Here is a 115,343-nt window from a genome sequence, read left to right as displayed (position 1 = left end):
AAATCATAATGATTTGTCTCTAATTTTTTTAGAGCTTCTTTTCCATTTTCAGCTTCTCCCCACTCGTATCCGAAATTATCTAAGTACATTCCAACAAGTTGCCTCATATCACTTTCATCATCTACAACTAATACCCTATATTTATTCATTGTCCTCCCCTTCCCTCTCTATGAGTTGAAACGGCCCTTTTCCGACTTTAATTGTTTGTTTTATTTTCAAGTTCTTCATATCCATGACGCAAACTTCATCACTATCATAACTTGCTACGTACCCTTCTGCTCCGCTCTTCAAAAATGCAAATGGGTTCGATCCTACTTCTACAGAATCTACCTCTTTATACGTGCTAACATCAAACTTTCTAAGCGTATTTGAACCGTGACTTAATGCATATACGTACTTATTATCCTTCGTTATATTCACAGGCATAAAAGGAGCGTGTAAAGAACGTACCATTTCTCCGCTCTGCAAAGAATACACTAATACTTTCTCATTGACTTGATTTCCATCACCATGTCCACCAATCCATATTTCTTTCCCATCCGGACTAATTGTCGCTCCCGTTGACGCTGGGGGAATCATAAAGGTTTGTATCACTTCTTTTTTCTTTGAATCAATTGTCGTTAGCTTCGTATCATAAAAGTTTAATACAGATAACTGGTTATGGTACTCTACCATCGTTATTGGCCCTTTTCCAGTTGACACACTTCCTGTCTCTTTACCTTTTATCGTAAAGAACCTTATCTTTTGGGCATTTTGATCGGCAGCAAATAATTGCTTTTTATCTTCTGATACGACTACATTTACAATGCCTTTTCCTGTTTTATATTTTTCCACTTGCCTTCCTTCTGCTAGTGAATATACAGACATGTACTCTAACTGCTTACCATATACAAGTATGTCCTCACCATTTGGAAGTAGTGCAATCCCTGCCATTGGTTCGTTAAGTTCCCATGTCGTAATTAACTTTTTAGTATGTTTATCAATAAAACTAAGGCTACCTTCTTTTATATTCGTTGTTATAATAACGCTTTTATCTTTAGCAATCGATGTATAGGAACTTCCTTGACACCCTACTAATAGAAATAAAAAACAGAGAAGAAAAACATACTTTCTCAAAAGATCCCCTCCATCTTCGGATGATTTCGTTATAATTGTAAAATAACAAATAAATGTGTGGAAAGTGTGAAATTTCCCTTTCTTACTTCATTTACATATATAATGTACAACAAATAGAATTTGAGGTGTGCCAATTATGCTTTTTCCTGATTTAGCGAATAAAATTGTACGAGAAGTACGCAGGCTAATTAAAGAAAATATTATTATCATTAATATACAAGGCGTTATTATTGCAAGTACAGATATAGAAAGAATCGGCCAATTTCATGAAGGCGCACTCCGCTGCGCAAAACAAAAGAAAACTGTCATTATTACAAAAGAGGATGAACGACGTTTGCAAGGCGTAAAGGCAGGTATGAATCTCCCTTTACTATTCCATGACGAAGTAATTGGTGTCATTGGAATTACAGGCGAACCTGAAAATATTTCACAATACGGAGAAATATTACGTAAAATGACCGAACTACTCATCCATGAAAACTACTTTTTAGAGCAACTAGAACTTGAACACCGTTCTTATGAGGCATTTGTCTTTGATTGGCTTCAAAATACAGACTGGTCTCCAAACTTTCTCGATCGTGCCAAAACACTTGGTATTGATTTATATAAGAAAAAACAACTTATTTTGTTCTCTATCGATCGAAATGACACGATGCTTCAGCGTAAGATTTGGCAACATGTACGCAATCTATTAACAAAGGAGCATCTATTTATTCGCTGGGGAAATGATCGATTCATTTTATTTACAGCCACGAACTCCAAAGAGCAAACATATCAATTTTTAAAACGATTAAAACAAGACTGTGAAACTTTGTTTTCTATTCCTTTATATATCGGGATTGGAAAATCCGTTACGCCAAGCAATATGAGCTTATCATACGAACAAGCATTACAAGCTCTTTCCGTATCACTTGAAACAAACAAAATTGTATTTAATGAGGATTTACGTTTAGAAATGTGCTTACAAGATATTTCTGCGGAAACGCGGGAACAGTTTCTAAAGCGCACCATCGAAAACTTACTATCATCACCTGAGCTTATGCACACTTTACGTTTATTTATCGATTATAACCAATCCTATAAACAAACAGCGCAGCAATTACATATACACATTAACACATTGCATTACAGACTTAAAAAGATTGAGGAGTATACAGGACTTGATCCGAAACAATTCAAAGACTTAAATATTTTATATTTCTCGCTCCTCTTATTAGATAATCAAACAAAAAAGAACGATAAAAATGATTAATCTTTAGATGATTATACATAGAAAGAATCCCCCGACTTTTTTATCATTATAATGAAAGCACTGTGACAACGTTTTTTATTATGACTAATTACGTTAACAGTTTGAGGGGGATTTCCAATGTTAGAAAAACAAATTATTGATTCATTCGTATCCATTGTTGGCGAAGATAATGTAGATACATCCAATATGGGGCGTTTAACGTATAGTTATGATGCCACTCCAAACTTCCAAGCAATGCCTGATGCAGTCATTGCTCCTCGTAATACAAATGAAGTAGCTGAAGTATTAAAAGTATGTAACACTCACAAAATCCCTGTATATGTTCGTGGGTCTGGAACAAATCTTTGCGCAGGGACATGTCCACTTGAAGGCGGTATCGTCCTTATCTTCCGCCATATGAATAACATTTTAGAAATTGATGAAGAAAATTTAACAATTACTGTACAAGCTGGTGTTATTACGCTTGATATTATTAAAGCAGTAGAAGAAAAAGGTTTATTTTATCCACCAGATCCAAGCTCAATGAAAATTTCTACAATTGGTGGTAACATTAATGAAAACTCGGGTGGATTACGTGGATTAAAATATGGCGTAACACGTGATTATGTGATGGGGCTTGAACTTGTCTTACCAAATGGTGATATGATTCGCACTGGTGGTAAATTAGCAAAAGATGTAGCTGGTTACGATTTAACTCGTTTATTTATCGGTTCTGAAGGAACACTTGGCGTCGTAACAGAAGCAATATTAAAACTTGTTCCTATGCCTGAAACGAAGAAAACGATGCTTGCACTCTATGAAGATATTAATGAAGCTGCACGTGCTGTTTCTTCTATTATTGCAAATAAAATCATTCCAGCGACACTTGAGTTTTTAGACCAGCCGACAATTGAAGTAGTAGAAGAGTTTGCTCAAATCGGTTTACCAACTGACGTAAAAGCAATCTTATTAATTGAACAAGACGGTCCGCCTGAAGTTGTTAATCGAGATATTGAAAAAATGGCTAACGTTTGTCGTTCCATGAATGCAGTTGATGTTCGCGTCGCAAAAGATGAAGCGGAAGCAGATGCGCTTCGGACAGCTCGCCGTAGTGCACTGTCAGCACTGGCAAGATTAAAACCTACTACAATATTAGAAGATGCAACGGTACCACGCTCACAGATTGCTCCGATGGTTGAAGCTATTAATGCCATTGCCAAAAAATATAATATTCCTATTTGTACGTTTGGCCATGCTGGCGATGGCAACCTACACCCAACTTGTATGACAGATGCTCGCAACGAAGAAGAAATGCACCGAGCTGAACAAGCTTTTGCTGAAATATTTGCGAAAGCAATTGAACTTGGTGGCACGATTACTGGTGAACATGGTGTTGGTGCGATGAAGGCTCCGTATTTAGAAATGAAGTTAGGTAAAGAAGGTATTGCTGCTATGCAAGGAATTAAACAAGCCTTCGATCCAAATAACATTATGAATCCAGGAAAGATGTTCGCGAAGGACACTCGCAAAAGAGTGGTGGTTGAGCGATGACAACATTAAATAAAGAAAACATTCAAAAGGAATTTAAAGAACGATTAAGTGAAGATGAACTACTAAACTGTATGCGATGCGGTTTCTGCTTACCAACTTGCCCTACTTACATTCAATCTGGATATAAAGAATCACATTCCCCGCGTGGACGTATCGCATTAATGAAAGCGGTCGTCGACGGCTTAATTGAGCCAGATGAAGATGTTGAAAACACATTAAATGTTTGCCTCGGCTGCCGTGCTTGTGAACCTGTTTGTCCATCTGGTGTGAATTATGGACATTTATTAGAAGAAGCTCGTGATATTATAAATCAAAACAAAAAGTTTTCAATGCCAGTGAGAGCTGTTCGTAAAGTCGTTTTTGAAGGACTTTTCCCGCATCAAAATCGAATGAGAACATTAACAGGATTAATCGGATTTTACCAACGTTCCGGTTTACAAACGCTAACACACAAAACAGGAATTATGAAGTTATTCCCTGAAACACTTGCAACAATGGATCTCGTTTTACCAAAAGTCCCAAAAATGAAAGCAATGAAAGATCGCCCTGAATTTTTACCTGCTGAAATTACAAAAAAGAAACAAGTTGCATTCTTCACAGGTTGTTTAATGGATACGATGTTTTTAGAAACAAATAACGCAACGATGAAACTACTTCAGTTAGCTGGTTGTGATATCGTTATTCCAAAAACACAAAGTTGCTGCGGGGCATTACATGGACATGCTGGTGAGAAAAATGGAGCAAAAGAATTAGCAAAACGCAATATAAAAGCATTCGAAGATTTAAACATCGACTATATTATTACGAATGCTGGTGGTTGCGGAGCTTACCTCGTAGACTACGATTACTTGTTAAAAGATGATCCACAGTGGGCTGAACGTGCAAAGCAGTTCGTTTCTAAAATTAAAGATATTACTGCTATTCTAGTAGAACTAGATTTCCATAAACGTAATGACTTACGAGTCACGCCGCAAGTTATTACGTATCAAGACTCTTGTCACTTACGCAATGTTATGCGAACATCTTCAGAACCTCGTATGTTACTAGAAGCAATTCAAGGCGCAACATACCGTGAAATGAAAGATGCGGATCGCTGCTGTGGTTCTGCTGGTATTTATAACATTGTTCATTCAGAACTATCTATGGAATTTCTAGATTACAAAATGGACCGTGTGCATGAAACAGAAGCAGCAACCATTGTTACTGCAAATCCAGGTTGTTTATTACAAATGAAATTAGGCATTGAACGAGAAGGTCTTTCTCATAAAATGAGAGGAATTCACATCGTTGATTTATTATTAGAAGCAATTGAAACCAACTCGTAACATACGTAATAATAGGAAAACGGCTATCTCCTTCGTCTATGTAAAGAGATAGCCGCTTTTTTGTCCGCTACAACATTAAAAATATGTTACTTTATTATAAAAAAGAACAACAGAAACATTACAGTTTTGTAAAAATCAATCCAGTATATTCCTCAAAAAAACGCTCAAACCATTGATACAATAGGATTCTTCATTTTCAATATAGGTACATTTATCCAAAAACCGCGTCTTATAACCAAGTATAAAAATGCTGAAAATTCCTTTTATACTCTATGTTTCTCTTATTTTTCCCCTTTTCCCCTCTTAGGATAAATTAGGTAAATTTTAAGTCTATGAATTTTTTTCCATCTTTTTTCTCACAAAATCTATGCTACGATGAATTTGTCAGTCAGACAGGCTGTCAAAAACAAATCGTGTGAAAACAAATTAAAACTTTATATAGGGGGACACACATCATGAAAAAGCGTGTTTTATTATCTGTAGCTGCTGCAACGGCTCTTACTTTAGGAGTATCTTCTCTAGATGCACAAGCTGCAACAGTACAACCATCTAACATAAAGGTTCAAAATATTCAGCATTCAAAAGTGATGATGAAGCAAATGAGCCAACAAGAATTACAAGCATTCTTACAATCTATGGGCGTTGAGTCATTAGCACAATGGCAACAAGGAAACTTCCAACCAAATTGCATTATTCCTGGTCAACAACCTACTGAAAATGTTGTAACTGAGCAACCGACAGCTAAGCCAGAAACTCAAAAGCCTGCTGAGCAAAAACCTGTCGAGCAAAAGCCTGCTGAAGAAGTTCAAAAACCAGAAGCTCAAAAGCCTGCTGAAAACAATAATACGCAAAAACCGGCTGAACAAAAACCAGCTGAGCAAAAGCCTGCTGAAGAAGCAAAATCTTTAAGCGAGTTCGAACAACGTGTTGTTGAATTAACAAACGCTGAGCGTGCAAAACAAGGTTTACCAGCTTTAAAAATCGACACTGAATTAAGCAAAGTAGCACGCATTAAATCTGAAGATATGCAAAAAAATAACTACTTTGATCATAACAGCCCTACATACGGGTCTCCGTTTGACATGATGAAGAAATTTGGTATTTCTTATACATCTGCAGGTGAAAACATCGCCCAAGGCCAACGTACACCTGAAGAAGTAGTACAAGCTTGGATGAACAGTGCTGGACACCGTGCAAACATCTTAAATAATGGCTTCACTCACATCGGTGTTGGCTATGTAGAGAGCGGCAACTACTGGACACAACAATTTATTACGAAGTAAATAGATTAAAAGAGTCTTCTCATAATGAGAAGACTCTTTTTTACGTTTCATAACTTTCTATTATGTATGAGTATAAAGCGTAGAACATAAACAAAATAGAACCACCACTTATTACGCTAAGTAACACATAAAATCCCCATTTCAAGTTCAAAAACAATGAAAACAATATACTACATGCCATCACTTGAAAAATCCGTCTACTCACTAAACGGATTTTTTTTAATTTGATTGAGTCTTTTTCCGTACTCTGAACTTTTTTAAACGCCTTACTAAGCATAAAGAGAAACATACTAATCCCAATTGTTAGTCCTGTTTGAAAGGATATCATGCTTCCAAAATTAATAAAAAGAATGAGCATATGGATAAACAACATAAATAAAGTAATCGTCTTTAGAAATCCACTTATAATGACATGCTCGTCTTCATTAAACTTGTATATATTATGTGAAATAATATACATCAATCCATGTAAGAAAATAATAAGACAAGGAATAAGTGCTATAACAACTTTTTTACTCATAAATTCGTTTGGCCGACCATTTCCATCCCAATGTACCGCCAAATGCTCTGGTAAATATGGATAGAGACATAGAGTAACTAAAAGACAAGCGAAAAATATTCCTAGTATATATTTATATTTGATCAAGTGATTCTCACCTCTCTTTTCTCTTAACGGCTTCGCTTCTTTTAGAGAAATTCCTGCAAAAATCTACTTTTCTCAAATTTAAACTTACACTTTACGCATTTACTCTTTGAAATTCTTTCATTTTGTCATTTAATTTTGTAGGAAATGGTACATCCACTTCAATCTCTTCTTTCGTAATTGGATGTAAAAAGTTTATCTTCATCGCATGTAACGCTTGCCTAGACATATATTTCGTTCCTCCACCATATAAAACATCCCCAACTAACGGATTACCATTATAGCTCATATGAACACGAATTTGATGGGTTCTACCAGTTTCTAATTGTAACGTTACAAGCGTAACATTTTGTTTTCTAAAGTACTTCTCTACTTTATAATATGTAATTGCTTGATCTCCCTTTGGAGAAACACGTCGTCTCGTCGCATGATGGCGATCTCTTCCGATAGCCGCGTCAATCGTTCCTTGCTTCTTTTTCACTTTGCCTTCTACAAGAGCTGCATATGTTCTTTTAATTTTTCGTTCCATTAATAAACGATCCATAATTGCACCAGCAATTCTATGTTTGGCAAACACGACACCACCTGTCGTATCTTTATCTAACCGATGAATATGACGAACCTTCGTCTCTAAACCTTGCATTTGAAAATGAAAGGCAACAAGATTTGCAAGAGTTCCCATCCCACCTTTTTCAGCAGGGTGCGTATCCATCTTCTCAGGCTTATTGACAATGAGTACATGATCGTCTTCATATACTACATGTAATTCACCATATTCAGGCTCTACACCGTATTCTTCCTCCATAAACATATGAACTTGTAACTTATCGCCTTCTTTTAAAAGCTCATTCCATCTTCTCTGTTCTCCGTTAACAGTAACACCTTTTTCCATACGAAGCTGATGTAACAACTTTTTCGGTATTTCCCATTCTATTTTTAATAGCGACTCGATGCTTATACCATTCCATTTCGCTGGCACAGTAATTTCGCACCATTCGCCCTTCTTCTTCGTTTCCATACTGTATCACCTTATTTCTATTGATTCTCTCATTGTAACGGAAAATACACTTTGATGCACCGTCAAAAATAGAGGACAGTCTTATAATAGACTGCCCTTCACGCTCTACGCCTTCTCATTTCCTGCAACACTTCTTCCGCTTTTTGTTCATACGATAAATCTTTAAAGAAATCCGCCAATCTCTTATAATCGTTATACGTATCTAATAAGTCATCCATCTTTTCTGTTTTCATCACTTGTTGTTTTTGCTTCATTTTTACCGGATAACGATAGCCCGATACTTCTTGTATTTTGTAATACTCATCCTCTACTTGAATGACCTTTACAAGTTCCTCTTCTTCCGCATCCATCGTATACCCATCAAAATCTCTAAGCAATTCATAAATGATATGAGTCCATTCATCTTTTGGATAAAACCCTTTTTCTAACCGATAACCGACAATGCGATACAAATGCCCATCATTTTCTGCAAACTGTACTGTATCATTTAGCTTAAACTTAAAATAACGAAACATTGCCTTCACCTACTTATATGTAATGTTCTTATCACATACTATTTGCAAAATGTAGGTCTTGCTATTCATAAAAAAATACTCATCTTATAGATGAGTATTTTTTATAATGATTTTTCTCTTTTCTTTCGAAATGGTAACCACCAATTCCAGTCTCCAAACAATTTCATTAAACTTGGTACAAGCATAAGACGAATAATTGTTGCATCAAGGAATATTGCTAATGCAACACCAAGCCCCATTTGTCTTACTGGTAAAATATCAGTAAAGGCGAATGCGCCCGTTACAACGATCATAATTAATGCAGCTGATGTAATAATTCTACTTGTTGAAACAAGTCCTTCTAACGTCGCCTGATCGTTATCTCCTGTTTCTTCATATAATTCATGGATACGTGAAATAAGAAAGACTTCATAATCCATGCTAAGCCCAAAGACGAGGCCGAAAATGAAGATTGGTAAAACAAATAGAACTGGACTTGCTTCTAAACCAAAATGACCACCTTCGAATAACCAAACAACAATTCCAATTGTTGCGCTTAAACTAAGTATATTCATAATAATCGCCTTAATTGGAATGAGTATAGATCGAAATGCAAATAATAATATAACAAAAGTCGATCCAAATATAACAGACATACCAATTGCAACTTTATCTTTAATTTCATCTTCTAACTCTTGTTGGAACGTCGTCATGCCGCCTAAATAATACGTAACATTCGTTTCTTTATAATTTTGTTTAAAATCACGAACCCATTGTTTAGCCGTTTCAGTACGTGGTTTTGTTTTTAGAAAGATTTCTATCGTCGTCTTATTCCCTTTCGTATATACTTCAAATACAGGAGCTAGTTTCGCTGCTTCTGGCGACGCTACTATTCCAGCAACTTGATCTGCTTTCATACCTGTTAATCCGTCGTATAAACTTCTTACTTCATGCACTTTCTTATCATCTTTTAATTTTTGAACGACTTCTTCTACCTGTTGTAAACTTTCTTTTTCTTTCATATCTTTTTTCGTCTCTACCACTAACGTAACGTCAGCATGTGATTTTGCCGTTTCATTAAATGCCTCTTCGTACTTCTCATATGCAGTTCTTGTATCACTTTGTTTAGGTAAAGCTTCCACGTCAGGGAACTGCAAATTAGCTGTACGTAACGGTAATAAGCAAATCACAATAAATGTTGTAACAACAATAATCATCGCAATTGGATGTTTCATTACAAATTGTGCAAATGTACGCCACGCCTTTGCCGGCGTATGTGCTACTTGATTCTTTTTTAATATTCGTTTACCAATTAAGGATAATAGCGCTGGAAGGAGTGTGAGCGAGAATACAATACTCATAATCACAACAATCATTCCACTAATTGCGACAGACTGAATATAATCGATTTTAAAGAAAAACAAACCGGATAGGCCAACGAATACACATAATCCTGAAAATACGATTGCCCGCCCTGCTGTCTGATATGTAATTGCTATTGCTTCTTTTACCGTTCGCTTTGCAACTTCCTCTCGAAAACGATTTACAAATAATAGCGCAAAATCAATAGATAACGCAAGTCCGATCATCGGTGCAACATTTAGCACAAAGATAGATAGTTCCTTATCGCTACCTATAAAATATAATATGCCCATCGTACTAATAACACTAAGTGCCCCATTTACAATTGGTAAAATAGATGCCAAAAGGCTACCGAATGAAAATAGTAATACGAGAAATGCAATTGGTAACCCAATCATCTCTGCCACTTTTAAATCATTTTGCGTTCTTTCATTAATCTCTTTATTAATTTTCGGAAACCCTGTAGGTGTTACTTTTAATGCAGTATTACTTTCCTTTTCAATTTTATCAGCAAATTGTAATGTCTTTTCCATTCGTTCTTTATTTGTTTTCCCGGAAAATAAAATTGTCGCATAGCCGATATCATCTTGTAACATTTCTTTATTTTGCACTGGATGATGGAAAGATTCATATGTCTCTTTCTCTTGAACATTCTTTACAATTTCCTCTAACTGCTTTTTAAATTCCTCATGTGAAACACCTTTATTTTTTTCAAAAACGAGTAGGAGCGTATCTTGAGACCTCTTAAAATCTTTATCTAAAATTTCTTTCGTTTTTTGATAGTCTCCTTCTGTTTGGAAACCGTCACCACCTAATACTCCCGGTAACTTTGGAGCGAAAATACCGAGTGCCATCGCAAGCAATAATAATGCTACAATTACTGTATAACGAAACTGATATAAAAAAGCGCCTAACTTCCCCCACTTATCTACTTTATGTACATTTGTTTTCACACATTTTCACCTACTTTACATCATTCAATTGTTACTTATAATGTATCACATCTTCATACAAACAAAAAACGTCTAGAAAAACTATAATAATAGTTTTTCTAGACGTTTTTCTATCTCTCTTTATGAAGAGCAAGCTTCTCAGTAAGTAAACGATGGCAATAAATTACGATAATTAATAGAATACCACCTACGCAGTAGCCTGCTAAAATATCAGTTGGATAATGTACATTTAAAATGACTCTACTTAATCCAATCGATACGATTACTATTCCCATGAAAAGCGTTATCACATATTTTCCGGTCACACTCTTCAAATTTGCTGCAATGATATAAGCAAGAAACCCGAATGTCATAATAGATAACATTGCATGCCCACTAGGAAAACTATAGCCGAGCGCATCAAATGCTTCATTTAACGACGGACGATCCCTTTTCACAATTTCTTTTATCCCTTTATTCACAAGATGTGTTGTTAAAATACCCATTGGATACACGATCATCGCAGCATAATAACTTTTTTTCCAAAAAACAAGTAAACTTATAACGAGCACCGTTATAATCCCAATGGCAGACCCTAATTTTGTATAGTGTGAGAAAAATGCAAGCGAACCTTCTGTTTGTAATCCTTTTACTAATCCTCTGATATATGTATCCATCACTGTAACGCCACCAGCATGTACTCGCCAAGCAACAATGCCAAATACAGCAAGTAATAAACCGATACACATTACCTCATATTGATGCAACTTCTTCTTCAAACGATTTCCTCCTACTATAAAAAAATGCGATTTCTACTTTAGAAACCGCATTTTCTCACTTATTTACCTTTTGTTTTTAACTCTGTCCAGTAACGATCATAGTCTTTTAACTTATCGTCTACATCAACAAGCCATTCTGTACGATCTAACTCTTCTTTCGTTAAGAAAATCATGTGGTTATCACGATATTCTTTACTATGAAGAGGATGAGCTTTTTCATTTGGATTACTGTATCCAATTGACTCGTAGTTTTTCACACTTACTTTTTCATCTAGTAAGTAGTTCATAAACTTCTCTGCAAGCTCTTTGTTTTTCGCACCTTTTGGAATTGCTAACGTATCAGCCCAAATTGTGCCGCCTTCTTTTGGTACAACGTACTCTACATCTTTATTATCTTTTGCGATAAATGCTGCATCTCCAGACCAAACTGTTCCGATCCAAGCATCTTCTGTAATGAATTTTTGTTTAATATTATCTGTATCAAATGCTAATAAGTTTGGAAGTAGCTTCTGTAAATCAGTTGCTGCTGTCTTTAACTGTGCATCGTCTTTCGTACTGTTTGAGAATCCATGCTTCTTAAGACCCATTCCTAATACTTCACGAGAATCATTTAATAAAGTTACATGCCCTTTATATTTCTCGTTCCATAGGTCAGCCCAGCTTGTAGGTGCTTCCTTCACATACTTTTTATTGTATGCAATACCTGTTACGCCCCAAGTATATACTAAAGAATATTTATTCTCTGGATCAAACGCAGGTGTTTTGAAATTAGAAACCATATTTTCGATATTCGGGATATTCTTTTTATTTAACGGCGCTAATAAATCCATTTTCGCCATTGTTTTAACCATGTAATCAGACGGCTGAATTAAATCATACTTCGCGCCACCTGCTTGTAATTTCGCAAACATTTCTTCATTACTTGCATACTTATCATAGTTAATTTTCACATTATATTTCTTTTCAAAATCTCTTAGCACTTGCTCATCAAAATTGTCAGCCCAGCTATAAATGTTTAACTCTTCTTTTTTTTCACCACAACCAGCAAGTACACCAGCAACAAGGCTAAAGCTAATTGCTGCGCCGGCTAATCTTTTCATTAATTTCATCGGTTTTATTACCTCCTCGTACTTTCTATATCGTTCGTATTATAAAGGAAGGTGTCCTCCAGAGTTTTCTTCACCATCTGCACCTTTGTTACGGAAGATTTCAGATAGAACCATTAATCCTACGATAGCCACAATTAAAATTGTAGAAAGTGCATTAATTTCTGGTGATACTCCGCGCTTAACCATACTGTAAATGTATAATGGCAATGTTGTTGATCCTGGTCCTGATACGAAGAAACTAATTACAAAATCATCAATTGATAATGTGAATGTTAATAATGCAGCCGAAATAACTCCAGGTGCAATCGCTGGGAACGTTACATAACGAAACGTTTGCCACGGCGTTGCTCCTAGATCGTTCGCAGCCTCTTCTAAATCACGTCCCATACCAGAAAGACGTGCTGCTAAAATAACGACAACAAATGAAATGCTAAAAGTAATGTGTGCAATAATAATTGTTGTTTTACCAAGCTCCATACCTAATTGACTAAATAAAATAAGTAAAGATAATCCCATTAAAATATCAGGAATTAAAATTGGTAAATACACAAGACCGTTAATGGCCCCTTCATAACGATATTTATAACGATGTAATGCAATTGCGAAAATCACACCAAGAACAGTCGTTACAATCGTCGTTACGATCGCAATCGTCATACTATTTACAAATGCATCAATAACATCTTGTTTTTGAAATAAATCTGTATACCAATGGAATGTGAACCCTTCCCATTCCGCATTAATGCGAGAATCATTGAAGGAATATACCATTAAAACCATCATTGGAAAATACAAGAACAATAAAATTAACCAAGAATAAGAAACTAAAAACTTCTTCATTTTTGCCTATTCCCCTCCGTTCCCATCATATTTATATACTTTCGTTGCACGATAATATAAGTAAATTAACAGAACAGAGAATAGAACAACAATCATAGATAACGCAGATCCAAACGGCCAATCACGCGCTCCTAAGAATTGATTTTGAATTACGTTTCCGATTAATGCTACTTTCGATCCACCCATAACGTCTGATACAACAAACATTCCGATAGAAGAAACAAACACTAAAATAGAACCGGTAGCAATCCCTGACATCGTCATTGGTACTGTAACATTCCAAAATGCCTTTACTGGTGTTGCCCCTAAATCATAAGCTGCTTCTAGCTTACGCTTATCAAGCTGCTCAATCGCTGCATACACCGGTAAAATCATAAATGGTAATAAAGAATATACCATCCCAAGTATTACAGAAGGTGTATTGTATAGTAAATTTAACGGTTCACTAATAACGCCTAGCTTCAATAACAATGTGTTTACAAGACCTTGTGAACGTAAAATAACAATCCATGCGTATGAACGAACAAGGAAGTTAATCCAAAACGGGATCGTTGCCAATAATAAAAGAATCGAACGATATTTACGATCAACAATTGTAATTGTATACGCAAATGGATAACCAATTAGTAAACATATTACTGTCGTAATAACCGCAATTTTCACTGTTTCCCATAACGTCCCCATATATAATGGGTCAAATACACGTGCTATGTTCTCTAATGTAAATTGCATTTCCACTGTCCCATATGCTCCGCGCTGCATGAAGGCAAATGCCAATACAAACAGAAGGGGAATTAGGAAGAAGCTTAACAGCCATGCGACTGTAGGTAGTGCGAGTAATTTCCCTTTTTTCAATTTAAGGTCACCTCGTCCTCTTGCTCCCAGCCTACGTATACATTATCTCCAATGCTCCACTGCGCTGCTTCTTCAGCAGTTTGATATGCCATTAATAATTCTGATGTTTTCTCATCACGTACATAAAGCTTTTCCATATTTCCAACAAACTCAATGTCTTCAATATGTCCAAGGTGGTATTTTTTTAAAATCTGCTCTTCAACCGAACGCACTTTTACATTTTCAGGGCGAATTGCTACATAGCCTTCCCCGTTTTTCACAATATTATTTTCACCGATAAATGTCGCAACGAACAACGTTTTCGGCTTATTATAAATTTCTTTCGGCGTTCCGATTTGTTCAATATGGCCTTTATTCATAACAACGATACGATCACTCATGCTCATCGCTTCTTCTTGGTCGTGCGTTACGTATATGAACGTAATTCCTAAATTACGTTGTAAGTTTTTCAATTCACGTTGCAAGTCTTTTCTTAACTTAAAGTCTAATGCTCCAAGTGGCTCGTCTAGTAATAATACACGCGGGTTATTTACAATCGCTCTCGCAATTGCTACACGCTGCTGCTGTCCACCAGAAAGCTTTGCAGGTTTACGATTACGGAACTCAAGTAACTGCGTTAAACGCATTGCCTCTTCAGCACGCTCTTTCTGCTCTGCTGCCGGTACTTTCTGCATTTTCATACCGAAACAAATATTTTTCTCCACATTCATATGTGGGAATAGCGCATAATGTTGGAACACTAGGTTCATATGACGCTTATATGGTGGCAAATCGTTAATCTTTTCATCATCTAATAAAAGATTCCCTTTAGTTGGAGTTTCAAACCCTGCGATCATACGAAGTAACGTCGTTTTCCCGCAACCACTCGGTCCTAAAATAGTTAAAAATTCCCCTTCTTTAATATCTAAAGAAAGCGGTGGGATAATCACTTGATTTCCAAAATGTTTTTCTACTGCTTCAACTTTAATAATCTTTTTCATTTTCCCGTCCTATCTACCTCAAATTTTAATTTTTATATTCATGAATACATATTTATGTTCTATAGACTATTTTTTGTTTCGATCCAAACAAAAATGGTTATTTAGCAAGCGTTCCCTTCTATTCTTTATGTAGTATGTTTGATTCATTTTCGCCTGATACATAATGTCGAACAGAAAAACCCCTTCCATTGCGAAGGGGCTTTTATCATACGGCTACGCCTACTGATAAACACCATCATCATTTTAACAACTTTCGTATGAATTTTAAAGCACTTTTTGTAGAAGAGTAGCGAATTTTCATATCGAATGCCGTAGATTGGGCTAAAATGCTTTTATAATGTGAAAAAGTCCGAAAACTTTCTTCCCCATGATAACTCCCTAATCCACTACTTCCGACGCCACCAAAAGGTAAATATGGTGTTGCAAGATGATAGACGACATCATTAATACAGCCTCCGCCATACGAAATATTACTCGTTACTTTCTTTTGCACTTCTTTATCTTCAGAAAATACATATAACGCTAACGGCTTCGGATGTTGTTGAATCGTGTCAATTACATCTTCTATGTTGTCGTATTCTATAATTGGTAAAATCGGACCAAAAATTTCGTCTTCCATAACGGAACTTTTCCATGTAACATTAGTTAACACTGTTGGTTCTATATGTAAAGTCTCTTTTTTATAGTTCCCACCAATTACAGTTTTCCCATCTTTCAAAAACGTACATAAACGTTCAAAATGACGCTCACTCACAATTCGTACATAATTATCATTGTGCAGTGGCTCTTTCCCATACTGCTCCGCAATTTCATGTCGCAACGCTTCAATTAACTGTTCTTTCACCGAAGCATGCACATACATATAATCAGGTGCTACACACGTTTGTCCTGCATTTAAAAACTTCCCCCACACAATCCTTCTTGCTGTTACATCTATTTTTGCATCTTTATGTACAATACATGGACTTTTTCCACCAAGTTCTAACGTAAGCGGCGTCAACTGCTTTGCTGCTGCTTCCATGACAACTTTCCCAACGCCCACACTACCTGTGAAGAAAATATAATCAAATGGTTCCTTCAGCAAAGCGGTACTTTCTTCAACGCCACCTTCTACTACTGCTACAAGTTCTTCTTGGAATAATTCTTCTAACATTCCCGTAATCACTTTAGAAACGTTTGGCGTTAGCTCTGACGGCTTTAAAACGATTGTATTTCCAGCTGCTAGCGCTCCTACAAGTGGCGCAATTGCTAATTGAAACGGATAGTTCCACGGTGCAATAATAAGTGTCACACCGTACGGTTCAGGTACTACTTTCCCCTTTGATCCAAAATGAGTCAGCGCTGTTCGAACACGCTTCGGTTTACTCCACGATGAAATATGCTTCAATTGAAAAGAGATTTCTTTTAATACATATCCCACTTCCGTTGTAAATGACTCATGAACTGACTTATTTAAATCTAATTTTAACGCCTGAAATATTTCTTCTTCAAAACGCTGAATGCCTTCATAAAGCTTCTTCAAATTATTCTTTCTCACTTCTATACTTCTCGTATGGCCATTATAAAAATATGCTTTTTGTTTATTTACAATAGAAGAAACACTCATTCATTCACCTTCTCCCACTATTTTTATCCAATTCTTTCATTATTTATATAGACTTCATATATAATAAATTTCTATTCATAAAGTTACATTATATATAATTTCTTCTTTTATATAAAATTCATTGCTCACAAAAAAACTACCGAAAGCAAATCTCTCGGTAGTTTTACTGTATTAACGATATAAACGAATAGCACCTGCAGAATTATCATCAGCTTGTCCTACTACTTCAAACTTCAGGCCAAGATTCGGTAAAATACGCCCTGCATCTGGAATCTGTTGATTAATATACGTTTTTGAATCATCAAACTTCGGTACACCCGCTAAGCCATCATACGTAAATGTTCCACGCGTTGGAGATACAACTTTCCAAGCTGGTGTTTTGTCGAATGAGAACGCCGCATCAGCAATTTGGAATCGTGTACTACTCTTAACTGTCGGTTTACCATTTAAAGTTCCTACAATTGCTTCTGGATGAGAATCCACTACGCCAAGGAAACCGTGTCCTGGGTGTACGCCAACCCAGTTATCTGTGTAAGCTGAATCCGCATACCATACAACCATACCAGTGTTAAATACTGGACCGCGTGCAAATTTCAATGCGTTATCTGCACCAGCATAGTTTCTCCACTCTACATAATAGTTATGTTTTTTCTTCTCAGTTCCGTTAGATACAACGAAGCCGTCTAATTTTAATTGTGGTGTCCCTTCTGCATCATCAGAGAATACTACTTTACCATCTACTGTTAATGAAGCATTATCAAGAGCAAATCCATTTAATGCTAAACCACCATCAGTAATGTAATCAAATGTTAATTTTACTTTCTTACCTTTGAATTGGCTTAAGTCATATGATTTGTCAATCCATTTTCCATTTGTCGAATCTGCATTTCCACTATTAGCTTTCTCACCAAGTCTTTCAATTAACGTTTGTTTACCATCTTCTGTTACAGCATGTACTTCAAGGAAGTCATACTCTGCTTCAATTTCATATAATGATTTGAAATCAAATTTTGCATTCGTTGCATTCGTTAAATCGAACAGTGGTGTTTCCATCTTCGTATGAAGATCGTCACCTTTTGTGCTGTAGTAATACTGTTTACCAAATGCTGGGGCAATTGTTTTTACATCTTTATCAGGTAAGTTTACACGAATCATACCTGGACGGTTAGATTTCGTAACACTTTGGTCTAAATATGTTGCTAAACCGATACCTTTATTTAATTTCTCGTAATCTACTTCTACGATATTTGCCCAGTTACCACCGATTGTTTTTTGGAAAAACTCTTTATTTTGCGGTGAGAAACTTGTTGGCGTTGTTCCTGCAATTTTACCAGCCCAGCTACCGCCACTCATAATAGACCAAGATTCAATCGGCTCACCTTGACCGCTATATTGTGTATCATACTCATCTGGAAGACCTAAATCATGACCATATTCATGTGCGAATACACCAACTGCGCCATCTTCTGGCTCAATTGTGTAGTCAAATGCTGCCATCTTTCCTCCCCAATACGGAACTTTCGCTTGTGTGCCTTCGATTGGGAATGGTTTCGGTCCAACAGTCCAGCGATGTGACCAAATTGCATCGTCACCTAATTTACCGCCACCAGCTTCTTGTCCAACACCTGCATGAATAATCATTAAGTGATCGATTAAACCGTCCGGTTGATTTTGATTTCCATCGCCATTTACATCGTATTGATCGAATTGGTCGAACTCTGATAAATCAATACCGCTATCTACAGCTGCTTTTAATGCATCTTTTACTAAATCACGTGGTCCTTTTGGTCCTTTATTATCATGACCGCCGCTTGCAGCATCCGCACCGTAATCAGCAGCTTTACCAGGAACTGTTAACCATTTTGTAACCGTTCCGTCTACTGTATAACTACCGCCAGATTGCTCTTCATAATATTGTTTAAATGTTTCAATTTTACTTCCATCATCTAATGTGAATGGCTCATTACCGAATAACATTTTTTCATAATGTTCTTTGTTAAAGTCTTCCGAATACATATAACCAGGTTCTTTATCGATATTGTTATGTTTAAAGTCAGCGTACTCTACAAGTAGAACGAGTACTTTATCTTTACGAACATCACCGTTGTACGCTTTTTGCTTTGCTGGAGATGTTGGTACTTTACCATTTAGACCACCCTTAACTGGCCCTGTCGCTGCAGGTGTTCCTGTCGCAGGTTTATCTAACTTTTCTTTCGTATCTGCTTTTGCATCTTTCACTTTCTTTAAAAAGTCAGATGCTTCTTTCGTAAGTGGGTCCCCATTTGATACTTCTTTCCCAGGATTTTCACCCTTTTTGTTCTCTACGTATTTTTCGACAGCTTTCTTTGTTTCTGTCTCTGAAGCCTTCGAATCAATTACCCCACGTTTTTTTAGCGCATCTGCTAAACGTTCTTCCGGAATTAAATGATCATCAACTGGGCTCGTAGCTGTCTTATTAACAGGCGTTTCAGCATATGCAGACTGGCCACCCGCTCCGAATGAAAGACCTAATACAGCTGTCAAAGCGATTGATGATAAAACTTTGAACGGTTTCTTGTTCATCCCTTATTTCCTCCCCTAATAAATAATATGTATTACAAATTGAATTTTATTAAAAATTCAATATTTTTTCAATATTTAGTCATATTATGTAATGTTTTTAATATATTTGTAAAAATTCCATAGTTAGCATACGAATATATCACAATTCAACAATGTTTTCTGAAAATATTGAAAATATTTGTCAGAAACTTTATAATCGCCATAGAGGGAATTTAATGGGGATTTTATCTTTGTTTTATCTACAAAATATTTGATAATTCACTACATAAAAATACAAAATCTGATTGTATTATCACGTATTCTGTAGCAGCAGTTATGACCGATAATTAGGGAGGAATTACATTTGTACAAAGATAAGACTGACGCATTGGATCAAGAATGGATTGATTTAATACTTGAAGCTCTAGACGCTGGTATCGCACTACAAGATATCGAACATTTTTTCCAACGTATGAAGCCGGCCACTCAGGCTCAATAGGTTTGTTCTTTTTAGCGAAGTTTATGTTATAATAATGACATCATAAGACGACGACATATTGATAGAAAGGTGCGCAAATATGATTGGAGAACGTATAAAACGCCTGCGTTTACAAAAAGGTATTTCATTAACTGAACTTGCCGAAAAAGCTGGCGTTGCTAAATCTTACATTAGTTCTATAGAACGAAATTTACAAAAAAACCCTTCCATTCAGTTTCTTGAAAAAATTGCAGCAGTTCTACAAATTCCAGTTGATACTTTACTTCATGATGAAACAACAAAGGAAAATCACTTAGACTCCGAATGGACACAGCTCGTTAAAGATGCAATGAACTCCGGCGTCTCCAAAGAACAATTTCGTGAATTTCTTGAATTTACAAAATGGAAGCAAGATCAAAAATAATAAATAGAAAGAAGTGCTTACAATCAGCACTTCTTTTTTCTTTATAAAAAAAGCGGGGGATACCCGCTTTTTTATTATTTTTCTTCGCCAGCTTCTTGGTTAGCATTGAATGTCCATTCTAAATTCAATGAATCGCCTTGGAAGATATTTTGGTCTTTTCCATCATCTACAAATTCAAATTGTACCCATAAATAATCCTCTGTACCAGCTTCTAATCCACCCTTTTCTCCCCACTCAGGAGCAAAGATGTCTTTAGCTAAAAGATCTGGATCGGTTTTTTGTAAGTCTGCTAAAGTTGTTTCATATACAGGTTCACTTTGTTTATCCCAGTTCCAAAGGAATTTCACTTTAATGTGCTTACCAAAGTCTTCACCAGCATTATCGCCTTTTGCATCTTTCACAGTATACTTTGTCGCTAATTTAACGTCTTTAATTGTTAATGAACCGCTATTCTTTAATAAGAACTCTTTCTTAACAGAATCCCCTGGTTTTAAATCTTTAATATCTACAAGCGTTGTAGGGTCTAATGTAAGATCTAACGTCCCAGCCGCAAATGTATTATTCGATACTTCTTTATCGCTAAAGTATGCGAATGTTCCTCCACCAATTAAAGATAACCCCAATGCTGCTGATGCAACTCCCATACCTAATTTCTTTTTCAGACTCACAATCAATTCCCCCTAGCTGTTTTTTTATATTTTTATTGCTATCTCTTATTTAAAATAAGAGATGTAACTAAAACTATATTAGCATTAGCTAATATTTGTTCTTTTTTAAAAACCTTATGTTCATTATAACGAACAAACCTATATAAATACAACAAATATTTATTAATATTTTCAGTTATTTTTATTTCTCAATATTATTCCGAAATTTCTAAAAAATATTGATAAATAAAAAATGTTAATTAATATTTAAACTAATTATTCTCCTTCACTATCATACTGCCAACTAGTTTTCTCCTATCTTCTAGATTTTTACATGTATCGTTAAAATAAAGAGGATACGCCAAATAGGTGAGTCGCAATGCTCTCTCACCTATTTGGCTGTATAACCGCTATTCGCTCTATATGTTGCTGTATTTTACTTGTTATTCTTGTTTTTTACTCTCTTCTTGCTTTTTTGCTTCCTCTTGTTTCTTCTTCTCTTCTAATTTTTTCGCTTCCTCTTGTTTCTTCTCTTCTAACTTTTTCGCTTCTTCTTGTTTCTTTTCTTCTAATTTTTTTGCTTCTTCTTGTTTCTTACTCTCTTCTAGTTTTTTTGCTTCTTCTTGTTTCTTACTCTCTTCTAGTTTTGCTGTTTCATCTACTAGTAACTTCTCAAAATCTTGAATTTGTTTATCAATCACTTGTAAATTAACTTCTTTATCAACATACTCACAGTTTTCTTTCACTATATGAAAACCAGCATTCACATACGAGAATACTTGCTTATTCGATTCAGTTGTATTTCCTTTTAACTCTTCTTGCACTTGATTATAAGGTTCTTCTATTGACTTATACACTTTTTGTAAAGATTCTCTCTCAGCAACTATTTTCTCCCGCCCTTGCTTCCACGTAACAAGCGCCTGTTCTAACTCTTGAACGGAGGTAACAGTTACTTTTGATTTCATCTCTCCATACTCATGTAAAATAAATTCCTTATGTTTCTTAGCTTGTTCTGCTAATTGATCAACTGTTTTTGGAAAAATACTTGCTGTAGAAATCGTAGCCGTTACTTTCGTTTCATGAACGAAAGTTGCTTCTGTATAAGTCATCATTTGAGAGCCTAAATAAAAAGTAATAGAACACAAACATGGCAATATAAGAATCTTTTTAAAATTGCGAGGTGGCTTCAGCATTTTAATCTCTCCTATCGAACAACTCGTTCTTTATCAAGAACTATATCTTTATTATAATAAAGTGAATTACAAAATGATATAAAAATTATCTTTCTTTTTACATTTCCCTTTTATCAGAAAAAGAGACTATCATTTTTGATAGTCTCTTTTTCTTGTCCTTATTATTTTCCTTCAGCTTCACCTTGTTGTGCATCAAACGTCCAAGTTAATTGTAGCTTATCCCCCTGGAATTCATTTTGATCTTTTTTATTATCAACGAACTCAAATTTCACTTTGAATTTATCAGACTTACCTGCAGAAATACCTTTTTCATCCCAGAACCAAGCAGCTAAATCGTTATTTACCGCAGTAAGTGTGTCACCCTTCAATTTATCTAGCGTTGTTTCCTTTACGATTGTTTCATGCTTGTCTACATTTTTTAAGAATGTTACTTTAATATGTTTACCAAAATCATCTTTATTATCTTTCTTCACATCTTCTACATTATAATCTGTTTTTAGTAGTACTTTTTTTATATCTAATGTTCCTTTATTTTCCAATTTAAATTCTTTTTCAACTGTATCACCAGGTTTTAAATTCGATACATTAACAACTGTTGATGGATTTAATGCTAAATCAAGCGTACCAGCCGCAAATGTATTGTTTGACACTTCTTTATCACTGAAAAATGCAAACGTTCCTCCGCCAACTAACGCTGCTCCTAATACTGCTGATGCGATACCCATTCCTAATTTTTTCTTTAAAGTCATGTCCATATCCCCTTGATTTATATATTTGTCAACTTCCTAAACGGAAAGTATAACCAAATGAACTAGACAGATTGTTCTACTTTTTTCTCTTTCTTTTCTCCGTCTATGCTACGAATAGCACCAAAAATAGTAATAGCGGAATATCCTAATAAAAAGACTCCTGGAATAATAAGAAGTAAAGCAGCTCCAGCTTTTGAATTTGCATAATTTAATGCATACCCTGCATAAGGAACTGTAATATCCGCGTATTTTCCAATGACATTCTCCGCAAGTACTGGTTCTAAATCAGCGCCGTTGTTGTTATCCCCTTTTGTTTCATACATTACTTTTCCATTTATATCTTTCACACCGATAATACGGTGAGTGATAATTTTTTGATCTTTCTCTTTAAAAGTAATAACATCACCTTTTTGATATTTAGAACCATCTTTCGTCGGCTCTATCGCAATGATTGATCCTGTTAAAAATGTTGGCTCCATCGATCCTGAAAGAACACTCTTAAATTGATATCCCATTACCGTTGGATCACCACCACTCGCTTTTGAAGAAATAACTACAAAAGCTAAGCAAACCATCAACGCAAATAAAACAAATGAGATAACGTTGCTAATCACCTTCCAAATTAATTTCATCGTATCTCTCCCTCTCCGTTGTTTTATATTATTTGAAGTATGCAATATTCACTTCTGTTCTTTAACAAGAACACAACTAAATAATATAACGAACAAACCGGAAATGCAATAAGAAAATTTACAATTATTAGTTATTTTCGATATATAAAAAAGACTGTGACAAAGTCTCTTCACAGCCTTTTAACTAGTAATTTATTTTTCTTCTGATTTCATTCCTGTTGTATTTCGGCGTAGCACTACAAATAAAATAGCTCCAAATAGTACAGCAGCCCCTATCCCAATGCTTATTATTTTCACATTTGATTCTTTTACTTCAGGCGTAGCCGTATCTTTTTTAGGCATCGCAAAAGTAACATCTTCTTTTGAAAGAACATTTACCGTCGCAATTGTTTGATTATTTTTCGTAATATCAACTGCCCCAACTACCTCACCGCGATGGATTCCTTTATGATATAAAGAATCTTTATCTAATGAAGCCGCATGGAAAATCGTCCTTACGTTTTTCCCTTCATCTTTCTTAAGCGTAAGTTCTGCACTTTGCTCAAGTTCGCTATCAATATCTTTATTTAAATATGTTGTTTTTTGATGCCAACTCTGTTTATCTAGTACCATTTGCTTCACAAATTGACCGAAAGAATAGTCCGCCATCTGCTTCAAATCTTCATAAATTTCAGGTCTTTGAGAAGCCATTACTACATTTATAATACGATTTCCATCCTTCTCATTTAATAAAACGAGTGTATTGCGCGCTTCATTTGTAAAACCAGTCTTTCCACCAATACTATATGGATTTTCAAAATAAGTAGACTTGTTAAAAATAGACACCGTCTGTCTAGATGTCGTAACTGTCGTTCTTTTCGTATTCATTGCTTGCAGAATTTCAGGATACTTTTGTACACCTCTCGTAATCATCGCCATATCATATGGCGTAGTATAATGATTCGGATCATGCAATCCATTTGGCGTGACAAAGTGACTATCTGTAGCCCCTAATTGTTTCGCTCTCTCATTCATCATATGAGCGAAATTCTCAACACTTCCGCCAATATGCTCCGCAATCGCATACGACACATCATTCGCACTCAGCACCATTAAAATCATAAGCGCAGTATTTCTATTAATCGTCTCACCAGGTTGAAACTCAATTTGATAATTACTCTTCTCTTGATCTAATGCTAATTGTGAAAACGTAAATTCATCCTCAGGCTTCGTATGCTCCATAAGTAAAATCGCCGTTAACACCTTCGTCATACTAGCTGGAAATGCACGATGATGTGCGTTTTTATCATACAAAATATCTCCAGTTTTCGCATCAATCGTAGTTGCAAACTGACTAAAAACATTCGGCCCTTCCTTAGGTGGTGGGGCTACTTGTTCTGGATTCACTCCAATATTTGTCTCAGCACGTAACGTCATAGGTGTCAAAAAAAATAAACAAATAACGGTAATAAAAGCCAAAATTTTCTTAAATTTTACCATATGACTCTCCCTTTTCCCTATACTCTCACAGTTTAAAAATTGAATATACCAATCTATATGTAATTTGTATTAAATTGGAAGAATATTCACTGTTTTTTACTATATCATACTTTTACGATGAATGACATAAATATACAATAAAAAATAAGAAAGAATTATTCTTTCTTATCCTTCTCATCAATCAATGAATCTATTAATTTTTGACTAGCTTCCTCAGGTGTAATCTCATCTGTCATCCCCATAAACGACCAACCTTTAGAATCAACCCACTCAACAAACTCTTGTAAAAACTCATCATGTGTAACATCCACATCAAGAATTGATCCATTAATCGAAATCGTTCTATTTCTAGATACACGCATCTTGAACGTTTTCCTAACCATTATAATAAATTCTCCCTCTACTCTTGAATAATTATAAAATAATCTTGTATCTCTGTTATACATGATTTTAAGTAAATTGTAAAAAGGATATATTGGCCAGTTTGCATATTGAAACTGAAAATCTATTATCATCCAAAAAATAGCAAACGATATGTAAATGATCATAAATCACTAAATAAATCCACATAAAACACAAAACAACTTACATTTTATCACACCAAATACAAATGACTTCAGTACAATAAAATGGACTATACTAGAAGTAACCTTAACATAAGGAGGAACTCTATGGCCCGTTGTACGTATTGTAACACGAAGTGGACAATAAAAGATGTATGGTCAATACTCGTGACATTTGAAAAACATTGCCCGTATTGTTTTAGGAGGCAATATGTATCTAATGACACCTTTCATCATGCTAATGCCGCTCTACCTCTATTATTCTTATGCCCTTTACTTGTTGATTTAAGCGATGAAAACCCTTTAGATAAATATCTTAAATAATATGACCGCTACATCCTACTAAGTTTTTTCTTATCATTATCCCTTCAGACACTACTCGTATAATTGCATATGATTTCCTTTTTAAAACCTAATTTAAAAATATTGAAAAATTTCAGTTAATTGCATATAATTACTTTATCATAAAGATTACAGATGCTGTTACATACGCATTTTTGAAGATCCCGTAGCTCAGCAGGGAGAGCGCCACCTTGACAGGGTGGAGGTCGTGAGTTCGAGCCTCTCCGGGGTCATAAAACCTAATAGTATCAAGGCTTGAGGGAGTATTCTCAAAAGCTAAAACTGTGGAGGTCTCCATCAGACACCACAAGTTAACAGAGGACTACTTCTAGTCAGCAAACCAGCTGGCTCAGGGGACGTCCTCTTTTTTGTTTCCATAAAACTGAGAAAGGACTAAAAAGAAAATGCTACTTAAGTTTGTATAGTAATTAAAATTATAGTTTTTACACTCATTGAAATCAGTTAGATAACTCTTAAGACTACCGTTTATCTAACTCAGATCCCTATTCCCCCTTCAGATATCCTAATTTAACCATACTCTACTTAGCAATTCTATACAAAAAATAAAGCAAGGATTTCTCCCTGCTTCTGTTAGCTTCTTTTATTGAGATGATTAACCACCAATATTCTTATCTGCCATTCTATACAATTTATATCTATTTTACCCCCTTCTTTTTTCGATTTCTAAATATAACCTCTAACACTACTACTGTGGTGAATCCTACAGTTAGTTGTAAACCTGTAAACAGCAGTTTATCATTTAGAGGAATATCAGGTGCACTCCACAGTAGTACCGGAGGGATAAGTATACCTATGATTACAAGAGTTCTCATTATCTTTCCCATTTTGTTTCCCCTATTATATCTTTAAGATTTACATTTCTTTTTACAATTCTACTAATTTCTCACGTAGAACCAATTCACTCTCAGTCATATACCCTCTATGCATTTCCTCTACAATTTTATCATGATTAAAACATAATACTTTTTCATCACCTAAATAACCCACCGGATAAAGAACCCCTACATAATCAAAATCACGTTTATCCGCTGAAATGACCATTCTTCCAATAATCATAACAGGTTGGTTTAGATCTTTTAGCTTTACAACTGAACCAATCGGGAAAAGTTCCATCGTCATTCTCCGTTCTTTTTAGATATATTCTTCGACTTGTTACTCAAAATTTCTAATAGATAGGAAATTCCAATACCTATTCCACCAATAATCAATGCTGCAATAGCTGTTAAAAACCTTTTTTCCATTGGCTGCGGAAAAAAGAATGAAGAAAAAAATAAAACCGCGGTAAAAATATACATCAAAATACGTCCTTGTTTAAACATGTGTGATTACTCCTTTTTTTCAGGTTTCAAGAAAAAACCTCCTCCAAAACCTTCGTATGATGCATAAAAACCTTTCTCTTGACCCATGTGAAGCTTATACCCATAAGTCCCTACTCCCAATTCTAAGCGGATTGTTATATCGTGATCACTGAAATACGGAATAATATCCGGAACATCAATTTTCTCTAAAAGCAATTCATACTTGCGCGAACTATATTCCGCACCTACCTTCGCTGTATACTCATCATAACCTACAATACTACTAAAATCGTGCATTTTTTGAGTTACAGTTATATCTTCCATATAAGGAATATCCGTTCTTACATAAGATGTTTCTTGAGCGCGTCCCTCCACTTTTCCACCAATCAAGTTACCACTAGAAGCATCTTCGCGGAGTGTTTCTTTACTATACGGAATATTTAGCTCTGCAGAACCAGTACCGAACTTTGTATTTATTTTACTATCCTTACTTAATTCAAACTCACCATTTACTACTGTACCTTCTAATTTCCCTCCAAGTCGATCTCCTTCAGCACCTTCTGCCTTACCCGTAAGATATTCGACTTTATCATTATTTTTATTAAGAATACCAGAAGCCATCGCAATAGCAACATCCATATTATCTACCTGTTCGAATTTATTAGCAGAATCAAGTAGAAACTTCTCAAGCGGCTCTAATATGGTTATAAATTGTGCCATTTTAAATGATGAATCACGGAAATCCGTATTAAATTTCATATAGGTTGAGCCCAACCAATTACTAGAAATCATATCAATATCTCGTTTTAGTCGCTCCTGTGTTGCAGTTGCATTTGTGATAGTTGATCTAATAGTCCCTGCCACTTTTCGCAACTGTTCAGGAGTAACTTTTATATCCCCCATAGCCATTCCCCTTTTAAATATTTACATAGAATATTTTACCACAATAGAATTGTTGCAACTACGAATATTTTATATAATCTTACAACTCCAAACTCTTTCTATCCTAAAAGTTATCCTTTCGGCATTTGAAATTATACCTTATGCATTGGCGCTAACTCAGTAACATCATCTAGTCCCATTCTACGAAATTATTTCTACTATAAGTATCTACTATTAAATACGTAGACCTATTCCCATCCTATTTTTCTAGATAAAACTAAAGAGGTATGCCTATCAACTGTTTCCTGTATAGTATCACTATGTAACGGAGCTACAACAACTTTCATCCCCTATCATCTGCTATAACCATGAAAGATTGTTGATGGAGATTCTGAGTTCGAGCCTCTCCGGGGTCATAAAAAAAGAGAAACCATATCAACCTTCTACGTGATATGGCTTCTCTTTTTTATCTAAATCAATCACTTCCCACCAAACATCTTCTCCAAAGACTTCGCATTAGCAAACAATACTTCTTTCAAGTTATCATCTGCAACGATTTTATAGTCGCCATCTTTGTTTTTCTTTAAGTTCAATGTAACTTCGCGAGTTGCCATGATTGCATCTTTATCTGATAAGTGTTTGACAATTGTTGATGTCATTGTTTTTTCGATTGCTTTTTCAGATTGCTCTTTGTCTTCGCTAAAAGCGCTAGCGAAGGCCATTGGCATAACTTCTCCCACTGCTTTTGTTACAGCAACGGATAGATCGGCAGATGTAATTTTTACTTTCACTTCTGCTTTGTCATCTTTTTTCGATACTTCTTCTGGCTTTTCAAATTTAAAGTTTTTCGTAATTGCACTTAGCATCGCTTTTGCCTCAGCATCATCTGTTTTTTCGTTTAGTTTATTAAATTCCTTGTCATTCTCAACAAATGTACGAGCCTTTTCTACATCACCTTTTTGTATCGCAGTTAAAAATTCTTCTGTCGTATCTTTCGGGTTTGCACACCCTGCTAAAACACCTACTGTTAATCCTACTACCATCATTAACAGCAATAATTTTTGTATCTTTTGCACGTTCATTCTCCTCTTATCTTTTCTAGTAAGTCATCACTATAAAATAGTATGAAACTAACATTACAAACATTTTTTAGTATAGCATTTATATGATTCGTTTTCTATTCATTCCCAAAGATAAAGAGCCTTGCAGCATTCCTACAAGGCCCTCTTCTATCAATCCGTATCCGTAGCACAAATGAACCACATTTTATGCTCCTTACTATCTAACACCATCCAAGTAACATCCCACGCAACATCGTAAAACCAATCTGTCCAAGGGCGATAGCTTTCAAACACTTTAATATCTTCGTATCGATCTTGGAACATATATTGACATACATTGACTGCTAATTGCTTGGCGATAACTGGTCGTTCCTTAAACCCTTCATATGCTCCGCCCCACAAAATTTGCGCGGCAATGCTACCATCAAGCATGACTGCTAGCTGCTCTTTAAAATGAAACTTATATTTTTCTGACGTATGTATTTTTAACTCTTCTAAGCTATTAATTATATCTAAAGAGTTAAAGATTCTTCGAAAGAAGTGCTCGTATCCATCTTTCGAATGTGGTATTTCTTTGAAAAAATTTCCGTTATGTACTTTAAAACAGCTTATAACCGCTCCGCCATTTACGTTTTGTTCCTTGAATGTATGTATAAGTTGCTCAACAGATGAGTCATTCGTTTCTATTTTTTCAAATGTTCCCTCTTTCCATCTCATAACGCCCACTACTCTCTATTAAAATTTGTTTCTTCATTATAAATAGCAAAATAAAAACCAGCAACTTTAAGGTTGCTGGCCTATTTCTTATTCATATTCGAAACAACAATAACAATTGCTCCAAGCACATAATGCCCCGCTACCATCCACATACTCCAATCAAAGATCATAAGCGATAACCAAAGCGATATATTAATAGCAACAAATAATACATATAAAATGAAGTCTCTCTTTTGTAGCGCCTCTTGATTCATCAAAATATAAATTGCACCGATTGACAGAAGGATGAAGCAAAGAAAAAAAACAAACATTTTTCTTAACGACCATGGATATGAAGTTACTGTCTGCATATGGATCTCTTTTTATTTTATAGTACTTTTAACATCGGTCTTACTACTCTATATTCATCACTATGAGGCTCCTTTATGATTAAAGGTGAGTGAGGATGTTTTTCTTCTTCTATCATTGTGAATACTTCTGTTTTTTCTTGTAATGTGTTAGATTCACTATTTTTAGTAGGTTTTTTACTTGTTTCAATTTTCTTTGTTACTTCTCCGAGCCTTTGCCCAACTTCTTCTGCTTTCGCAGGTCCATGCGTTACATAGTATTCCTGCCCCTCCCATACTAACATAGGTGGCACTTGTTCTCGTTTGTTACATATTATATAAGTAGCAGTAGCTACAAGTAGTATACATGTTAATAAAAAGAAGATAGTTTTTTTATTCATATACTATTCTCCTTATCTATCATTTTATTAAATTATATAATATCGATTATATACAGTAAATTGATTTAGCAGGAATTTTCGGATTTTATACAAAAAAGAAAAACCTTACTCCAGTAAGGTTCATTCTATAGTGATTGATTTATTAAAACGATCATTACGATAATCGCTATAAACATAACAACTAAACAGCCGATCATTTTATAAAAGCCTCGTTTCGTTAACGTCCCACCTTGCACGTCTTTCCGAATAAATAAGAATACGGCTAAAAATAATACAAGCCCAATGCCAAAAGCATACATCATTTGCATATGTTAATCTTCCTTTCTCTCTTCCATCTTAATATCTTTTCGATAAAACAACAAATGAGATGAAAACTGTACTCATCGTAAGTGCCATTAGTATGTTCAATAGTTCAGTAGCAGATAGTGTAAGTATTTTTAAGTTTAAGCCGATAGAGAAAAGAAGATAATATGCTGTTAATGCAAAAAAGGTCACGAACATTCCTTTATAACGAATGAGCTTCATTCGCTCGTCTTTTTCTTTAAATTGCGGGTGTAAGTAACTTAGGCAGAAACTCATAATCATCATCCCAAGCAATGGATAAGTTGCTTCTGGCGGTGCAGAATGCGTCATTATACCTGTTAGTATCATAAATCCACTCATAAATAAAAAGATAATTCCCATGATAATGAAGTACTTTTGTGAATAGTTCATCTTTACTCCTCCCCTTCTTTTCCTTCATAAATAAATACATGTTCTATCGTTGTCTGAAATGTTTTTGCTATTTCAAATGCTAACGGAAGTGATGGATCGTATTTTCCCTTTTCAATTGAAATGATGGTTTGTCTGGAAACGCCTAGTTTCTCAGCCAATTTTTCTTGAGATAGTCCAAATTTTTTTCGGTATTCGACCATTTTATTTTCCAAGGAAATTTCTCCCTCCTTCCTTACACTGAGTATATATGTAAAGTAACCTTTACGTCAAGTTTCCTTTACATGTATTTTAGTTTGTTTCACTCTATTTATATAGAAGAAACTTTTTCAATTTCGGCACGTCTATTTTAAAGCGAAACATGGAACAATGGAACTAACCGTTACTATATCTCCACCTCTCTTCTTTTAAAATTTAATATCTCCATATTTGTTTTAGCCTTTTAAAATATTTCATTTATCCCTTTATTCCGCAAAATGTGTTATTGGTTTTACGGTGTTTTTCGGCATATTTATAGAAACTAACTGTTTATGAAGCATTTTTTATGTTTAGCAACTTTTTTTGTAGAAATCCTTCACTTTCCTTTCGATATTTAACACTATCTAAATAAAGTTTACGATAAATTCATAATTTTTTATTTTTTATACTATATTCCGTTATATTGTTGTATAATATCAATGAAAGCGCTTATTATTTCAATATACATAATTCGAACTTATTTTTATCGAAACATTCTAACTATTATACTTATATTTACATGCAACAATTTTAGTTATTCGTATAGGTATACCAAATATACCCACCCTATTTTTCTGCAAAATTACTTTATAACATGAAAGATTAACTTGGGTGATAAGTTATTGTGAATGTTTTTTTACAAAACAGATAAGTAATAGTGTTTGGTATTATGTAAATTATTGTAATAACATAAGAGTAAAGAAAAACATTTACATTGATTATTGGTTCATCAATTATTGAAAAGAGCAAAATGCACCTTTTTGTATGGAAAAAGGATTATATGCATTGGGAGGTTTAAACAAATGACGAGGAAGAATACAACGACAAACCCTTGGGCCAAGTTCCACGGTCCGAACCTTGGTTATGTTATTGAACAGTATGATCTTTACGTAACTGGAGCAGGTTCTGTTGATCCGGAATTACAAGAGCTTTTTGAAATTTTTGGAGCTCCTTCGTTTCAAGATGATGTCGTAACAGGGGACAACACAGCAACACATTTTTCTCCTCAAAACACAGGTAACATTGAAAAAATTCTTAAAGTCGTTCAACTTGTTGAACAGATTCGTTCTTTCGGGCATACGTTGGCTCACATCAATCCGATGGAAGATGCTGCAAATGGACAATCTCTTCTTGAGAAAGCAATGAACGAACTGAGCGACGCTGATTTGAAAGCGATTCCAGCAAAAACAGTATGGCAAGATGCACCAGAAGGTATTCACACTGCACTTGATGTAATTCATAGATTAAAAGAAGTGTATACACAAACTTTAGCTTATGAATTTTCTCATATACAAGATAGTGAAGAACGCGCGTGGTTGCATCAAATGGTGGAATCAAATTCATTGCGTCAACCACTATCAAATCAAAAACGAACTGCTCTTTTAAAACGTTTAACAGCTGTTGAAGGTTTCGAGCAATTCTTGCATAAAACATTCGTTGGGCAAAAGCGTTTCTCTATCGAGGGCGTTGATATGCTTGTACCCGTTCTAGATGAAATTGTGCTAGAAGGTGCTAAAAATGGCGTAGAAGATGTCATGATTGGTATGGCTCACCGCGGTCGTCTAAGCGTACTTGCACACGTATTAGAAAAACCATATAGTCACATGTTTGCTGAGTTCAAACATGCAAAAATAGAAGGCGCAGTAGCAAACTCTGGTTGGACTGGCGACGTAAAATACCATTTAGGTAGAGAACAAGTCGTTAGTAACGAAGAAGTTAGTACTCGCGTTACATTAGCAAATAACCCAAGTCACCTTGAGTTCGTGAATCCGGTTGTAGAAGGTTTCGCACGTGCGGCTCAAGAAAACCGTAAAAAATCTGGTCTTCCAGAACAAGATACTTCAAAATCATTCGTAATTTTAGTTCACGGTGATGCTGCATTCCCTGGTCAAGGTATTGTATCTGAGACACTCAACTTAAGCAGATTGAATGCATATCAAACAGGCGGAACAATTCATGTTATCGCAAACAATGCAGTCGGTTTTACGACTGATAGCTATGATTCTCGTTCTACGAAATATTCAAGTGACCTTGCAAAAGGTTTCGATATTCCGATTGTTCACGTGAACGCTGATGATCCGGAAGCTTGTCTTGCTGCTGCTAATCTTGCGATTCAATATCGCATGTTGTTCAAAAAAGATTTCTTAATCGATTTAATTGGTTACCGTCGCTACGGTCATAACGAAATGGATGATCCAGCAGTTACACAACCACAAGTGTACAAAAAGATTAAAAATCACCCAACTGTAAGAGCAATTTATGCAGATCAATTACAAGCTGCTGGTGTTCTAAATGCAGATGAAATTGAAACAATTACACAGTTTACGCAAGAGCAATTAAAATCTGACTATGCACAAGTACCGCCAGCTGATACGAGCGATGCAACAATTCACGTTAAAGTGCCAGATGTTGTTGCAAAGGGCATTCAGTCAATTGATACTGGTGTTGAGCTTGATTCACTTCGTGCAATTAATGAAGGTCTGCTATCTTGGCCAGAAGGCTTTAACGTATATCCGAAAGTGAAGAAAATTCTTGAGCGCCGTAAAGACGCTCTTGAAGAGAACGGTAAAATTGAATGGGCACTTGCTGAATCATTAGCATTCGCTTCTATTTTACAAGAAGGTACACCAATTCGTTTAACTGGTCAAGATTCACAGCGTGGTACATTCGCGCATCGTCACATCGTATTACACGATACGGATACAAATGAAACATATTCACCATTACATCGCTTACCAAACATTAACGCTTCATTCTCTGTTCATAACAGTCCGTTATCAGAAGCTGCTGTTGTTGGTTACGAGTATGGTTATAACGTATTCGCTCCAGAAACGCTTGTTATGTGGGAAGCGCAATATGGTGACTTCTCAAATACTGCGCAAGCATTATTTGATCAATATGTTTCAGCTGGAAGAGCAAAATGGGGTCAAAAATCTGGTTTAGTTCTTCTATTACCACACGGTTATGAAGGTCAAGGGCCAGAGCACTCTAGTGCACGTCCAGAGCGATTCTTACAGTTAGCTGCTGAGAACAACTGGACAGTTGCAAACTTAACGAGCGCGGCACAATATTTCCATATCCTGCGTCGTCAAGCATCTATCTTAGGAACAGAAGCTGTTCGACCATTAGTATTGATGACGCCGAAAAGTTTATTACGTCACCCACTTACGCTTTCAACTGCTAGTCAGTTAAGCGAAGGACGTTTCCAACCTGCTTTAGAACAAGAAAACCTTGGCATGAAACCAAACAAAGTAAAACGTCTTGTTTTAAGTACGGGTAAAATGGCGATTGACTTAGCAGCAGAAATCGAGTCTGGTAAGCATGAGTACAACTTAGATGAAATTCATATCGTTCGTATTGAACAGTTGTACCCATTCCCTGCTGAGAAAGTTCAATCTATTATTAAACGCTTTAAAAACTTAGAAGAAATTATTTGGGTTCAAGAAGAGCCTCGTAATATGGGCGCATGGCATTACATGGCTCCAATTCTGTTCGAACTAGCTGGAGATAAAGTGAAAACAGGTTATATTGGACGCCCAGATCGCTCTAGCCCATCTGGCGGCGATCCATTCGCTCACAAAGCTGAGCAAGAACTAATTGTTTCACACGCTTTAGATGTGAAGTATAACTTCCGTCAAGATAAACTAGAAATTGAAGTTTTCAGCAACTAAAAAGTAACAATGAAGATTTCTAGCTTGTTCCTTGGGCAGATATTCTGCCTAAGGTCAGGCTAACAAATGGAGATTACCGAAGACAAAAGAAGAAAAAACACACCGTTAGGCAAATAAGGGGAGGACATTTAAAATGATCGAAATTAAAGTACCTGAGCTTGCAGAATCTATTACTGAAGGAACTATCTCACAATGGCTTATCAACGTAGGCGACAAAGTTGAGAAAGGTGGCAGCGTTGTTGAGCTTGAAACTGATAAAGTCAATGTAGAAATCATTGCAGAAGATTCAGGTATTGTATCGAAGTTACTAGGCGAACCTGGGGATACAGTTGAAGTTGGCGCAACTATCGCAATTTTAGACGCAAACGGAGCACCAGTTGCAGTAAGTACACCTGCACCGGCTGCTGAGCAACCAAAACAAGAAACAACTGAAGCACCAAAAGCTGCGGCACCAAGTGCTGAACAAACTGCAACTTTACAAGGTTTACCAAATACAAACCGTCCTATCGCATCACCAGCTGCTAGAAAAATGGCTCGTGAATTAGGAATCGACTTAAACGACGTACGTAGCACAGATCCACTTGGACGTGTGAGACCACACGATGTACAAGCTCATGCTGCAGCACCAAAAGAAGCACCAGCTGCTCCAAAAAGTCCAGCTCCTGCTCCAGTTGCAAAAACTGAATTCGAAAAACCAGTTGAGCGCGTGAAAATGTCCCGCCGCCGTCAAACAATTGCAAAACGTCTTGTAGAAGTTCAACAAACATCTGCAATGTTAACAACATTTAACGAAGTTGATATGACTGCAATCATGGAATTACGTAAAGAGCGTAAAGATGCTTTCGAGAAAAAACATGATGTACGTCTTGGTTTCATGTCATTCTTCACAAAAGCAGTTGTTGCAGCATTAAAACAATTCCCATTATTAAATGCTGAAATTCAAGGCGACGAGCTTATCATTAAAAAATTCTATGATATCGGTATTGCAGTAGCAGCTCCAGATGGATTAGTTGTTCCAGTTGTACGCGATGCGAACCAATTAAACTTCGCTGAAATCGAAAGCGAAATTCGTGAATTAGGTAAAAAAGCACGTGATAACAAACTTTCATTAAAAGAACTACAAGGTGGTACATTTACAATTACAAACGGTGGTGTGTTCGGTTCTCTAATGTCAACACCGATCCTAAACAGCCCACAAGTTGGTATTTTAGGAATGCACAAAATCCAAGTACGTCCAGTTGCAATCGATAACGAACGTATGGAAAACCGCCCAATGATGTATATCGCTTTATCTTACGATCACCGTATTGTTGATGGTAAAGAAGCAGTTAGCTTCCTTGTTGCTGTTAAAGATATGCTTGAAGATCCAAAATCATTATTATTAGAAGGTTGATAGATTCATAATCTATTACAGGCTGTAGAATATATCATTCTACAGCTTTTTTTATTGCATTCATACGGGACAAATCGCATGACATAAGGTAATAATGTATGCCTAAAACGTAAGGAGGATTAAAATGAGTAACCTTCCAGCACATGCAAAACTAAAAGCAAATAAAGATACTTTCTTCCTCCCCGACTCAAACGGGGGTGTCTATTTTCGAAATAACGCCAGTTCATTTCGTATGGACGGTGACGGAATTTATAACTGGATTGAAAAATTAATGCCAATGTTTAACGGTAATCATTCTTTAGCAGAAATAACGGATGGTCTCCCTCTCCCCTATCAAAATCGTGTATTTGAAATTGGGGAGATTTTATATACAAATGGGTTTGTCCGTGATGTAAGTCAAGATGCACCTCATGAATTAAACAGTGCATTACTTGATAGATATGCTTCGCAAATTGAATTTCTAGAAGCAGATTCTCATTCAGGCGCTTTAAAATTCGAAACGTACCGCAATGCAAATGTACTTATAATCGGCTCTGGAGATATGCTTACTTCCTTAGTTTCTTCTTTATTAGAATCCGGATTACCTACCTTTTATTACCTTGTGACAGATTATGAAGAAACGAATTACGACCGTATTCACGAGCTAGTAGAACTTGCGCATGAAGTAGATGATGCTGTACTTGTTCAAGAAATAGATACAACAAATGATCGTCCCCTGCATGAAGTGTTCGAGCCTTTCGACTGGATTTTATACGTTTCGCAAAATGGAGATATCGAAGGACTAAGAGCAGTTCATGCGATTTGCAAGGAAATAGGAAAGAACTTCATACCAGCCGTTTGTTTATCAACACTTGGTATAGCTGGTCCTGTCGTAATGGCTAATCGTGAAGAATGCTGGGAATCCGCATGGCATCGGCTACATGAAACAACTTTACAAAATGAACATTCATCAGCTTCATTTTCACCAATTACATCTGCAATGCTAGCAAATATAATCGTTTTTGAATTATTTAAACATGTTGCTGATGATTCACATCGAGAAAAGAATCCACAATTCTTTTTATTAAATTATGAAACACTTGAAGGAACATGGCATCCTTTTATAAAACATCCTCTCGCCACTGATGAAAGTTTTACAATTGATACGATAGAAAACCTTTCTGAAAAACTTGAGCATCGGTCTAACCAACATACCTCAACTGATTTATTCCGTTTTTTCGATTCATTAACTTCTAAAGAAACTGGTATATTCCATGTATGGGATGAACAAGATTTACATCAATTACCGTTATCACAATGCCATATTCAAGTAGCTACACCTCTATCAGATGGCCCAGCTTCTCTCCTGCCTCTTATAACTTGCAGTGGTTTAACTCATAACGAAGCGCGCCGAGAAGCTGGTTTAGTAGGAATCGAAACATACGTAGCAGAAATTATGCACCGCCTTATCCCTGAACATAACGATATCGGTATTGGCGCTGGAGAAACGATGACAGAGGGTGTATACCGGGCACTACAACAACATTTAAATAATAAATTGTATGAACGACAATCACATATGCTAGAAGAAATTACGACGGTCGACTTAACGGACATTCATGATAAACATTGTAGATTTTATTACGATGCCCTCGCTACCATTCATGAAACACCTAAAATCGCAATGGGTGAAGAGATTCTCAGCTTTCCAGTCGTTTGGGTTGGTATACATGATCGATGGTATGGTGCATCTAATATTAATATGACGTTAGCGTTACGAAACGCACTACAACTATCGCTTCTTCATATTCAAAATGAAGAAACTCCTTACAGAACTAATATTTTGCCTGAATCATCTATTATTTTATATGACACGGATTCTTTTAGGTTAGAAATACAAGCAGAAGAAGAAATTCCAAGTACGCAATCTCTACAGCTTGCCTTGCAACATTTAGAAGAACATCACTTTTATCCATTCGTGTTTGATTTAGCGATTGAATCATTTTTGAAAGAAAACTTAGATGGTGTGTACGGGGTATTAATTGCAAAGGAGGATAGTCTATGACTCAAAATATATTACTTATAGGAGATGGCCTTCTTGCAGACTATGTACATGATCAATTATGCAAACAATATTCCATCATTCGCCAACACACAATTGCAGACGAAATCCCTGAAAATATCGACCTCGCTCTCGTATTACACGACGGCTCTCCTTCTACGATTCATCATGACGCTGAGCTAACTTTCCGGTCAAATCATATTCCGTGGCTACGTGGTTTTACTTCATTTGGTGAAGGGGTTATCGGTCCTTATATTCATCCTCTTGCAGCGGGATGTACTCATTGTGCCGATGGACGACGCTTTATCGCTGGATTTGATCAAAAAGAAATGTGGGAGTTACAGCGAAAATATGCGGTAAAAGAAGGAAACGTAACGAGGCGTGATGTACGTGCCACCCAAAATGGCATTCTGCAAATGTGCCATCTGATTTGCGCAGAAACAGAGAAAATATTAACTCATAATCATCCTTCTTTAGAAAATGAACTCATTTTACTAAACTTACAAACACTGCAATGTACGCGGCATTCTTTTCTTCCAGATCCGCTCTGTCCTGTATGTAGTAATTTGCCTGATGACACGGCAGATGCAGCAACGATTTCATTACAACCGAGCTTAAAAACAAGTGATGCAACATATCGCTGTCGTTCCATTCATGAACTAAACACATTTTTAACGAAGGACTATTTAGATTACCGAGTCGGTATGTTGAACGGAAAAATGCAGCATTCTTTATTACCATTTGCTGACGTTATTATAAACATGCCATTAATGTTTGGAAATGAAGGGGTTGCAGGCCGAACTCTTTCATTTGCAGTAAGTGAAGCAACTGCTATTTTAGAAGGTTTAGAGCGATATTGTGGTATGTCACCTCGAGGGAAAAAGACAAATGTGCATGGTAGTTTTCATGATTTAGAGGATCATGCACTAAATCCCCTTACGCTCGGTGTACATACAAATGAACACTATAATCGTGATGGTTTTCCATTTAAACCATTTGACCCTGACTATGAACAAAACTGGGTATGGGGATATTCATTGTCACAAAACCGTCCAATTTTAGTTCCTGAATCAATCGCTTATTATAGCCTCGGTCATCGAGATGCTTACGTATATGAAACATCAAATGGCTGTGCCATTGGTGGTAGTCTAGAAGAAGCAATTTTTCACGGTATTTTAGAAGTTGTAGAGCGTGACGCCTTTTTGCTCACTTGGTATGCTGCATTACCTCTTCCCCGCCTTGATCTTAGTTCAGCAAATGATACGGAATTACAATTAATGATCCAGCGGCTGTACACGATTACCGGTTATGAATTGCATGCTTTTAATGCTACGATGGAACACGGTATCCCGAGCTTATGGGTAATTGCGAAAAATACGCGTGAAAATGGAATGAACGTTGTTTGCGCTGGAGGCTCTCATTTGGACCCTGTCCGCGCTTTAAAGAGTGCCATTCACGAAATAGCAGGCATGCTACTTATAACAGACGATGAACTTGAGGAAAAAAGAGAGTACTACGAAAACTGCTTACAAGACGCTTATCTCGTAAATAAAATGGAAGACCATAGTATGCTGTACGGATTGAAAGAAGCAGAAGAACGTCTTCATTTTCTTTTACGTGACGATGCCCCGATGCAAACGTTCCAAGAAATGAACAGGTTACAATCATTTGATCTCGATTTAACATCCGATCTTCATCAACTTTTAAACCGTCTAGGCCAAACCGGACTTGAAGTAATCGTTGTAGATCAAACAGTGCCTCTTATAGAAAAAAACGGATTGCATTGTGTAAAAGTCATTATTCCAGGTATGCTACCGATGACGTTCGGTCACCATCTCACTCGACTTACAGGGCTAGATCGAGTGTATACCGTACCGATGACGCTTGGATATACCGCTGAGCCTTTAACGAATGAACAATTAAATCCACATCCGCATCCGTTTCCATAGTAAAGGAGGGATTCTATGCAGCTGGATTCTTTTTTACATCATCTCCATTTTTCTATAGACGAAATTATGCCGAATCATGAAGTGGACTGGGCAGATGCACCGCTTCCTTATAAACTATATCGAAATGTACCTATCATTCCTCTCTCTTTAGAAATCCCATTATCTTTACCTAACTCTTCTACTACACCTACTTTGAAAGAGATTGGTCATTACCTTTGGTGCTCATTTGGTTTAACCCAGTTATGTCAGCTAAATAGCGAGAGAATTTTATTCCGAAGATCTATCCCTTCCGGCGGCGCTTTATATCCAAATGAATTGTATATATATTTAAAGATTGACGATTATCCAGACGGCATTTACCATTACGACGCCGCGCATCACCGACTTATCTTACTTCGCGAAGGAAATTTCGATTCTTACCTTACAGAAGCACTCGGCAATCGTTGTAACTTACATTTTTGTTTTGGTGCTGCATTCGTATCCACTATGTTTTGGAAAAACTACTTTAAATACAATAACTTTTCATATCGACTTCAAGGATTAGATAGTGGTGTTCTCATCGGACAATTACTTGAATGTGCCAAACAGTTCGGTTACACAAATGGCGTATATTTTCAGTTTTTAGACCGTGCAATCAATCATTTACTCGGACTGTCAGAAGGCGAAGAAAGCGTGTATGCTGTTGTACCTTTCAGTACAGAACCACAAACGAATTGGTTTTACAATGATTACCGTGAAAAGAAAACAGTTACTTCCCATGAGTTTTTACAGCAAATTCCGCCGCTCACACATGAACATTTCATTCGGTCAAAACATGTTGATGAATATCCGATGATAACAAAAATAAATGAAGCTTCTATAATTGAATCGACAGCACACTTCCAAACACTAGTTCATGAAGAGCACTATCAACATCATGAGCACGCTATACAACTGCCGAAAGTAGAGCGTTTATCTTATGATTTCTTACAACTTTGCCGAAAACGGTATTCCCCTGATGCTGACTTTATTTTAACAAAATGGGATGTAGCCGAGCTCGCTGCTTTACTACAAGAAGCGAGCCTCTCCTTCCCTTATTACAACGACCTTGATGGTAAGTATGTAAATGAAAATGCGCGCGTCTCATTATATGGATGTTTCTATAACGTAAAAGATATAGAAAACGGGGCTTACGCTTATAATAGTAAAACGCATTCCATACAACCACTTCGATATGGTGACCTTCGTTACCCCCTTCAATCTAGTATGACGATGGATAACGTAAACCTTTTTCAAGTACCACTTTGCTTACATGTAGTCGGAAAGAAAGATTACTATACAAATGCATTAGGCTATAGAGGGTACCGTATTCATCAAATGGAAGCAGGTATACTCGTTCACAAACTCGTTTTTGCAGCAACCGCAATGGGGATGGGCGGGCATCCTTTACTTAGTTTTGATACAAATTCATGTGATCAGCTATACGGGATAGATGCTGGAAATAAAACGTCACTTATTCAAATTCCTGTTGGGGCCTATCGGGCGCGGAATTGGTTAAAAGGGGATTTGCGTAATTAGAAGCACGCCGGTGTACGGCGTGCTTTTTTTACTAGATTAGCTTAAAAATACTTTTAATTTGTCTCGCAAATAACCAGTTTTTCGTACCGTAGTTATCATTTAAACTATCTAAATTGATAGTTTGTCCGTTAGCAAACTTTAATTCTAACGTTGTATTTTTGTCATTTGTTTTTAAATTACTATTTGTAATGGCATCATACTTTAATTTTTCAATCTCAACATATTCGTCTTTTTCTTGTCCGATCACGACATGGTCTTGGAAGAAGAACAATACTTCTACTTTCTTACCGAAACAAAATACGTTTTTCGTATAAATTAATGTCGCATTATCAAGTCCAATGCATACTTCTTTCATCTCTTCAACAACGTTTCCAAAGTCTTCTTCCTGTCTTGCGTTTGATTCAGCAATCCATTCTTCGATTGTTTTCATATTAATTGCCATACTGTGCCCCCTGGTTCGTTCATTGCTTTATTTTAAAATAAATACTATATGAAAATATAAGCGATACGTACTATGTTTTCAAGGGAGAACGGTATATTCAAAATAAAGTTAAATTTCAAAGTAATATACTAAAAGAATCCATTTCATTATATTTCAAACGTTGGAACGAGACATTCTTCCTCATCGATTAACTGTATTTTCTCATCAAATTCGATGTTTAACTCCCTATATACTTTCTTCCAAAAAGAAACTGCTGGTACATTTTTCACAAGTTCGATAACGAAATATTGTCCTCGTTTCTCTTTTAGCAAACTCTCAATAACTCTTTTACCGATTCCTTTTCCCTTGTACTGATTCAATATGAAAATGTCATTTATACCAAAATCGTTTTCCTTCTTCAAAAACGGACGTTCCAGTAGTAATAAAAATCCTACAATCTCATTATCACTTTTAATAAAATACGGAGTGATTCCATCATTTTCCCAGAACATATGTAAATCTTCGTATTCAAAAAATCCATTTGCTCCAATCTTTATATTAGGAGTGAACTTAGAGAGGTCATGAAGATATAGTGCATACAAATTACGTAATATTTCTTTTTCTGATTCTTGAACCATTTGCAGTGTTACAAACATTTTTAATGATCCCCTTCCCTATATGTAACTATTTCCAATTCACTTCATTCGCCACAAATGATGATTCCTCTTTAACGAAAAAAATAGCACTTAAAAAGTGCTATTCTGCTCGCCTTGCCGCTTGCTGAATTGGATCCCAAACGCTGTTATATGGTGGTGCATAACTTAAGTCCACATCTTCTAAATCGTGAATGCTCATTTTATTGAAGAGTGCCATTGCGATTACATCAATCCGTTTATCTACACCTTCTTCTCCAATTACTTGTCCGCCTAATAATTGTTTCGTGTCAGAACGGTATAGTAATTTCAAGTAAAGTGGTTTCGCATTTGGATAATAGCCCGCCATATTTGTAGAATCTACTTTAACTGTTTTATACGGGATGTTTAATCCTTTCGCTTCTTTTTCATTTAAACCTGTTCTTGCAAGCGTTAAATCCATAAATTTAATGATACCTGTACCTAACGTACCTTTAAATGCTCTTCGCTTATCAAGCATGTTCAGTCCTGCAAGTCGACCTTGTTTATTGGCAGTCGTTCCGAGCGGGATATGATCATGAATTTCCTTTATAACGTGGTAATGTGTTGCACAATCACCAGCTGCATATACGTCCTGCACATTCGTTTGCATGTATGCATTTACTTCAATGGCCCCTTTGTGATTTGTACGTATATTTGTTCCTTCAAGAAAATCAGTATTCGGCTTTACTCCAACCGATACTAAAACAAGATCTGCTTTATACGTTCCTTTATCTGTTTCAATTTGTTCCACTCTTTCGTTTCCTTTAAATGCTTTTACATTTTCATTCGTTAAAATTTCAATATGATGTTTATCTGCTTCTTTATGTATATACTCAGCCATATCCGCATCATAAATTGTACCGATATGATCATTTCGCTCAATCATTCTTACTTTCTTACCAAGTTCGACGAATGTTTCTGCCATCTCCAGTCCAATTGCACCGCCGCCAATAATGGTTACATCTTCAACTTTATTCGTTTCTAGCGTTTTTAATATGCGCTCAGCATCTGGGATTGTTTTTAAAAGATGAACGCCTTGTAAATCTCGCCCTTCCCATTCTGGCATAACAGGACGTACTCCGGTCGCAATTAATAAACGGTCATACGAAAATTCAAAGACATCTTTCGTCTTCGTATGCTCTGCGTATACCATTTTCTTTTCCGTATCTACTTTCATTACTTCATGTCGTACTTTCGCATCAATTCCGTATTTATCACGAAACGTCTTTACATTACGCGCGATTAACTTTTCCGTTGAAGCGATAGCACCACTAATGACATATGGTAACCCACACTGCGCGTACGAATAAATTTCACCTTTTTCTAACGTCACAACATTTGCATTTTCATCGTTTCTAACAATTTGCATCGCTGCACTCATACCAGCTGCATCTCCGCCAATAATGACATAGTTCACTTTACCACTCCTTCTTTTTTACATACTCTTTACGTTTTCCATATTTTATCGAAATAACACCTACTTCTATTGTAAAGAAAGAGAATTTCATCTTCAAATTTAGTGCACAAACCTATGCCTAAATAGGTAACCGTCGTGCCTTATAAACAACATGTTTAATATGCTATAACAGTTACTATTGAAAGTAGGTGAAATATATGTGCGCCGGCCTTCTCGCCCAGCTTCCAGATGAACCGCAAGAACCAAAAGAACCGAAACCCGCCGTCTCACTTGACCAAGAATTTTCCATTAATGCAACAATATATAGCGCTCGTGCTTGGTTATCTAACGATGATACATTTGCGCAAGATATTTGGAAAGCTACCCAATTCGCTTCAGCATCACATGCTGGCAAGTCCATCTTTCCAGTCGGTTCTGTTAAAATTATAAACTTCTCTGATGATACAATTACTGTTATTGCTTCACCAGAATCAGATCATGCGCTCAAAATAGTCGTACCACCCCATTCCGAGGCAGCCCTAACGTCTGGTCCTTTATCACATATACAAGCTAGTACATCAGGGGGATCCAGTAAAGTCACATTTCTCTTTCACATCTTTTTCTCAAGGGATCCTGGTTCAGATAAATAACCATAAAAAAGGTACAGTTACGCACTGTACCTTTTTCATATGTTCTATTCTCTTGATTTATTCAGTTCAACATTATAAGATTCAATCTTCAAATTGAGTCCCACACTTTGTACATACATCCATCTATTCAACCACCTTTTCTTTAGAAGCCAGTGAATCCCTGTGTAAAGGTTTGAATGATCGTGCTAATGTAAGACCACAGTACAATGAATGTTGCAATTCCGATTAAAACATTTGCGATAAGAAGTGTATAAATAAGGTCTAATCCGCCGTTATCTAGCTTTACTATAGCGACAATTATACTAATTGACATATACGTTGTAGCCAGCCCTAATAAGATTGGTAAGAAAAAGATTAATAAAAAGCTAAACAGAAAAGAAAGAACTAATATCGCAATTGCCGGAGTCGCTATCGTTCCCCATATACCGAATACTTCAAGAAACGAAAAAGATGATTTCATCATCTTCCCACTGACAAAAATAATAAATCCGACAAATAAAGTTAAAATGAGTAAAAATAAAAAGACCGTTACAGAGTCCAAAAAGAATGTAGGAGTAGGTATATCTGGTGCAAATGTTTTCGTAACAGCTGCTGCAGCACTCATCATTCTATAAAAAATACATGCCCCTAAAAAACAAATAAGAACAAGACTTACAATTCCATTTCGTACTTCAACCTTGCCACTTTTCATAATCGCTGTCGGTGCTTTGAAAGCATGTTTAAAAAACTGAAAATACCCACTCGCAAATCGCTTCGCTTTCTCTACCGTTTCATTCGGACGAGTTTCCTTCGCTTGTGCTACGCGTACTTGTTGCTCGCCTTCTTCCTGTGAACTACTCGCTACTGCACCCTCTGTTAACGAATGTCCACAATTCCCGCAAAATTTTGCCTCTGCTGTATTTTCCGTATGACACGCCGGACATTTCATTCTCGCATTCCCCCCCTTAAGCAAATACCATATAGGGTGTTACAAATTCAATATATGACTTTGTACATAAAACATGACTACAAGAAACAGATTCTGAAATCCTTCTTTCAAAAGAAATATATGTGCTAGCAATCTTGAAAAATAATGCTATTATGAAACAGAACGAATAACGTTTTTAACAGATTGGATGACTGAAAATGGAATTGGTAAACTCAATTTTTCAAATACTCCTTACAAGCGTAATCCAATTATTTTCTTTAATTGGCGTTATCATTGTAATTGGATTTCTATTAGGCTATTTAGAATCTCTCACGCGCATGTATTGGTCGAGAGCTTTCGGAAGAAAAGGCTTCCTTTTAACAGCTTGGATCGGTGTTCCGATTCACGAACTTGGACATGCCATTATGTGTGTACTATTTCGTCATAAAATTGTAGCAACGCAGTTTTTCCCAACAGATACAAGCCAAGGCGCTTTAGGCTACGTACAACATCAGTACAATCAAAAAAGTGTATATCAACGAATCGGGAATTTCTTTATTGGAATAGGACCTATTATTTCCGGTATTACGGCATTAATCCTTTTAATGCGCTATTTCGTACCAGATTCATATTTCTTATTTAATACAACTCTCGAAAAAACAATCGCTACTACTTCTATTAATGTAGAAATGGTGCAAAACATGCTCTTGTCGACGTTCGTATTATTAAAGAGCTTATTTACAATAAGTAATGTATTGAATCCTTCCTTTTGGCTATTTTTATTTATCGCCATTTGTATTTCTGCACATATCGCTTTAAGTAAACCAGACATTAAAGGATCAATAGACGGTGTCATCGTCATGTTTATCGTGTTATTTTTATTCAATATAATAGCAGGGCTGTTTCAGTACGACAGTAACCATTTAATTAGCAAAGTGATGAAGTATAATATGTATCTCATTGCGTTTTCTAGTGTGGCACTGCTGTTCTCTTGTATTTCTACACTTGTTAGTTTTGGGTTTTATAAAATAAGAGGAGGGCGTTCTATTTAAATAAAAGGGTATCCAATTACAACTGGATACCCTTTTATTTAAATACATGTTCTTCATACAGATATTTATCTGCTAATACGACCTCACAATTCTCTCCTTCTTCAAGGAATCTAGCAACAATCGAACAATGCGACACACCAACTATAAATAAAATACGCTCCTCAGGTGATTCAATTAAGCGAACGATATTCGAATACATAATTAAATTTCTCTTGTACCACCACGTTAACCATTCCATCCCAACATAATGACCGAAATCACCGATACGTGCCATATTTACATATAACTTATGCAGCTTATTAAATACTTCTTGATTATTCATTTCCTGATAAAACTCTAGAACACTTTTAGTATCAACTAAATTTATTTCTGGTACCAAAGTAAATATTTCTTCAAATAGATCTGGTTGATTTTCTTTCCCCCATTTATGTACATCCCAAACATCAGTAACATCATTCCCTCCCATCCAATCGATTGCATATACTTGTTTATGCTTTAAGTTTGCTGCCATTCTAAAGCCAATTTGATCTATTTCATGTAATGCCAATTCGTATACACCTAACTTATACTGTTTAAAATCTTCATTTAATTTATTCTGCTTATCTGTAATACTTTCAACTGCAATTTTTGTTGGCTCGAATTTTTGAACGATAGAAACAAGTTCTCTAATTTCAGCTTGCCTCTTATCCGACAATAATTCTTCATACTCGCTCATATGGCATGATCCAAGTATTAGAACTTTCGGTTTACTTCCTTTCATTTTCACCCTCCTTTTTTCTGACTATTCAATTATATCAAGATACACTCAATTGTAAATAATTGTATTACAAATGGAAAGGCCATCTAACTTACGATGGCCTTTCCATTTGTAACAAACTACCTCTTACTTGTATAATCACAATGCTCAACCGGCACACGAGCATGTCCCTCTTCATCCGTACACCATGATTGCGACTGGAAGGCAAGAAAGATACCGATCCATTCTTCTTCCTTTTCAAAATGAATGAGTATTCCTCCGTCTTGCCATATACCATTATCACCTTTCCATTTCTCTACATTTCCTTGATTCATATGAATATCGTGTATCCCGTTTCCTGGTTCAAAATGAAAATAAGAATCAGGTGTATTTTCTTCTGGCCCCCATCTTTCACCGAACGCATAAATAATTGCTTTTTCTTCTATCGCTCGTTTTATATAATGTTCTATTTTTTCATTTAAATCATTGTCTACTCCTGCTTTTTCAGCAGGTAAAGGAATCATTTGCTTCGAATCAAATAAATTACCTCTTACATAATCTAAAGCTACTTTCGGTTCATTGTTTTTTATTTCTGTAAAACCAAATGGTAGTGTCGGTAAAATGTGAATTGACTCTGACCGAATATCACTACTTGCAAAATATAAAACTTCCGACGGATAGCTTTGCGATTTCACGTTAATTGCAATGCGATAATCTACTTCTGCTTCACCTTGTAAATGAACTTGATAATGAGGAGTTTTCCCTTTTCCGATTTTAGATTGTATAACGGTACCTTTTAACACACCATAATTTTTTAAGGGCATACATTTCATCTCCTATTCATTTAATAGAAGCTTTTCATATTTAAAACATTATCCAATCATAAAGAAAATCCTCCTATGTTAGGAGGATTTTTAATTTCTCAACATATACCAAACAATAACCTCTACCACTACTAGCAAAATTGCACCAAAGATCATTAACGTCGTCTTCTTTAACAATTCATTTTCACGATAAGGAATGTTACATAAATACGCCCCTAGTGTAATCCGTGACGGGCAAGCAATTGTCGCTACTGATGACGCGGTGTTTTGAAGCGTTGTGACGTATTGCCATGGAAGTGCTACGTTTTGCGCAGTTTGCATTTGTAGTTTTATAAACATCGCATTTGATCCTGCATTACTACCTGTTAAAAAGCCACCGATACCACCGATAAACGGAGCAACGAAAACGAAAAATGTTCCAAATGTGTCACCAGCTGTTTTTGCTAGTAATGAATGCATGCCAGATGCACCCATTAGTTCTGAAATGGCGATAAACATTGTCGTCGTAATCGCAAAGGGAATCCATTGTTTTATTGTTTGCGTGATTGATTGTTTCATAATATGAGATGGAATACGGAAGAAAATAATAGTAAATAAGCAAGTCATACCGAGCCAAAATCCTGGTGAATATAGTAGCTCCAGTTTATAAGAGTATGATTTTAAATCAAGAACGGCATATGACCGGAACAAATCATGTAATGCTGGAACGAGGCGAGAAAGTAAAATACAAACGGTTAAGAATATATAAGGGCTAATAATTTTTATAATGGATACTTCTCTCTCCGTTGCTGCAGCATGTTCTGTCATTAGATTTTGTTCGTTTTTGCCCTTTAATTTAATGATAAGAAAGCCAAATGTAATGGTAACGATAGAACTTAATATACCTGCTAGTTCCACGCTTACGTATGCGTTAGAAAGATAGATTCCGAGAGAAAATAATAGAAAGAAACCGAATCCTTCCTTCCACTTTTCAATAACCGCCTGCCAGCCGCCAACAACATGTAAAGAAAGAATGACGAAATAGGCAAACATCGGAATGCTTAATAGTGCCGTATTTGTGCCAAGTGTTGTAAGCGGCATATTGATAAGCTGGGAACCGATAATCGTACCAGTTGCCATTGCCCCCCATGAACTAGCTAGTAAGCCGATAAACGAGAGCAGTACAGCTTGAAACGGTTTATAACCTAATGAAAGAAAAATAGGTGCTGCAACCATAAAGCCGATTCCAAATCCACTTACTGATTCAATTAGTGGGCAAATGCCAAAACACATAAGAAGCATTTGTAATAAACGATCTTGCGTCACTTCTTCTAAAAAACGCGCTACTTGGTCGATGTACCCCATTTTGTTCATGAGGTGAAATAAAAAAATACCGAAAAATAAAACGTACCCGACAATAAAACAAATTAACCATCCTTTAATCGTTGCGTGCACAGTTTCACTTATCCCTAATTGAAACATTGGCGAGAGTAAAACGATTCCAACAGACACAGCATAAGAAATTAACGAGGACCTTAATGACGTTTGTTTAAATAAAAATAAACAAATGAAAATCATCATAATTGGGATAAGTGCCAACAATATGGCCATGTTATCATCTCATTTCGTTTAAAATACAATTTTTAACTATTATATAACAGATGAAATATTTTTCAAATTTTTATAACAGATTCACAAAAGAAGACGAGTGATTAAACATATTATAATGAAAGAGATTATTTATTATGTATCCCCTGTTAAAAGAACATATATTAGTTTTTGAGACAAAGAAGTAACTCACAGCAAAAGGGTTATTGAGGTCAGTTGACCGAGTACAAAAATTTCAGGAAGGAAGATTTGTGTACAAGAGTTAATACCAGAATATAGGAAAAGGTACATATGAGTAGATAAAGAAGGTATTTTTGCGATAATGCATTAAGTATTTGGATTATACAGAGGCCAGTAGGAACACATAGAAAACGTACTGTTATGCATTAAAGTAATATTTCTTATATATATACAAGAAACTAGGAAAAATCTCAAACATATGAGACTAAAAGAGTTTGTAAGTTGGTTGCAACGTCCCTATAAAAACACAATTGAATAATTTATTACTACAGCTATTCATGAAAAAATTAGGCGTTATAGTACGAGGGCACCGAAAAAACCCATTTCATAAGAAAAAAGAGACTTTTGATAAAAATTCTTGTTTTTTAAAGTAATCACTTTTTCAGTCCCTCTATAGTACTTGGAACATTTTATTTTTTTGATTTCAACAAGAACGTTTCTTCGCTCTTACCATTCCATTTAATGGTAACTTTTATACTCTCATTTTTATCAGTTGCCATACATCCCTGGCAATCAGAGGATAAAAAAATATTTGCCCCCTTATGAATCTCTACCTTTTTAGAAGTCTGTTCAAATTTACTACTAATACTAATTTCTAAATTCTCAAATTTTGTATCTTTATCACCATTCTTATAATGAAAATCATAATTCCCATGTTCTTCATTCCCATCAATGTTTACTGAATATCTTCCTGCCCAATGTTGACTTTCTCCAGAAAAAACACTGTATTCTTTTGAGCAGCTTCCTAAAATGGGAATAAAAATTAATAAAAAAGCAATTAATTTTTTCAATGTTTTCCTCCTATAATCACAATTTTTTCTATGCCTATATAAGTTGTTGAAAAACAATCTCCCAATTTAATATTTAATTCTATATAGTAAAAGTTTTTAGACTGTCTTTAAAATCTTGTTTATTGATTTTTGCTCTCTCATATAATACGTTTAAATCTGTAATTTCATCATATTTCTTAACATCTTTAATTTTAGATTCCCCAGTAGTTTTTTTAATCGCTGGAGCATCTTGTGTTTGAGCTAAGCTAGAAGTAGGAGCAATGAAACTAGTAAAACCAATTGATAAAGCTAGACTTGCATAAAACAAACCTTTAGTTTTCTTCATAGTATTCCTCCCTAATTATAATAGCTTTGCCACAAACCCATTATATGTAATTTTTTCAAACAAAACAACAATATGTAATTAATTGGAATGTAATAATTACATATACATTTATGCTACTATCTATTTAATTATTTTAAATGATAAACAATCACTTAAAAATTAACGGAATTTTTGCTTACAAAATTTGTTTTCACGTATGGAAAACAAATTTATTGTCAATCTGCATTGCAGCTATAATAGTAAATCCTATGTATATAAAAAATCCAAATTCAGTTTTAAAAATCATATCAAAATAAAATATCTTAATAACATAGGCTCCTTTTTTGAGTACACAACAATTTATCTATTATCCTCAAAAACCGTCTGCTGGCCGACTATTTTGTCTAACAGAACAAACACAATATAAGCACATATGACTTGCAATACAACATTCCCAAATTTCATTAATTCAAATGAGTGGATCCATCGGAATAATTCATTTAACAATACAATCGAAACGATACTAAATAATTCTATACTAATCGAAAATATACATATTTCTAAAATAGATTGTTCTTGAATGCGATTTAAGTTGGAAAAGATGAATACATATCCTAAAAATAGAGCCATCAATTCTATTTTCGTCATGCTAATGAGCCAAGCGTATAGTGGTACAGTTAGAATTAGATATAGTAGTTTCCGTCTTAGCATGCTTTCTCACCCTCTGAATTATATGTATTTTCTGTATATTTTAACATTTATTACACAAAACAAAAAGAAGAGACTTATGCCTCTTCTTTTTGTTTTGTTGCCTGTATGAATTCACATATTTCTTCTCGTTTTTCATTTTCTAACAGTTCAATAATTTTACTTCCAACGACAACCCCGTCACATATTGTAATCATTTCTTCTACATGTTCCTTCGTTGAAATACCGAACCCTGCCACTACCGGTAAATGCGTATGTGATTTTACTTTTTCTAAGTAACTATGAATCTCTTCTTTAAAATTTTGACGTACGCCTGTTACGCCCGCTACTGTAACGGCGTAGACGAATCCTTCTGATTCACTCGTAATTTTTTTGATCCGCTCAATTGGGCTCGTAACAGTAACAAGTGGAATGAGCCCAATGTTTGCCTTTCGAAGTAACGGAGCAATAATGTCTTGTTCTTCATACGGTAAATCCGGAACGATAATACCGTCTACCCCTGCTTCCATACAGTTCTCGATAAATCCTTCTTTCCCGAATGCAAGTACTGGATTTAAATATGTCATGAGTACAAACGGAATTTGCACTTCTTTCCTTACCTCTATTAATGCTTGAAAAATACCTTTTACTGTCACACCGCTATCTAATGCTCTTTTCCCTGCCCTTTGAATCGTTGGGCCATCTGCGACTGGATCTGAAAACGGGATGCCGATTTCAACGATGCTTGCTCCCGCTTCGTCTAGAAAACGAATTCTTTCTTTTAATATTTCAAGGCCACCATCTCCGCCCATTACGTACGGAATAAATGCTTTCTTACCATTTTCAAATGCTGCTTTAATTCTTTCTACTCCCATTTTTTACACCTCTTCCATATAACGTTTTATACTCTCTACATCTTTATCACCACGGCCGGATAAACAAATGACAAGTCCTTCGTCTTCCTTCATTTGCGGCGCTAATTTCAATGCGTATGCAACAGCATGCGAGCTTTCTAACGCCGGGATAATCCCTTCTTTTTTTGTTAATAACTGAAACGCTTCTAACGCCTCATCATCAGTAATGGAATGATAAGAAACGCGGCCAATATCTTTTAGCAAGCTATGTTCTGGACCAACTCCCGGGTAATCAAGCCCTGCTGAAATAGAGTGCGCTTCTTGAATTTGACCTTCTTCATTTTGCAGAAGATACATCATTGATCCGTGTAAAACACCGACGCTTCCTTTCGTTAAAGTTGCTGCATGCTTTTCTGTATGAACACCTTTTCCAGCTGCTTCTACGCCGTAAAGAGCAACTTCTTCATCATGTACGAACGGATAAAACATACCCATCGCATTACTACCACCGCCAATACAAGCAACGACTGCTTCTGGTAACTTTCCTTCTAACGCCTCATATTGTTTTTTCGTTTCATTTCCAATTACACTTTGGAAATCACGAACAATTTGCGGGAATGGATGTGGTCCGAGAACAGATCCCATAATATAGTGCGTATCATGCACGTGTGAAACCCAGTAACGAAGTGCCTCGTTTACCGCATCTTTTAATGTACCGCTACCTGCCGCTACACTTTCTACTTTCGCTCCCAGTAATTCCATTCGGAACACATTTAATTTTTGACGTCTTACATCTTCTTCTCCCATAAAAATGACGCATTCTAATCCGAGTAGAGCACATACAGTAGCTGTTGCAACTCCGTGTTGTCCAGCTCCTGTTTCAGCGACAACTTTTTTCTTGCCCATTCGCACTGCAAGTAGTGCCTGACCGATTGTATTATTAATTTTATGAGCTCCTGTATGGTTCAAATCTTCACGTTTTAAATAAATCTTTGCACCACCGCAATACTTCGTCATATTTTCAGCATAATATAGCGGTGTTTCTCTTCCGACATACGTTTTTAAATATTGATTTAATTCCTTTTGAAATGCTTCATCTTGCATCGCTTCTTTATATGCTTCTTCTAGTTCTAATACAGATTGCATTAACGTTTCTGGAACGTATCGTCCTCCGTATATACCGTAGTGACCTTTTTCATCTGGATATGCGTAATTCATTTAGAACACTCCTTCGCTTTTTTAATAAATTGTTTTATTTTCTCTACATCTTTCTTTCCTTCTGTCTCTACGCCGCTACTTACATCGACCATATATGGCCGAACAGTTCGAATTGCTTCTTCTATATTAAGAGTGTTTAATCCACCAGCTAATATCGTTTTCTCTCTTAATTCTTTTGGCATATGCGCAAGTAACCCCCAAGAAAATGTCTTTCCATTTCCTCCATGAAACTTTTCCTTCGGGCTATCAAATAATATATAGTCCGTTTCATACCCTTGAGCGTTTTTCATATCACTCTCTGAAGTTACTCCTAGTGATTTTATAGACGGAATATTCAATCTTCTAATTTGATAATTGTCTTCATCCCCATGTAGTTGTACATGTGTTAACCCGCACTCATCTGCAATTTTCTGGATCATTTCTACTGATTCATTTACGAAAACACCAATTTTTAACACGTTGGCTGGAAGCTCCTGAATGATTTCTTCCGCTCTCTTTGGAGTGATTTTCCGCTTACTTTCTGCAAAAACAAATCCGAGTGCATCTGCTCCGTATTCGCAAGCACGTTTTGCTGTTTCCATATCAGTGATGCCGCAAATTTTCACTTTCATATATTCACCTTACAATCTTCAAAAAAGGTATGAATAGAAGATGCTGTCATAAGTGCTTCCCCAACTAGTACACCTTTTGCCCCAGCTCGTTTAACGCGGATTATGTCTTCTTTTGAATGAATCCCGCTCTCACTAATCCAAAGTAATTTCTCCTCATTCAATCGTTTTCCAAGCTTTTCTGTTTGACTTAAATCGACTTCGAATGTTTTTAAATTACGGTTGTTAATACCGATAACGTGCGGATTTAATTGAATTGCAATTTCTAATTCATGTTCATCATGAACTTCAACAATCGCTTCTAATCCTTTTTCTAGTACGTAGCTATATAGCTCTTGTAACTTCTCTTTCGTTAACGCTGCTACAATTAGTAAAATAATATCTGCTCCCGCTTCATACGCTCTATCGATTTGAATCTTATCAATTATGAAATCTTTACATAAAAGCGGAATGTTACTTTCTTCTCTTGCTGTTTGTAAATCATAAAATGACCCTTTAAAAAATTGACCGTCTGTTAAAACAGAAACTGCACCAGCGCCGCATTCTTCATATGTCTTCACTTGTTTTCGTACATCAACGTATAAATTAATATCTCCTTTTGATGGTGATGCTCGCTTTACTTCTGCGATGACAGTAAATTGCTCTAGAGCCTTTACAAGTGAGCGCGTTTTTCTTTTTTCTTTTACTGGTGTATATGTTTCATATAATGCCGCAACTTCCTTTTTCTTTTGATCTACAATTTTGTCTAAAATCGTCCCCACTTTAATTCACCCTTTCTAATTTTTCGTTACTTGCTGCAATTAATAAGTTTAGTTTCGCTAATGCTTTTCCAGAGTCAATGCTATGTGCTGCGAGTGTTATTCCTTCTTCAATCGTCTTTGCTTTTCCATTTGCGAAAAGAGCAAGCCCTGCATTGAATAAAACAGTATCACGATAAACACTCTTTTCTCCGCTTAATATCCCGAGCGTAATCTTTGCATTTTCTTTCGAATTCCCTCCTCTAATCTCTTCGTTCCTCACTATTGAGAATCCATATTTCTCAGGTTCAATACTCGTTTCTACTATTTCATTATCTTTTAAAATGACAACATGATTTTCTCCTTGCAATGATGCTTCATCTAAAAACCCACTTCCGTTTACAACAAGTGCTTGTTTTCTTCCTAGTTTCTGTAGTACTTGCGCAACTGGTAGTAACATATCTCGTTTATAAATGCCGACAAATTGTGTTTCTAAATTCACCGGATTCGTTAACGGTCCAATTAAGTTAAAGATCGTCGGAACGTTTAATTCTTTTCTTATTTTCATAATGCGCTTTAATGCTGGATGCATCGCTGGTGCGAATAAAAATGCGATTCCGACATGCTCTAATAAATAATCAATTTCGTTTGGCGTACTACTAATATTTACACCGAGTTCTTCTAATAAATCTGCACTTCCTGTTTTACTAGAAACAGCACGATTACCATGTTTTGCAACCTTTACGCCAGCTCCTGCCAGTACGAATGCCGATGTTGTACTAATATTAAACGTTTGGGCACCGTCACCACCCGTCCCGCAATTGTCCATCGCTCCTTGTATATGGTTCGAAAACGGTAATGCCTTTTCACGGAGAGCTCGAACGAGACCGTATATTTCTTCTGCCGTTTCACCTTTCGCTTTCAGTAATACTAGGAAAGCTGCAATTTCACTTTCCAATATGTTTTCATTTAATAAAAGAAGCCCCGCTTTATACATTTCCTCTTCTGTTAAATGTTGTCCCTCCACCAATTTACGAAGATAGTTATTCATACTCTTTCCTCCTCTTTCACTTCGCCTAAAAAGGCACGTATTAACTTTCCGCCTTCTTCTGTCGCGATTGATTCCGGATGAAACTGTAATCCGAAGAGCGGATAATAATTGTGACGAACTGCCATTATTTCTCCATCGTCCATCGCTGTCGCTAATATGTCAAAACACTGTGGCAAGCTCGTTTGTGCTGCAACAAGAGAATGATAGCGCATCGCTGTTAGCGGCTGCGTCACATATGAAAAGATTGACGTTCCGTTATGTTTCACACGCGATGTTTTTCCGTGTTTAATGCGCTCTGCTCTTACAATCTCTCCTCCAAACGCTGATATAATTGCTTGATGACCAAGGCAAATACCTAATATGGGAACGTTCTTATAAAAATGATGAATCACTTCAATACAAATGCCAGCATCCTCTGGTTTTCCTGGTCCTGGTGAAAGCACAATTCCTTTTGGGTTCATTTCTTCTAATTGTTCTATCGTTATTTGATCATTTCTTACGACAACAATCTCTTCTTCGTATTCGCCTAATAGTTGATACAAGTTATATGTGAATGAATCATAATTATCGATCAGTACAATCATTTCATTACCTCCAAAAGCGCTCTCGCTTTATTTAATGTTTCTTCATATTCAGCTACTGGATCTGAATCGTAAACGATACCCGCTCCTGCCTGAACGTATGCTTTTTCATCCTTTACAACCATCGTTCGAATGGCGAGCGCCATATCAAGATTCCCTGAAAAACTAACGTATCCAACTGCACCGGCGTACACATTTCTTTTTTCATTCTCTAGCTCATTTATAATTTCCATCGCTCTAATTTTCGGAGCACCTGATACCGTCCCCGCTGGTAAGCAATACGCTAATGCATCAAATCCGCCCATTCGTTTTCGCAATGTTCCGTAAACTTCAGATGCAATGTGCATAACATGAGAATATTTTTCTACTTTCATATATTTATCTATCGTAACTGAGCCGATTTCACTCACTCTACCAATATCGTTTCGCCCAAGATCTACAAGCATCATATGCTCCGCTCGCTCTTTCTCATTTTCTAACAGTTCTTTTTCAATCTCCGTATCTTCCTCCTTCGTTTTCCCTCTCGGTCTCGTACCGGCAATTGGATTCGTCATCACTTTATCCTCCCTTACCGATAACAAACTTTCTGGCGAAGAACCGAGTACAACATAATCTTGAAAATCGATATAAAACATATATGGTGATGGATTGGCAATTCGAAGTTTTCGATATAACGCGAATGGATCTCCAATACATTCGCTTTGCAAACGCTGAGATAATACAACTTGAAATATGTCCCCGGCCCCGATATGTTCTTTCGCCGTTTCTACCATCACGCAAAATTCTCTTTCCGTTATAGAAGAAGTGAATGATAATGTTGATTTTATTTCAGCTACTTCCGCTTCTTTTCCCTGTAGCACTTCCTCTTTGTATACTTGCAGCCTTTCGTATACTTCTTCATAATCTGCTGAATCATCTTCCCTGCATACATATACAAACGACAACTTTTGGCGTAAGTGGTCATACACGATAAACTCACGGTATAGTAAAAGATGTACTTCTGGAATATTCAATGGATCATGTAAATCTGCTCCAATGTTTTCATATTGCCGAATGACGTCATAGCCAATATATCCAACTGCTCCCCCGCAAAATGGAAAAGGACTATCTACTTGAGCTGACGCGATTATTTCTTCTAACACTTGTAGTACGTTACTTTGCAACTTTTCTGACCTACCGTAAATCGTTCGTTCCACTTCTGTACCAGCACTTTTCACTTCACCATATGGATTACAACCTAAGTAAGAATAGCGCCCTTTATCTTGATGAAGCTGTGAGCTTTCTAATAAAAATTTCTTCTTCCCTTTCATACGTCTATATAAAGAAATTGGCGTAATGCTATCTCCTTCTTCTTCAATAACTACTAAAAATGTTTTTCTTTGTTCTTTCTGTTTTATAAATTCCTCTTTTGTCATCATGCCTTTCACCTCATCCTGAAAAATAAAAAAGTCCTCTACATATCGAAAATATGTAGAGGACGATAAATATACCGCGGTACCACCTCGTGTTGGATGCAAAAGCATCCCGCTTTATTCAGGTACAAAATATATACCTTATCCTTGTAACGGCGGAACCCGGGTTGCCTACTGAAAATAATTGTTCAGCATACCTCTCGTAAGCCCATTCCGTATATGGCACCGCACCGGGCTCCCACCTATCCCCGGCTCTCTGTAACGTCTCCAATATACGTACTCTTCTTACTTAAACGATTTCATTTATTTAATTTTTTATACACAAAAAGGGAGTACTCATCCTATAGAAAGGACGGGTACTCCCGTGGTGCCACCTTAATTCGTTACGAACGTAACGCACTTTACCGTATCAAAAACAATACGTGTCTCTTGTATCGATGAGATCATGTCGCCAAAGCCTACTTCTTTCGTTTCGGTTTGGAAGCTCCGAAGCCCATTCCACATCAATTCCATACTGATTCGCACCAACCATCAGCTCTCTGACATGTTCATCATGTGTACTCTTCTTCATCAACGCTCGCATTTTTTTAAGTTGCACTCATTATAGACTTAACTTTTTTCACAAGTCAATACTTTTTAAAAAAATTTATTTTTCTCTCCTTTCAATATTATATTGACAAAACAACCTCTTTTTATGTAAATATAATAAATACTCTATTAAAAATAAGGTTTTTTGTATGAATATTATATATTAAAAAAGTAAAATGATACCAAAAAACGCTTACATTTCTGAAAATTCATATTTCTATATGGATTTTTCAGAATAATCATGATAGATTATAAATATGCATAACGCATCAAAAGACATGACAAAAGGAAGGGGAACTACATGAGTACGCAGATGTTAACTTTAACTTCTATCTCTATTTACATGCTCGGGATGTTAGTGATTGGCTATTTCGCCTATAAACGAACGTCCAACTTAACAGATTATATGCTTGGCGGGCGTACACTAGGCCCCGCAGTAACGGCATTAAGTGCTGGAGCATCCGATATGAGTGGTTGGCTTTTAATGGGGTTACCCGGTGCAATGTTTAGCGTTGGATTAAGTAGTAGTTGGATTGCGATCGGCCTGACATTAGGCGCATACGCAAACTGGCTATATGTCGCTCCTCGCTTACGTACCTACTCTGAAATTGCAAACAACTCTATTACTATCCCAGAATTTTTGGAACACCGTTTCCAAGACAAATCCCATATGCTACGCTTAGTATCTGGACTTGTTATTATGATTTTCTTTACTTTTTATGTAGCTTCAGGACTCGTTTCAGGTGCTGTATTATTTGAAAATTCATTTGGTATGAACTACCACGTTGGATTATTCATTGTAGCTGGCGTTGTTGTTGCTTACACGTTATTTGGTGGTTTCTTAGCAGTAAGTTGGACAGACTTCGTGCAAGGAATCATTATGGTAATTGCTCTTATTCTTGTTCCTACTGTTACAATTATGAATGTAAATGGACTTGGTCCAGCATTTAGCACAATTAAATCAATTGATCCAACATTATTAGACATTTTTAAAGGTACTTCTGTATTAGGTATTATTTCATTATTCGCATGGGGCCTTGGTTATGTTGGACAACCACATATTATCGTACGCTTTATGGCAATTTCTTCTGTAAAAGAAATTAAAAGTGCGCGACGAATTGGTATGAGCTGGATGATTTTCTCTGTTGTTGGAGCTATGTTTACTGGTCTTATCGGTATTGCATACTACTCAGACAAAGGATTAAAGCTATCCAATCCAGAGACAATTTTCCTTGAACTGGGGAAAATTTTATTCCACCCACTTATTACTGGATTTTTATTAGCAGCTATTTTAGCAGCTATTATGAGTACAATTTCATCTCAGTTACTCGTTACTTCTAGTGCTGTAACGGAAGACTTATATCGTACTTTCTTTAAACGTTCTGCTTCTGATAAAGAGCTTGTATTTGTCGGCCGTATGGCTGTTCTTGTTATTGCATTAGTTGGGTGTGCATTAGCGTTTAAACAAAATGATACGATTTTAGCTCTTGTTGGATACGCTTGGGCTGGATTTGGCTCTTCATTCGGACCTGCTATTTTATTAAGCTTATATTGGAAACGTATGACGAAGTGGGGCGCACTTGCTGGTATGATTTCTGGTGCCGCTACTGTTATTATATGGACGCAATTCAAATTCTTAAAAGAATTCTTATATGAAATGATTCCTGGTTTTACTATTAGTTTACTAGTAATCGTAATTGTTAGTTTACTAACACAGCCTTCAAAAGAAACTACAGAGCAATTTGAGAATTTCGAAAAACAACATAGTGATAATTTATAAAGGAAAAGCTCTGCTGTTATCGTATCAGCAGAGCTTTCTTTTTTCTCAAAGTTCGACAATCTTCTGCTCGAATTTAACAATTTCTTTATGTTTCATTAAATTAAACGTAACACTACTCCTTTATAGTAGTACTATCAGCACTTATACAGAAAGGGGACTCCAACATGTTAGCAGCTTTCCAGCAACAACAAACACGAAAATTTTCACCTATCACCAATACTTCTGCGTCTTGTTTGAACATACAACCTAATCCACCTAAAATTTCAATCGCTCCTTCTGTTATTTCAGTCATCGGTGTTCATATGGAAAAAAATAAGTTAAAAATAAGAACTGACCAAAGCACTGAGTTGTCCGCCACTGTTTTGCCAGTACAAGCAACCAATAACGAACTTATTTGGACAAATATGAATGCTGATGTTATCACACTGTATCCAAAAGGTGATACAGTAACGATTACTGGAAAAAGTGCAGGTAGAGCAGTCGTAATTGTTACAACTGCTGAAGGTAAGTTCAGGGACCTATGTATCATTCATGTACAACCTTATATGACAAACCCAAAGTAAAAGAGTGGCTATGAAGCCACTCTTTTACTTTATTTCAATGTGTAGATTTTTACTTGTAACGAGATTGATAAATTGCTCTTTATCTTTAGGAGAAATAATTTCTGTTTGATGTGCACCATAAACAATTTCAAGTCGATCAAATGACAATGCATGGGCTGCTATTGGATTTTTTGTATTTAAAATTTGTTTTATATCTCGTATCAATATGCGCTTTTTCACGAAACCGGATCTAATAGTAATTGTTTCTTCTCCAACAATGTATTTTGTTGAAAACCAACTCCACATCAATAAGATAGATAATGGGATTGTGAAAAACAAAAGAAAATATTCCCTTCCTGCAAATATTGGAGCAAAACACGCTCCAATGATAACGAAAAAAATCGGATATAACCAGGCATCTTTTTTTGATAGAAACTCCATTTCCCTCCCCCTTCTACGCCCGTATTTCTATAAAACAAAAAGAGAAGTATCACAACTTCTCTTTTCTCTCTTAACATTATAATTCCTGTGTATAAACAGGCTCGTTTACGACATTTTTTGCTGTTCTTTTTTGTTGCTGCAATAAGAAAACAGACACACCAAACAATACGAGCATGCTACCGATCATTTGCATTGCATTTAATCTTTCCCCAAGTAAGAAGAATGCTAGTATAGATGCTCCAACTGGTTCCCCTAAAATACTCATCGATATTGTTGTTGCATTTACGTAGTTTAATAACCAATTATTAATGACATGTGACACTGTCGGCACAACAGCAAGTAAAAGAAACACGGTCCAATCCCACTTCGTATAACCTGTAAAAGGCACTTGCAGTACTATATTATACATTCCCATAAAAATACCTGCGAATGCAAAAACTGTAAAGCTGTAAATCCAGTGTGATACTTTCTTTACTGTCGTTTGGCCGATAAATAAATAACCGACAACTGCTATTACACTTAAAAAGGATAATATATCGCCATAAATTGCTTGTTCACTTAGTCCTAAATCTCCCCAACCAATACACACTACACCTAATATCGCAATTCCCATTGTCGCAATGGCTGAGTATGTTGTTCTTTCTTTAAATAAGAAAAAACCGCCAACTAAAGATACGATTGGTTGAAGCGCTAAAATAATTGTCGAACTCGCAACTGTTGTATGTTTTAAAGATTCAAACCATAAAAGAAAATGAAGTGCTAAAAAGAAACCAGATCCAATTAAAAATCCCCAATCTTTTATTTGAATCTTACTAAACTCTTCCCGTTTTTTCCAAACGATAGGCAGCATTATAAGTACAATAATCCATAAGCGATACATACTTAATATGGAAGATGGTGCTGAGGACATCTTTACAAAAACTGCTGCGAATGAAATGGCTATAATGGAAATAGCTAATGGTAGCGCGATTGACCTTTCTTGTTTCAAATTCCGTCTCCCCTCTCACCTGTCAAAAATCCCACTTCATTATATCCGTTTTCTTTCCTAACTTAAATACTAATTTTTTAGATTCTTCGTACCATTATGGTAAAATAGAAACGAAAGCACCTATTAGTGAATATTTCTTTCTTTTTCACTACAAGCGTCGCTCTTACAATTATTACAGTAAATTTTTATTTAGGGGGATCTACATGAATCAAACAATTGGGAGAATTGAAGAGATTTCATTTTATAGTGCATCACTTCAAGAAGATGTTACACTTCTCGTTTACTTACCGGTAAATTACACACCGCTGCACAAACATACAGTTGTCATTGCACAAGATGGCAGAGATTATTTTCAGCTTGGTAAAGCACACCGTGTAATTGAGCGCCTTCGTGAAACTGAAGAAATTGACCGTACAATTATTGTCGGTATTCCATATAAAAATGTACACGATCGTAAAGAAAAATATTTCCCAAACGAAGTAAAAAACGCTGCTTATATTCGTTTCCTTGCTCATGAACTTGCGCCATATATCGATGAAAATTATCCAACATACCAAATGGGAAAAGGTCGCGTGTTAATTGGTGACTCTCTTGGCGGAACAGTTTCCTTTATGACCGCACTTATGTATCCGCATACATTCGGTAAAGTTGTTATGCAATCACCATTTGTGGATAAAACAGTGATGAATTTAGCGAAAGAATTCAAAAATCCGGAGGCGCTAGAACTTTACCACGTCATTGGAACAGAAGAAACAGCTGTAAAGCGCACGGATGGACAAGTATCTGATTTCGTAGGGCCGAACCGTGAGCTTCATACGCTTCTGATAGATAGAAATTTCATCACGCATTACGAGGAGTTTGAAGGTAATCATACGTGGAAATATTGGCAAACTGATTTACCGAAAGCTTTCTCTCATATGCTATCAATGAAATAATAGAGAGCAGTATTCAGAATAATTTGATATAATAGATTAAGAGAGTTATTTTCTCAAAATCTAACTAGACTTACAAAGGGAGGAATTGGAACATGAAATTAGGCATTGTAATTTTTCCATCTAAAATGATTCAAGATAAAGCGAACGGATTGCGTAAACGTTATGATCCGCACTACGCATTAGTTCCGCCACATATTACATTGAAAACACCCTTTGAGACGCAAGATGAACAATTAGAATCGATTGTAAACGAGTTACATACAATCGCAAGTAAAACGAACCCTTTCACCCTTCATGTTGGAAAAGTTGGTTCATTCGCACCTGTTAATAATGTTATTTATTTTAAAGTAGAAAAAACACCTGAACTTACTTTCTTAAATGAGGAAATGCATAGCGGATTCTTTACACAAGAACGCGAATACGCTTTTGTACCTCATTTAACAATTGGACAAGGCTTATCAGATGCAGAGCATGCTGATGTACTAGGTCGATTACGTATGAAAGATTTCTATTACGAACAACCAATTGACCGCTTCCACCTTCTATATCAATTAGAAAACGGAACATGGACTGTACACGAAACATTCCGCCTTGGAAAGGGGAACAACTAATTTGCATGCACAGATCGTACAAACAGAGGAACAACTAAGAGATGCATTCTCTGTACGTAAGCAAGTATTTGTGAAGGAACAGCAAGTTTCTGCCGAAGAAGAGTATGATGAGTTTGAAGAAACTTCCATACACGTTGTTATATATGATAATGATGTTCCCGTTGGTGCTGGGCGTTTTCGCACCATTGATGGAATAGGAAAAATGGAACGCATTTGCGTACTAGCTTCCCATAGAAAAAAAGGCATCGGAAAAATTGTTATGAATGCACTTGAAGCATATGCGAAGGAAAACTCGCTACCAAAATTGAAGCTGCATGCTCAAACACATGCTGAAGATTTCTATAAGAAACTTGGATATGTAACGAATTCTGATGTATTTATGGAAGCAAATATTCCTCACATCGTTATGATAAAAGAATTGTAATTTGAAAACAGGAGGTATCCCCTCCTGTTTTTTACATTGCTATTTTCTTTTTCTTCCGCTAAAGTTAAATGTTGATGCTATAGTTTTGAAGGTGAATATATGACACAAGAAAAATTTTCACAAAAATCATTAACGCACGCTGATATTCCACGTGCAACATATCATATCCCAAAAACATCTACCCATTTAATTATGGAAGAAGATGCAGATGCGGCGTATTTCCGCGCTCTCGAACAGCAAAATGTATTTTTAAATGAAAAACAATTAGAAGCCGTACGAACGACAGAAGGCCCTGTTCTTACACTGGCTGGTGCCGGAAGCGGGAAAACATCTGTTTTAACAACTCGCGTCGGTTATTTAGTAAATGTAAAACAAGTTCATCCGCGAAATATTTTATTACTTACATTTACACAAAAAGCGGCTGAAGAAATCCGAAATCGTGTAGCGAATTTACCGGGTATGAATCATGCTGCAAGTAGCTACGTTGTTGCTGGTACATTCCACTCTGTCTTTTTAAAATTGCTTCGTAGTCAAGGATATAATCAGCAAATTTTAGCAAACGAAAAACATAAACAAATTATGATAAAGAAAATTTTAAAAGAATTGCGTTTAAAAGACGATTATGATGCTGAAACGATGCTCGCGATGATTTCACTTGAGAAAAACAAATTAAATCGTCCGAAAGATGTAAAAGCAAAAACACCCGTTGAACAAGAATTTAAAGAAGTATACGAGCGTTTTGAAGAAGTGAAACAACGATATAATTATATTGATTTCGATGACATCTTATTAGAAACATATTATATGTTAGAAAATAACGCTCCTTTGCTTACCCAATTACAACAACGTTTCCACTATATTGAAGTAGATGAGTTCCAAGATACATCGTATGCTCAATATGAAATTGTAAAATTGTTAGCTTCGCCAAGAAATAATTTATTTATCGCAGGTGATGACGATCAAGCTATATACGGCTGGCGAGGAGCAAGTCACCAAATTATTTTATCTTTTCCAAAAGAATTTGATAACACTACGATTATCGCCCTTAATACGAATTATCGATCCAATCCTTTTATTGTCGGACTTGGAAATGAAGTTATCAAACTAAATCAAGAAAGGTTTGATAAAGAGCTATATTCTGTTCGTGAAGAAGGTGTACAACCTTTTTATGCAAGACCGGCTACGACTCTTGATGAAGCAAATCAAATTTTGCAGCTCATTCAAGAAAAAGTAGATAGTGGTGAACGAAACTATAAAGATTTTTGTTTACTGTATCGCACACATTCTGTAAGCCGTTCGTTACTTGATCAGCTTACCATTCATAAAATCCCGTTTATTAAGCACGGTGCGAGTCAGTCATTTTATGAACATTCTTTAATTAAGCCTGTATTGGATCATTTACGACTAGTAATTGAACCATTTCGATTAGAATCACTTTCAAACATATTACCAACGATGTATATCGGGCGTGATGATTGTATTTCATTTATTGAACGTGAACAATGGAAATATGGTGAAGGCCGTTTCCCTTCTCTTCTTCATTTCTTATTATTAAATCCGAACTTAAAACCTTTTCAAGTGAAAAAGGTAAATGAGCGTATCGATTTTATTAAATTTATAAAAGAATTAGAACCGAAAAAAGCATTAAAAGAAATTATTCATGGTAAAGGAAAGTATTTAGAGTACTTACAAAGTAACGATCGTTCTTCCTTTACGATGCATAAAGATATACAAGAAGAAATGTTAGAAGAATTAATGGAGTCAGCAAATCGTTTCACCGACATTCCAGCTTATTTACAATTTATTGATGAAGCCATTCAAGGGCAAAAAGAAATGGAAGCATTAAAAACAATGCCGCAAAAAGATGCTGTTTCGCTTATGTCTATTCATAACGCAAAAGGCCTTGAATTTCCATGTGTCTTTTTACTCGGGGCGAGCGATGGTATTCTGCCTCATACTTCTTCTTTAAAAGATGCAAACGATCGTGTTACAGAGACTTCTGAAGCTTTAGAAGAAGAACGCCGACTACTTTATGTCGCAATTACACGTGCGAAAGAAGAATTGTACATTTCCTCTCCGCAATTTTTTAGAGGAAAAAAATTAGATATATCTCGCTTTTTGTATACTGTGCGAAAAGATTTACCTGAAAAGACATCCACGAAATAAGGATGTCTTTTTTTATATTGCAATATGTACATCCCTCCTATATAAATTCCTCTTTTTATCATAAGAATTAACGTAATATCAACCATATCCCACTCATATTGTAATAGTGTATGTCAGAACTCATGAGAAGGAGTGAACATAATGAGCTGCAATTGTAACGAAGATCATCAACATGATTTTGATTTCAACTGTGTATCTAATGTCGTTCGTTTTATACATGAACTACAAGAATGTGCAACGACAACATGCGGATCTGGTTGTGAAGTCCCCTTTTTAGGAGCACATAATAGCGCATCAGTAGCAAATACACGTCCTTTTATTTTATACACAAAAGCCGGAACACCATTTGAAGCATTCGCGCCATCTGCAAGCCTTTCTAGCTGCCAATCTCCAATTTTCCGTGTCGAGAGTATAGATGATGATGATTGCGCTGTATTGCGTGTATTAACTGTAGTATTAGGTGATACTTCTCCTGTGCCACCTGGTGACGACCCAATCTGTACGTTTTTGGCTGTACCAAATGCAAGATTAATATCGACCAACACTTGTCTTACTGTTGATTTAAGTTGCTTCTGCGCTATTCAATGCTTACGTGATGTTACGATTTAAATCTAAATAATGAGTTAAGCATGGATTGGGTGGCAGAATTATCTGCCACCCAATCCATGCTTAAAGAGTATTATTATGTAAATTTATTAAAATTGGGAACTTGTCTAGAACATAGAACCTGTCCTTTTCATTAACTGAAAGTAGAAACAGATAAAGGAGTGAAAAACATGTTCTCTTCTGATTGCGAATTTACGAAAATTGATTGCGAGGCAAAACCAGCTAGTACACTACCTGCCTTCGGTTTTGCTTTCAACGCGTCTGCACCTCAGTTCGCTTCACTATTTACACCACTACTATTACCTAGCGTCAGTCCAAACCCAAATATTACTGTTCCTGTAATAAATGATACGGTAAGTGTCGGAGATGGCATTCGAATTCTACGAGCTGGTATTTATCAAATCAGTTATACATTAACAATTAGTCTTGATAATGTACCTACTGCACCAGAAGCTGGTCGTTTCTTCTTATCATTAGGTACGCCAGCTAACATTATTCCTGGATCAGGTACAGCAGTTCGTTCTAACGTTATTGGTACTGGCGAAGTAGACGTATCCAGCGGTGTTATTCTTATTAACTTAAACCCTGGTGACTTAATTCGAATTGTACCAGTTGAGTTAATAGGAACTGTAGACGTTCGTGCTGCAGCATTAACAGTTGCACAAATTAGCTAGTAAAAAGCGGTATTTCACCTTTGAAATACCGCTTTTTATGTATAATAAAAAACACTCACGGTAACATGAGTGTTTCATTCTTCATAGTGTTTTATTGTATTCTTCTTTTTCCCACAATTACATCCCTTTTTCTTCACAAACCCTTGTTGTTGCAATTGTTCTTGATATGCCTGTTGTTGTGCATGGTGCTGTTGCTGTATATTATACCATTGCTGCAGGTCATATGAATTTTGCCTTGGATTATTGCTCACAGCAAACATCTCCTCTACTGTCAATTCTGTCTATTTACTATATGAACAACTCTTTATTTCCGTTCCCTCATTCTTTTAAACTCCGCTTTTTCTCTTAGTATGAAAATATATTATTCTCCCATAAAATATCCTGTAATCGTTTCAATGATTGCTGCTGCTCCTGCAATAGCTAATAACGCAAGTAACGGTTCTGCAACGATAGGGATCCAATTATATAACACTAATAAAAAAGCACTAACCCATACACCTGTACACCAATAACAGCTTAATAATTCGCCAATCCACTTTCTTAATCCTTTACCTTTTACTTTTGTAAAAGTTGATACACTTCCATCCGGCTCTGTAATCTCTAATTCGTCAATAAACGGTCTTCGCAAAAAAGCTGTAATTTTATCATAAACAATTAAACGGGTGAGCCTAAAAGCAGCTAACGCGAAAATAAAAAATAAAAGCCAACTTGTAAACAGCATAATTCCACCTTCCCTTATCTTCTTTCGCCTATTTAAAAAAAAAGGTCTTGAGATTGTGACCAAATCTCCTCGACTCCAATATCTTATTAATGTAAATACAAACAAGAAGATAAGGAGTGACATTAATGAGTTGTAACGAAAATAAACACCATAGCTCTTCTCATTGTGTAGTTGACGTTGTAAAATTCATCAATGAACTACAAGATTGTTCTACTACTACGTGTGGATCTGGTTGTGAAATTCCATTTTTAGGTGCACACAACACTGCATCAGTAGCAAATACACGCCCTTTTATTTTATACACAAAAACTGGAGAACCTTTTGAAGCATTTGCACCATCATCAAGCCTTACTAGCTGCCGATCTCCAATTTTCCGTGTGGAAAGCGTAGATGATGATAGCTGTGCTGTGCTACGTGTATTAAGTGTAGTATTAGGTGACGGTACTTCGATACCACCTGGTGACGATCCAATTTGTACGTTTTTAGCTGTACCAAATGCAAGATTAATATCTACCACTACTTGCATTACTGTAGATTTAAGCTGTTTCTGTGCGATTCAATGCTTACGCGACGTTTCTATCTAATAAGTGAAGTAAACTAAAAAACTATTGGGGTGGTAGAAGATTTCTACCACCTTTACATATTTAAAAGCCAGCCATACTAATTGATTGGATATCATCTATAGACAACTTAATATCTCGCATGCTATTTGGTGGCATAATCGCTACAATTCCATTACGATACGATATGATTGATCCAACATATGAGACTGTAGCTGTTTTTATTCTGCACCTTACTTTCGGAATATAATGAGGGCGATTTAATAAAAAATGAATTTTCTCTTCATTATTCATATCCTTAAATGATTTATTATACGGGACAGTTCTCACTGGTTCTTTCTGTTTCTGTTCCAGTTCCTCTTCTTCTTCTATTTTCTCTTCTACTTGTTGCTCTTGTTGCTCTTCTTGTTCTTCTATTACCTCTTCCACCGCACTACTTACAACATTTTCGTTTCTATTACTTTCCTCTTTTTGATCCTCATTTTCAAAGTTTGTTAAAATAATTCTTTTTATTTTCGGTGCAGCAAGTTCCAAACTTACTTGTGCAATATATAACAACGGTTTTCCAACTGTTGAACTTTTATTTTTATTCTTCACACTCGTCCCTCCCACTTCCATACGTAGCTGGATAAATCGTGTACTATTATAGTTATATTCATCACATGGTAAGAACTTTCGTTAAAAATCGTTCTTTCCAGGAACAAATAAAAAGGACAATCTCAACATGTAGAGATTGTCCTTTAACAGTTCATATTATAATTATCCTAAGATATGATACCCTGAATCAACGTGAATGTTTTCTCCTGTTACGCCGCGTGCTAAATCACTGAATAAGAATACTGCTGTATCCCCAACTTCTTCTGGAGTTGTTGTACGACGAAGTGGTGCGCGCTCCTCAATTTCTCTTAAGATTGAGTTAAAGTCGCCTACACCTTTTGCAGATAACGTACGAATTGGACCTGCAGAAATAGCGTTAACGCGAATGCCATGTTGGCCTAAATCGTTCGCTAAATATTTCACGCTCGCTTCTAATGAAGCTTTCGCAACACCCATAACGTTATAGTTTTTCACAACGCGCTCGCCGCCAAGATATGTTAACGTTAAAATATTTCCGCCTTCTGTCATTACTTTCTTCGCTTCTCTTGCTACAGCTGTTAAAGAGAATGCACTAATATTTTGTGCAAGTAAAAATCCATCGCGAGAAGTATCTACAAATTCACCTTTTAAGTCGTCACGATTTGCAAAAGCAATACAATGTGCTACACCGTGAATTGTACCAACTTCTTGTTTGATTGTTTCAAAGCAAGCTGTAAGTTCTTCATCATTTGTTACATCACAAGGTAATACAAGTGACTCTTGTCCTTCTAATGTATCCGCTAATTCACGAACGTTTTTCTCTAAACGTTCTCCTGCATATGTGAAGATTAATTTTGCACCTGCATTATGCAAAGAGCGAGCAATTCCCCATGCAATACTTCTTTGGTTCGCAACGCCCATAACAACAAATGTTTTCCCTTGTAATAGTTCCATGATATATCCTCCCAGAAATACTTATACTTGTTATTAGTACCTGATACTATAATTATAGTAACATAAAACCTCTTAAAGGCAAACAAAAAAGTCATTAACTTAAAATTGTTAATGACTTTTTGTTTCTATAAAAAAACGCTCTAATCCTTCTTCCCAAGAAGGCATTTGTAAAAAACCATTTAATCGCAGCATGTTATGTTGGAAAATAGAATATTTTGGTCTCGCTGCCGCCGATCCAAATTCTTCAGTTGAAACCGGTAATACATCCACTTTCATATTTGCATACGAAAATATTTTCTTTGCAAATTCAAACCAAGAACATGATCCTCTATTGGATACGTGATACGTACCGTATAAAGAAGTATGGATGAGCTTATTAATCATTACATTTAAATCCGCCACATACGTAGGAGAACCGATTTGATCCGCTACAACAGATACTTCTTCTCTTTCTCTCCCTAATCGCATCATCGTTTTCACAAAATTATTTCCATACTTACCATACAACCATGATGTACGAACGATAAAGTATTTATTATGTAACTCTTTGACGAACTGCTCTCCCGCATATTTAGAAGCCCCGTATATATTGATCGGCGCCGGATTATGAAATTCATCGTACCCTTCCGGTCTATCACCTTGAAATACATAATCCGTACTAATATAAACTAACTTTGCCTCCACTAATTGTGAGGCAACTGCTACATTTCGAGCCCCTATTGCATTTATTCTATAAGCAAGATCTCGTTCTTTCTCAGCTTGATCAACCTTCGTATACGCTGCACAATGAATAATGATATGTGGCCTTATTTTTTGTACCACTTGCTGCACTTTGGATATATTTGTTATATCTAGTAACTTTTTATCAAATGGATATATGTCATATTCTTCAGGATTTAACTCTTCTTGTAGTTGCTTTCCCAATTGACCATTTGCTCCTGTTATGATAATTCGTTCTCTCATTTATATGCCCCTTACTTTTTTAATGGTTTCCACCATTCCTCATTCTTCTCATACCATTGCACCGTTTCTTGTAACCCTTGCTCAAACGTATACTTCGGTTCCCAATCAAATTCATTCTTCATTTTCTCTGCATCAATCGCATAACGGCGGTCGTGTCCTAAACGATCTGTCACATATTCAATATCCTTTTCCGTTTTTCCTAAGAGAGTAATAATTTGTTCCACAACATCTATATTTGTTTTTTCATTATTTCCACCTATATTATATACTTCTCCTATACGTCCCTTATGCAAAACAACGTCAATCGCACGACAATGATCCGTTACATGTAACCAATCTCTTACATTTAAACCATCGCCATATAACGGTAATTTTTTTCCTTCGAGCGCATTCGTAACCATTAACGGAATTAATTTTTCAGGATATTGATACGGCCCATAGTTATTGGAACAACGCGTTACGATAACTGGTAATTGATATGTTTTATAATAAGATAAAGCTATCATATCGGCGCTCGCTTTGCTTGAAGAATATGGACTATTTGGAGCTAACGGGGTTTCCTCGGTAAATCGCCCTGTTTTTCCTAAAGATCCATACACCTCATCCGTTGATACTTGCACGAGTTTAATATGTGGATATTTTTTTACTAATTCTAATAAGGTGACTGTCCCAATTACATTTGTATCATAAAAAGGGATCGGATTTTCAATACTACGGTCCACATGTGATTCAGCTGCGAAATTGACAATGACTTGCACATCACGTTCCTGAATAACATGCTCCAGCAGCTCTCCATTTTGAATTTCCCCTTTTACAAAATAGTAATTCGGATGATCTTGAATAGACTTTACATTATTTAGATTTCCACTATATGTTAATGCATCGAAATTAATAATTTTATATGTTTCATAGCTTTGTAACATATAATGCACAAAATTACTTCCAATAAATCCAGCTCCACCTGTTACTAATATATTCATAAACAACTCTCCTACTCAAAAACTATCTTCACATTCCTGAAGTGATGGCAATATTCGATCTTTATCAGACAAAATAGGACTTGTTACCGGCCATGGAATTGCTAATTCTTTATCACTCCAAATTACCCCTGAATCATGATTAGCACTATAATACTCATCTACTTTATACATAACAATCGTATGCGAAACAAGTGTACAAAAACCATGTGCAAATCCTTTTGGCACTAATAATTGCCGATGATTATCCGCGCTTAAAATATATCCTCTCCATTGTTTAAACGTTGGTGAATCTTTTCGCAAATCAACGATAACGTCATAAATTGCTCCTTGCATAACTTGAATAAGTTTCGTTTGTGCTTTCGGATTTTTTTGAAAGTGTAACCCCCGAATCGTTCCCGCTTCTGTCGAATACGAAACATTATCCTGTACAAATGAATACGTAACTCCTAATGTTTCTAGCACCTTCTTATTATAACTTTCAGTAAAAAAGCCACGCTCATCTCCAAATAACCTCGGTTCTAACAATTTTGCGTCGGTAAAGTTTGTTTCTATAACTTCCATATTCTCACCTATTCTCCGTTAAACTGTTTACCAAAGTTTATATCCCGCGCTAACATATTCGCCCTTTGAAGAGAAACATGAGTTCCTGCATCAGTCCACCAACCGCTCATTTCATTATAAGTAAGTACCTCACGTTTTAAATACCAATTATTGATATCTGTAATTTCAAGCTCTCCCCTTGCGGAAGGTTTTAATTCTTTTATATAAGAAAAGACTTTCGAATCATACAAATAAATTCCTGTGACTGCATAGGAACTTTTCGGCTCTTTCGGCTTTTCTTCAATTTCAATTATTTTGCCGTTTTGAATATTTGCTACGCCAAATCTCTCTGGATCATCTACAGATTGCAGCAGTACTTTCGCACCTTCTTTTTGATTTGCAAACTCTTCAACATACGGACGAATATCATCCGAAAAAATATTATCACCTAATATAACTACCATGCGATCGTTCCCAACGAAATCTTCACAAAGCCCTAATGCTTGCGCAATTCCACCAGCCTTATCTTGCACACGATACGTAAAGGACACGCCAAACTCTTGACCGCTTCCTAAAAAACTAACAACATCTCCCATATGCTCTTTACCTGTAATAATCATAATATCTGTAATCTCGCATTGTTTCAGCTTATATACCGCATGATAAATCATTGGATAACGTCCAACAGGAAGCAAATGTTTATTCGTTACTTTCGTTATTGGGTATAACCTCGATCCAGTACCGCCTGCTAAAATAATCCCTTTCACTCTGCATCTCTCCCTTATGATGGAGATAATATATCTTTATACTGTTCTACAAACACTTTTCGATCTTTCTCATATGTATCCGCATCAAATTCATCTCCGTTATAATGAATACACCATAAATTTGATTGATTTGGGATACCAATTAAATAACCAGCCCTTTGAAACTCTAAAGACTGTGATACATCATAAAAGTGGAACCCTTGAAACAAATCTTCTCGCCACGGAATATCATACTGCGTTGCCATGAATAAGCCATCAATTGCCTGCACCGACATAAAAGATTGGCTTCCATAAAACCCCTGATCTAAATTTAATAGTTGATAATTCCGTCTTCTATACTCAATCACTTTCCCTACTAAATTTTTCCCTTCCCACCATATCCCGTTACTCGGTAAAAATTGAGCTCCAGCTACTCCAATTAAGCCGAGCTTTTCATTATCTTTAAACAGGGAAATAAGTGTATAAAACATCTCTCGATTAATAAGATAAGTGTCCTGATGTATATAAACCTTATACTTCGCGGGATATGAAAGTGCTCGGTTATATGCGCTTGCCATACTTTTCGCATCTCGTATCGGAAAAATTTGCACGACATAATCAGGGGGAACAAAAAGGTTTCTTATTTGTCTCTCGCATTGTTCAAATAGCTCTTCATTATTTACACAAACAACAACTAATATTGTACGATCCTTCATTTTGTAGCCCCTCTATTCATCTTGATTTACATCTGACATATAGTTCTCCACAAATATCTTTCTATACTTGTCATAGTTGGTCATATTCACATCAATATGATAGTGAATGCACCACGCATCACGCTGTACAGGAACCCCAACTGTATAGCCAGCTTTTCTAAATTCAAATGACTGAGATACATCATAATAGTCAAACCCATCAAACAAGTCTTCTCGCCACGGAATATCGTATTGCGTTGCCATCAATAAACCGTCTATACATTCCACAGGTATAAATGTTTTTGACTCATGGTACGGTTGTTCTTGCGTTGCCATATAAAATAAATCGTTCATATAACCAATTACTTTCCCAACAACTCCCTTGCCTTCATTCCATATCCCGTTTGGAGGAACATATTGGGCTCCAATCATTCCAATCATTCCAAGATGTTCATGTTCGTTAAATAATTGAAGTAATCCGTATAAAAATGCTACATTCATAATGAAAACATCTTGGTGTATATATACTTTATATTTCGCTGGATGCGAAATCGCTTGATTATATCCGCTCGTCATACTTTTCGCATTCCGAATTGGCATAAATTGTACAATATATCCTGGAGGCACTGCCAATCTCAATATATGCCGTACACACTGTGCATACATTTTCCGATCATTTATACACGTAACAAATAATATTGTTTTTTCACCAGCACTCATAACTGTGATTTTTCTGCTTCAATAATATACTGAAATACGACCGTCTCAGCCATGAAGCCACTTCCAAGACGATATTTCTTACAAATTCCATATAACTCCTCAATTAACGGTTCATACACTTTATGATCAATATATACACGATCTACTTTACTAATCGAATATCCTGCTTTTAGAAACATTCGGAGCATTTCATTAAATGTAAAGAAACGAATATGCGTTTTATCTAATAAACCATATTCTGTATACGTCCAATTTCCAGCAAGTAACGGTGCTAATACTGAAATGTGAGCAACGTTTGGTATACTTGCTAAAATCACACCATTTTCTTTTATATATGGCTTTACTTTTTCTATTACAGCCCAAGGATCAAATAAATGCTCTAATACGTCACCAAATATAACGCAATCAAATTGCTCCTCCTCGTACGGCATATCCATTGTTTCTATATCGCCTAAAACGACATGATCTAGTTTTTCTTTTGCTTGTTCTGCCGCCTCTGGGAATGCCTCAATTCCAAATACACGTGTGCCATTTTCTTTTATGGCAGCTCCCAATGCACCACTCGAGCAACCGATATCAAGAACTTCTTTCCATTCCTTTTTTATATGCTTTAATAAATTCGGATTCACTGCATTATAATAATGCCCAGACTTTTCTTCGTATAAAGAATTTTTTGGGGAATTCATTTTACACACTCCTTATGCAAATTGAATTTGAAATATAAATCTCATTTAAAGTCTATAAATGTAACCTGTACTAGTTACATTGCCGATACTTTACTATATAGCCAATCTATTAGAGTTAGAATCGCGATGAGCCATTTCTAAAAAAAGCTGCCTATAACGATTTATATTGTTTATCAAAAACACTCCGAAAATATTTGCGGTTATATTCAATTGCAGCATTATTTGGAACATAAGCAGCCGCTAATTCATTGTAATAATAAGCTTTATCTTGCTCACCTAACTTGCTATAACAAATACACATTTGTAAATAAGGAAGCCATGTATAGCTCGCTGGACTATGAAACGGACTCTCCGTCGCCATTGGTACTTCCGTTGCAAGTTTAAACCAAAATATCGCTTCGTTATATTTTTGTTGTTCCATATATATATATCCTATTCTTGTACAATTCTCCCCTCTAGGAACATCATATCGAAACGACTTCACGCAAGATTCAATTGCCTTTTCCCATGATCCAAGCTTTGCATAGCAATCTCCTAACTTACCACATGCATAAATTTTCTCTTCATACCATCCTTCATCTTGATTAAGAAATGTTTCATATAACATAACTGCATCATCATATTTTTGGTTATCCATAGATTCATTAGCGTAATAAAATAAATCTCTCGGACTCAATTCTTCTCCTGCAGCTACAGCATTTTGAAAAATTTTCAAATTACGATTTGTTACCTTTTTTTCTTTTTTATGTGTAATAGCAACATTACTACTAAAAGTTTCACCAGAAATAGCTAAATACTCATGAACCTTTCCAAACCATTGAAATTGTTTTTCACGCTTTACAAGTCGATTTCTTTTTGTACAATATAAAGGTTTCCCGCTAGAATCCAATGCAAGATGATACGGCATCGAAACAGCATCAATTTTAGGATCTAATTCTCTTTTTAAAAGTTTCAATGCTTCTTGAGCATCTTCTAATAATACGTCATCTGCATCTAGCCACAATATATACTCTTGCGTTGCTTTTGAAAAAGAAAAATTTCTTGCTGCTGCAAAATCATTAATCCATGGAAAGTCATATATGTTAGAGGTATATTGAGCTACAATTTCTTTCGTTCGATCAATGGAACCTGTATCAACTATAATAATTTCATCAACAATTTTTTCGACTGCATCTAAACATCGACCTATTGTATCTTCCTCATCTCGAACAATCATACATAAACTAATTGTAATTCCTTGCTTGTTCAACATAATCACCCTCTTCCAAATCAATCATATGTTATACATACAATAAACTTTCCACTTTTTTAACTTGCACAAGCAGTTTAAGATTTCTTTTCAATAATTCAAATGTCCGTGTCATTTTCTTTCGGTTTTGCATCTACTATATAATGAACGCTTTATGGAGGTGAATTTATGTCAAATAATAATTATTCAGATGGATTGAATCCCGATGAATCTTTATCAGCTAGTGCATTTGACCCTAATCTTGTAGGACCAACATTACCACCAATACCACCGTTTACCCTTCCGACTGGGCCAACTGGACCGACTGGACCAACTGGGCCGACTGGGCCAACTGTACCAACTGGGCCAACTGGGCCAACTGGACCGACTGGACCGACTGGGCCAACTGGTGCTACTGGACCGACTGGGCCAACTGGTACAACTGGTACGACTGGGCCAACTGGTACAACTGGTACGACTGGATCAACTGGGCCAACTGGTGACACTGGTGCTACTGGACCGACTGGGCCAACTGGTGACACTGGTGCTACTGGACCGACTGGGGCTACCGGGCCAACTGGGCCAACTGGACCGACTGGACCGACTGGACCATCAGGGCTAGGACTTCCAGCAGGATTATATGCATTTAACTCCGGTGGGATTTCTTTAGATCTAGGAATTAATGATCCACTACCATTTAATACTGTTGGATCTCAGTTTGGTACAGCAATTTCTCAATTAGATGCTGATACTTTCGTAATTAGTGAAACTGGATTCTATAAAATTACTGTTATCGCTAATACTGCAACAGTTAGTGCATTAGGAGGTCTTACAATCCAAGTGAATGGAGTACCTGTACCAGGTACTGGATCAAGTTTAATCTCACTTGGAGCACCTATCGTTATTCAAGCAATTACGCAAATTACGACAACTCCATCATTAGTTGAAGTAATTGTTACAGGGCTTGGATTATCATTAGCTCTTGGTACGAGTGCATCCATTATTATTGAAAAAATCGCTTAAATTTTTACTTAGCAGTAAAACTGATATCAGTTTTACTGCTTTTTCATTGGTAAATTCAATCATTAAATCCTTCTTTTCTACATAGTCATAATGTTGTATGACATTCTTCAGGAGGCACTTATATGGAAAATAAATCAGCTGTCCAGCTCTATCTTGAGCTATTAAAGAAAACAATTTTATTTGAAATATGGTTAGAATACGAACCATACTTACCTGCTTCGTTACATATATCTAAAGAGCTATCATATGAACCAGTTACAGTTCCCCTTCCTTTATTTCTTAAGCAGTATGTAGAAAATCACAATTTAAAAATCGTTAATCCTAATGTTTCAAACAATGAGCGTCAAGGTGGCAAGGATTGGCCAAGAGCTGCACACAGCATGGTTGGTCGAAAACGTATGAATCAATTACAAGAGGCGATGGAAACTGTAGTCAGGGAAAATATAGAGGGCGATTTTATTGAAACTGGTGTATGGCGCGGAGGATCATGTATTTTTATGAATGGGTTTTTACAAGCAAACAACATTAAGGATCGTACTGTATGGGTTGCTGATTCGTTTGAAGGTCTGCCCGCACCTAACTTAGAACAATACCCGAAAGATTACGGTGATTATTTGCACACATTCGATTACTTACGAGTTTCTTTAGAAACAGTGCAAGAAAACTTTAGAAAATATGATTTATTAAATGATCAGGTGAAATTTTTAAAGGGTTGGTTTAAAGATACATTGCCTTCAGCACCGATAGAAAAAATTGCAATTGCACGCCTTGATGGTGATATGTATGAATCAACGATGGATAGTCTTGTAAATTTATACGATAAAGTTTCAATAGGTGGCTTTATTATTATTGATGATTATGGACTGATAACATGCGCAGAGGCTGTAACAGATTTCAGAAGTGAAAGAAACATAAAAACTCCTATGACTCAAATCGATGATTTTGGTATTTTTTGGAGAAAAGAATAGAATAAAAAAATATTTAGTTGAGGGGTACTATGATACTACTAATTCATGAAAACCAATCTTGTAATGAATAAAAGCAAAGCTCCCCTCAATATAAAGTAGAAATTTCCTACTTTACTATAAGAAAGGTGTGAATTTTTTGAACGAAAATGAGAAAAAAATTACATTAATCCCACCTCCAGAACTTGTTCAATATGTAGGTGGTCATTTTGAAGAAGTTGGAAAAGAGTTTATGCAGTATTTTATTGAAATTGGCAATTTAAAATCAAATGAAACAGTGTTAGATGTAGGCTGTGGTATCGGCCGGATGGCGGTTCCATTAATGAACTATTTAAGCGATGATGGTAATTATTATGGATTTGACTTATTTAATAAGGGAATTACATGGTGCAAAAATAACATTTCAACACGCCGTAACAATTTCCATTTTGAACATGTCGATATATATAACCAATTCTACAATCCCGATGGAAAAGAAGATGCTTCCCAATACAAGTTTCCATATGAAGATGAATCATTCGATTTTATTTTTTTAACGTCTGTATTTACCCATCTTCTTCCGAAAGAATTAGAACATTACTTAAGTGAAATTTCTCGAGTTTTAAAAAAGGATGGGAGATGTTTTATTACTTTCTTTTTAATTAACCCTGAATCTTCCTATTACTTAAATGCAGGACTAAGTCCGTTAGGTTTTTACCATCAAATTGACAATTGTTATGTTCTAAATAAAGATATCCCGAATTTCGCAGTTGCCTATCTTGAGGAAGATATTCGTACTCTATTAAATAAATATGGGCTAGAAATGCAGACTCCTCCCCATTATGGTTCATGGTGTGGCAGAACTGAACACACAAGTTATCAAGATATTATTCTTACACAGAAAATTTCTGAAAGGTAGTTGTATATGGAAAACATAAAAAATGTACCTCTCGTTTCCATCCTTATTCCTACCTATAATCGGCCACATTATTTTAAAATTGCTCTAGAAAGTGCATTAGCACAAACGTATTCCAATATTGAAATTATTGTAGGAGACGATAGCACAAATAATGAAACAGAAAAATTAATATACAGAGATTATTTACATAAACATAAACATATAACGTACATTCGAAACCCCTCTACTTTAGGACAATTTCATAACGCCCTTATGCTTTTAGAACAATCAAATGGAGAGTATATAAATTTCTTAATGGACGATGATATATTTTATAATAATAAAATTGAAAAAATGATGTTTTATTTCCAAAAAGACTTAGATCAAAATCTCGCACTTATTACATCTTATCGTACTTGGATTAATGATGATGGAGAGATAATTGAACAACATCCCTCCATGAAAAGATTATATGATGAAGATACTCTACTAAATGGGACAGATCTTGGAAACCATATGCTTATACTAGGACAAAATATTATCGGTGAACCTACGACTGTACTCTTTCGAAAACGCCTATTAACAGAACCTTTCGGTACTTTAAATGGGAGAAATTATAATTGTAGTGTTGATATGGCCTCTTGGATCAGTTTACTTTCCAAAGGTGATGCGATCTACATCACGGAACCTTTAAGTTCTTTCCGCCTTCATACTGGACAGCAAGTACATCACAAATACCTTGAAGGTTGCGAAGATTTTTCACATCTCGTTTTACATTCAAAAAAATATGGTTTTCTACAAGAGACTGACTATTACAAAACGAGTCTGTTAAAAGCTTGCGAATGGTATAAAAACGCTACAACATTTTATCAGCTATATCCAGAACTCATTCCAACGACCGATACACATACTCGCCTTTCTCATTGTTTGAATATAGTTACAAAAGAACTCCATGCAATCTAATCCATCACAAGGGGGAATTCCTTCCTTGTGATGTATGACTTCCCGCAAATAGTGGAATAAATGTATGCATAGTCTGCTTGTATATTATTTTTTTCATGACATAATCCATATATTTACTAGGCGATAGAAAGGAATACATACATTGAAAGATCCAAATTCTCAATATCAAATAGACTACGTATTACTATGCATCTTATTTGCCATTGGGACTGTTAGTTGCTTTGCAATTACAAGTGCACAAGCCTCTTTACCACCATTTTTGCAAAATGTAAATTTTGTATTAAAGCAAATCCAGTGGTACTTCATTGGATTCATAGCCATCGGTGTTATTATGATTATCGATTTCGATCGTTATCAAAAAATTGCTTGGTATTTATATAGCTTTGCATTGGTACTACTAATTGGGCTAGAACTTCAAGTACCAGGTGCCATTACAATTAAAGGTGCGACCGCTTGGTACAGGCTCCCAGGCATCGGAAATTTCCAGCCTTCTGAAATTATGAAATTGTTTTTAATTATCGTCACCGGACGAATTATAGCAAATCACAATGAGAAATATTTTTACCGAACAATACACGATGATTTTTTATTACTCGGAAAAATATGCGCAACAAGTTTGCCGCCCCTACTACTTATCGCAAAGGAACCTGATTTAGGAAACACAATGGTAATTTCAGCTATGCTTGCAGCAATGATATTAGTTTCTGGTATACGTTGGCGTTTTATTTTCGGGTTAGCTTCCGGTATCTTTGCAACTGGTGTTACATTAACGTATATTTTTTTTACTCATACAAAATTCTTTAAAGCACACATTTTACAAGAATATCAATTAAATCGCTTCTACGGCTGGTTAGCGCCATACAAATATGATGCGCAAGGCTATCAATTAAGACAAGCTTTCTTAGCTACTGGATCAGGAGAAATGCAAGGAAAAGGTTGGGAAAATGGACAAGTATACTTTCCAGAACCACATACAGATTTTATTTTCACGAATGTCGCTGAGCAATTCGGATTTTTAGGCGCAAGCGTCATTATTGCACTTTTTTTTCTACTTATTTTCCGCATGATTCATATCGCTATAGAAAGTAATGACCCTTTCGGTAGTTACATCTGCGCTGGTACAATCGGAATGTTTACTTTTCAAGTATTTCAAAATATCGGGATGACAATCGGACTACTACCTATTACAGGAATCACATTACCCCTTATGAGCTACGGAGGAAGTTCCTTACTCACATACATGATAGCGATTGGATTTGTTTTAAACGTCCGCTCAAGAACGAAAATCTTTATGTTTAACTGAAGCACAAAAACGGTATATTTTTATCTCTATCCTTTTTTAGATATACTAATGAAAAATATGATGGAGGTTTAAATATGAAATATGACATTATAGGGGATATTCATGGATGCTTCCAAGAGTTTCAAGATTTAACGAAAAAACTCGGATATAACTGGAATAGTGACTTGCCGATTCACCCTGATCAACGCAAGCTTGCTTTTGTTGGCGATATCACAGATCGCGGTCCTCATTCATTACGTATGATTGAATTTGTATGGGAACTTGTCATAAATAAAAAAGTAGCGTATTACGCTCCGGGAAATCACTGCAATAAACTATACCGATTTTTCCTTGGACGTAATGTGACAATCGCTCATGGACTCGAAACAACTGTTGCCGAATATGAAGCACTACCTTCTCATCAACAAAACATGATAAAAGAAAAATTCATCACACTTTACGAGCAATCCCCTTTATATCATGTACTCGATGAAAAAAGGTTAATTGTGTGTCACGCCGGCATTCGGCAAGATTACATAGGAAGAAAAGATAAAAAAGTACAAACCTTTGTATTATACGGCGATATTACAGGAGAAAAACATGCTGACGGTTCACCTGTCCGTCGCGACTGGGCGAAGGAGTATAAAGGAACAGCTTGGGTTGTATATGGACATACACCCGTAAAAGAACCTCGCTTTGTAAATCATACAGTCAATATTGACACTGGTGCTGTATTTGGTGGCAAACTAACTGGACTACGTTATCCTGAAATGGAGATTGTTTCCGTTCCTTCCTCCCTGCCTTTTGTCCCTGAGAAATTCCGCCCAATTTCATAACTCATATGTAAGGATTACCGTATCTTTTAGGCGTCTCTCATATAAAGTGAAACTTTAATCAGCCCTCACCAATCCCACTTTAATGGGCAGCCCCCCCACTAAAATGGGATAAAAATTGGGTAAAGTCATTAAAAAAAGATGCAATAAAGTGCATCTTTTTTTAATGACACGGCATATACTGTCGCAGGAGGTGACAGAATGAAGAAAAAATCTTCTAAACAAAAAAGAAAATGCCCGCCTTTTTATCTGCCCATGTACGGAATTAACAACTGGTGCAGCATTCGAGCTGCAGCTGTAGAAGAACTGGAAGAACAAGAGGCTTCCACAAAAAACAAAGATAGACCAAAATATGTCTCATTACAGAATGCTGTAATGAGCCGCATAATTGATAATAGAAAAGCAAAGATGCAGCAAAAAAATAAACCTCTCTCTACTCATATTGAACAGATTGTGCCTTCTGAGCAAGTAGAGAAGAATACAGAAGAGAACAGCCCTGTAGCAATAAATAAAAAAGCGGAAGCAGAAATTCCAGCTGCTATTATAAATCAAGTAAAAAAAATTAAAGAAGCATTAGTACCATCAGGTGATATACAAACAGAAAAAACGATTATCATTCAGACCCCTACATCTGAAAACACAAAAGTAAAAAAAGATGGGCGGTATGCATATGCAGAGGGTCTTCACTCTCATGCAGAGGGTACAGCTTCACATGCAGAAGGGCTTCTTACTCACGCAAAATGTTCTTTCTCTCATGCAGAAGGATCAAAAACAAAAGCAACTGGACATAGTTCCCATAGTGAAGGAAGTGAAACGACAGCAGGTGGCGCTTATTCCCATGCGGAAGGTAAACATACAATCGCTTTAGGCGAAGCAGCACATGCAGAAGGAACCGCGACTATCGCTAACGGATTCTCTTCTCATGCGGAAGGTAATCATACATCAACAGCTCATTTTGCAGGTAGCCATATTATGGGGCGCTTCGGCACAGCAGATGAATCTTATTCTTGGTTTATTGCAAACGGCACAAATGAAACCGATCATAATATCGGTGCAAAGTGGCTTGCTCATAATGGAGAAATGTACATTGAGGGCGCTTCTTACAATGCAAGCGGAACTGATTTTGCGCAAATGTTTGAAACAGTAGACAATACTTTTATTGATGTAGGTTATTTCGTTACATTTAGTAGCGAAGAAAAAATTCGAATCGCTACTTCAAACGATTCATTCATTTTAGGAATATCTAGTGCCACCCCCGCTCTTATAGGAAATAGCGGTGCTTTAAGTTGGCAAAAACGCTATAAAACAGATAGCTTCGGAAAACGTCAATATGTACGTACGGAATCGCAAGACATACAACCTCTTTTAAATACAGAATGGGATCCAGCTTGCAAATATATAGCAAGAAAAGACCGTAACGAGTGGCTTCCTGTCGGATTAATTGGACAAATGTTAGTACGTGATGACGGTACTTGCGAAACGCATGGATATTGTCGTCCAAATAACGATGGCATTGCTACAAAATCTGAAAGTGGCTTTTTCGTTATAAAGCGCACGGGCGACAATCAAATTTTAATATTATTCCGCTAAAAAAAAGGGAACAAAATTCTTCGTTACATAAGAATTTTGTTCCCTTGTTAAATATGTCTTAATATCGCTTGCATATCGCTTGGAATCGGTGTAGTGAAAGACATTTCTTTCTCTAAAATAGGATGATAAAACGTCAAGGATGTACTGTGAAGCGCTTGTCGTTTCATTTCATCTCTTTTTCCACCATATAAATTATCGCCAAGTAGCGGATGTCCTATGTACGCCATATGCACACGAATTTGATGCGTTCTCCCTGTATCGAGCTCAAGTGATACGTGCGTCTTATGATTGACGCTATCGATCACTCTAAAATGAGTAACGGCTCTTTGCCCCTCCTCACAAACTGTCCGCTCAATAATGCTATCCGATTTTCGTCCAATCGGTGCGTCAATCGTTCCTTCTCTTTCTACCATCTCACCGTGAACAATCGCTTCATACGTTCTTTTCACAGCTTTTTGTTGATGCTGTTTCGATAAAAGATGATGTACGAAACGATTTTTTGCAATAAGCATAAGCCCTGAAGTATCACGATCTAACCTCGTTACGATATGCACCGTACTTGCAAGATGTCGCTTATCATAATGAGATAAGAGCGCATTCGCAACACTTCCTGCCGGATGTTCTCTAGACGGGATCGTTGACATGTTTGCCTCTTTGTTTATGACAAGAACTGCATCATCTTCATATACGATACATAAAGGAATATCTTCAGCAATCATCCCTTCACTTCTTTCCTCTACGGGAAAAAAGACACGTAATTCTTCACCAGCTTGCAACTGATGACGAACGCTCGCATGTTGACCATTTACTTCTATAGATCCGCCATGAAACTTTATATCCGTTAATGCGGCTTTGGAGATCCCTTTTGTTTTTAAAAATTCTCTAACCAAAGTTCCTTCCTCAGCCGAGTCTATATCCCATTTCAATGTAAATCTGTTCAAATATATAAACCCTTTCTATTTATCTGCAACAAACGAGTCACGAACTCGTTTCCAGAACGGAAATGGACGGAAACGAACGAATCGTACTTTCTCATTTGCCACGCGATACTGAATTGATTTCACATCTTGATGAACCATCGTTAAATGGTCCACCGTAATTTGTAAGTTCATTCCTGCAGTCGGCTTCAGCACGCATGTATGATGTTTCGGCAATACGAGCGGCGAACCTACTGTACGAAACACCCGGTTATTAATAGATGCCATTTCCGCAATTTGAATCGCTTCAATAGAAGGGTGAATAATTGCTCCGCCAAGCGCCTTATTATACGCAGTACTTCCCGAAGGAGTAGAAATACAAAGGCCATCCCCGCGGAACGTTTCAAAGTACTCTCCGCGTATTTCCACTTCTGTTACTAATGTACCTTCTGCACTTTTTACAGTCGCTTCATTCATCGCTAAATACTGCGACTCTTTACTCCCATTCACATAGCGAATAATCACTTCTAAAAGCGGATATTCCACCACTTGGAATGGTGTTTTAGCAATTGCAATTACTAATTTCTCTACTTCTGTCGGTAACCAATCTGCATAGAAACCTAAATGCCCTGTATGTACACCAACAAATGCTGTTTCATCCAATCGATTATAATAACGATGAAACGCATATAAAAGCGTTCCATCTCCCCCAACAGAAATTACAATATCGGGTTCCTTTTCATCCATTATAAATCCAAAATCTAGCAAGTATTCTTTCATCGTGCTTGCCAGTGCATCTGATGATTGATCTCCCTTTGACATAATTGTAAATTTCATCGCCCAACACCCTTTAGTTTATGATTCGGAATCTTTCGTTTCTTGCTTTCTTGAAAAAGCTTTCTGCGCTTCTTGAATTTCAAGACGGATAGAAGACATTTCTTCATCTAATAAAAATGCTGCTTCCGCTGCACGTTGCAAGCGTATTTTAATATCTTCAGGAAAACGTCCACTATATTTATAATTTAAAGAATGCTCAATTGTTGCCCAAAAGTTCATTGCTAGCGTACGTATTTGGATTTCTACCAATACTTTTTGTTCACCTTGAATCGTTTGAACTGGGTAACTAATGACAACGTGATAAGAACGATAACCGCTATCTTTCTTCTGCGTGACGTAATCACGTTCTTCCACGATTTCAAAGTCATTTCGTTTTCGAAGATATTCTACAACAGGCTTAATCTCATCAACAAATTGACACATCATTCGAAGGCCCGCGATATCTTGCATATCTTCTCTTAGCCTGTCTAACGGTACATTTCTCTTCTCCGCTTTATCAATAATACTTGCAACCGACTTTACCCTTCCTGTTACAAACTCAATTGGAGAATGCTCTGTTAACATTGCAAATTGAGTACGCATTCCTTTTAGTTTCACTTTCAGCTCTGCCACCGCTTGGTGGTAAGGTGCTAAAAATTCTTCCCAATTTCGATTCATTTCAACCACCACCAAAATCAATCCATTTGCTTATAGAAATACTTTTTCTACAGCAGTTACTAGTTCTTCTCCGTAATTTGCATTACCTTCAATATTTTCAACTAAATATTCTACTTCTTCTTTCAAACCTTCTAATTCCATTTCAATGTCATTCACGCGAACGAACATAACCACGTCGTTATTCATCGCTTCATGCATTGCTTCCCAGCATGTATGCGGAATGCTTACATAAATGAAAGATGATTCATTTTCTAAGATATATAAAAATGATAAATTATCTGAGTCTACAAGTACGTGATTACGCGCACTTAACTCCTTTACCTCTATTTCACTATTTTCCGCACAAAAAATAAGAGCATTCTCTCTCTTTTCTACGCTCTTAACTTGGATTTTATTTTGCATGCTCTAACTCCTCCATCTCAACTTCCTGTCTTACTTAACAGTATTATTGTATCATAACATGGACGCAAACAAATAAAACATTGAACCAAATTTGTGAAAAAGCGATAATGTGTAAAGAATTATTTTTCAAAAGGAGCGCGCATACAATGACACAAGAAATTGAAATTGAATTTAAAAATATTGTTACAGAAGAAGAATTCAATACATTATGTAAATCATTCTCTATTGAAGGATTTACGAAACAGGTGAATCACTACTTTGAAACACCGAGCCTCTCATTAAAAGAAGCTGGCTCTGCACTTCGTATTCGTCATAAAGGAGAAACTTATACATTAACATTGAAACAACCTGCAGAAGTCGGCTTGTTGGAAACACATCAAGTCGTAACAGAAGACGAAGCAAAAATGATGATGGAAACAAACGTAATTATTTCAGGGGCTGTAATGGATCAACTATGCAAACTACAAATTCCTGTTTCTGCTCTAACTTATATGGGTAGTTTAACAACTGAAAGAGCTGAAACGTTATTTGAAGGCGGAACGCTTGTCTTTGATCATAGTTTCTATTACAATCACGATGATTATGAAATTGAATTTGAAGTGCAAGATGAAGAAACAGGAAAAGCTGCCTTTATTCATTTATTAAAGCAGCATAACATACCTATCCGTCATACAAATAACAAAGTAAAACGCTTTTTCCTTGCCAAACAAAACAAAGCACGCTAAAGTGAAAATTCCACTAGTGAATACGTTCTACTAGTGGATACATCTCACTTTTTGAAAAAGAAAAGATTCTTTTACATCTGTAGAATAAGCAAAGAACGTTATGAAGGCTGTTTATTTGCCCTCCCTAACATTCCATTGCTACAATAGATATACATTTCATGGAAAAAGGAGTTTAAAAGGATGAGCAAGCAACCGATGACACCATTTGAAGCAATTGGCGGTGAACAATGCATTGCAATATTAGTAGACACATTTTATTCCTATGTCAGTAAACACCCTGACCTATCTCCCATCTTCCCGGATGATTTAACAGAAACAGCTAGGAAGCAGAAGCAATTTTTAACACAATATTTAGGTGGTCCTAATTTGTATACGGAAGAACATGGTCATCCTATGTTAAGAGCACGCCATCTCCCGTTTGAGATTACTCCAAAACGAGCAGAGGCTTGGCTATCGTGCATGGAGCAAGCAATGGATGACACAGGAGTGCACGGTCATATAAGAGAGTTCGTTTTTGAACGTTTAGCATTAACTGCTCAGCATATGGTTAATACTCCAGACGAAACAGGTGAAATATAATGGATAAACAGGAAGCAAAGCATATCAATATGCCATCTCCTTCCGCATGTGAGCATAAGTCTGTAGAAGCATATTTATTTATTGATCCACTTTGTAAAGATTGCTGGGAAATTGAACCCTTTATTATTAAACTATGGCTTGAATATGGGAAATACTTCTCTATTCGTCATATCGTAACAGGAAAAGTGGACGGAACGAACGCTTCCTCACACAAATGGAATAAACCTGCTAATATTCGATTTGTGTGGGAAAAGACAACAAGTTTACAAGGTTTTTCATGTGATGGAAAGGTACATATGCAAGAAGCATCGTCAACACCATATTTAGTTTCGATGGCAATTAAAGCAGCGGAGTTGCAAGGCCGAAAAGCAGGTTCGAAGTTTTTGCGAAAACTCCAAGAATACATTTTCCTTGAAAATGTATCAAATCCTGACTGCGAATTATTACTTGCATGCGCAAAAGATAGCAATATTGATGTAGAAGAATTTAAAAAAGACCTATATTCCGCTAGCGCAAAAAAGGCTTTCCAATGTGACTTAAAATTCACAAATGAGATGCATATTACAGAAATACCTTCTCTCGTATTCTTTCATGCAAATTCAGATGAAGAAGGTATTAAAATCGCTGGAACGTATTCCTACGACGTCTACGTACAATTATTGAAAGAACTTGTAAAATGTGAAATCGAGCCAGAGCCATTACCACCTTTAGAAGTATTACTGGAAGCGACACAATTTATCTCTTCAAAAGAAGTAGCATTTATATATGACTGCTCGAAGCAAGAAATTGAACGTGAACTAAAAAAATTACAACTGAAACGAAAAGTACAAATGATTGACGTAAAATGTGAGCGTTATTGGAAATGGATAGCAAAAGAAAAAGACCTGGTGTAAACACCAGGTCTTTTTCTTTACGGCTTATAAAAATATTAAAGGGGATGGGAGAAATTTTCACGTTCAAACAAAGGGGTATATGTTTGTATGTGAATTCGTTCACGCTTATTATATTACAAGATTCGACGTCAGATGACAACCCCTTTTGTCGAATTTCACACTTTTGTCACATTCTAAACGTTTTCATTTTTGAATAAGCTATAAAAAAGCTATTTTGGAGGTGTTTTGTATGAAAAAAACGTATATTTTACTTATCATTCTAGCTGTCATCATTTCTTTTTTCTTGTACATCCTCTCTCTACTACAAGCTTTTCCTAAAATGATTGCCTTCCCTCTTTTATTTGGAGTCATTGTCATCGCTCTCTCTTATTTCAACCATAAAAAACGATTTAAAGGGTTTTAATAAACTGTAAAACTGTCTTCTAATTTAGAAAAAGAAGACCATTCTCTTAATTTTTTCGACAAATATCGACAAAATAACATCAAGAAAAAGACGAGGTGATTCCCTCGTCTTTTCTATTACTTCTCTTCAAATAATAATGCTTCTAATTCATTTAATTTCTCTTCAAATACTTGCAATGCTTCTTTTACTGGTTCTGGAGATGCCATATCTACTCCAGCTTTTTTCAGCACTTCAATTGGGTAATCTGAGCTTCCTGCTTTTAAGAACTCATTAATGTAACGTTCTACTGCTGGTTGCCCTTCTTCTAAAATTTGTTTAGATAGAGCCGTCGCTGCACTAAATCCTGTTGCGTATTGATATACGTAATAGTTGTAGTAGAAGTGCGGAATACGAGACCACTCTAAACCAATTTCTTCATCAATTACTAAAGAATCACCGAAATATTTCTTATTTAAATCATAGTAAATCTCCGTTAACATGTCTGGCGTAACCGCATGTCCCTCTTGTACTTTCTTATGAATCATATGCTCAAACTCTGCGAACATCGTTTGACGGAATACAGTACCACGGAATCCTTCTAAATAATGATTTAATAAGTATAGACGCTCTTTCTTATCTTCTGTCGTTTTTAATAAATAATCGTTTAGAAGCGCTTCATTACAAGTTGATGCTACTTCTGCAACGAAGATTGAATAGTCACCGTATACGTGCGGCTGCGTTTTTCTTGTGTAGTAACTATGCACAGAATGACCAAATTCATGAGCAAGTGTAAATAAATTATTTACATTATCATGCCAGTTCATTAAAATATACGGATTTGTTCCATATGCACCAGATGAATATGCTCCGCTTCTTTTTCCTTTATTCTCATACACATCTACCCAGCGATTTTCATATGCTTCTTTTAAAATGTCAACATACTCATCACCAAGTACATGTAAAGACTTTAATAACATGTCTTGTGCTTCTTCATACTTCACGTTCATTTTCACTTCTGGTACAAGTGGTGTATATAAATCATACATATGAAGCTCATCAAGTCCTAGCGCACGCTTACGAATATCAATGTATCGATGTAGCAAGTGTAAATTGTCATTTACAGATTGAACAAGTTGATCATACACCGCTTCAGGAATATTATTATTACTTAATGCCGCTTGACGTGCAGAATCGTATTTGCGAACACGCGCGTTGAAATTATTACGTTTCACAGCTCCGCTTAACGTACTTGCAAATGTGTTCTTATATTTTCCGTACGTTTCATATACAGCTTTGAATGCATCTTCGCGTACACGACGATCATCACTTTCTAAAAACTGAATGTAACGACCATGTGTAATTTCTACTTCTTCTCCATCCTCACCTTTAATAGATGGGAATTTCAAATCCGCATTATTCAACATACCAAATGTATTACTTGACGCACTCATTACTTCAGATGCTTCTGCTAATAGAGCCTCTTCCGCTTCAGATAATACGTGAGGGCGTTGACGCGTAATTTCTTCTAACGCATGCTCATATACACTTAAGTCTCTATTTTCTTTCAAGAATGTTTGCAATGTATCTTCTGAAATCGATAAAATTTCAGGCACAATATATGCTGTGCTACTAGATACTTGTGAATATAAATTTGTCGCGCGGTCATTTAACGCTTGATACACAGAGTTTGTTGTATCTTGATCGTAACGCATATGTGCATATGTATATAGCTTACCTAATCGCATTGAAATTTCATCTTCATATTGCAATGCTTCCAGTAAATTGTTCGCAGAGTCACCCAGTTTCCCTTTAAATTCAGTTAACTTCGGTAATAGCTCTTTAATGGCTTGGAATTCTTTTTCCCATTCTGCATCTGTTTGGAAAATATCTTCTAACCGCCACGTACTTGATTCTTCAATTTCTTTGCGATCTGGTAATGTTTTTGCTGTGTTTTGTTCAGACATCCTTTAAGCCCTCCTTTAAATATCTCTACTTACATACAATTCGATTTTTCTTATGTAATTCCTTCACGATCAGTCTTTATTATATCCCCTTTTCCTTCTCTCATGTTGTACTTTGCCTCAAATAAAGATAAGGCATACGCTAAGCAAATTGCATCATATTTTATAACTTCCTCTTCAGTTTTTAACATAGCTATCCCCCTTATTTTCCGGTACTTATAAGTCCCTACTTTACGTAATACGCCTGCACAACATAAAAATGTCATATACTCAGTAACTGCTACTTTCCATATATGTGTTGAAAAGTACGGGAGCATCCGCCTTTTCGTATACTTTTTCACATAGCTACACGCATACTCGAGGGAAATACACTCCCCTATCGCAAGCTCGCCTATACACTTCATATACAGAAAAGCTTGCCATATAAATGGATTTGTTTGAAAAGCAAATGAGGACGGGAGCGGCACACCAATTTCAGAAGGGAAATTTGCTGGGGTACATTTACATTGATACAAGAGGCGTAATAGTGACTTATGATTATAATTCCAAATAGGCAAAGCATTTTTTCGAAAATAGTCCTTTCGCTTCTTCCATTCTCGGTCTAATATTTCTTTTTTGAATGGAACGGGAGAAAAGAGCATTTCAAAAGTAGTCGTTTCAGTTGGTAAATATATAATATGTGAGAAAGAGACGCTTGTAGAAAACGAAGTGAGAAACGCGCATTTCATAAATGATTTTTGTTTCGAACAGAAGAAAATAAGAAGTGGTTGAGGATAAGATTGTAAGGAGAAAGCCATAAGTGAGGAAAATTTCATCCAATATGCAGAGTGCTTTTTCAATTGATTTCCACCAATGATCCAAATGACCTGTATACCAGCTCGCCAATACGAATAGGTCCGTTTATACAGCTGTTCTATAGAGAGATTTGCGCACTGGTATTCAATCGCAACTTTTCGCCCTGCTCTCTCTATGAAAATATCTGGTCGTTGCTGAATCTCTGGCAAATAATGCTCTATATCTACATGAAAGTTTTGACGTTTGAACCATCTATATAACAATTCTTTACCGTGCCTATGATACTTAGATTCTGCTTCATAAAAGGCTAAACATGAATCTTCTTTCTTATGAGCAAAATGCCACTTTTTTTGTTTTCCTAATCTCATTAGTACTTTCTTCCCACAAGCTATGCAAAAGAAACTCTCCCTTTTACGCATACGGTGTAAAAGCTCTTCATCATGATGATCGAGTAGATGAATTTTTTCTCCGTTTTCTCTTTTGGCGATAAACATCGGAATCACACCCTTTCAGCTCCTTATATTCTACAATTTATTACAAATTCCTTTTAAAAAAGAGATGTCCCAATTTCGGACATCTCTTTTTATAATAATGGCGATAATAACCGATACGTTGATTCAACAATTCGTCTATGAAGACGCCTTTTATGAAAACGATCGACATGAATTTCACTTGATTCTTCTAAATCGTCTTTAAAATCTTGAACAAGTTTTCGAATGCTATCTGTATCATATAAAAAGGCATTTACTTCAAAGTTCAAATGAAAACTTCTCATATCCATATTCGCTGTCCCAATTGAAGCTAAATCAGAATCGACAATGACAACTTTACTATGGAGAAAACCTTTTTCGTATTCATATATCTTTACCCCTGCATCTAAAAGCTCTGGGAAGTACGATCTCGATGCGTAAAAGACAGTTCGCTTATCAGGCTTACTCGGCATTAACAACCGAACATCAATACCAGCAAGTGCCGCTACTTTTAACGCGGATAAAATATCATCATCCGGAATGAAATACGGCGTTGCAATCCAAATGGATTTCCGCGCAGAAGCAATCATGGCAAAATATAAATGTTTAATTGTTTCCCATTTATTATCCGGCCCACCTGCAACGAGCTGCACGCCGCCCCAATGCTCCCCCTCAACTGCTTTCGCTTGTAAATATTCAGGGGCTAGCACAGCCTCACCAGTCATATAAAACCAATCTTGAAGGAAAATAAGCTGCAAACTTTGCACAGCTTCCCCACGCAAATATAAATGCGTGTCTCGCCAAAAGCCGAAGTACTTATCCTTTCCTAAATATTCATCACCAATATTTAATCCACCTACAAATCCTTCATTCCCATCAATAATAACGATTTTTCGGTGATTTCGATAATTAATCTTATCGTTTAAAATCGGAAAACGTACAGGGAAGAACGGAATCATTTCGACACCTGCGTCGTTTAATTCTTCAATATATGATTTTGATAATTTAAAACTTCCAACCGCATCATATAAAAAACGAACGACTACGCCTTCTTTTGATTTTTGTATTAAAATATCTTTAATTTCTGTTCCAAGTTTATCATCACGCACAATGTAATATTCCATATGAATGTGATGTTTCGCTCGTTTTAATCCATCTAAAATAGCCTGAAACGTTTCATCTCCATTTGTTAATGTTCTCGTTTCAGTTTGAAATGAAATATTTAAAGCGCCTAAGCGATCCGCTAAACGAAATAACAGCTCTTGATGCTTATGATTGCGCAAAATCCGTTCTTCGTAATCTTCATGCCCCTTATATTGTAAAAACGCTTGTTCATCGAGCAACGCCTTCTTTTGGAACATTCTCTTCCTCCGAAAGTTCTGCCCGAATAATAAATAAGCGAAGAATCCAAATACCGGAAAAATCCCTAACACAATGAGCCATGTAAGTGTTTTTGACGGATGACGGTTCTCTAAGAAAATAACGCAACCAATTAAAAATGCAGATACCGTAAATAAAATACTAATAATACCTAAAATCGAAACATCTTTTATCCCAATTACATCCGAATAAAACGCTACATCAATAAACATACGTAATGACACAAATAATGCGAACAATAGTAAAACAAAGAAAATCAACTTTAACGTATTTTTCATCTCTTACCTCCTTACTAAGAAAGCTTTCCTATTCTTCATATAAAAAGCCGATTTCATACTACAGAAATCGGCCTACGTTTTAGCAGGAAAATTATTGCGAATTGTTTCAAGCGCATGCTCTTTCACAATTTGTTTCCCATACTCACTTACACGATGAATTGTTAAAGTTGATTCTTCCCCGTATTCTAAAACAATGCTTAAAATGCGATCAATTTCTTCTTCATCATGTAGCACTTCATCGAATTCCACATATACATAATAGCGGTCCTCAAATGAATACAGCTCATCTTTTATATCTTCAAAGATAAGACGATGACTTAATGAAATGACATCTTCAAAATCATTAAACTTAATTAAAAAGCCAAACGTACCATCTTCGTTAAAGTTTGTACCTGCTTGTTCCTCTACCTCTTCCACTAATTCTTGCTGGAATAATGATTCAATACCTTCATCTAGAGGAATGTCTATAATTTTATCTACACCTATTGGTAGTTCTAGCTTTTGTCCATCCTTTGAAAGTTCTGCTTTCGTTACAAGTACTTCAATCCCTTTATCGACTGCTTGCACTTGAATCCATAACGGCCCATCAATAAAGAAATCGTCATGATCACGAGCTTCGTCCATCATTTCCCAAAAGAGCTCTTCGCTTCTTTCGCGGTCATACCAAATTTCCTCACGATTAAAGCCTCTGTCCTCTATATCAATGTACGTAATAAAAAATTTCATCGTATGATCATTAATTCTTTCAATATCCAAAATACAACTCTCCCTTCCTGCTTAGAATTGTTATGAAGGGATTCCCCACTCATATGACAAATCAATAGATTCTTGTACTCTCATTTTATGATAAGATTCTCCAGAATGGAAATAAAATCGATTTATTTTACAAAAATAGTTATATACCTATCTTCATTCAATGGTATACACAAATATATCATTGTCGCGATGCCTCACTTATAAAAAATTTGGACATACATTTCCATCTTCCCCCGTACACTGTAATAAAGTGAAACTTTTATTAGAGAAGATGCTTTAGTCCTTTTCACCACATACATATAGTTCGCTTATTAAAACATCATAAATGGAGGCAGACGAATGGACTTAGAGTTTTTAACATCTGTACTAATGATTGTCGGTATCGATGTTGTATTAGGTGGTGACAACGCAATTGTCATCGCACTAGCTAGCCGAAATTTACCTGAATCGAAACGAAATAAAGCTATTTTGATCGGTACTCTTTTAGCAATCGTACTAAGAATTATCCTTACTATACTAGCTGTCTATTTGCTCGACATTCCATTTCTGCAGCTTATCGGGGGCATTTTACTTACATTCATTGCAGTAAATTTACTAACTGATAATAGCAACGATCTTTCTTCTATTCAAGGAAAAACAACTTTATTTCAAGCTGTGCGTACAATTGTATTCGCGGACCTTGTTATGGGATTTGACAACGTTATCGCCATTGCAGGGGCAGCTCACGGAAGATTTTTACTCGTAATAATCGGTTTACTCATTTCTATCCCGATTATTATTTGGGGCAGCAAACTCATTTTAATACTTATGGAACGCTTTCCATTCCTCATTTATTGCGGGGCAGCAATTCTCGCTTATACAGCAGGAAAAATGGTCACACATGAAGACAGACTTGCAACCTTTTTTCATAACAACCCAAGTTTCACTGCAGGCATTCCTTACTTATTTATTTTCACCATCTTATGCATCGGCTTTATCGTTCAACGAGTTCGATTACGAAATTTGAAACATTAAAAAAAACCTTCTACTATATAATAGGTAGAAGGTTTTCATATTATTATAATTAATTTACAAGACGCTGTGCTTCACGTAATTGGAACGTTCTTACTGTACGTGGTAAGAAACGGCGGATTTCGTCTTCATTGTAACCTACTTGAAGGCGTTTCTCGTCAATCATAATTGGACGACGTAAAATCCCTGGATAGTCACGAATCATCTTATATAAATCTTGAAGTGGTAAAGACTCTAAGTTTACATTTAATTCTTGAAAAACTTTCGAACGAGTAGAAATAATCTCATCCGTTCCGCTTTCTGTCATACGTAAAATCTCTTTAATTTCCTCAATCGTTAACGGATCTGAGAAAATATTACGTTCTGTATAAGGAATATGATTTTCCTCTAGCCATAATTTCGCCTTTCTACAAGACGTACAGCTTGGAGAACTATATAATGTTACCATACAAAGCTCACTCTCCTTAAAGAGTACAAATTCTGTACTAATTACAGTTTAAATTTCTAAATTCAGCAATTTTTCGCGATACCTTGTCTTAAAACAAAGTGCAAAAATTGCTTTTCATGTAAGCAACAACTTTTAGTAAACAACAATTACTTTTAATAAGTAACTTCTATAATCATTATACAATAGATTTTGCAAGAAATATACAGTAAATTTCCTTCTAATTGAGAAAACTCTTCCGTGCATTTCACTGCTATGTAACATAATCACACTTACTTCAGCTGTTCTTTAACAATAATCTTCAACCCTCTTAACACTTGATTTTCATAGATTTCTCATAATGATATACAGTTATTTTCTCATAATCTTTTCTATGAAAAAAAACGTTTTCTTACCTTTTTCTGATAAATCAATTAAGAAATGTAAGACTATATAAGTGAGAACCCCAAAGAACATCTGTTCTTATTTTAACAAACATTCGCATCCATGTCTATAAGACTTCTAAAATAAACTGAACATTTTTCTGACATTTCTTTCTTTTTTATCTTTTATCTCATACAATAAACATACAGACAGGCAAAGGGGGAATTTGCGAATGATTGCTTTTTTTATTGATTTTGTCACTGTTGCTGCCCTCATCATCGGAATAACAGCATTGATTGGCGTCATTACAAATAGTATTGGTGAAAAACTCTTTGGCGGAAAAGAAAAGATGAAGTTTGTTAATAAAAGTTTGGATGTACAATCCGGCTGGAACGAGGTTGGCGGGAAAGGTATTTATAAGAAACGTACGTATTAAAAAAAGCAGGTAATCACCTGCTTTTTTCTTATTTCTCTACTGACGCCCATTTAAAGCTTAAATCGCCGCCATATTTATGGTTGTACATATTTTTAATTGATTCTCTTTGTAAGTATGCTCTACCACGTTGATATACTGGAACAATCGCAGCGTCATCAAGTAACATTTTTTCTGCTTCTAGTAAACTTTTCCAACGAGCATTTACATCGCTTCCATCTTTTTTCGCTTTCATGATGATCTCATCATATTTCGGATTAGAATATTTCATTTTATTTTGTGATCCATCAGTTACAAACATATCAAGATATGTAATTGGATCTGGGAAGTCTGCACTCCATCCAGAGAATGACATGACGAAATCGCCCGCATCTTCTAATTTTAGTTTTTGCGCGAATGGTTGTTGTTTAATTTTCACTGTTAAACCTGGTAAATTCTTTTCTAACTCACCTTTTAAATATTCCCCTGTTTTCTTCGATAATTCAACATCTTCGTTTAATAACTCTAATTCGATTTCATTTTTACCAAGCTCTTTTTTACCAGCTTCCCAATATTTCTTCGCTTCTTTCACGTTTGGTTTTACAATATCTCCATTTACAGCACGGAAGTCCTTTTTATCCGGTCCTTTAATGAAGTTATCAGGAATTAATCCTGTTGCTGGCTTAGAACCGTTATTTAATAATGTATCAACGAACGGTTTACGTTCAAAAGCAAGTGAAATTGCTTTACGAATATTTTTATTTGCTAACGCTGGATCTTTTTGATTTAAACGAAGGAAGAATACAGATGTATCTTCTACTGTTTGGAAATCTGGTTTTCCTTTATATTTATCGATGAACTCCGCTAATAACGTCGCTCGATCGACTGCGTTTGTTTCATATAAATTAATTGGTGTAGACGTATCTTTTACAATATTAAAGTTTACTTCCTCAATCTTCACTTCTTTATTGTCCCAATATGACGCGCTCTTTGTCATTTTAAAGCTACGTTCATGTTGCCAATCACTTAATGTAAATGGTCCGTTATAAAGTGTTGTATTCGCTTCCAAACCAAACTTCGTACCTTGCTCTTTCACGAACTTTTCATTCACAGGATAGAAGATTGGATATACCATTAAATCTACAAGATATGGAATTGAATTGTCTAATTCCACTTCTAATGTATAATCATCAATTGCTTTTACACCTAATTGATCTGGGCTCATCTCTTTTTTATTGATTTTCTCAGCATTTTTTATATCATACATAATGTACGCTGATTTCGCAGCTGTATCTGGGTTAATCGCTCTTTGCCATGCGTATACGAAATCTTTCGCCGTCACAGGCTCACCATTTGACCATTTTGCGTCTTCACGTAATTTAAATGTATATTTTTTACCGTCTTCTGACTTTTTGAATTCCTTCGCTACACCAGGAACTAGCTTATCATCTTTTCCTAGACTGTATAAGCCTTCCATCGTATTAGTCATTACTCTTGAAGAAACTGCATCAGCTGATAACGCTGGATCCATCGTTGGAATTTCTTGCGTTTCAATTAAGTTAATAACTTGCTTCGCACCGCTTTTCCCGCTATCCCCTTTTGCGTTCGCTTGCGGTTCATCTTTTTGGTAGCTACATGCCCCTAACATCATGCTCATTGCTACTGTTGATACTACAAAAACTGGCATCTTTTTTTTCATACTTCCACCCTCCACAAAAATGTTAGCCCTTTCATTTTCAAACAAAAAGAAATATATATATGTTCTAATAATTCATATTATACACACAAATATATTTTTTGTATATTTATATTTCTATTTTATTAAAATTTTCTGTTAAAATTCAAACCTTTGTAAACGTTTCATATTGCTGATTATCCTTACTAAAGTGTTGAAAATAGTTATTTTTATATTTTTCTAAATTATCAGAGAAAAACAAAGTTTATATTTTATAATACTTTACGCATAATTATCCTTCTGTTTTTATCATAAAATAGCTCTCCCTTCATAATAAAGATATGTAGGTTAAAATGAGTGCAAAGGTTAAGAAAGTATGTTACGATACACTTTGCTAAAAATAGATATCGGTAAAGAGGGGACGGACATGACAGCAATTCAGGCAAAAAACGGGCCTACTAAGAAATTAAGTTTATTCTTATTAACATGGCCTATTTTTCTAGAAGTTTTTCTATTTATGTTAATGGGGATCGCTGATACTTTCATGTTAAGTGCATTATCAGACGATGCTGTATCTGGGGTTGGTGCAGCGAATCAATACCTCCATATCGCTATTTTGGTACTAGAAGTCATCGGGAACGGCGCAGCGATCGTCGTATCTCAATACCTCGGTTCCAAACGTTTTATGGAAGCATCTAAAATATCAGCTTTAGCCGTCACATTAAATTTAGTGGTCGGACTCGTAATAAGTGCTGGTTTTCTTTTATTTTCAAAACATATGATGATGGCGATGAACTTACAAGGCGATGTACTTATGTATGCACAGAGCTATTTATCCATCGTCGGAGGAGCTATTTTCCTTCAAGCTATTATTAATTCATTAGCCGCAATTATCCGCGTACATGGCTTCACAAAGCAAGCGATGTTTATTTCTCTTGGAATGAATATTATTCATATCGCTGGAAACTACGTACTCATTTTCGGAAAATTTGGTTTCCCAGAGCTAGGTGTACAAGGGGCTGCCATTTCTTCTGCTGTCAGCCGACTTATAGCGCTTATCGTTTTCTTCTGGTTACTGTACCGCGTTATGGAGTACCGTGTAAAATTACAATATTATTTCACCTTATCAAAAGAATATATCGGGAAAATTTTAAAAATCGGAATTCCATCTGCGTTTGAGCAGGTTATGTATCAAGCTTGCCAAATTGTCTTCTTATACTATGCAACATATTTAGGAACGGAATCGTTAGCTGCTAGACAATACGCTACGAACATTTCTATGTTCACTTATTTATTCGCTATTGCAATCGGTATGGGAACTGCAATTATTATCGGACGTCTCGTTGGCGGTGGTGAAAAAGATGAAGCGTATGAACGTGTATGGAAAAGTGTAAAGTGGGCGATTGGTGTCACTTTATGTATGGTTGCTCTCGTTATTACATTCCGCACACAATTAATGGGACTATTTACAGATAATCCGCACATTATTGCGTTAGGTGCAAGCGTTCTTTTACTAAGTGTACTACTTGAAACAGGGCGTACGATGAACATCGTCATCATCAATTCACTTCGCGCAGCTGGTGATGCAAAGTACCCAGTTTTAATCGGCGCATTCTCTATGGTGTTAATGAGTTTACCACTCGGTTATTTTTTCGCCTTCCATTTAGATATGGGGCTCGTTGGTATTTGGCTAGCAATTGCTATTGATGAATGGACACGTGCCATTATTATGTTCTTCCGCTGGAAAAGTAGAGCGTGGGAGCGTTATGCGCTTGTTAAACCTCAAGAACAAGAGGAGATTGTTTCTGTTCAGGCGCAATAATACTCGTTTAATTAAGGTGTAGTCATTAGTATAAGCAACTTATATCTGCGATTCTTTAAATATATCGACTTACCGAGAAATATTGACAACTCTTTTATATAGTAAAAAATCCATTCTTCCGTGATAGAAGAATGGATTTTTTATTATTGATAAATCTCTTTATATTTCTTATACTCCGCTTCAGAACATAGTACGAAATGTCCTGGGCGAATTTCACGCATTGTCGGTTCTTCACTACCATAATTGTGCTGAGATGGATCGTATACGATACGTTTACGATTGCGCTCATAATCTGGATCTGGAAGTGGAATTGCTGATAATAGTGATTTTGTATATGGATGAATTGGATTTGCATATAACTCATCACTTGTTGTTAATTCAACGATTTGACCACGATACATTACGCCAATGCGGTCACTAATGTATTTTACCATTGATAAATCATGGGCAATGAATAAGTATGTTAATCCTTTTTCTTTTTGTAACTTTTTCAGTAAGTTTACAACTTGTGCCTGAATTGATACGTCAAGTGCTGAGATTGGCTCATCGGCAATGATAAATTCAGGTTCTACAGCAAGTGCACGAGCGATACCGATACGTTGACGTTGTCCACCTGAGAATTCATGCGGGAAACGGTTTGCGTGCTCTTTATTTAAACCAACTGTGTTTAATAATTCATGCACACGGTCCATACGCTCTTTTTTGTTTTTCGCTAATCCGTGAATATCAATACCTTCTGCAATAATATCCCCTACTGTCATACGAGGGTTTAATGATGCATATGGATCTTGGAAAATCATTTGCATTTTACGGTTGAATTTCTTCAGTTCTGCGCGTGATTTTTTACCATGTACATTTTCACCATCAAACAATACTTCACCAGCAGTTGCATCATATAAACGAATGATCGTTCTTCCAGTTGTTGATTTACCACAACCCGATTCTCCTACAAGACCAAATGTTTCTCCGCGGTAAATATCAAATGAAATATCATTAACCGCTTTGACAACACCACCACTCACGTCGAAGTGCTGCTTTACATTTTTTACTTCAATTAATTTCTCACGTTGTTTAGTCATGTTGTTCACCTGCTTTCATTTGAAGAATACGTTTTTCAACGACTGCCGGCGGTTTTACTTCTGGAGCTTGCTCATGAAGTAACCAAGTTGCCGCATAGTGTGTATCACTTACTTTAAATAAAGGTGGGTCCATTTCAAAATCAATTTTCAGTGCCTGTGGGTTACGTGGTGCAAAAGCATCTCCCTTTGGCGGCTTCAATAAATCTGGAGGCGTTCCAGGGATTGCATATAACTCTTCTTCTGAACCATCTAAACTTGGCATAGATGCGATTAAGCCCCAAGTATATGGATGTTTTGGATTGTAGAAAATTTCATCTACAGTTCCAATTTCAACAACTTTACCAGCGTACATAACTGCTACGCGGTCCGCAACGTTCGCCACTACACCTAAGTCATGCGTAATGAAAATGATTGCTGCTTCTGTTTTTTGTTGAATGTCCTTCATAAGCTCTAAAATTTGCGCCTGAATTGTAACGTCTAGCGCTGTTGTCGGCTCATCGGCAATCAATAATTTTGGGTTACAAGCTAATGCCATCGCAATAACTACACGCTGTCTCATACCACCAGAGAATTGGTGCGGATATTGTTTTAAACGAGCTTCTGGATTTGGAATACCTACAAGGTCGATTAATTCCAACGCAACTTTACGTGCGTCTGCTTTACTCATTCCTTGGTGTTTAATAAGACCTTCCATAATTTGATTTCCAATTGTCATCGTTGGGTTTAATGATGTCATTGGATCTTGGAAAATCATCGCGATATCTTTACCACGTACTTGCTGCATTTCTTTTTCTGTTAATTTCGTTAAGTCACGACCTTCAAATACGATTTCACCATTTTTAATGCGTCCAGGAGGATTCGGAATTAATCCCATTAACGCTTTAGAAGTAACTGATTTCCCAGAACCAGATTCTCCTACAATCGCTAATGTTTCCCCTTTTTTCAAATCAAAAGTAACGCCGCGTACAGCTTGTACTTCACCTGCATGTGTATCAAAGGAGACTTGTAAATCTTTTACCTCTAACAATGTTTTCATCTTTGCCTCTCCCCTCTTTTACTTACGCATTTTTGGATCTAACGCATCGCGTAATCCGTCTGCCATTAAGTTAAACGCTAAAATTAATATACTGATGACAACCGCAGGAATGAACATCATATGCGGATACGTTTGAATTGATTTATAACCGTCATTTACAAGAGAACCAAGTGATGCGAATGGTGGCTGAATACCTAAACCGATGAAGCTTAAGAACGCCTCACCAAACACCGCTGTTGGAATTGTAAACATTGTCATTACGATAATTGGTCCCATTACGTTCGGGATTAAGTGTTTTACAATTAATTGTGTGTTTGTTGCACCTAATGTACGAGATGCTAATACGTATTCTTGGTTTTTTAATTTTAAGATTTGTCCACGAACGATACGCGACATCCCTATCCAACCTGTAATTGCCATTGCGAGTGTAATTGACCATATACCAGATCCCATAATGATTACCATTAAAATAACGATGATTAAGTATGGAATACCGTTAATAATCTCCATAATACGTTGCATAATGTTATCTACTCTACCACCATAGAATGCTGAAATACCTCCATATGCAACCCCAATTACTAAGTCAATTGCTGCTGCTAAAAGAGCGATATATAATGATACTCGTGTACCTTCCCATGTTCTTGTCCATAAATCGCGTCCAAGATCATCTGTACCAAACCAGAAATACTCTTTAATATCACGTTTTTCATATTGATCAACACCATATTGATCTGTACCGTCAAATGGTAGCCAATGAACATTTTCAATAACTGGAATTTTCGGTGGCAATTTCGCACGTCCTAAATCTTGCTCTTTATACGAGTGTTTACTTACCATCGGCCCAAAAATTGCTAGTAATATAATAAGCGTTAATAAAACTAAACCAAACATTGCTCCTTTATGTTGGAACAAACGTCTTCTTACATCTTGCCAAAACGTTAAGCTTGGGCGGGCAATGACTTCATTATCCACATTATTTTGATTAGCTTGTTGAAATAAGTCTGGAGATAATTTTTGTACATCTTTCATCATTTTTTCCCTCCCGCTAAACGAATACGAGGATCAATAATTCCGTATAAAATATCAACAATGAAAATAACTAAGATGAAGATCGCACTATAGAAAATTGTCGTTCCCATAATAACTGTATAGTCATTCACTGTAATAGATTTAACGAACTGTTCCCCTAGTCCTGGTACAGCATAAATTTGCTCAATAACTAATGTACCTGTAATTAACCCTGCAACCATTGGTCCTAAAATTGTTACAACTGGAATTAACGCGTTACGAAGGGCGTGTTTAATAATGATAACACCTTGGCTAATTCCTTTCGCTTTCGCTGTTAAAATGTAGTCAGCTTGCATAACTTCAATTAACTCTGCACGAGCGAAACGTGCGATTGTTGCGATAACTGCCATCGATAAAGCAATTGTAGGCATTACTGTAAACTCTGGTCCTTTCCAGAATGCTACTGGGAACCATCCAAGTTTTACCCCTACGAAATATTGTAGTAATGCGGCAAATACGAACGATGGTACCGACATCCCGAGTACGGAAATAATTGTTGCTCCATAATCGACCCACGTATTGTTACGAAGTGCCGCAACGATTCCTAAAATTAAACCAATAAATGTTCCTAATATAATCGCTTGTAAACCAAGTTGTGCTGATGGTCCAATGCGATCCACAATCATGTCTGTTACTGGACGGTTATCATATTGGAATGATACCCCTAAATCCCCTTTTGCTAAGTTACCTAAGTAACGTGCGTATTGAACTGGTACTGGATCATTTAAGCCATATTTTTCAAGAATGATTTCTTTTTGTGCCGGTGATAACTTCTCCTGGTTTTTAAGCGGAGAACCCGGAAGTAATTTCATTAAAAAGAAAGTCAGTGTAGTAATTAAAAATAATGTCAAAGCCATGTACACGAAACGTTTTAATACATAACGTCCCATAGTCAAGCACCTCCCCGTTTTTCTCAAAAGCAATAAGATAGTTTTAAATATTCTTACTTTTATTTTTTTAAAATAAGAGTACATGCCCATCATAGGCATATACCCTTATTCATGATGGAAACCATTTTTAGTTTTTGAGTTCAACCCACTTATAGCTAAATTCCCCGCCATATTTATGTTCTAATAGGCCAGTAATAGATTGGCGTTGTAAATATGCTTTTCCAGGTTGATATACTGGAGCAATTGCTGCATCTTCAAGTAGTTGTTTTTCTGCTTGTAATAATGCATCCCAACGAGCTTGTACATCAACTTCTGTTTTTGCTTTTTTAATTAAATCATCATACGCTGGGTTTGCGTAATGTACTTTGTTTTGCGCATTACCTGTCGTATACATTTCAAGGAATGACATTGGATCCATATAATCTGGACTCCATCCCGCATATGACATTGCATAATCTCCACTTGCTTCAAGTTTTAATTTTTGTGCAAATGGTTGCATTTTTGTTGGAACTGTTAAACCTGGTAAGTTCTTTTCAAATTGGCCTTTTAAATACTCTCCGATTTTTTTAGCATCATCAGTATCAAAGTTTAATAGCTCTAACTCTACTTTGTCTACACCAAGTTCTTTTTTACCAGCTTCCCAGTATTTTTGTGCTTCTTTCATATCCTCTTTTATAAGCTTTCCGTTTTCTTCACGGAAGTCTTTTCCATTCGGACCTTTTGCTAAGCCTTTCGGAACAAAACCATATATACCCTCTGAACCATCGTTTAAGATTACTTTTCCGATGTTTTCACGTTCAAAGGACATTGCAATTGCTTTTCGGATATTTTTATTTGCTAAAAATTTATTCTTTTCATTTAAGCGAATAAATTGTGTAGATGGTCTCTTAATCGTTTTAAAGTCAGCATCTGATTTGTATTTATCTACAAACTCTGATGTTAAGACTACACGATCAATTGCTTTCGTTTCATATAAATTTATAGCAGTTGAACGATCCTTAACAATATTGAAGTTTATTTCCTCAAGTTTTACTTCTTTATTTTCCCAATACGTTGGATTCTTCTTAAGCTTGAAACTTTGTTCATGCTTCCATTCATTTAATACGAATGGACCGTTATAAAGTGTCGTATTGGATTCTAATCCAAACTTTGCTCCTTGTTCTGTTACAAATTTCTCATTCAAAGGATATAATGTTGGATAGACTGTTAAACTTACAAAATAAGGAACAGGGTTATCTAATTCCACTTCAAGTGTATGATCATCAATTGCCTTTACACCAAGTTCTTCAACTGGTAACTCTTTTTTGTTAACTTTCTCCGCATTTTTAACATCAAATAGTATGTAAGCAAACTTGGCACCCGTGTTTGAATCTACAGCCCTTCGCCAAGAATAAACGAAGTCCTTCGCTGTTACAGGTTCACCATTAGACCATTTCGCATCTTCACGTAACTTAAACACATATTTTTTGCCATCCTCTGATTTCTCATAAGATTTAGCTACACCCGGAACAAGTTTATCATCTTTCCCCAGACGATATAACCCTTCCATTGTGTTATTCATGATGTTAGAAGATGTTGCATCTGTTGATAACGTCGTATCCATAGTTGGGATTTCAGCTGTCTCAGTTAGATTTAACACTTGCTTGTTTGAGGATTTTTCTTTCGCGCCTGCTTTATTATCCTCTTTTTGGTAACTACAAGCTCCTAACATACTGACAGTCAACGTCGATGCAAGTAATAACGGTATCTTTTTCTTCATGTTGTGTTGCCTCCCCTAATTGCACTTCCTGTACCCTCACTTGTAAAAAAGTAGAATTGAAAGAATAATCTCCAAGTTTCTACAATTTTCATTATACATATAATATAACAATTGTGAATATAGTTTTTTGTTTTTTTGTTAAAATTTTTAATAAAATGTTTATTTTTTTATTTTTTTGTAAAGGGATACGTTAACATTGCTACCATCATCTTGCAATCAGACCTTTAATTGCGTATAATTTTCAAAAAATTAGTTCTAGTACATATTATAGCTTTTATAGTATAATAATTCTAGTAATATTTTGACGGAGGGGAACATTTTGAATAAAGTTTTTTTTCATACTTGTATACTAATTTTCATAGCGATAATCGCTTCTAGTATTGGTGCATTCCTCGTTTCATCGCATTTTTTGTTGAATTTTGTCAACATCTCTTTTTATATTGCACTATTTTTTATTCTTATAGGCGGTTTTTTATTCATATTTCAAAATGGATTTTTTAACGTAACAATTTACGCATTCCAAAGAGTATTTGGTACGAACAAAAAAATTGACTCTTTAATTGAAGAAGTAGAGGAACCTGTCGATAAGAAAGAACGTATTTATAAAACATATTCATTCAAATGGACGTATCCAATTTGCATTACCGGTATCATTCTTGGATTATTCTCGACCTTCATTAGCTTTACTATTTTGATGTAGTTTGCAAACACTATCCCATATGATATAATAATCAGCAAAACATTTTGTTATAAAACTTTAGTTCTTTCATATTTAAAAGAACTCAGGTAACAATAAATAAATTTATATGTATGCGATGATAAAGAAGAGTACATATTGAGGCAATTTCAGAGAGCTTGTGGCTGGTGTGAACAAGTAATTGTACAGTATGGAATGGGCTTTTGAGCTCCAAACCGAACCGAAAGTAGTAGGCTTTGGCGTTATATCCAAACGTTATTATGGATTAGAGAGATTTCACAGCAGTGAAATAATTAGGGTGGTACCGCGGTCCATTCGTCCCTATAGTTTTTTGGGATGAATGGGCTTTTTTGTTTGCCTTCTCTTCCCCCATTACGCATTCAAATTTAGGAGGAATTACTTATGTCAGTTATCTTTTCTGGTATTCAGCCAAGTGGAACGATTACACTTGGAAACTATTTAGGAGCTATGAAGCAATTTACAGAGCTTCAGAACGAACACGACTGTTATTTCTGTATTGTAAACCAACATGCAATTACAGTACCTCAAGATCCTGTCGGGCTTCGTAAAAACATCCGCAGTCTTGCTGCACTTTATGTAGCATGCGGCATCGATCCTGAAAAAGCTACTTTATTTGTACAATCAGAAGTACCAGCACACGCTCAACTAGGATGGATTATGCAATCCGTTGCTTACGTTGGAGAATTAGAGCGTATGACGCAATATAAAGATAAAGCATCAGGTAGAGATTCAGTTCCAGCTGGATTACTAACGTATCCACCATTAATGGCTGCTGACATTTTACTTTACAACACGGAAATCGTACCGGTTGGTGATGATCAAAAACAACATATGGAATTAACACGCGACCTAGCAGAGCGTTTCAACAAACGCTTCCGTGAAGTATTCACAATTCCTGAAATTCGCATTCCAAAAGTAGGGGCTCGCGTTATGTCACTAACAGAACCTACGAAAAAAATGAGTAAATCTGATCCGAACCCAAAATCAATGATCAGCATGCTTGATGAACCAAAAACAATTGAAAAGAAAATTAAGAGTGCTGTAACTGACTCTGACGGTATCGTGAAATTCGATAAAGAAAACAAACCTGGCATCTCTAACTTATTAACAATCTACTCTTCATTCTCTGGAAAAACAGTTGAAGAAATCGAAGCAATGTATGAAGGAAAAGGATATGGCGACTTCAAAGGCGACCTAGCACAAGTAGTCGTAGAGGCAATTCGTCCAATCCAAGACAAATATAACGAACTAATCAACTCACCAGAACTAGACGAAATTCTAGACAAAGGTGCCGAAAAAGCAAACCGCGTTGCATTCAAACAACTACGCAAAGTAGAAAACGCAATGGGACTAAGCAGAAAACGTAGGTAATTTATAAAGCGGAGGCGGCTCGTTCAGCTCTGACTGGCTAAGGTTCTTTCGCATAAAAGGCGCTTTTTGCCTTCTTATGCGGAAGGTTCTTAGACACGAAGAGCTTGCCGCTGGAGCTAAGTTACCACAAATAAAAAAAACCGCCAATTGGCGGTTTTTTTAATTTACCTTTTGCTCGTTTTCCATTTCCCATAACTTTTCAAAAAATGGCTGTCCTTTTACGAGACGCTCGCATAATTGTTCGTGCTTCTCAGACCAACCTGTTTTCGCTTCATCGTACAGCTTAGCCCAAATATCTTCAAATTCCATATGTTGAACCATTCCGTATGCTGATGGATCCCACTCTGTGAACCAATAGCGAATTTCTGCTGTGTTTTTCGTTGTATGTAATTGATCTAACGCCATAAATAGTAATTGTTTAAGCTGCCTTTCTTTACGAGTTAAGCCATTCATAATGAAAGGTGATGGTGATAAAATATGATGTTCTTTTTCCATTTCTTCTACTTGGAACTCATACTTTTCTGCTTGTACGTTTTCTACCATCTCATATACCATCTGCTCTTGGCGCGGTATAAGTCTGCTCTTTCGAATTGGCACGTTGTAACCAATTGTATCAATCGCAATAATTCCTTTTCCATCTGTAACTACAAAGCAATACTCTTGCTGCAAACGTTCATGATTTTTACGAATATAAGCCTTATGATGTACGTCTTCCAACATTTTTTGCGGAAGCTCTAACAATTCGTTCTCGATGTAATGATATAATGTGGAATCTACTTTTAATAATGGCACTTGATCTAATAGCTCAATCGTATCATCTTTCCGCCATTCGTAAAAATGACAAACGTTATACCCATTCTCTTCACCTTCAAACCAATTTACCCATACATCATGTAGATATAACATTCACTACCCCTCACTTCACTACTGTTTGTATCCATCATTATGTTCAATTTTTCTTAACTTTATTCCACCTAAGGAAATATATTCTAATTATTATTTTTTCTTCTATTAATACTAAAAAAACAGGAAAGAGAGCTCCTGTTTTTTATATATGAAATGTATTTGCTTTATTCAATATTTCTTTCGCATCTATAGGTAATAAAGAAAGTGTATCTTCTCCTTCCAAAGTTACACAATCTTTAACAATATGAAATCCAAGCGCATAGCCAAGCATCTTCGGATAAGAGTGAAAACCATTTAATAAGATGTCGTGCTCCCTTGTTCCTCGCTTTATACTTATTCTTTCATGTACAACGTTTTTCCAATAATATATAGCCTCTTCTTTTGAAAGATACGTCGTCCACGGTGCATTGTTTTTTTCTGAATATCTTTCCGTTACCGCTTGCTCAGCTAACCCTTCCATAATCATCGTATCAAGTAATGTATATTCCGTTTCTTTCGTCTCAATTTGATGCAACCTGCATATGTGATGATATTCATGCGCCAATAGAACTTTTAATTCTTCCACCGAATTCCGTCCACATACGAATAAGAAAATAACGTGACGCATAGATAATCCAGCCCTGCCGTTATACTCTTCTTGTACAGTTCGATTATAGGAATCTGATAATAAAATAAAGACAGGGACATCTGGACCTTTTAACCAATTTTTCAGTTTCTCATACTCCGCACGTAACTCTTTCCAAACTTCCTTTTTCTCTAACTCTGTAATTTCTCGTTCTCCTCGCATAACAGGGCGATACATACCTTTAGAAATTAAAAAGCGATACAACCTTTCTTTTGGCAGCGGGATATACTTCGTAAACTTCTCACATAGCTTTTCTGGCCGTCCATAATATAGATGTAACCACTCAGCAGTTTCAACAATCCCCATCTTTATCCCTCCTTTTTCTTATGTATATGCAAAAGGAGAAAAAGGCGTAAAAATAAATAAGGAGTTTTTTCGCAATATGTTACGAAAAAACTCCTTATTTCATCTATTATTTATACGCTTTAAATACTAATACTGCGTTATGACCACCGAATCCTAATGAATTACTTAACACCGCGTTTACTTCTTGATGTCTCGCATTATTCGGTACGTAATCTAAGTCACATTCTGGATCTGGTGTCTCATAGTTAATTGTTGGAGGAATTACTCCATCTGTAATTGATTTAATAGAGAAGATCGCTTCAACAGCACCAGCTGCTCCTAATAAGTGACCTGTCATTGATTTCGTTGAACTGATTGCTACTTTATACGCATGCTCACCGAACGTTTCTTTAATTGCCATCGTTTCATACTTTTCATTCGCATCCGTACTTGTACCATGCGCATTAATGTAATCAATATCTTCTGGCTGTAGACCTGCATCCGCTAAAGCTTGACGCATTGCGCGCACGCCGCCTTCACCGCCAGGAGCTGGCATTGTAATATGGAATGCATCACCAGTTGCACCGTAACCAGCGATTTCCGCATAAATGTGAGCACCACGAGCTAATGCGTGCTCTAATTCTTCAAGAATTAAAATACCTGAACCTTCACCCATTACGAAACCACTACGGTTTTTATCGAATGGACGGCAAGCTGTTGCTGGATCTTCATTGAATGTTAATGCTTTCGCTGAGCTAAATCCTGCGAATGCCATACTTGTTAACGGCGCCTCTGCTCCGCCCGTAATCATTGCATCCGCATCACCGCGCTGAATCGCCTTAAATGCATCACCAATTGAGTTTGCACCAGATGCACAAGCCGTTACAGAACAAGTGTTAATTCCTTTTGCCCCTGTTGCGATTGATACTTGGCCTGCTGCCATATCTGGAATCATCATCGGTACGAAGAATGGGCTCACGCGGCGCGGGCCTTTCTCAGTAAAAATCTTAAATTGTTCTTCGTATGTTTCCATACCACCAATACCAGAACCAATCCATACACCAATTCGAGGTCCATTTTCTTCTGTAATCTCAAGCTTTGCATCTGCAACTGCCATTTTCGCTGCTGCTACTGCATATTGTGTAAAGCGATCCATACGGCGCGCTTCTTTTTTATCAATATATTTCTCGACTTCAAAATCGTTAATTTCTGCTGCTACTTTTGCTGGAAATAGTTCCGGATCAATTCTTGTAAGTCGTCCGATTCCAGATACACCTTTTTTAATGTTTTCCCACGCTGTTTCAACATCTGTACCGACCGGTGTAACAGCTCCTAGTCCTGTAATTACGACCCTCTTTTTTTCCATACAAAATACACTCCTTTTTTTCTCTCAGTCCTTATTTACCCCAACGAAGAGCGACTGCTCCCCATGTTAATCCGCCGCCAAAACCAACAAGTATAATTAAATCACCATCTTGAATACGTCCGTTTTGCAATTCCTCTACCATTGCAATCGGAATGGAAGAAGCTGATGTATTACCGAACTTCTCAATTGTCATACTCATTTTTTCTTGTGGTAAATTTAATCTCTCTCTTGCAGATTCCATAATACGAATATTCGCTTGATGCGGTACTAAGAAATCCACATCTTCTTTCGTAAGACCAGCTTTATCTAAAACGCGAAGACAAGAATCCCCAAGTTGACGAACAGCAAATTTAAAGACTTCTCTGCCATTCATCATAACATACTCATCTTGATAAAGATGCTTACCGCCACTTCCGTCCGCTCCTAATTCGAAAGATAGAACGCCTTTCCCTTCTGAAACAGCTCCCATTACGATCGCACCAGCTCCGTCTCCAAATAGTACCGCTGTATTTCGATCATTCCAATCTACAATTTTAGATAGTTTATCACTACCAACTACTAGTATATTTTTATAAGTTCCCGTTTGAATAAATTGCTGCGCTGTAATCATTCCGTACATAAAACCAGCACACGCTGCACTTAAATCCATTGCAGCTGCATGTTTTGCGCCAATCGCTTCTTGAATAACACAAGCTACTGCTGGAAAAGCACGATCTGGTGTTACTGTCGCTACTAAAATAAGATCGATATCCTCTCCGCTAACCCCTGCATCTTCAAGCGCTTTTTTAGAAGCCTCTACGGCCATATATGAAGTATCTATTGTATCATCGGCAATGCGTCTTTCCGCAATGCCTGTTCTCGTACGAATCCATTCATCGGATGTATCCATTATTTTCTCTAAATCGTGATTTGTGACTACTTTTTCTGGCACATATCTTCCGATCCCTAAAATGCCCACGTTCACATCGCAGCCCTCCGTTTTATATCAATTATTATGACTTGGTACTAATTTTAAAACATAAATGTATTTTTGTCTAGAATATATTTCGGCTAAAACATAAAGCTAACGCATTATTCACCTTATTGTTTATGAAAAGAAACGGAAACATACCTTTACCTGTTCTTTCGAAATATAAAAAAGCCCGAACCGTTTCTACTTACGGTTCGGGCCTCTCTTCCATCTTAAAAGATGCTTTTTATTCTTTTTATGCTTTCCTTCTAAACTAGAGAGTTCTCCTCACTACTTTTCCTTTACCCTCTTCATATATCTGGTTTTCCCCCAGGCGAGAATAAAAAAAGGCCCTGACCGCTTCTATCCACGGTTCGGGCCTCTCTTCCATCTTAAAAAGATGCTTTTTATTCTTTTTATTCTTTATCTGCTTTCCTTCTAAACTAGAGAATTTTCCTCACTACTTTTCCTTTACCCTCTTCATATCTCTGGTTTTCCCCCAGGCGAGAATAAAAAAAGGCCCTGACCGCTTCTATCCACGGTTCGGGCCTCTCTTCCATCTCAAAAGATGCTTTTTATTCTTTTTATTCTTGATCTGCTTTCCTTCTAAACTAGAGAATTTTCCTCACTACTTTTCCTTTACCCTCTTCATATCTCTGGTTTTCCCCCAGGCAAGAATAAAAAAAGGCCCTGACCGCTTCTAT

119 protein-coding genes, 1 tRNA gene and 3 other annotated features (1 of these 123 running past the window's edge) are annotated in these 115,343 nt (G+C 36.2%); of the genes, 40 read left to right on the top strand and 80 right to left on the bottom strand.

All coding sequences use genetic code 11. The annotated features are described in order from the left end of the window. Both MR070_RS17225 and MR070_RS17220 read right to left on the bottom strand, forming a co-directional pair. Positions 1 to 149, bottom strand: partial view of a response regulator transcription factor gene (locus tag MR070_RS17225; protein WP_001046403.1) — the 5' portion only. It extends 523 nt beyond the left edge of the window; 149 of the gene's 672 nt are visible here — the first part of the coding sequence; the start codon lies at positions 147 to 149; its stop codon lies off the left edge, out of view. Beyond that, entirely contained in the window at positions 142 to 1,116 is a 975-nt protein-coding gene (locus MR070_RS17220) for a YncE family protein (protein WP_242261697.1), read from the bottom strand. The genes MR070_RS17225 and MR070_RS17220 overlap by 8 nt, the downstream gene beginning before the upstream one ends. Before the next feature lie 136 nt (positions 1,117 to 1,252). Between MR070_RS17220 and MR070_RS17215 the strand changes: the two genes are divergently transcribed. The 4 genes from MR070_RS17215 (at position 1,253) to MR070_RS17200 (ending at position 6,506) form a co-directional block, all read left to right on the top strand. Next, entirely contained in the window at positions 1,253 to 2,368 is a 1,116-nt protein-coding gene (locus tag MR070_RS17215; RefSeq protein WP_242261696.1) for a CdaR family transcriptional regulator, read from the top strand. A gap of 117 nt (positions 2,369 to 2,485) precedes the next feature. Then, positions 2,486 to 3,898 (top strand): glycolate oxidase subunit GlcD, encoded by a 1,413-nt coding sequence (glcD, locus tag MR070_RS17210; RefSeq protein ID WP_000890742.1) that lies wholly within the window; start codon positions 2,486 to 2,488, stop codon positions 3,896 to 3,898. Then, positions 3,895 to 5,223, top strand: coding sequence for a (Fe-S)-binding protein (locus MR070_RS17205; protein ID WP_000209637.1), 1,329 nt, complete (start codon positions 3,895 to 3,897; stop codon positions 5,221 to 5,223). Before glcD ends, MR070_RS17205 begins: the two co-directional genes overlap by 4 nt. A gap of 455 nt (positions 5,224 to 5,678) precedes the next feature. After that, positions 5,679 to 6,506, top strand: coding sequence for a CAP domain-containing protein (locus tag MR070_RS17200; RefSeq protein WP_087994482.1), 828 nt, complete (start codon positions 5,679 to 5,681; stop codon positions 6,504 to 6,506). 40 nt (positions 6,507 to 6,546) lie between these two features. Here MR070_RS17200 and MR070_RS17195 read toward each other — a convergent pair whose 3' ends face one another. From MR070_RS17195 to inhA1, 11 genes are all read right to left on the bottom strand, one after another. Further along, positions 6,547 to 7,152, bottom strand: coding sequence for a DUF1648 domain-containing protein (locus MR070_RS17195; RefSeq protein ID WP_000598988.1), 606 nt, complete (start codon positions 7,150 to 7,152; stop codon positions 6,547 to 6,549). Between the two features lie 91 nt (positions 7,153 to 7,243). Then, complete coding sequence (locus tag MR070_RS17190) at positions 7,244 to 8,167, bottom strand: RluA family pseudouridine synthase (protein WP_000448338.1); 924 nt, start codon at positions 8,165 to 8,167, stop codon at positions 7,244 to 7,246. Between the two features lie 98 nt (positions 8,168 to 8,265). Continuing rightward, the gene (locus MR070_RS17185; protein WP_000490288.1) at positions 8,266 to 8,682 is read right to left on the bottom strand and encodes a hypothetical protein; all 417 of its coding nucleotides are present in this window, start codon (positions 8,680 to 8,682) and stop codon (positions 8,266 to 8,268) included. A gap of 101 nt (positions 8,683 to 8,783) precedes the next feature. Further along, entirely contained in the window at positions 8,784 to 10,976 is a 2,193-nt protein-coding gene (locus MR070_RS17180) for an MMPL family transporter (RefSeq protein WP_242261695.1), read from the bottom strand. 110 nt (positions 10,977 to 11,086) lie between these two features. Continuing rightward, positions 11,087 to 11,734: a phosphatase PAP2 family protein gene (locus MR070_RS17175; protein WP_242261694.1), complete on the bottom strand. Its 648-nt coding sequence runs from the start codon at positions 11,732 to 11,734 to the stop codon at positions 11,087 to 11,089. Between the two features lie 59 nt (positions 11,735 to 11,793). Beyond that, positions 11,794 to 12,843: a spermidine/putrescine ABC transporter substrate-binding protein PotD gene (potD, locus tag MR070_RS17170; protein ID WP_242261693.1), complete on the bottom strand. Its 1,050-nt coding sequence runs from the start codon at positions 12,841 to 12,843 to the stop codon at positions 11,794 to 11,796. 39 nt (positions 12,844 to 12,882) lie between these two features. Then, positions 12,883 to 13,683, bottom strand: a complete 801-nt coding sequence (gene potC, locus MR070_RS17165) for a spermidine/putrescine ABC transporter permease PotC (RefSeq protein ID WP_000714199.1) — start codon at positions 13,681 to 13,683, stop codon at positions 12,883 to 12,885. 6 nt (positions 13,684 to 13,689) lie between these two features. Continuing rightward, complete coding sequence (gene potB / locus MR070_RS17160; protein WP_000715504.1) at positions 13,690 to 14,538, bottom strand: spermidine/putrescine ABC transporter permease PotB; 849 nt, start codon at positions 14,536 to 14,538, stop codon at positions 13,690 to 13,692. Then, positions 14,535 to 15,518: a spermidine/putrescine ABC transporter ATP-binding protein PotA gene (potA, locus tag MR070_RS17155; protein WP_242261692.1), complete on the bottom strand. Its 984-nt coding sequence runs from the start codon at positions 15,516 to 15,518 to the stop codon at positions 14,535 to 14,537. Before potA ends, potB begins: the two co-directional genes overlap by 4 nt. A gap of 238 nt (positions 15,519 to 15,756) precedes the next feature. Beyond that, on the bottom strand, positions 15,757 to 17,124 hold the full coding sequence (locus MR070_RS17150) for an aldehyde dehydrogenase (RefSeq protein WP_242261691.1): 1,368 nt from the start codon (positions 17,122 to 17,124) through the stop codon (positions 15,757 to 15,759). 171 nt (positions 17,125 to 17,295) lie between these two features. Next, positions 17,296 to 19,686 (bottom strand): M6 family metalloprotease immune inhibitor InhA1, encoded by a 2,391-nt coding sequence (gene inhA1 / locus MR070_RS17145; RefSeq protein WP_242261690.1) that lies wholly within the window; start codon positions 19,684 to 19,686, stop codon positions 17,296 to 17,298. A gap of 343 nt (positions 19,687 to 20,029) precedes the next feature. Between inhA1 and MR070_RS17140 the strand changes: the two genes are divergently transcribed. Together MR070_RS17140 and MR070_RS17135 are read left to right on the top strand one after the other, a co-directional pair. Next, positions 20,030 to 20,164 (top strand): anti-repressor SinI family protein, encoded by a 135-nt coding sequence (locus MR070_RS17140; RefSeq protein WP_000276215.1) that lies wholly within the window; start codon positions 20,030 to 20,032, stop codon positions 20,162 to 20,164. 79 nt (positions 20,165 to 20,243) lie between these two features. Then, a complete protein-coding gene (locus MR070_RS17135; protein ID WP_000578880.1) occupies positions 20,244 to 20,567 on the top strand; it encodes a helix-turn-helix domain-containing protein in 324 nt (107 codons plus the stop codon). Between the two features lie 74 nt (positions 20,568 to 20,641). Here MR070_RS17135 and calY read toward each other — a convergent pair whose 3' ends face one another. The 6 genes from calY to MR070_RS17105 all read right to left on the bottom strand — a co-directional run bounded on the left by calY (position 20,642) and on the right by MR070_RS17105 (position 25,650). After that, a complete protein-coding gene (gene calY / locus MR070_RS17130) occupies positions 20,642 to 21,235 on the bottom strand; it encodes a biofilm matrix protein CalY (protein ID WP_061185640.1) in 594 nt (197 codons plus the stop codon). A gap of 422 nt (positions 21,236 to 21,657) precedes the next feature. Further along, positions 21,658 to 22,407, bottom strand: coding sequence for a DUF4047 domain-containing protein (locus MR070_RS17125; protein WP_242261689.1), 750 nt, complete (start codon positions 22,405 to 22,407; stop codon positions 21,658 to 21,660). A 161-nt stretch (positions 22,408 to 22,568) separates the two neighbouring features. Further along, a complete protein-coding gene (locus MR070_RS17120) occupies positions 22,569 to 23,156 on the bottom strand; it encodes a CalY family protein (RefSeq protein ID WP_000172834.1) in 588 nt (195 codons plus the stop codon). Positions 23,157 to 23,218: 62 nt separating this feature from the next. After that, positions 23,219 to 23,788 carry a signal peptidase I SipW gene (gene sipW / locus MR070_RS17115; protein WP_074542086.1) on the bottom strand — a complete coding sequence of 190 codons (570 nt, stop codon included), beginning with the start codon at positions 23,786 to 23,788 and terminating at the stop codon, positions 23,219 to 23,221. A gap of 192 nt (positions 23,789 to 23,980) precedes the next feature. Next, positions 23,981 to 25,267, bottom strand: coding sequence for a D-alanyl-D-alanine carboxypeptidase family protein (locus tag MR070_RS17110; RefSeq protein WP_242261688.1), 1,287 nt, complete (start codon positions 25,265 to 25,267; stop codon positions 23,981 to 23,983). Between the two features lie 155 nt (positions 25,268 to 25,422). Beyond that, a complete protein-coding gene (locus tag MR070_RS17105; RefSeq protein WP_000251864.1) occupies positions 25,423 to 25,650 on the bottom strand; it encodes a hypothetical protein in 228 nt (75 codons plus the stop codon). 288 nt (positions 25,651 to 25,938) lie between these two features. Between MR070_RS17105 and MR070_RS17100 the strand changes: the two genes are divergently transcribed. After that, positions 25,939 to 26,154, top strand: coding sequence for a hypothetical protein (locus tag MR070_RS17100; RefSeq protein ID WP_242261687.1), 216 nt, complete (start codon positions 25,939 to 25,941; stop codon positions 26,152 to 26,154). 178 nt (positions 26,155 to 26,332) lie between these two features. After that, a tRNA-Val gene (locus tag MR070_RS17095) sits at positions 26,333 to 26,405 on the top strand. Positions 26,406 to 26,828: 423 nt separating this feature from the next. Here the strand turns inward: MR070_RS17095 and MR070_RS17090 are convergent. From MR070_RS17090 to MR070_RS17040, 11 genes are all read right to left on the bottom strand, one after another. Then, the gene (locus tag MR070_RS17090) at positions 26,829 to 27,017 is read right to left on the bottom strand and encodes a hypothetical protein (protein ID WP_242261686.1); all 189 of its coding nucleotides are present in this window, start codon (positions 27,015 to 27,017) and stop codon (positions 26,829 to 26,831) included. 40 nt (positions 27,018 to 27,057) lie between these two features. After that, positions 27,058 to 27,306 (bottom strand): DUF4176 domain-containing protein, encoded by a 249-nt coding sequence (locus MR070_RS17085; protein WP_098670144.1) that lies wholly within the window; start codon positions 27,304 to 27,306, stop codon positions 27,058 to 27,060. Positions 27,307 to 27,308: 2 nt separating this feature from the next. Beyond that, positions 27,309 to 27,512, bottom strand: coding sequence for a hypothetical protein (locus MR070_RS17080; RefSeq protein ID WP_000476182.1), 204 nt, complete (start codon positions 27,510 to 27,512; stop codon positions 27,309 to 27,311). A gap of 6 nt (positions 27,513 to 27,518) precedes the next feature. Beyond that, positions 27,519 to 28,394 (bottom strand): WXG100 family type VII secretion target, encoded by an 876-nt coding sequence (locus MR070_RS17075; protein WP_242261685.1) that lies wholly within the window; start codon positions 28,392 to 28,394, stop codon positions 27,519 to 27,521. 458 nt (positions 28,395 to 28,852) lie between these two features. Then, a complete protein-coding gene (locus MR070_RS17070; RefSeq protein ID WP_242261684.1) occupies positions 28,853 to 29,449 on the bottom strand; it encodes a hypothetical protein in 597 nt (198 codons plus the stop codon). A 156-nt stretch (positions 29,450 to 29,605) separates the two neighbouring features. Continuing rightward, positions 29,606 to 30,151, bottom strand: coding sequence for a hypothetical protein (locus MR070_RS17065; protein WP_242261683.1), 546 nt, complete (start codon positions 30,149 to 30,151; stop codon positions 29,606 to 29,608). Between the two features lie 80 nt (positions 30,152 to 30,231). After that, entirely contained in the window at positions 30,232 to 30,501 is a 270-nt protein-coding gene (locus MR070_RS17060; protein WP_242261682.1) for a hypothetical protein, read from the bottom strand. Between the two features lie 17 nt (positions 30,502 to 30,518). After that, entirely contained in the window at positions 30,519 to 30,878 is a 360-nt protein-coding gene (locus MR070_RS17055; RefSeq protein ID WP_242261681.1) for a hypothetical protein, read from the bottom strand. Positions 30,879 to 31,003: 125 nt separating this feature from the next. Beyond that, positions 31,004 to 31,186: a DUF3976 domain-containing protein gene (locus tag MR070_RS17050; protein WP_001178300.1), complete on the bottom strand. Its 183-nt coding sequence runs from the start codon at positions 31,184 to 31,186 to the stop codon at positions 31,004 to 31,006. A 28-nt stretch (positions 31,187 to 31,214) separates the two neighbouring features. Then, positions 31,215 to 31,592 carry a hypothetical protein gene (locus MR070_RS17045; protein ID WP_001109888.1) on the bottom strand — a complete coding sequence of 126 codons (378 nt, stop codon included), beginning with the start codon at positions 31,590 to 31,592 and terminating at the stop codon, positions 31,215 to 31,217. A 2-nt stretch (positions 31,593 to 31,594) separates the two neighbouring features. After that, positions 31,595 to 31,804 (bottom strand): helix-turn-helix transcriptional regulator, encoded by a 210-nt coding sequence (locus MR070_RS17040; protein ID WP_000428510.1) that lies wholly within the window; start codon positions 31,802 to 31,804, stop codon positions 31,595 to 31,597. Positions 31,805 to 32,629: 825 nt separating this feature from the next. On the opposite strand from MR070_RS17040, the gene odhA reads away from it, so the two are divergent. From odhA to MR070_RS17015, 5 genes are all read left to right on the top strand, one after another. Continuing rightward, positions 32,630 to 35,497, top strand: coding sequence for a 2-oxoglutarate dehydrogenase E1 component (gene odhA / locus MR070_RS17035; protein ID WP_000197153.1), 2,868 nt, complete (start codon positions 32,630 to 32,632; stop codon positions 35,495 to 35,497). Positions 35,498 to 35,630: 133 nt separating this feature from the next. Further along, the gene (gene odhB, locus MR070_RS17030; protein WP_044792772.1) at positions 35,631 to 36,890 is read left to right on the top strand and encodes a 2-oxoglutarate dehydrogenase complex dihydrolipoyllysine-residue succinyltransferase; all 1,260 of its coding nucleotides are present in this window, start codon (positions 35,631 to 35,633) and stop codon (positions 36,888 to 36,890) included. Between the two features lie 124 nt (positions 36,891 to 37,014). After that, on the top strand, positions 37,015 to 38,934 hold the full coding sequence (locus MR070_RS17025; protein ID WP_242261680.1) for a putative thiazole-containing bacteriocin maturation protein: 1,920 nt from the start codon (positions 37,015 to 37,017) through the stop codon (positions 38,932 to 38,934). Next, complete coding sequence (locus MR070_RS17020; RefSeq protein ID WP_044792768.1) at positions 38,931 to 40,880, top strand: TOMM precursor leader peptide-binding protein; 1,950 nt, start codon at positions 38,931 to 38,933, stop codon at positions 40,878 to 40,880. Before MR070_RS17025 ends, MR070_RS17020 begins: the two co-directional genes overlap by 4 nt. Before the next feature lie 15 nt (positions 40,881 to 40,895). Further along, positions 40,896 to 42,437 carry a SagB family peptide dehydrogenase gene (locus MR070_RS17015; RefSeq protein ID WP_242261679.1) on the top strand — a complete coding sequence of 514 codons (1,542 nt, stop codon included), beginning with the start codon at positions 40,896 to 40,898 and terminating at the stop codon, positions 42,435 to 42,437. Positions 42,438 to 42,468: 31 nt separating this feature from the next. Here MR070_RS17015 and MR070_RS17010 read toward each other — a convergent pair whose 3' ends face one another. The 3 genes from MR070_RS17010 to MR070_RS17000 form a co-directional block, all read right to left on the bottom strand. After that, positions 42,469 to 42,879 (bottom strand): DUF3908 family protein, encoded by a 411-nt coding sequence (locus MR070_RS17010; protein WP_139896104.1) that lies wholly within the window; start codon positions 42,877 to 42,879, stop codon positions 42,469 to 42,471. A gap of 146 nt (positions 42,880 to 43,025) precedes the next feature. After that, the gene (locus tag MR070_RS17005) at positions 43,026 to 43,514 is read right to left on the bottom strand and encodes a GNAT family N-acetyltransferase (RefSeq protein ID WP_242261678.1); all 489 of its coding nucleotides are present in this window, start codon (positions 43,512 to 43,514) and stop codon (positions 43,026 to 43,028) included. A gap of 100 nt (positions 43,515 to 43,614) precedes the next feature. Continuing rightward, the gene (locus MR070_RS17000; RefSeq protein ID WP_242261677.1) at positions 43,615 to 44,949 is read right to left on the bottom strand and encodes a CoA-disulfide reductase; all 1,335 of its coding nucleotides are present in this window, start codon (positions 44,947 to 44,949) and stop codon (positions 43,615 to 43,617) included. 197 nt (positions 44,950 to 45,146) lie between these two features. Between MR070_RS17000 and MR070_RS16995 the strand changes: the two genes are divergently transcribed. After that, entirely contained in the window at positions 45,147 to 45,578 is a 432-nt protein-coding gene (locus MR070_RS16995; protein ID WP_000332405.1) for a hypothetical protein, read from the top strand. A 142-nt stretch (positions 45,579 to 45,720) separates the two neighbouring features. Here the strand turns inward: MR070_RS16995 and MR070_RS16990 are convergent, their stop codons facing one another. Then, positions 45,721 to 46,506 (bottom strand): zinc ribbon domain-containing protein, encoded by a 786-nt coding sequence (locus tag MR070_RS16990; protein WP_044792755.1) that lies wholly within the window; start codon positions 46,504 to 46,506, stop codon positions 45,721 to 45,723. Between the two features lie 197 nt (positions 46,507 to 46,703). Here MR070_RS16990 and MR070_RS16985 point away from each other — a divergent pair, with 197 nt between their 5' ends. Continuing rightward, entirely contained in the window at positions 46,704 to 47,537 is an 834-nt protein-coding gene (locus MR070_RS16985) for a hypothetical protein (protein WP_242261676.1), read from the top strand. 34 nt (positions 47,538 to 47,571) lie between these two features. Here MR070_RS16985 and MR070_RS16980 read toward each other — a convergent pair whose 3' ends face one another. From MR070_RS16980 to trpE, 13 genes are all read right to left on the bottom strand, one after another. Then, positions 47,572 to 48,297 (bottom strand): DUF5694 domain-containing protein, encoded by a 726-nt coding sequence (locus MR070_RS16980; protein WP_242261675.1) that lies wholly within the window; start codon positions 48,295 to 48,297, stop codon positions 47,572 to 47,574. Between the two features lie 116 nt (positions 48,298 to 48,413). Continuing rightward, positions 48,414 to 49,097 (bottom strand): DUF2278 family protein, encoded by a 684-nt coding sequence (locus MR070_RS16975; protein WP_242261674.1) that lies wholly within the window; start codon positions 49,095 to 49,097, stop codon positions 48,414 to 48,416. Between the two features lie 90 nt (positions 49,098 to 49,187). Further along, the gene (locus MR070_RS16970; RefSeq protein WP_242261673.1) at positions 49,188 to 50,687 is read right to left on the bottom strand and encodes an L-lactate permease; all 1,500 of its coding nucleotides are present in this window, start codon (positions 50,685 to 50,687) and stop codon (positions 49,188 to 49,190) included. Between the two features lie 647 nt (positions 50,688 to 51,334). After that, entirely contained in the window at positions 51,335 to 51,715 is a 381-nt protein-coding gene (locus MR070_RS16965; RefSeq protein WP_242261672.1) for a hypothetical protein, read from the bottom strand. 79 nt (positions 51,716 to 51,794) lie between these two features. Continuing rightward, positions 51,795 to 52,040 (bottom strand): hypothetical protein, encoded by a 246-nt coding sequence (locus MR070_RS16960; RefSeq protein ID WP_044792744.1) that lies wholly within the window; start codon positions 52,038 to 52,040, stop codon positions 51,795 to 51,797. Between the two features lie 339 nt (positions 52,041 to 52,379). Then, positions 52,380 to 52,730 carry a DUF4029 domain-containing protein gene (locus tag MR070_RS16955; protein WP_242261671.1) on the bottom strand — a complete coding sequence of 117 codons (351 nt, stop codon included), beginning with the start codon at positions 52,728 to 52,730 and terminating at the stop codon, positions 52,380 to 52,382. A gap of 74 nt (positions 52,731 to 52,804) precedes the next feature. Then, on the bottom strand, positions 52,805 to 53,581 hold the full coding sequence (gene trpA / locus MR070_RS16950) for a tryptophan synthase subunit alpha (RefSeq protein WP_242261670.1): 777 nt from the start codon (positions 53,579 to 53,581) through the stop codon (positions 52,805 to 52,807). Between the two features lie 3 nt (positions 53,582 to 53,584). Beyond that, the gene (gene trpB / locus MR070_RS16945) at positions 53,585 to 54,778 is read right to left on the bottom strand and encodes a tryptophan synthase subunit beta (protein ID WP_242261669.1); all 1,194 of its coding nucleotides are present in this window, start codon (positions 54,776 to 54,778) and stop codon (positions 53,585 to 53,587) included. Further along, on the bottom strand, positions 54,775 to 55,389 hold the full coding sequence (gene trpF, locus MR070_RS16940; protein ID WP_242261668.1) for an N-(5'phosphoribosyl)anthranilate isomerase: 615 nt from the start codon (positions 55,387 to 55,389) through the stop codon (positions 54,775 to 54,777). Before trpF ends, trpB begins: the two co-directional genes overlap by 4 nt. Continuing rightward, positions 55,386 to 56,147, bottom strand: a complete 762-nt coding sequence (trpC, locus tag MR070_RS16935; RefSeq protein ID WP_242261667.1) for an indole-3-glycerol phosphate synthase TrpC — start codon at positions 56,145 to 56,147, stop codon at positions 55,386 to 55,388. Before trpC ends, trpF begins: the two co-directional genes overlap by 4 nt. Position 56,148: 1 nt before the next feature. Next, a complete protein-coding gene (trpD, locus tag MR070_RS16930; protein WP_242261666.1) occupies positions 56,149 to 57,174 on the bottom strand; it encodes an anthranilate phosphoribosyltransferase in 1,026 nt (341 codons plus the stop codon). Further along, positions 57,171 to 57,758: an aminodeoxychorismate/anthranilate synthase component II gene (locus MR070_RS16925; protein WP_000636349.1), complete on the bottom strand. Its 588-nt coding sequence runs from the start codon at positions 57,756 to 57,758 to the stop codon at positions 57,171 to 57,173. Before MR070_RS16925 ends, trpD begins: the two co-directional genes overlap by 4 nt. Then, positions 57,755 to 59,173, bottom strand: coding sequence for an anthranilate synthase component I (gene trpE, locus MR070_RS16920; protein ID WP_242261665.1), 1,419 nt, complete (start codon positions 59,171 to 59,173; stop codon positions 57,755 to 57,757). The genes MR070_RS16925 and trpE overlap by 4 nt, the downstream gene beginning before the upstream one ends. Before the next feature lie 52 nt (positions 59,174 to 59,225). Beyond that, positions 59,226 to 59,470, bottom strand: a binding site (T-box leader). A 42-nt stretch (positions 59,471 to 59,512) separates the two neighbouring features. Beyond that, positions 59,513 to 59,750 (bottom strand) — a binding site (T-box leader). A 306-nt stretch (positions 59,751 to 60,056) separates the two neighbouring features. Between trpE and putP the strand changes: the two genes are divergently transcribed. After that, on the top strand, positions 60,057 to 61,535 hold the full coding sequence (putP, locus tag MR070_RS16915) for a sodium/proline symporter PutP (RefSeq protein ID WP_242261664.1): 1,479 nt from the start codon (positions 60,057 to 60,059) through the stop codon (positions 61,533 to 61,535). A 164-nt stretch (positions 61,536 to 61,699) separates the two neighbouring features. Continuing rightward, on the top strand, positions 61,700 to 62,098 hold the full coding sequence (locus tag MR070_RS16910) for an Ig-like domain-containing protein (RefSeq protein WP_242261663.1): 399 nt from the start codon (positions 61,700 to 61,702) through the stop codon (positions 62,096 to 62,098). Between the two features lie 24 nt (positions 62,099 to 62,122). Here MR070_RS16910 and MR070_RS16905 read toward each other — a convergent pair whose 3' ends face one another. Next, positions 62,123 to 62,518 carry a PH domain-containing protein gene (locus MR070_RS16905; protein WP_242261662.1) on the bottom strand — a complete coding sequence of 132 codons (396 nt, stop codon included), beginning with the start codon at positions 62,516 to 62,518 and terminating at the stop codon, positions 62,123 to 62,125. Between the two features lie 76 nt (positions 62,519 to 62,594). Next, entirely contained in the window at positions 62,595 to 63,506 is a 912-nt protein-coding gene (locus tag MR070_RS16900) for a DMT family transporter (protein ID WP_242261661.1), read from the bottom strand. 203 nt (positions 63,507 to 63,709) lie between these two features. Between MR070_RS16900 and MR070_RS16895 the strand changes: the two genes are divergently transcribed. The 6 genes from MR070_RS16895 to exsF all read left to right on the top strand — a co-directional run bounded on the left by MR070_RS16895 (position 63,710) and on the right by exsF (position 68,922). Then, positions 63,710 to 64,441: an alpha/beta hydrolase gene (locus tag MR070_RS16895; RefSeq protein ID WP_242261660.1), complete on the top strand. Its 732-nt coding sequence runs from the start codon at positions 63,710 to 63,712 to the stop codon at positions 64,439 to 64,441. A 92-nt stretch (positions 64,442 to 64,533) separates the two neighbouring features. After that, positions 64,534 to 65,052: a YjcG family protein gene (locus tag MR070_RS16890; protein ID WP_000765876.1), complete on the top strand. Its 519-nt coding sequence runs from the start codon at positions 64,534 to 64,536 to the stop codon at positions 65,050 to 65,052. A gap of 1 nt (position 65,053) precedes the next feature. After that, positions 65,054 to 65,476, top strand: coding sequence for a GNAT family N-acetyltransferase (locus MR070_RS16885; protein ID WP_242261659.1), 423 nt, complete (start codon positions 65,054 to 65,056; stop codon positions 65,474 to 65,476). Between the two features lie 99 nt (positions 65,477 to 65,575). Continuing rightward, positions 65,576 to 67,642, top strand: a complete 2,067-nt coding sequence (locus MR070_RS16880; protein WP_000191172.1) for an ATP-dependent helicase — start codon at positions 65,576 to 65,578, stop codon at positions 67,640 to 67,642. Positions 67,643 to 67,783: 141 nt separating this feature from the next. Beyond that, a complete protein-coding gene (gene cotY, locus MR070_RS16875) occupies positions 67,784 to 68,251 on the top strand; it encodes a spore coat protein CotY (protein ID WP_001277715.1) in 468 nt (155 codons plus the stop codon). Positions 68,252 to 68,418: 167 nt separating this feature from the next. Continuing rightward, positions 68,419 to 68,922: an exosporium protein ExsF gene (gene exsF, locus MR070_RS16870; RefSeq protein ID WP_000492941.1), complete on the top strand. Its 504-nt coding sequence runs from the start codon at positions 68,419 to 68,421 to the stop codon at positions 68,920 to 68,922. Positions 68,923 to 68,996: 74 nt separating this feature from the next. Here the strand turns inward: exsF and MR070_RS16865 are convergent, their stop codons facing one another. Both MR070_RS16865 and MR070_RS16860 read right to left on the bottom strand, forming a co-directional pair. Beyond that, complete coding sequence (locus MR070_RS16865) at positions 68,997 to 69,182, bottom strand: hypothetical protein (RefSeq protein WP_003266501.1); 186 nt, start codon at positions 69,180 to 69,182, stop codon at positions 68,997 to 68,999. A 101-nt stretch (positions 69,183 to 69,283) separates the two neighbouring features. Continuing rightward, complete coding sequence (locus MR070_RS16860; protein ID WP_000899662.1) at positions 69,284 to 69,643, bottom strand: DUF1360 domain-containing protein; 360 nt, start codon at positions 69,641 to 69,643, stop codon at positions 69,284 to 69,286. A gap of 125 nt (positions 69,644 to 69,768) precedes the next feature. Here MR070_RS16860 and exsY point away from each other — a divergent pair, with 125 nt between their 5' ends. Next, positions 69,769 to 70,227, top strand: a complete 459-nt coding sequence (gene exsY / locus MR070_RS16855) for an exosporium assembly protein ExsY (protein WP_044792732.1) — start codon at positions 69,769 to 69,771, stop codon at positions 70,225 to 70,227. 60 nt (positions 70,228 to 70,287) lie between these two features. Here the strand turns inward: exsY and MR070_RS16850 are convergent, their stop codons facing one another. From MR070_RS16850 to MR070_RS16805, 10 genes are all read right to left on the bottom strand, one after another. After that, positions 70,288 to 70,821 (bottom strand): spore coat CotO family protein, encoded by a 534-nt coding sequence (locus MR070_RS16850; protein WP_113711178.1) that lies wholly within the window; start codon positions 70,819 to 70,821, stop codon positions 70,288 to 70,290. A 141-nt stretch (positions 70,822 to 70,962) separates the two neighbouring features. After that, positions 70,963 to 71,733: an enoyl-ACP reductase FabI gene (fabI, locus tag MR070_RS16845; protein WP_242261658.1), complete on the bottom strand. Its 771-nt coding sequence runs from the start codon at positions 71,731 to 71,733 to the stop codon at positions 70,963 to 70,965. Between the two features lie 108 nt (positions 71,734 to 71,841). Next, on the bottom strand, positions 71,842 to 72,696 hold the full coding sequence (gene rfbD, locus MR070_RS16840) for a dTDP-4-dehydrorhamnose reductase (RefSeq protein WP_242261657.1): 855 nt from the start codon (positions 72,694 to 72,696) through the stop codon (positions 71,842 to 71,844). 11 nt (positions 72,697 to 72,707) lie between these two features. Next, complete coding sequence (rfbB, locus tag MR070_RS16835) at positions 72,708 to 73,676, bottom strand: dTDP-glucose 4,6-dehydratase (RefSeq protein ID WP_001024148.1); 969 nt, start codon at positions 73,674 to 73,676, stop codon at positions 72,708 to 72,710. Positions 73,677 to 73,691: 15 nt separating this feature from the next. Continuing rightward, positions 73,692 to 74,237, bottom strand: a complete 546-nt coding sequence (gene rfbC / locus MR070_RS16830; protein WP_242261656.1) for a dTDP-4-dehydrorhamnose 3,5-epimerase — start codon at positions 74,235 to 74,237, stop codon at positions 73,692 to 73,694. Positions 74,238 to 74,245: 8 nt separating this feature from the next. Beyond that, positions 74,246 to 74,983, bottom strand: coding sequence for a sugar phosphate nucleotidyltransferase (locus MR070_RS16825; RefSeq protein WP_000676174.1), 738 nt, complete (start codon positions 74,981 to 74,983; stop codon positions 74,246 to 74,248). Positions 74,984 to 74,997: 14 nt separating this feature from the next. Then, entirely contained in the window at positions 74,998 to 75,678 is a 681-nt protein-coding gene (locus MR070_RS16820) for a glycosyltransferase family protein (protein ID WP_000654997.1), read from the bottom strand. 12 nt (positions 75,679 to 75,690) lie between these two features. Further along, on the bottom strand, positions 75,691 to 76,377 hold the full coding sequence (locus MR070_RS16815; protein WP_070805502.1) for a glycosyltransferase family protein: 687 nt from the start codon (positions 76,375 to 76,377) through the stop codon (positions 75,691 to 75,693). After that, positions 76,374 to 77,063, bottom strand: coding sequence for a class I SAM-dependent methyltransferase (locus MR070_RS16810; protein WP_242261655.1), 690 nt, complete (start codon positions 77,061 to 77,063; stop codon positions 76,374 to 76,376). The genes MR070_RS16815 and MR070_RS16810 overlap by 4 nt, the downstream gene beginning before the upstream one ends. Positions 77,064 to 77,214: 151 nt before the next feature. Beyond that, positions 77,215 to 78,315, bottom strand: a complete 1,101-nt coding sequence (locus MR070_RS16805; protein ID WP_098145179.1) for a glycosyltransferase — start codon at positions 78,313 to 78,315, stop codon at positions 77,215 to 77,217. A gap of 165 nt (positions 78,316 to 78,480) precedes the next feature. Between MR070_RS16805 and MR070_RS16800 the strand changes: the two genes are divergently transcribed. The 7 genes from MR070_RS16800 to MR070_RS16770 all read left to right on the top strand — a co-directional run bounded on the left by MR070_RS16800 (position 78,481) and on the right by MR070_RS16770 (position 85,824). Continuing rightward, positions 78,481 to 79,314: a BclA C-terminal domain-containing protein gene (locus MR070_RS16800; protein ID WP_242261654.1), complete on the top strand. Its 834-nt coding sequence runs from the start codon at positions 78,481 to 78,483 to the stop codon at positions 79,312 to 79,314. 122 nt (positions 79,315 to 79,436) lie between these two features. Continuing rightward, positions 79,437 to 80,282 (top strand): TylF/MycF family methyltransferase, encoded by an 846-nt coding sequence (locus MR070_RS16795; RefSeq protein ID WP_242261653.1) that lies wholly within the window; start codon positions 79,437 to 79,439, stop codon positions 80,280 to 80,282. Between the two features lie 136 nt (positions 80,283 to 80,418). After that, positions 80,419 to 81,177, top strand: a complete 759-nt coding sequence (locus MR070_RS16790) for a class I SAM-dependent methyltransferase (protein ID WP_242261652.1) — start codon at positions 80,419 to 80,421, stop codon at positions 81,175 to 81,177. A gap of 6 nt (positions 81,178 to 81,183) precedes the next feature. Continuing rightward, positions 81,184 to 82,119, top strand: coding sequence for a glycosyltransferase family 2 protein (locus MR070_RS16785; RefSeq protein WP_242261651.1), 936 nt, complete (start codon positions 81,184 to 81,186; stop codon positions 82,117 to 82,119). 142 nt (positions 82,120 to 82,261) lie between these two features. Next, entirely contained in the window at positions 82,262 to 83,422 is a 1,161-nt protein-coding gene (locus MR070_RS16780) for an FtsW/RodA/SpoVE family cell cycle protein (RefSeq protein ID WP_242261650.1), read from the top strand. A 74-nt stretch (positions 83,423 to 83,496) separates the two neighbouring features. Beyond that, positions 83,497 to 84,237, top strand: coding sequence for a bis(5'-nucleosyl)-tetraphosphatase PrpE (gene prpE, locus MR070_RS16775; protein WP_242261649.1), 741 nt, complete (start codon positions 83,497 to 83,499; stop codon positions 84,235 to 84,237). Positions 84,238 to 84,435: 198 nt separating this feature from the next. Then, complete coding sequence (locus MR070_RS16770) at positions 84,436 to 85,824, top strand: peptidase G2 autoproteolytic cleavage domain-containing protein (protein ID WP_242261648.1); 1,389 nt, start codon at positions 84,436 to 84,438, stop codon at positions 85,822 to 85,824. A gap of 47 nt (positions 85,825 to 85,871) precedes the next feature. Here MR070_RS16770 and MR070_RS16765 read toward each other — a convergent pair whose 3' ends face one another. From MR070_RS16765 to MR070_RS16750, 4 genes are read right to left on the bottom strand one after another with little or no spacing between them, the layout of a single operon-like run. Further along, positions 85,872 to 86,765, bottom strand: coding sequence for an RluA family pseudouridine synthase (locus MR070_RS16765; protein WP_014481609.1), 894 nt, complete (start codon positions 86,763 to 86,765; stop codon positions 85,872 to 85,874). A 15-nt stretch (positions 86,766 to 86,780) separates the two neighbouring features. Continuing rightward, a complete protein-coding gene (locus MR070_RS16760; RefSeq protein WP_000673184.1) occupies positions 86,781 to 87,578 on the bottom strand; it encodes an NAD kinase in 798 nt (265 codons plus the stop codon). Positions 87,579 to 87,596: 18 nt separating this feature from the next. Further along, a complete protein-coding gene (yjbM, locus tag MR070_RS16755; RefSeq protein ID WP_001081482.1) occupies positions 87,597 to 88,235 on the bottom strand; it encodes a GTP diphosphokinase in 639 nt (212 codons plus the stop codon). 30 nt (positions 88,236 to 88,265) lie between these two features. Beyond that, positions 88,266 to 88,637 carry a UPF0738 family protein gene (locus tag MR070_RS16750; protein ID WP_001180003.1) on the bottom strand — a complete coding sequence of 124 codons (372 nt, stop codon included), beginning with the start codon at positions 88,635 to 88,637 and terminating at the stop codon, positions 88,266 to 88,268. 146 nt (positions 88,638 to 88,783) lie between these two features. Between MR070_RS16750 and MR070_RS16745 the strand changes: the two genes are divergently transcribed. From MR070_RS16745 to MR070_RS16730, 4 genes are all read left to right on the top strand, one after another. Continuing rightward, positions 88,784 to 89,362 carry a CYTH domain-containing protein gene (locus MR070_RS16745; RefSeq protein WP_242261647.1) on the top strand — a complete coding sequence of 193 codons (579 nt, stop codon included), beginning with the start codon at positions 88,784 to 88,786 and terminating at the stop codon, positions 89,360 to 89,362. 180 nt (positions 89,363 to 89,542) lie between these two features. Then, a complete protein-coding gene (locus tag MR070_RS16740; RefSeq protein WP_000043380.1) occupies positions 89,543 to 89,941 on the top strand; it encodes a globin domain-containing protein in 399 nt (132 codons plus the stop codon). Further along, positions 89,941 to 90,834: a ClpXP adapter SpxH family protein gene (locus tag MR070_RS16735; RefSeq protein ID WP_000360652.1), complete on the top strand. Its 894-nt coding sequence runs from the start codon at positions 89,941 to 89,943 to the stop codon at positions 90,832 to 90,834. The genes MR070_RS16740 and MR070_RS16735 overlap by 1 nt, the downstream gene beginning before the upstream one ends. Before the next feature lie 229 nt (positions 90,835 to 91,063). Next, a complete protein-coding gene (locus MR070_RS16730) occupies positions 91,064 to 91,237 on the top strand; it encodes a hypothetical protein (protein ID WP_041184086.1) in 174 nt (57 codons plus the stop codon). 116 nt (positions 91,238 to 91,353) lie between these two features. Here MR070_RS16730 and pepF read toward each other — a convergent pair whose 3' ends face one another. The 4 genes from pepF to mecA all read right to left on the bottom strand — a co-directional run bounded on the left by pepF (position 91,354) and on the right by mecA (position 96,856). Next, a complete protein-coding gene (gene pepF, locus MR070_RS16725; protein WP_000003388.1) occupies positions 91,354 to 93,180 on the bottom strand; it encodes an oligoendopeptidase F in 1,827 nt (608 codons plus the stop codon). A gap of 50 nt (positions 93,181 to 93,230) precedes the next feature. Then, positions 93,231 to 94,475 carry a competence protein CoiA gene (locus tag MR070_RS16720; RefSeq protein WP_242261646.1) on the bottom strand — a complete coding sequence of 415 codons (1,245 nt, stop codon included), beginning with the start codon at positions 94,473 to 94,475 and terminating at the stop codon, positions 93,231 to 93,233. Positions 94,476 to 94,555: 80 nt separating this feature from the next. Next, complete coding sequence (locus MR070_RS16715) at positions 94,556 to 96,100, bottom strand: cardiolipin synthase (RefSeq protein ID WP_000799204.1); 1,545 nt, start codon at positions 96,098 to 96,100, stop codon at positions 94,556 to 94,558. A 72-nt stretch (positions 96,101 to 96,172) separates the two neighbouring features. Further along, positions 96,173 to 96,856 (bottom strand): adaptor protein MecA, encoded by a 684-nt coding sequence (mecA, locus tag MR070_RS16710; RefSeq protein WP_000350710.1) that lies wholly within the window; start codon positions 96,854 to 96,856, stop codon positions 96,173 to 96,175. A gap of 339 nt (positions 96,857 to 97,195) precedes the next feature. Here mecA and MR070_RS16705 point away from each other — a divergent pair, with 339 nt between their 5' ends. Beyond that, positions 97,196 to 97,870 (top strand): TerC family protein, encoded by a 675-nt coding sequence (locus tag MR070_RS16705; protein ID WP_000362601.1) that lies wholly within the window; start codon positions 97,196 to 97,198, stop codon positions 97,868 to 97,870. 49 nt (positions 97,871 to 97,919) lie between these two features. On the opposite strand, the gene spx is transcribed toward MR070_RS16705, so the two are convergent. Then, positions 97,920 to 98,315, bottom strand: coding sequence for a transcriptional regulator Spx (gene spx, locus MR070_RS16700; protein WP_000258267.1), 396 nt, complete (start codon positions 98,313 to 98,315; stop codon positions 97,920 to 97,922). Positions 98,316 to 98,907: 592 nt separating this feature from the next. Here spx and MR070_RS16695 point away from each other — a divergent pair. After that, positions 98,908 to 99,111, top strand: coding sequence for a hypothetical protein (locus MR070_RS16695; protein WP_000559976.1), 204 nt, complete (start codon positions 98,908 to 98,910; stop codon positions 99,109 to 99,111). A gap of 28 nt (positions 99,112 to 99,139) precedes the next feature. Here the strand turns inward: MR070_RS16695 and MR070_RS16690 are convergent, their stop codons facing one another. After that, entirely contained in the window at positions 99,140 to 100,786 is a 1,647-nt protein-coding gene (locus MR070_RS16690; RefSeq protein WP_144660118.1) for a peptide ABC transporter substrate-binding protein, read from the bottom strand. Between the two features lie 352 nt (positions 100,787 to 101,138). Between MR070_RS16690 and MR070_RS16685 the strand changes: the two genes are divergently transcribed. Further along, a complete protein-coding gene (locus tag MR070_RS16685) occupies positions 101,139 to 102,584 on the top strand; it encodes an MATE family efflux transporter (protein WP_242261645.1) in 1,446 nt (481 codons plus the stop codon). A 143-nt stretch (positions 102,585 to 102,727) separates the two neighbouring features. On the opposite strand, the gene MR070_RS16680 is transcribed toward MR070_RS16685, so the two are convergent. The 5 genes from MR070_RS16680 to MR070_RS16660 all read right to left on the bottom strand — a co-directional run bounded on the left by MR070_RS16680 (position 102,728) and on the right by MR070_RS16660 (position 108,419). Beyond that, positions 102,728 to 103,663: an ABC transporter ATP-binding protein gene (locus MR070_RS16680; protein WP_000166346.1), complete on the bottom strand. Its 936-nt coding sequence runs from the start codon at positions 103,661 to 103,663 to the stop codon at positions 102,728 to 102,730. Further along, on the bottom strand, positions 103,656 to 104,699 hold the full coding sequence (locus MR070_RS16675) for an ABC transporter ATP-binding protein (RefSeq protein WP_000854346.1): 1,044 nt from the start codon (positions 104,697 to 104,699) through the stop codon (positions 103,656 to 103,658). The genes MR070_RS16680 and MR070_RS16675 overlap by 8 nt, the downstream gene beginning before the upstream one ends. A gap of 18 nt (positions 104,700 to 104,717) precedes the next feature. After that, positions 104,718 to 105,734, bottom strand: coding sequence for an oligopeptide ABC transporter permease (gene opp3C, locus MR070_RS16670; RefSeq protein WP_000974101.1), 1,017 nt, complete (start codon positions 105,732 to 105,734; stop codon positions 104,718 to 104,720). Continuing rightward, on the bottom strand, positions 105,731 to 106,660 hold the full coding sequence (gene opp3b / locus MR070_RS16665) for an oligopeptide ABC transporter permease (protein WP_000534165.1): 930 nt from the start codon (positions 106,658 to 106,660) through the stop codon (positions 105,731 to 105,733). The genes opp3C and opp3b overlap by 4 nt, the downstream gene beginning before the upstream one ends. Before the next feature lie 127 nt (positions 106,661 to 106,787). Next, complete coding sequence (locus tag MR070_RS16660) at positions 106,788 to 108,419, bottom strand: peptide ABC transporter substrate-binding protein (protein WP_000727229.1); 1,632 nt, start codon at positions 108,417 to 108,419, stop codon at positions 106,788 to 106,790. Between the two features lie 319 nt (positions 108,420 to 108,738). On the opposite strand from MR070_RS16660, the gene MR070_RS16655 reads away from it, so the two are divergent. Together MR070_RS16655 and trpS are read left to right on the top strand one after the other, a co-directional pair. Beyond that, positions 108,739 to 109,119 carry a DUF3899 domain-containing protein gene (locus MR070_RS16655; protein WP_001044987.1) on the top strand — a complete coding sequence of 127 codons (381 nt, stop codon included), beginning with the start codon at positions 108,739 to 108,741 and terminating at the stop codon, positions 109,117 to 109,119. A gap of 106 nt (positions 109,120 to 109,225) precedes the next feature. Next, positions 109,226 to 109,442, top strand: a binding site (T-box leader). Between the two features lie 76 nt (positions 109,443 to 109,518). Beyond that, positions 109,519 to 110,508, top strand: a complete 990-nt coding sequence (gene trpS, locus MR070_RS16650) for a tryptophan--tRNA ligase (protein WP_000110984.1) — start codon at positions 109,519 to 109,521, stop codon at positions 110,506 to 110,508. A 159-nt stretch (positions 110,509 to 110,667) separates the two neighbouring features. Here trpS and MR070_RS16645 read toward each other — a convergent pair whose 3' ends face one another. The 4 genes from MR070_RS16645 to fabH form a co-directional block, all read right to left on the bottom strand. Further along, positions 110,668 to 111,414, bottom strand: a complete 747-nt coding sequence (locus tag MR070_RS16645; RefSeq protein ID WP_000966137.1) for a YjbA family protein — start codon at positions 111,412 to 111,414, stop codon at positions 110,668 to 110,670. A gap of 142 nt (positions 111,415 to 111,556) precedes the next feature. Continuing rightward, on the bottom strand, positions 111,557 to 112,345 hold the full coding sequence (locus tag MR070_RS16640) for a DUF2268 domain-containing putative Zn-dependent protease (protein WP_197225627.1): 789 nt from the start codon (positions 112,343 to 112,345) through the stop codon (positions 111,557 to 111,559). 106 nt (positions 112,346 to 112,451) lie between these two features. Continuing rightward, a complete protein-coding gene (gene fabF / locus MR070_RS16635) occupies positions 112,452 to 113,690 on the bottom strand; it encodes a beta-ketoacyl-ACP synthase II (RefSeq protein ID WP_000412651.1) in 1,239 nt (412 codons plus the stop codon). 31 nt (positions 113,691 to 113,721) lie between these two features. Next, the gene (fabH, locus tag MR070_RS16630; RefSeq protein WP_001100541.1) at positions 113,722 to 114,654 is read right to left on the bottom strand and encodes a beta-ketoacyl-ACP synthase III; all 933 of its coding nucleotides are present in this window, start codon (positions 114,652 to 114,654) and stop codon (positions 113,722 to 113,724) included. Positions 114,655 to 115,343 lie beyond the last annotated feature (689 nt).

It is taken from the genome of Bacillus cereus group sp. BfR-BA-01453 (genome assembly GCF_022662915.1).
Lineage (GTDB): Bacteria > Bacillota > Bacilli > Bacillales > Bacillaceae_G > Bacillus_A > Bacillus_A paranthracis.
Note: the sequence above shows the minus strand (reverse complement) of the source record. Positions and strands in the feature narration are given on the sequence as shown.

What these genes read in the sequence shown, in the direction of transcription:
- MR070_RS17215 (WP_242261696.1), top strand. Translation starts at nt 1,253, where the DNA reads ATGCTTTTTCCTGATTTAGCGAATAAAATTGTACGAGAAGTACGCAGG.
- glcD (WP_000890742.1), top strand. Translation starts at nt 2,486, where the DNA reads ATGTTAGAAAAACAAATTATTGATTCATTCGTATCCATTGTTGGCGAA.
- MR070_RS17205 (WP_000209637.1), top strand. Translation starts at nt 3,895, where the DNA reads ATGACAACATTAAATAAAGAAAACATTCAAAAGGAATTTAAAGAACGA.
- MR070_RS17200 (WP_087994482.1), top strand. Translation starts at nt 5,679, where the DNA reads ATGAAAAAGCGTGTTTTATTATCTGTAGCTGCTGCAACGGCTCTTACT.
- MR070_RS17190 (WP_000448338.1), bottom strand. Translation starts at nt 8,167, where the DNA reads ATGGAAACGAAGAAGAAGGGCGAATGGTGCGAAATTACTGTGCCAGCG.
- MR070_RS17185 (WP_000490288.1), bottom strand. Translation starts at nt 8,682, where the DNA reads ATGTTTCGTTATTTTAAGTTTAAGCTAAATGATACAGTACAGTTTGCA.
- potD (WP_242261693.1), bottom strand. Translation starts at nt 12,843, where the DNA reads ATGAAATTAATGAAAAGATTAGCCGGCGCAGCAATTAGCTTTAGCCTT.
- potC (WP_000714199.1), bottom strand. Translation starts at nt 13,683, where the DNA reads ATGAAGAAGTTTTTAGTTTCTTATTCTTGGTTAATTTTATTGTTCTTG.
- potA (WP_242261692.1), bottom strand. Translation starts at nt 15,518, where the DNA reads ATGAAAAAGATTATTAAAGTTGAAGCAGTAGAAAAACATTTTGGAAAT.
- MR070_RS17150 (WP_242261691.1), bottom strand. Translation starts at nt 17,124, where the DNA reads ATGAGTGTTTCTTCTATTGTAAATAAACAAAAAGCATATTTTTATAAT.
- inhA1 (WP_242261690.1), bottom strand. Translation starts at nt 19,686, where the DNA reads ATGAACAAGAAACCGTTCAAAGTTTTATCATCAATCGCTTTGACAGCT.
- MR070_RS17135 (WP_000578880.1), top strand. Translation starts at nt 20,244, where the DNA reads ATGATTGGAGAACGTATAAAACGCCTGCGTTTACAAAAAGGTATTTCA.
- MR070_RS17125 (WP_242261689.1), bottom strand. Translation starts at nt 22,407, where the DNA reads ATGCTGAAGCCACCTCGCAATTTTAAAAAGATTCTTATATTGCCATGT.
- MR070_RS17120 (WP_000172834.1), bottom strand. Translation starts at nt 23,156, where the DNA reads ATGACTTTAAAGAAAAAATTAGGAATGGGTATCGCATCAGCAGTATTA.
- sipW (WP_074542086.1), bottom strand. Translation starts at nt 23,788, where the DNA reads ATGAAATTAATTTGGAAGGTGATTAGCAACGTTATCTCATTTGTTTTA.
- MR070_RS17110 (WP_242261688.1), bottom strand. Translation starts at nt 25,267, where the DNA reads ATGGTAAAATTTAAGAAAATTTTGGCTTTTATTACCGTTATTTGTTTA.
- MR070_RS17105 (WP_000251864.1), bottom strand. Translation starts at nt 25,650, where the DNA reads ATGGTTAGGAAAACGTTCAAGATGCGTGTATCTAGAAATAGAACGATT.
- MR070_RS17100 (WP_242261687.1), top strand. Translation starts at nt 25,939, where the DNA reads ATGGCCCGTTGTACGTATTGTAACACGAAGTGGACAATAAAAGATGTA.
- MR070_RS17090 (WP_242261686.1), bottom strand. Translation starts at nt 27,017, where the DNA reads ATGGGAAAGATAATGAGAACTCTTGTAATCATAGGTATACTTATCCCT.
- MR070_RS17085 (WP_098670144.1), bottom strand. Translation starts at nt 27,306, where the DNA reads ATGGAACTTTTCCCGATTGGTTCAGTTGTAAAGCTAAAAGATCTAAAC.
- MR070_RS17080 (WP_000476182.1), bottom strand. Translation starts at nt 27,512, where the DNA reads ATGTTTAAACAAGGACGTATTTTGATGTATATTTTTACCGCGGTTTTA.
- MR070_RS17075 (WP_242261685.1), bottom strand. Translation starts at nt 28,394, where the DNA reads ATGGGGGATATAAAAGTTACTCCTGAACAGTTGCGAAAAGTGGCAGGG.
- MR070_RS17065 (WP_242261683.1), bottom strand. Translation starts at nt 30,151, where the DNA reads ATGAGATGGAAAGAGGGAACATTTGAAAAAATAGAAACGAATGACTCA.
- MR070_RS17060 (WP_242261682.1), bottom strand. Translation starts at nt 30,501, where the DNA reads ATGCAGACAGTAACTTCATATCCATGGTCGTTAAGAAAAATGTTTGTT.
- MR070_RS17055 (WP_242261681.1), bottom strand. Translation starts at nt 30,878, where the DNA reads ATGAATAAAAAAACTATCTTCTTTTTATTAACATGTATACTACTTGTA.
- MR070_RS17050 (WP_001178300.1), bottom strand. Translation starts at nt 31,186, where the DNA reads ATGCAAATGATGTATGCTTTTGGCATTGGGCTTGTATTATTTTTAGCC.
- MR070_RS17045 (WP_001109888.1), bottom strand. Translation starts at nt 31,592, where the DNA reads ATGAACTATTCACAAAAGTACTTCATTATCATGGGAATTATCTTTTTA.
- odhA (WP_000197153.1), top strand. Translation starts at nt 32,630, where the DNA reads ATGACGAGGAAGAATACAACGACAAACCCTTGGGCCAAGTTCCACGGT.
- odhB (WP_044792772.1), top strand. Translation starts at nt 35,631, where the DNA reads ATGATCGAAATTAAAGTACCTGAGCTTGCAGAATCTATTACTGAAGGA.
- MR070_RS17025 (WP_242261680.1), top strand. Translation starts at nt 37,015, where the DNA reads ATGAGTAACCTTCCAGCACATGCAAAACTAAAAGCAAATAAAGATACT.
- MR070_RS17020 (WP_044792768.1), top strand. Translation starts at nt 38,931, where the DNA reads ATGACTCAAAATATATTACTTATAGGAGATGGCCTTCTTGCAGACTAT.
- MR070_RS17015 (WP_242261679.1), top strand. Translation starts at nt 40,896, where the DNA reads ATGCAGCTGGATTCTTTTTTACATCATCTCCATTTTTCTATAGACGAA.
- MR070_RS17010 (WP_139896104.1), bottom strand. Translation starts at nt 42,879, where the DNA reads ATGGCAATTAATATGAAAACAATCGAAGAATGGATTGCTGAATCAAAC.
- MR070_RS17005 (WP_242261678.1), bottom strand. Translation starts at nt 43,514, where the DNA reads ATGTTTGTAACACTGCAAATGGTTCAAGAATCAGAAAAAGAAATATTA.
- MR070_RS16995 (WP_000332405.1), top strand. Translation starts at nt 45,147, where the DNA reads ATGTGCGCCGGCCTTCTCGCCCAGCTTCCAGATGAACCGCAAGAACCA.
- MR070_RS16990 (WP_044792755.1), bottom strand. Translation starts at nt 46,506, where the DNA reads ATGAAATGTCCGGCGTGTCATACGGAAAATACAGCAGAGGCAAAATTT.
- MR070_RS16985 (WP_242261676.1), top strand. Translation starts at nt 46,704, where the DNA reads ATGGAATTGGTAAACTCAATTTTTCAAATACTCCTTACAAGCGTAATC.
- MR070_RS16980 (WP_242261675.1), bottom strand. Translation starts at nt 48,297, where the DNA reads ATGAAAGGAAGTAAACCGAAAGTTCTAATACTTGGATCATGCCATATG.
- MR070_RS16975 (WP_242261674.1), bottom strand. Translation starts at nt 49,097, where the DNA reads ATGCCCTTAAAAAATTATGGTGTGTTAAAAGGTACCGTTATACAATCT.
- MR070_RS16970 (WP_242261673.1), bottom strand. Translation starts at nt 50,687, where the DNA reads ATGGCCATATTGTTGGCACTTATCCCAATTATGATGATTTTCATTTGT.
- MR070_RS16960 (WP_044792744.1), bottom strand. Translation starts at nt 52,040, where the DNA reads ATGAAGAAAACTAAAGGTTTGTTTTATGCAAGTCTAGCTTTATCAATT.
- MR070_RS16955 (WP_242261671.1), bottom strand. Translation starts at nt 52,730, where the DNA reads ATGCTAAGACGGAAACTACTATATCTAATTCTAACTGTACCACTATAC.
- trpA (WP_242261670.1), bottom strand. Translation starts at nt 53,581, where the DNA reads ATGGGAGTAGAAAGAATTAAAGCAGCATTTGAAAATGGTAAGAAAGCA.
- trpB (WP_242261669.1), bottom strand. Translation starts at nt 54,778, where the DNA reads ATGAATTACGCATATCCAGATGAAAAAGGTCACTACGGTATATACGGA.
- trpF (WP_242261668.1), bottom strand. Translation starts at nt 55,389, where the DNA reads ATGAAAGTGAAAATTTGCGGCATCACTGATATGGAAACAGCAAAACGT.
- trpD (WP_242261666.1), bottom strand. Translation starts at nt 57,174, where the DNA reads ATGAATAACTATCTTCGTAAATTGGTGGAGGGACAACATTTAACAGAA.
- MR070_RS16925 (WP_000636349.1), bottom strand. Translation starts at nt 57,758, where the DNA reads ATGATTGTACTGATCGATAATTATGATTCATTCACATATAACTTGTAT.
- trpE (WP_242261665.1), bottom strand. Translation starts at nt 59,173, where the DNA reads ATGATGACAAAAGAGGAATTTATAAAACAGAAAGAACAAAGAAAAACA.
- putP (WP_242261664.1), top strand. Translation starts at nt 60,057, where the DNA reads ATGAGTACGCAGATGTTAACTTTAACTTCTATCTCTATTTACATGCTC.
- MR070_RS16910 (WP_242261663.1), top strand. Translation starts at nt 61,700, where the DNA reads ATGTTAGCAGCTTTCCAGCAACAACAAACACGAAAATTTTCACCTATC.
- MR070_RS16905 (WP_242261662.1), bottom strand. Translation starts at nt 62,518, where the DNA reads ATGGAGTTTCTATCAAAAAAAGATGCCTGGTTATATCCGATTTTTTTC.
- MR070_RS16895 (WP_242261660.1), top strand. Translation starts at nt 63,710, where the DNA reads ATGAATCAAACAATTGGGAGAATTGAAGAGATTTCATTTTATAGTGCA.
- MR070_RS16890 (WP_000765876.1), top strand. Translation starts at nt 64,534, where the DNA reads ATGAAATTAGGCATTGTAATTTTTCCATCTAAAATGATTCAAGATAAA.
- MR070_RS16880 (WP_000191172.1), top strand. Translation starts at nt 65,576, where the DNA reads ATGACACAAGAAAAATTTTCACAAAAATCATTAACGCACGCTGATATT.
- cotY (WP_001277715.1), top strand. Translation starts at nt 67,784, where the DNA reads ATGAGCTGCAATTGTAACGAAGATCATCAACATGATTTTGATTTCAAC.
- exsF (WP_000492941.1), top strand. Translation starts at nt 68,419, where the DNA reads ATGTTCTCTTCTGATTGCGAATTTACGAAAATTGATTGCGAGGCAAAA.
- MR070_RS16865 (WP_003266501.1), bottom strand. Translation starts at nt 69,182, where the DNA reads ATGTTTGCTGTGAGCAATAATCCAAGGCAAAATTCATATGACCTGCAG.
- MR070_RS16860 (WP_000899662.1), bottom strand. Translation starts at nt 69,643, where the DNA reads ATGCTGTTTACAAGTTGGCTTTTATTTTTTATTTTCGCGTTAGCTGCT.
- exsY (WP_044792732.1), top strand. Translation starts at nt 69,769, where the DNA reads ATGAGTTGTAACGAAAATAAACACCATAGCTCTTCTCATTGTGTAGTT.
- MR070_RS16850 (WP_113711178.1), bottom strand. Translation starts at nt 70,821, where the DNA reads ATGGAAGTGGGAGGGACGAGTGTGAAGAATAAAAATAAAAGTTCAACA.
- fabI (WP_242261658.1), bottom strand. Translation starts at nt 71,733, where the DNA reads ATGGAACTATTACAAGGGAAAACATTTGTTGTTATGGGCGTTGCGAAC.
- rfbD (WP_242261657.1), bottom strand. Translation starts at nt 72,696, where the DNA reads ATGAGAGAACGAATTATCATAACAGGAGCAAATGGTCAATTGGGAAAG.
- rfbB (WP_001024148.1), bottom strand. Translation starts at nt 73,676, where the DNA reads ATGAATATATTAGTAACAGGTGGAGCTGGATTTATTGGAAGTAATTTT.
- rfbC (WP_242261656.1), bottom strand. Translation starts at nt 74,237, where the DNA reads ATGGAAGTTATAGAAACAAACTTTACCGACGCAAAATTGTTAGAACCG.
- MR070_RS16820 (WP_000654997.1), bottom strand. Translation starts at nt 75,678, where the DNA reads ATGAAGGATCGTACAATATTAGTTGTTGTTTGTGTAAATAATGAAGAG.
- MR070_RS16815 (WP_070805502.1), bottom strand. Translation starts at nt 76,377, where the DNA reads ATGAGTGCTGGTGAAAAAACAATATTATTTGTTACGTGTATAAATGAT.
- MR070_RS16810 (WP_242261655.1), bottom strand. Translation starts at nt 77,063, where the DNA reads ATGAATTCCCCAAAAAATTCTTTATACGAAGAAAAGTCTGGGCATTAT.
- MR070_RS16805 (WP_098145179.1), bottom strand. Translation starts at nt 78,315, where the DNA reads ATGTTGAACAAGCAAGGAATTACAATTAGTTTATGTATGATTGTTCGA.
- MR070_RS16800 (WP_242261654.1), top strand. Translation starts at nt 78,481, where the DNA reads ATGTCAAATAATAATTATTCAGATGGATTGAATCCCGATGAATCTTTA.
- MR070_RS16795 (WP_242261653.1), top strand. Translation starts at nt 79,437, where the DNA reads ATGGAAAATAAATCAGCTGTCCAGCTCTATCTTGAGCTATTAAAGAAA.
- MR070_RS16785 (WP_242261651.1), top strand. Translation starts at nt 81,184, where the DNA reads ATGGAAAACATAAAAAATGTACCTCTCGTTTCCATCCTTATTCCTACC.
- prpE (WP_242261649.1), top strand. Translation starts at nt 83,497, where the DNA reads ATGAAATATGACATTATAGGGGATATTCATGGATGCTTCCAAGAGTTT.
- MR070_RS16770 (WP_242261648.1), top strand. Translation starts at nt 84,436, where the DNA reads ATGAAGAAAAAATCTTCTAAACAAAAAAGAAAATGCCCGCCTTTTTAT.
- MR070_RS16760 (WP_000673184.1), bottom strand. Translation starts at nt 87,578, where the DNA reads ATGAAATTTACAATTATGTCAAAGGGAGATCAATCATCAGATGCACTG.
- yjbM (WP_001081482.1), bottom strand. Translation starts at nt 88,235, where the DNA reads ATGAATCGAAATTGGGAAGAATTTTTAGCACCTTACCACCAAGCGGTG.
- MR070_RS16750 (WP_001180003.1), bottom strand. Translation starts at nt 88,637, where the DNA reads ATGCAAAATAAAATCCAAGTTAAGAGCGTAGAAAAGAGAGAGAATGCT.
- MR070_RS16745 (WP_242261647.1), top strand. Translation starts at nt 88,784, where the DNA reads ATGACACAAGAAATTGAAATTGAATTTAAAAATATTGTTACAGAAGAA.
- MR070_RS16740 (WP_000043380.1), top strand. Translation starts at nt 89,543, where the DNA reads ATGAGCAAGCAACCGATGACACCATTTGAAGCAATTGGCGGTGAACAA.
- MR070_RS16735 (WP_000360652.1), top strand. Translation starts at nt 89,941, where the DNA reads ATGGATAAACAGGAAGCAAAGCATATCAATATGCCATCTCCTTCCGCA.
- MR070_RS16730 (WP_041184086.1), top strand. Translation starts at nt 91,064, where the DNA reads ATGAAAAAAACGTATATTTTACTTATCATTCTAGCTGTCATCATTTCT.
- pepF (WP_000003388.1), bottom strand. Translation starts at nt 93,180, where the DNA reads ATGTCTGAACAAAACACAGCAAAAACATTACCAGATCGCAAAGAAATT.
- MR070_RS16715 (WP_000799204.1), bottom strand. Translation starts at nt 96,100, where the DNA reads ATGAAAAATACGTTAAAGTTGATTTTCTTTGTTTTACTATTGTTCGCA.
- MR070_RS16705 (WP_000362601.1), top strand. Translation starts at nt 97,196, where the DNA reads ATGGACTTAGAGTTTTTAACATCTGTACTAATGATTGTCGGTATCGAT.
- spx (WP_000258267.1), bottom strand. Translation starts at nt 98,315, where the DNA reads ATGGTAACATTATATAGTTCTCCAAGCTGTACGTCTTGTAGAAAGGCG.
- MR070_RS16695 (WP_000559976.1), top strand. Translation starts at nt 98,908, where the DNA reads ATGATTGCTTTTTTTATTGATTTTGTCACTGTTGCTGCCCTCATCATC.
- MR070_RS16690 (WP_144660118.1), bottom strand. Translation starts at nt 100,786, where the DNA reads ATGAAAAAAAAGATGCCAGTTTTTGTAGTATCAACAGTAGCAATGAGC.
- MR070_RS16685 (WP_242261645.1), top strand. Translation starts at nt 101,139, where the DNA reads ATGTTACGATACACTTTGCTAAAAATAGATATCGGTAAAGAGGGGACG.
- MR070_RS16680 (WP_000166346.1), bottom strand. Translation starts at nt 103,663, where the DNA reads ATGACTAAACAACGTGAGAAATTAATTGAAGTAAAAAATGTAAAGCAG.
- MR070_RS16675 (WP_000854346.1), bottom strand. Translation starts at nt 104,699, where the DNA reads ATGAAAACATTGTTAGAGGTAAAAGATTTACAAGTCTCCTTTGATACA.
- opp3C (WP_000974101.1), bottom strand. Translation starts at nt 105,734, where the DNA reads ATGATGAAAGATGTACAAAAATTATCTCCAGACTTATTTCAACAAGCT.
- opp3b (WP_000534165.1), bottom strand. Translation starts at nt 106,660, where the DNA reads ATGGGACGTTATGTATTAAAACGTTTCGTGTACATGGCTTTGACATTA.
- MR070_RS16660 (WP_000727229.1), bottom strand. Translation starts at nt 108,419, where the DNA reads ATGAAGAAAAAGATACCGTTATTACTTGCATCGACGTTGACTGTCAGT.
- trpS (WP_000110984.1), top strand. Translation starts at nt 109,519, where the DNA reads ATGTCAGTTATCTTTTCTGGTATTCAGCCAAGTGGAACGATTACACTT.
- MR070_RS16645 (WP_000966137.1), bottom strand. Translation starts at nt 111,414, where the DNA reads ATGTTATATCTACATGATGTATGGGTAAATTGGTTTGAAGGTGAAGAG.
- MR070_RS16640 (WP_197225627.1), bottom strand. Translation starts at nt 112,345, where the DNA reads ATGGGGATTGTTGAAACTGCTGAGTGGTTACATCTATATTATGGACGG.
- fabF (WP_000412651.1), bottom strand. Translation starts at nt 113,690, where the DNA reads ATGGAAAAAAAGAGGGTCGTAATTACAGGACTAGGAGCTGTTACACCG.